Annotated in this window: 113 protein-coding genes and 1 tRNA gene; 49 read left to right on the top strand and 65 right to left on the bottom strand. The window is 44.7% G+C overall.

Features of this window, described 5'->3' with window-relative positions:
- Window positions 1–66 precede the first annotated feature (66 nt).
- The 4 genes from rpmB to D0C36_RS23120 form a co-directional block, all read right to left on the bottom strand.
- A complete protein-coding gene (gene rpmB, locus D0C36_RS23135; protein WP_095705630.1) occupies window positions 67–300 on the bottom strand; it encodes a 50S ribosomal protein L28 in 234 nt (77 codons plus the stop codon).
- Window positions 301–403: 103 nt separating this feature from the next.
- The gene (locus D0C36_RS23130; protein WP_117394103.1) at window positions 404–1,192 is read right to left on the bottom strand and encodes a hypothetical protein; all 789 of its coding nucleotides are present in this window, start codon (window positions 1,190–1,192) and stop codon (window positions 404–406) included.
- A gap of 26 nt (window positions 1,193–1,218) precedes the next feature.
- Entirely contained in the window at window positions 1,219–2,034 is an 816-nt protein-coding gene (locus D0C36_RS23125) for an alpha/beta fold hydrolase (protein ID WP_117394102.1), read from the bottom strand.
- Window positions 2,035–2,099: 65 nt separating this feature from the next.
- Window positions 2,100–2,795, bottom strand: a complete 696-nt coding sequence (locus D0C36_RS23120) for a hypothetical protein (protein WP_117394101.1) — start codon at window positions 2,793–2,795, stop codon at window positions 2,100–2,102.
- A 295-nt stretch (window positions 2,796–3,090) separates the two neighbouring features.
- On the opposite strand from D0C36_RS23120, the gene acs reads away from it, so the two are divergent.
- From acs to lpxB, 8 genes are all read left to right on the top strand, one after another.
- A complete protein-coding gene (acs, locus tag D0C36_RS23115) occupies window positions 3,091–4,992 on the top strand; it encodes an acetate--CoA ligase (protein WP_117394100.1) in 1,902 nt (633 codons plus the stop codon).
- Between the two features lie 6 nt (window positions 4,993–4,998).
- The gene (locus D0C36_RS23110; protein ID WP_117394099.1) at window positions 4,999–5,472 is read left to right on the top strand and encodes a hypothetical protein; all 474 of its coding nucleotides are present in this window, start codon (window positions 4,999–5,001) and stop codon (window positions 5,470–5,472) included.
- Window positions 5,473–5,530: 58 nt separating this feature from the next.
- Complete coding sequence (locus D0C36_RS23105; RefSeq protein ID WP_117394098.1) at window positions 5,531–5,716, top strand: CsbD family protein; 186 nt, start codon at window positions 5,531–5,533, stop codon at window positions 5,714–5,716.
- Between the two features lie 153 nt (window positions 5,717–5,869).
- Window positions 5,870–6,688 carry an alpha/beta fold hydrolase gene (locus tag D0C36_RS23100; RefSeq protein WP_117394097.1) on the top strand — a complete coding sequence of 273 codons (819 nt, stop codon included), beginning with the start codon at window positions 5,870–5,872 and terminating at the stop codon, window positions 6,686–6,688.
- A gap of 164 nt (window positions 6,689–6,852) precedes the next feature.
- Window positions 6,853–7,998, top strand: coding sequence for an acyltransferase family protein (locus D0C36_RS23095; RefSeq protein ID WP_117394096.1), 1,146 nt, complete (start codon window positions 6,853–6,855; stop codon window positions 7,996–7,998).
- Between the two features lie 45 nt (window positions 7,999–8,043).
- Window positions 8,044–8,817, top strand: coding sequence for a 5'/3'-nucleotidase SurE (gene surE / locus D0C36_RS23090; RefSeq protein ID WP_117394095.1), 774 nt, complete (start codon window positions 8,044–8,046; stop codon window positions 8,815–8,817).
- Window positions 8,810–9,070: a hypothetical protein gene (locus tag D0C36_RS23085; protein ID WP_117394094.1), complete on the top strand. Its 261-nt coding sequence runs from the start codon at window positions 8,810–8,812 to the stop codon at window positions 9,068–9,070. The genes surE and D0C36_RS23085 overlap by 8 nt, the downstream gene beginning before the upstream one ends.
- A 2-nt stretch (window positions 9,071–9,072) precedes the next feature.
- A complete protein-coding gene (gene lpxB / locus D0C36_RS23080; protein ID WP_117394093.1) occupies window positions 9,073–10,185 on the top strand; it encodes a lipid-A-disaccharide synthase in 1,113 nt (370 codons plus the stop codon).
- 77 nt (window positions 10,186–10,262) lie between these two features.
- Here lpxB and D0C36_RS24650 read toward each other — a convergent pair whose 3' ends face one another.
- A complete protein-coding gene (locus D0C36_RS24650) occupies window positions 10,263–10,418 on the bottom strand; it encodes a hypothetical protein (RefSeq protein WP_158557186.1) in 156 nt (51 codons plus the stop codon).
- 206 nt (window positions 10,419–10,624) lie between these two features.
- Window positions 10,625–10,819, bottom strand: a complete 195-nt coding sequence (locus D0C36_RS23075; protein WP_117394092.1) for a hypothetical protein — start codon at window positions 10,817–10,819, stop codon at window positions 10,625–10,627.
- Between the two features lie 825 nt (window positions 10,820–11,644).
- Between D0C36_RS23075 and D0C36_RS23070 the strand changes: the two genes are divergently transcribed.
- Window positions 11,645–13,261, top strand: coding sequence for a Na+/H+ antiporter (locus D0C36_RS23070; RefSeq protein ID WP_199502126.1), 1,617 nt, complete (start codon window positions 11,645–11,647; stop codon window positions 13,259–13,261).
- 21 nt (window positions 13,262–13,282) lie between these two features.
- Here D0C36_RS23070 and D0C36_RS23065 read toward each other — a convergent pair whose 3' ends face one another.
- On the bottom strand, window positions 13,283–14,335 hold the full coding sequence (locus D0C36_RS23065; RefSeq protein ID WP_117394091.1) for a proline iminopeptidase-family hydrolase: 1,053 nt from the start codon (window positions 14,333–14,335) through the stop codon (window positions 13,283–13,285).
- Between the two features lie 216 nt (window positions 14,336–14,551).
- Here D0C36_RS23065 and D0C36_RS23060 point away from each other — a divergent pair, with 216 nt between their 5' ends.
- A complete protein-coding gene (locus D0C36_RS23060; protein ID WP_117394090.1) occupies window positions 14,552–14,830 on the top strand; it encodes a hypothetical protein in 279 nt (92 codons plus the stop codon).
- 48 nt (window positions 14,831–14,878) lie between these two features.
- Here D0C36_RS23060 and D0C36_RS23055 read toward each other — a convergent pair whose 3' ends face one another.
- A complete protein-coding gene (locus D0C36_RS23055) occupies window positions 14,879–17,071 on the bottom strand; it encodes a glycoside hydrolase family 31 protein (protein ID WP_117394089.1) in 2,193 nt (730 codons plus the stop codon).
- A gap of 105 nt (window positions 17,072–17,176) precedes the next feature.
- On the bottom strand, window positions 17,177–18,568 hold the full coding sequence (gene omp85, locus D0C36_RS23050; protein ID WP_117394088.1) for an Omp85 family outer membrane protein: 1,392 nt from the start codon (window positions 18,566–18,568) through the stop codon (window positions 17,177–17,179).
- Between the two features lie 307 nt (window positions 18,569–18,875).
- Between omp85 and D0C36_RS23045 the strand changes: the two genes are divergently transcribed.
- Window positions 18,876–18,949 (top strand) — tRNA-Ala (locus D0C36_RS23045).
- 326 nt (window positions 18,950–19,275) lie between these two features.
- Entirely contained in the window at window positions 19,276–19,605 is a 330-nt protein-coding gene (locus tag D0C36_RS23040) for a helix-turn-helix domain-containing protein (RefSeq protein ID WP_117394087.1), read from the top strand.
- Between the two features lie 315 nt (window positions 19,606–19,920).
- Here D0C36_RS23040 and D0C36_RS24645 read toward each other — a convergent pair whose 3' ends face one another.
- Both D0C36_RS24645 and D0C36_RS23035 read right to left on the bottom strand, forming a co-directional pair.
- Window positions 19,921–20,094 carry a hypothetical protein gene (locus D0C36_RS24645; protein WP_158557185.1) on the bottom strand — a complete coding sequence of 58 codons (174 nt, stop codon included), beginning with the start codon at window positions 20,092–20,094 and terminating at the stop codon, window positions 19,921–19,923.
- A gap of 243 nt (window positions 20,095–20,337) precedes the next feature.
- On the bottom strand, window positions 20,338–21,438 hold the full coding sequence (locus D0C36_RS23035) for a hypothetical protein (RefSeq protein ID WP_233524559.1): 1,101 nt from the start codon (window positions 21,436–21,438) through the stop codon (window positions 20,338–20,340).
- Between the two features lie 291 nt (window positions 21,439–21,729).
- Here D0C36_RS23035 and D0C36_RS23030 point away from each other — a divergent pair, with 291 nt between their 5' ends.
- Genes D0C36_RS23030 through mobC form a run of 5 tightly spaced genes read left to right on the top strand, consistent with a single transcriptional unit; the run spans window position 21,730 to window position 26,377 of the window.
- The gene (locus D0C36_RS23030; RefSeq protein WP_117394086.1) at window positions 21,730–22,335 is read left to right on the top strand and encodes a ParA family protein; all 606 of its coding nucleotides are present in this window, start codon (window positions 21,730–21,732) and stop codon (window positions 22,333–22,335) included.
- 57 nt (window positions 22,336–22,392) lie between these two features.
- Window positions 22,393–22,656 (top strand): hypothetical protein, encoded by a 264-nt coding sequence (locus tag D0C36_RS23025; RefSeq protein WP_147322089.1) that lies wholly within the window; start codon window positions 22,393–22,395, stop codon window positions 22,654–22,656.
- Complete coding sequence (locus tag D0C36_RS23020; RefSeq protein WP_117394084.1) at window positions 22,634–23,233, top strand: plasmid mobilization protein; 600 nt, start codon at window positions 22,634–22,636, stop codon at window positions 23,231–23,233. Before D0C36_RS23025 ends, D0C36_RS23020 begins: the two co-directional genes overlap by 23 nt.
- On the top strand, window positions 23,200–24,432 hold the full coding sequence (locus D0C36_RS23015; RefSeq protein WP_117394083.1) for a relaxase/mobilization nuclease domain-containing protein: 1,233 nt from the start codon (window positions 23,200–23,202) through the stop codon (window positions 24,430–24,432). Before D0C36_RS23020 ends, D0C36_RS23015 begins: the two co-directional genes overlap by 34 nt.
- Before the next feature lie 10 nt (window positions 24,433–24,442).
- Entirely contained in the window at window positions 24,443–26,377 is a 1,935-nt protein-coding gene (gene mobC, locus D0C36_RS23010; RefSeq protein ID WP_117394082.1) for a conjugal transfer protein MobC, read from the top strand.
- 75 nt (window positions 26,378–26,452) lie between these two features.
- Here the strand turns inward: mobC and D0C36_RS23005 are convergent, their stop codons facing one another.
- The 3 genes from D0C36_RS23005 to D0C36_RS22995 all read right to left on the bottom strand — a co-directional run bounded on the left by D0C36_RS23005 (window position 26,453) and on the right by D0C36_RS22995 (window position 27,636).
- Window positions 26,453–26,632 carry a histone H1 gene (locus tag D0C36_RS23005; RefSeq protein ID WP_117394081.1) on the bottom strand — a complete coding sequence of 60 codons (180 nt, stop codon included), beginning with the start codon at window positions 26,630–26,632 and terminating at the stop codon, window positions 26,453–26,455.
- A gap of 106 nt (window positions 26,633–26,738) precedes the next feature.
- Complete coding sequence (locus D0C36_RS23000; RefSeq protein ID WP_117394080.1) at window positions 26,739–27,185, bottom strand: hypothetical protein; 447 nt, start codon at window positions 27,183–27,185, stop codon at window positions 26,739–26,741.
- Window positions 27,186–27,327: 142 nt separating this feature from the next.
- On the bottom strand, window positions 27,328–27,636 hold the full coding sequence (locus tag D0C36_RS22995; RefSeq protein ID WP_117394079.1) for a hypothetical protein: 309 nt from the start codon (window positions 27,634–27,636) through the stop codon (window positions 27,328–27,330).
- 234 nt (window positions 27,637–27,870) lie between these two features.
- On the opposite strand from D0C36_RS22995, the gene D0C36_RS22990 reads away from it, so the two are divergent.
- The gene (locus tag D0C36_RS22990; RefSeq protein ID WP_117394078.1) at window positions 27,871–28,311 is read left to right on the top strand and encodes a MauE/DoxX family redox-associated membrane protein; all 441 of its coding nucleotides are present in this window, start codon (window positions 27,871–27,873) and stop codon (window positions 28,309–28,311) included.
- Between the two features lie 141 nt (window positions 28,312–28,452).
- On the top strand, window positions 28,453–28,749 hold the full coding sequence (locus D0C36_RS22985; RefSeq protein ID WP_147322088.1) for a DUF6520 family protein: 297 nt from the start codon (window positions 28,453–28,455) through the stop codon (window positions 28,747–28,749).
- A gap of 41 nt (window positions 28,750–28,790) precedes the next feature.
- Here the strand turns inward: D0C36_RS22985 and D0C36_RS22980 are convergent, their stop codons facing one another.
- The 4 genes from D0C36_RS22980 to D0C36_RS22965 all read right to left on the bottom strand — a co-directional run bounded on the left by D0C36_RS22980 (window position 28,791) and on the right by D0C36_RS22965 (window position 35,143).
- Entirely contained in the window at window positions 28,791–30,161 is a 1,371-nt protein-coding gene (locus tag D0C36_RS22980; protein ID WP_117394076.1) for a RagB/SusD family nutrient uptake outer membrane protein, read from the bottom strand.
- Window positions 30,162–30,171: 10 nt separating this feature from the next.
- Window positions 30,172–33,387, bottom strand: a complete 3,216-nt coding sequence (locus tag D0C36_RS22975; protein ID WP_117394075.1) for a SusC/RagA family TonB-linked outer membrane protein — start codon at window positions 33,385–33,387, stop codon at window positions 30,172–30,174.
- Window positions 33,384–34,730, bottom strand: coding sequence for a TlpA family protein disulfide reductase (locus D0C36_RS22970; protein ID WP_117394074.1), 1,347 nt, complete (start codon window positions 34,728–34,730; stop codon window positions 33,384–33,386). Before D0C36_RS22970 ends, D0C36_RS22975 begins: the two co-directional genes overlap by 4 nt.
- A gap of 146 nt (window positions 34,731–34,876) precedes the next feature.
- On the bottom strand, window positions 34,877–35,143 hold the full coding sequence (locus tag D0C36_RS22965; protein ID WP_117394073.1) for a hypothetical protein: 267 nt from the start codon (window positions 35,141–35,143) through the stop codon (window positions 34,877–34,879).
- Window positions 35,144–35,491: 348 nt separating this feature from the next.
- Between D0C36_RS22965 and D0C36_RS22960 the strand changes: the two genes are divergently transcribed.
- On the top strand, window positions 35,492–35,734 hold the full coding sequence (locus tag D0C36_RS22960) for a helix-turn-helix domain-containing protein (protein ID WP_117394072.1): 243 nt from the start codon (window positions 35,492–35,494) through the stop codon (window positions 35,732–35,734).
- A gap of 105 nt (window positions 35,735–35,839) precedes the next feature.
- Here the strand turns inward: D0C36_RS22960 and D0C36_RS24640 are convergent, their stop codons facing one another.
- On the bottom strand, window positions 35,840–36,001 hold the full coding sequence (locus tag D0C36_RS24640; RefSeq protein ID WP_158557184.1) for a hypothetical protein: 162 nt from the start codon (window positions 35,999–36,001) through the stop codon (window positions 35,840–35,842).
- A gap of 390 nt (window positions 36,002–36,391) precedes the next feature.
- Here D0C36_RS24640 and D0C36_RS22955 point away from each other — a divergent pair, with 390 nt between their 5' ends.
- Window positions 36,392–37,186 carry a hypothetical protein gene (locus D0C36_RS22955; protein WP_117394071.1) on the top strand — a complete coding sequence of 265 codons (795 nt, stop codon included), beginning with the start codon at window positions 36,392–36,394 and terminating at the stop codon, window positions 37,184–37,186.
- Between the two features lie 41 nt (window positions 37,187–37,227).
- Here the strand turns inward: D0C36_RS22955 and D0C36_RS22950 are convergent, their stop codons facing one another.
- Window positions 37,228–37,707 (bottom strand): hypothetical protein, encoded by a 480-nt coding sequence (locus D0C36_RS22950; protein WP_117394070.1) that lies wholly within the window; start codon window positions 37,705–37,707, stop codon window positions 37,228–37,230.
- 1,227 nt (window positions 37,708–38,934) lie between these two features.
- Between D0C36_RS22950 and D0C36_RS22945 the strand changes: the two genes are divergently transcribed.
- The 4 genes from D0C36_RS22945 to D0C36_RS22930 all read left to right on the top strand — a co-directional run bounded on the left by D0C36_RS22945 (window position 38,935) and on the right by D0C36_RS22930 (window position 45,391).
- Window positions 38,935–39,756, top strand: coding sequence for a hypothetical protein (locus D0C36_RS22945; RefSeq protein ID WP_117394069.1), 822 nt, complete (start codon window positions 38,935–38,937; stop codon window positions 39,754–39,756).
- A 685-nt stretch (window positions 39,757–40,441) separates the two neighbouring features.
- Window positions 40,442–43,957: a hypothetical protein gene (locus D0C36_RS22940; protein WP_117394068.1), complete on the top strand. Its 3,516-nt coding sequence runs from the start codon at window positions 40,442–40,444 to the stop codon at window positions 43,955–43,957.
- On the top strand, window positions 43,954–44,415 hold the full coding sequence (locus tag D0C36_RS22935) for a response regulator (protein ID WP_117394067.1): 462 nt from the start codon (window positions 43,954–43,956) through the stop codon (window positions 44,413–44,415). The genes D0C36_RS22940 and D0C36_RS22935 overlap by 4 nt, the downstream gene beginning before the upstream one ends.
- The gene (locus D0C36_RS22930) at window positions 44,393–45,391 is read left to right on the top strand and encodes a response regulator (RefSeq protein WP_117394066.1); all 999 of its coding nucleotides are present in this window, start codon (window positions 44,393–44,395) and stop codon (window positions 45,389–45,391) included. Before D0C36_RS22935 ends, D0C36_RS22930 begins: the two co-directional genes overlap by 23 nt.
- On the opposite strand, the gene D0C36_RS22925 is transcribed toward D0C36_RS22930, so the two are convergent.
- Window positions 45,388–46,761: an alpha/beta hydrolase gene (locus D0C36_RS22925; RefSeq protein ID WP_117394065.1), complete on the bottom strand. Its 1,374-nt coding sequence runs from the start codon at window positions 46,759–46,761 to the stop codon at window positions 45,388–45,390. The two genes, D0C36_RS22930 and D0C36_RS22925, sit on opposite strands and share 4 nt — an antisense overlap.
- Window positions 46,762–47,544: 783 nt before the next feature.
- Between D0C36_RS22925 and D0C36_RS22915 the strand changes: the two genes are divergently transcribed.
- From D0C36_RS22915 to D0C36_RS22905, 3 genes are read left to right on the top strand one after another with little or no spacing between them, the layout of a single operon-like run.
- Entirely contained in the window at window positions 47,545–48,978 is a 1,434-nt protein-coding gene (locus D0C36_RS22915) for a sensor histidine kinase (protein WP_117394063.1), read from the top strand.
- A gap of 3 nt (window positions 48,979–48,981) precedes the next feature.
- Entirely contained in the window at window positions 48,982–49,677 is a 696-nt protein-coding gene (locus D0C36_RS22910) for a LytR/AlgR family response regulator transcription factor (protein ID WP_117394062.1), read from the top strand.
- A 10-nt stretch (window positions 49,678–49,687) separates the two neighbouring features.
- The gene (locus tag D0C36_RS22905; RefSeq protein ID WP_117394061.1) at window positions 49,688–51,040 is read left to right on the top strand and encodes a serine hydrolase domain-containing protein; all 1,353 of its coding nucleotides are present in this window, start codon (window positions 49,688–49,690) and stop codon (window positions 51,038–51,040) included.
- 172 nt (window positions 51,041–51,212) lie between these two features.
- Here the strand turns inward: D0C36_RS22905 and D0C36_RS22900 are convergent, their stop codons facing one another.
- On the bottom strand, window positions 51,213–53,084 hold the full coding sequence (locus D0C36_RS22900; RefSeq protein ID WP_117394060.1) for a glycoside hydrolase family 97 protein: 1,872 nt from the start codon (window positions 53,082–53,084) through the stop codon (window positions 51,213–51,215).
- A 376-nt stretch (window positions 53,085–53,460) separates the two neighbouring features.
- Here D0C36_RS22900 and D0C36_RS22895 point away from each other — a divergent pair, with 376 nt between their 5' ends.
- The 4 genes from D0C36_RS22895 to D0C36_RS22880 all read left to right on the top strand — a co-directional run bounded on the left by D0C36_RS22895 (window position 53,461) and on the right by D0C36_RS22880 (window position 56,062).
- On the top strand, window positions 53,461–54,306 hold the full coding sequence (locus tag D0C36_RS22895) for an SOS response-associated peptidase (protein ID WP_117394059.1): 846 nt from the start codon (window positions 53,461–53,463) through the stop codon (window positions 54,304–54,306).
- An 88-nt stretch (window positions 54,307–54,394) separates the two neighbouring features.
- Window positions 54,395–54,664, top strand: coding sequence for a helix-turn-helix domain-containing protein (locus tag D0C36_RS22890; RefSeq protein ID WP_117394058.1), 270 nt, complete (start codon window positions 54,395–54,397; stop codon window positions 54,662–54,664).
- Window positions 54,665–54,753: 89 nt separating this feature from the next.
- Window positions 54,754–55,011 carry a helix-turn-helix transcriptional regulator gene (locus tag D0C36_RS22885; protein WP_158557183.1) on the top strand — a complete coding sequence of 86 codons (258 nt, stop codon included), beginning with the start codon at window positions 54,754–54,756 and terminating at the stop codon, window positions 55,009–55,011.
- Between the two features lie 679 nt (window positions 55,012–55,690).
- Entirely contained in the window at window positions 55,691–56,062 is a 372-nt protein-coding gene (locus D0C36_RS22880) for a response regulator (RefSeq protein WP_117394056.1), read from the top strand.
- Window positions 56,063–56,249: 187 nt separating this feature from the next.
- Here the strand turns inward: D0C36_RS22880 and D0C36_RS22875 are convergent, their stop codons facing one another.
- Window positions 56,250–56,822 (bottom strand): hypothetical protein, encoded by a 573-nt coding sequence (locus D0C36_RS22875; RefSeq protein ID WP_117394055.1) that lies wholly within the window; start codon window positions 56,820–56,822, stop codon window positions 56,250–56,252.
- Window positions 56,823–56,834: 12 nt separating this feature from the next.
- Complete coding sequence (locus D0C36_RS22870; RefSeq protein ID WP_262512214.1) at window positions 56,835–57,047, bottom strand: FAD/NAD(P)-binding protein; 213 nt, start codon at window positions 57,045–57,047, stop codon at window positions 56,835–56,837.
- A gap of 231 nt (window positions 57,048–57,278) precedes the next feature.
- On the opposite strand from D0C36_RS22870, the gene D0C36_RS22865 reads away from it, so the two are divergent.
- The 5 genes from D0C36_RS22865 (at window position 57,279) to D0C36_RS22845 (ending at window position 61,243) form a co-directional block, all read left to right on the top strand.
- A complete protein-coding gene (locus tag D0C36_RS22865; RefSeq protein WP_117394054.1) occupies window positions 57,279–57,461 on the top strand; it encodes a DUF3606 domain-containing protein in 183 nt (60 codons plus the stop codon).
- Between the two features lie 61 nt (window positions 57,462–57,522).
- Window positions 57,523–57,696: a DUF3606 domain-containing protein gene (locus tag D0C36_RS22860; RefSeq protein WP_117394053.1), complete on the top strand. Its 174-nt coding sequence runs from the start codon at window positions 57,523–57,525 to the stop codon at window positions 57,694–57,696.
- A 4-nt stretch (window positions 57,697–57,700) separates the two neighbouring features.
- Window positions 57,701–60,439 carry a DNA ligase D gene (ligD, locus tag D0C36_RS22855; RefSeq protein WP_117394052.1) on the top strand — a complete coding sequence of 913 codons (2,739 nt, stop codon included), beginning with the start codon at window positions 57,701–57,703 and terminating at the stop codon, window positions 60,437–60,439.
- A gap of 1 nt (window position 60,440) precedes the next feature.
- Window positions 60,441–60,884 (top strand): hypothetical protein, encoded by a 444-nt coding sequence (locus tag D0C36_RS22850; protein ID WP_117394051.1) that lies wholly within the window; start codon window positions 60,441–60,443, stop codon window positions 60,882–60,884.
- Between the two features lie 83 nt (window positions 60,885–60,967).
- Window positions 60,968–61,243: a hypothetical protein gene (locus D0C36_RS22845; RefSeq protein ID WP_117394050.1), complete on the top strand. Its 276-nt coding sequence runs from the start codon at window positions 60,968–60,970 to the stop codon at window positions 61,241–61,243.
- A 248-nt stretch (window positions 61,244–61,491) separates the two neighbouring features.
- Here the strand turns inward: D0C36_RS22845 and D0C36_RS22840 are convergent, their stop codons facing one another.
- The 3 genes from D0C36_RS22840 to uvrA all read right to left on the bottom strand — a co-directional run bounded on the left by D0C36_RS22840 (window position 61,492) and on the right by uvrA (window position 65,062).
- The gene (locus D0C36_RS22840) at window positions 61,492–61,911 is read right to left on the bottom strand and encodes a response regulator (protein ID WP_117394049.1); all 420 of its coding nucleotides are present in this window, start codon (window positions 61,909–61,911) and stop codon (window positions 61,492–61,494) included.
- A gap of 146 nt (window positions 61,912–62,057) precedes the next feature.
- Complete coding sequence (locus D0C36_RS22835; protein ID WP_117394048.1) at window positions 62,058–62,543, bottom strand: DUF4385 domain-containing protein; 486 nt, start codon at window positions 62,541–62,543, stop codon at window positions 62,058–62,060.
- Window positions 62,540–65,062 (bottom strand): excinuclease ABC subunit UvrA, encoded by a 2,523-nt coding sequence (uvrA, locus tag D0C36_RS22830; RefSeq protein WP_117394047.1) that lies wholly within the window; start codon window positions 65,060–65,062, stop codon window positions 62,540–62,542. Before uvrA ends, D0C36_RS22835 begins: the two co-directional genes overlap by 4 nt.
- Before the next feature lie 181 nt (window positions 65,063–65,243).
- On the opposite strand from uvrA, the gene D0C36_RS22825 reads away from it, so the two are divergent.
- Both D0C36_RS22825 and D0C36_RS22820 read left to right on the top strand, forming a co-directional pair.
- Window positions 65,244–65,897, top strand: coding sequence for a PQQ-dependent sugar dehydrogenase (locus tag D0C36_RS22825; RefSeq protein WP_117394046.1), 654 nt, complete (start codon window positions 65,244–65,246; stop codon window positions 65,895–65,897).
- The gene (locus D0C36_RS22820; RefSeq protein ID WP_117394045.1) at window positions 65,894–66,328 is read left to right on the top strand and encodes an alpha-amylase domain-containing protein; all 435 of its coding nucleotides are present in this window, start codon (window positions 65,894–65,896) and stop codon (window positions 66,326–66,328) included. Before D0C36_RS22825 ends, D0C36_RS22820 begins: the two co-directional genes overlap by 4 nt.
- Before the next feature lie 135 nt (window positions 66,329–66,463).
- Here the strand turns inward: D0C36_RS22820 and D0C36_RS22815 are convergent, their stop codons facing one another.
- The 7 genes from D0C36_RS22815 to D0C36_RS22780 all read right to left on the bottom strand — a co-directional run bounded on the left by D0C36_RS22815 (window position 66,464) and on the right by D0C36_RS22780 (window position 76,770).
- Complete coding sequence (locus D0C36_RS22815; protein WP_117394044.1) at window positions 66,464–66,838, bottom strand: response regulator transcription factor; 375 nt, start codon at window positions 66,836–66,838, stop codon at window positions 66,464–66,466.
- A 66-nt stretch (window positions 66,839–66,904) separates the two neighbouring features.
- Complete coding sequence (locus tag D0C36_RS22810) at window positions 66,905–68,089, bottom strand: GAF domain-containing sensor histidine kinase (protein WP_117394043.1); 1,185 nt, start codon at window positions 68,087–68,089, stop codon at window positions 66,905–66,907.
- Between the two features lie 172 nt (window positions 68,090–68,261).
- Window positions 68,262–68,480 (bottom strand): hypothetical protein, encoded by a 219-nt coding sequence (locus tag D0C36_RS22805; protein WP_117394042.1) that lies wholly within the window; start codon window positions 68,478–68,480, stop codon window positions 68,262–68,264.
- 512 nt (window positions 68,481–68,992) lie between these two features.
- Window positions 68,993–70,975 carry a CHASE3 domain-containing protein gene (locus tag D0C36_RS22795; RefSeq protein ID WP_117394040.1) on the bottom strand — a complete coding sequence of 661 codons (1,983 nt, stop codon included), beginning with the start codon at window positions 70,973–70,975 and terminating at the stop codon, window positions 68,993–68,995.
- Between the two features lie 374 nt (window positions 70,976–71,349).
- Window positions 71,350–74,553: an error-prone DNA polymerase gene (locus tag D0C36_RS22790; protein ID WP_117394039.1), complete on the bottom strand. Its 3,204-nt coding sequence runs from the start codon at window positions 74,551–74,553 to the stop codon at window positions 71,350–71,352.
- Complete coding sequence (locus tag D0C36_RS22785) at window positions 74,550–76,052, bottom strand: Y-family DNA polymerase (RefSeq protein ID WP_117394038.1); 1,503 nt, start codon at window positions 76,050–76,052, stop codon at window positions 74,550–74,552. Before D0C36_RS22785 ends, D0C36_RS22790 begins: the two co-directional genes overlap by 4 nt.
- The gene (locus D0C36_RS22780; protein ID WP_117394037.1) at window positions 76,045–76,770 is read right to left on the bottom strand and encodes an ImuA family protein; all 726 of its coding nucleotides are present in this window, start codon (window positions 76,768–76,770) and stop codon (window positions 76,045–76,047) included. Before D0C36_RS22780 ends, D0C36_RS22785 begins: the two co-directional genes overlap by 8 nt.
- An 88-nt stretch (window positions 76,771–76,858) precedes the next feature.
- On the opposite strand from D0C36_RS22780, the gene D0C36_RS22775 reads away from it, so the two are divergent.
- From D0C36_RS22775 to D0C36_RS22765, 3 genes are all read left to right on the top strand, one after another.
- A complete protein-coding gene (locus D0C36_RS22775; RefSeq protein WP_117394036.1) occupies window positions 76,859–77,113 on the top strand; it encodes a hypothetical protein in 255 nt (84 codons plus the stop codon).
- A 77-nt stretch (window positions 77,114–77,190) separates the two neighbouring features.
- The gene (locus tag D0C36_RS22770) at window positions 77,191–77,850 is read left to right on the top strand and encodes a hypothetical protein (RefSeq protein WP_117394035.1); all 660 of its coding nucleotides are present in this window, start codon (window positions 77,191–77,193) and stop codon (window positions 77,848–77,850) included.
- A 93-nt stretch (window positions 77,851–77,943) separates the two neighbouring features.
- Entirely contained in the window at window positions 77,944–78,129 is a 186-nt protein-coding gene (locus D0C36_RS22765) for a hypothetical protein (RefSeq protein ID WP_117394034.1), read from the top strand.
- Between the two features lie 90 nt (window positions 78,130–78,219).
- Here the strand turns inward: D0C36_RS22765 and D0C36_RS22760 are convergent, their stop codons facing one another.
- On the bottom strand, window positions 78,220–79,167 hold the full coding sequence (locus D0C36_RS22760; protein WP_233524558.1) for a DUF72 domain-containing protein: 948 nt from the start codon (window positions 79,165–79,167) through the stop codon (window positions 78,220–78,222).
- On the opposite strand from D0C36_RS22760, the gene D0C36_RS22755 reads away from it, so the two are divergent.
- On the top strand, window positions 79,166–79,393 hold the full coding sequence (locus tag D0C36_RS22755; RefSeq protein WP_117394033.1) for a hypothetical protein: 228 nt from the start codon (window positions 79,166–79,168) through the stop codon (window positions 79,391–79,393). The two genes, D0C36_RS22760 and D0C36_RS22755, sit on opposite strands and share 2 nt — an antisense overlap.
- Before the next feature lie 11 nt (window positions 79,394–79,404).
- Window positions 79,405–80,178 (top strand): DNA-formamidopyrimidine glycosylase family protein, encoded by a 774-nt coding sequence (locus D0C36_RS22750; protein WP_117394032.1) that lies wholly within the window; start codon window positions 79,405–79,407, stop codon window positions 80,176–80,178.
- 466 nt (window positions 80,179–80,644) lie between these two features.
- On the opposite strand, the gene D0C36_RS22745 is transcribed toward D0C36_RS22750, so the two are convergent.
- Together D0C36_RS22745 and D0C36_RS22740 are read right to left on the bottom strand one after the other, a co-directional pair.
- Entirely contained in the window at window positions 80,645–81,130 is a 486-nt protein-coding gene (locus tag D0C36_RS22745; RefSeq protein ID WP_117394031.1) for an Lrp/AsnC family transcriptional regulator, read from the bottom strand.
- Window positions 81,114–82,127, bottom strand: coding sequence for a class 1 fructose-bisphosphatase (locus D0C36_RS22740; RefSeq protein WP_117394030.1), 1,014 nt, complete (start codon window positions 82,125–82,127; stop codon window positions 81,114–81,116). The genes D0C36_RS22745 and D0C36_RS22740 overlap by 17 nt, the downstream gene beginning before the upstream one ends.
- 280 nt (window positions 82,128–82,407) lie before the next feature.
- Between D0C36_RS22740 and D0C36_RS22735 the strand changes: the two genes are divergently transcribed.
- Window positions 82,408–83,931 carry a phosphoenolpyruvate carboxykinase (ATP) gene (locus D0C36_RS22735; RefSeq protein ID WP_117394029.1) on the top strand — a complete coding sequence of 508 codons (1,524 nt, stop codon included), beginning with the start codon at window positions 82,408–82,410 and terminating at the stop codon, window positions 83,929–83,931.
- On the opposite strand, the gene D0C36_RS22730 is transcribed toward D0C36_RS22735, so the two are convergent.
- A complete protein-coding gene (locus D0C36_RS22730; RefSeq protein ID WP_117394028.1) occupies window positions 83,914–84,120 on the bottom strand; it encodes a hypothetical protein in 207 nt (68 codons plus the stop codon). The two genes, D0C36_RS22735 and D0C36_RS22730, sit on opposite strands and share 18 nt — an antisense overlap.
- A gap of 25 nt (window positions 84,121–84,145) precedes the next feature.
- Here D0C36_RS22730 and D0C36_RS22725 point away from each other — a divergent pair, with 25 nt between their 5' ends.
- A complete protein-coding gene (locus tag D0C36_RS22725; RefSeq protein ID WP_147322087.1) occupies window positions 84,146–84,523 on the top strand; it encodes a hypothetical protein in 378 nt (125 codons plus the stop codon).
- A 35-nt stretch (window positions 84,524–84,558) separates the two neighbouring features.
- Here D0C36_RS22725 and D0C36_RS22720 read toward each other — a convergent pair whose 3' ends face one another.
- The 17 genes from D0C36_RS22720 to D0C36_RS24635 all read right to left on the bottom strand — a co-directional run bounded on the left by D0C36_RS22720 (window position 84,559) and on the right by D0C36_RS24635 (window position 98,580).
- Window positions 84,559–85,671 carry a hypothetical protein gene (locus D0C36_RS22720; RefSeq protein WP_147322086.1) on the bottom strand — a complete coding sequence of 371 codons (1,113 nt, stop codon included), beginning with the start codon at window positions 85,669–85,671 and terminating at the stop codon, window positions 84,559–84,561.
- 39 nt (window positions 85,672–85,710) lie between these two features.
- A complete protein-coding gene (locus D0C36_RS22715; protein WP_117394025.1) occupies window positions 85,711–86,745 on the bottom strand; it encodes a hypothetical protein in 1,035 nt (344 codons plus the stop codon).
- A gap of 1 nt (window position 86,746) precedes the next feature.
- Window positions 86,747–87,838, bottom strand: a complete 1,092-nt coding sequence (traM, locus tag D0C36_RS22710) for a conjugative transposon protein TraM (RefSeq protein WP_233524557.1) — start codon at window positions 87,836–87,838, stop codon at window positions 86,747–86,749.
- 6 nt (window positions 87,839–87,844) lie between these two features.
- Window positions 87,845–88,180 carry a hypothetical protein gene (locus D0C36_RS22705; RefSeq protein ID WP_147322085.1) on the bottom strand — a complete coding sequence of 112 codons (336 nt, stop codon included), beginning with the start codon at window positions 88,178–88,180 and terminating at the stop codon, window positions 87,845–87,847.
- Window positions 88,181–88,184: 4 nt separating this feature from the next.
- On the bottom strand, window positions 88,185–88,802 hold the full coding sequence (traK, locus tag D0C36_RS22700) for a conjugative transposon protein TraK (RefSeq protein ID WP_117394023.1): 618 nt from the start codon (window positions 88,800–88,802) through the stop codon (window positions 88,185–88,187).
- 12 nt (window positions 88,803–88,814) lie between these two features.
- Window positions 88,815–90,011 carry a conjugative transposon protein TraJ gene (traJ, locus tag D0C36_RS22695; RefSeq protein ID WP_117394022.1) on the bottom strand — a complete coding sequence of 399 codons (1,197 nt, stop codon included), beginning with the start codon at window positions 90,009–90,011 and terminating at the stop codon, window positions 88,815–88,817.
- A gap of 4 nt (window positions 90,012–90,015) precedes the next feature.
- Complete coding sequence (locus tag D0C36_RS22690) at window positions 90,016–90,669, bottom strand: TerB family tellurite resistance protein (RefSeq protein WP_233524556.1); 654 nt, start codon at window positions 90,667–90,669, stop codon at window positions 90,016–90,018.
- Between the two features lie 11 nt (window positions 90,670–90,680).
- Complete coding sequence (locus D0C36_RS22685) at window positions 90,681–91,373, bottom strand: hypothetical protein (protein WP_117394021.1); 693 nt, start codon at window positions 91,371–91,373, stop codon at window positions 90,681–90,683.
- On the bottom strand, window positions 91,360–92,043 hold the full coding sequence (locus D0C36_RS22680) for a conjugal transfer protein TraI (RefSeq protein ID WP_199502125.1): 684 nt from the start codon (window positions 92,041–92,043) through the stop codon (window positions 91,360–91,362). The genes D0C36_RS22685 and D0C36_RS22680 overlap by 14 nt, the downstream gene beginning before the upstream one ends.
- Before the next feature lie 40 nt (window positions 92,044–92,083).
- Window positions 92,084–92,458 (bottom strand): hypothetical protein, encoded by a 375-nt coding sequence (locus D0C36_RS22675; protein WP_117394020.1) that lies wholly within the window; start codon window positions 92,456–92,458, stop codon window positions 92,084–92,086.
- 11 nt (window positions 92,459–92,469) lie between these two features.
- Window positions 92,470–94,944, bottom strand: a complete 2,475-nt coding sequence (locus D0C36_RS22670; RefSeq protein ID WP_117394019.1) for a TraG family conjugative transposon ATPase — start codon at window positions 94,942–94,944, stop codon at window positions 92,470–92,472.
- Entirely contained in the window at window positions 94,941–95,261 is a 321-nt protein-coding gene (locus D0C36_RS22665; RefSeq protein WP_117394018.1) for a DUF4133 domain-containing protein, read from the bottom strand. Before D0C36_RS22665 ends, D0C36_RS22670 begins: the two co-directional genes overlap by 4 nt.
- Window positions 95,262–95,271: 10 nt before the next feature.
- Window positions 95,272–95,601, bottom strand: coding sequence for a DUF4134 domain-containing protein (locus D0C36_RS22660; protein ID WP_117394017.1), 330 nt, complete (start codon window positions 95,599–95,601; stop codon window positions 95,272–95,274).
- A 10-nt stretch (window positions 95,602–95,611) separates the two neighbouring features.
- Window positions 95,612–96,160 carry a hypothetical protein gene (locus D0C36_RS22655; RefSeq protein ID WP_147322084.1) on the bottom strand — a complete coding sequence of 183 codons (549 nt, stop codon included), beginning with the start codon at window positions 96,158–96,160 and terminating at the stop codon, window positions 95,612–95,614.
- A 112-nt stretch (window positions 96,161–96,272) separates the two neighbouring features.
- On the bottom strand, window positions 96,273–97,106 hold the full coding sequence (locus tag D0C36_RS22650; protein WP_117394015.1) for an RteC domain-containing protein: 834 nt from the start codon (window positions 97,104–97,106) through the stop codon (window positions 96,273–96,275).
- Window positions 97,107–97,201: 95 nt separating this feature from the next.
- A complete protein-coding gene (locus D0C36_RS22645; RefSeq protein WP_117394014.1) occupies window positions 97,202–98,320 on the bottom strand; it encodes a hypothetical protein in 1,119 nt (372 codons plus the stop codon).
- Between the two features lie 89 nt (window positions 98,321–98,409).
- Window positions 98,410–98,580, bottom strand: a complete 171-nt coding sequence (locus D0C36_RS24635; RefSeq protein ID WP_158557182.1) for a hypothetical protein — start codon at window positions 98,578–98,580, stop codon at window positions 98,410–98,412.
- Window positions 98,581–98,709: 129 nt separating this feature from the next.
- On the opposite strand from D0C36_RS24635, the gene D0C36_RS22640 reads away from it, so the two are divergent.
- Entirely contained in the window at window positions 98,710–99,768 is a 1,059-nt protein-coding gene (locus D0C36_RS22640; protein WP_158557181.1) for a sensor histidine kinase, read from the top strand.
- Entirely contained in the window at window positions 99,765–100,499 is a 735-nt protein-coding gene (locus D0C36_RS22635; RefSeq protein WP_117394012.1) for a LytR/AlgR family response regulator transcription factor, read from the top strand. The genes D0C36_RS22640 and D0C36_RS22635 overlap by 4 nt, the downstream gene beginning before the upstream one ends.
- On the opposite strand, the gene D0C36_RS22630 is transcribed toward D0C36_RS22635, so the two are convergent.
- The 4 genes from D0C36_RS22630 to D0C36_RS22615 form a co-directional block, all read right to left on the bottom strand.
- Window positions 100,494–103,502 (bottom strand): lantibiotic dehydratase, encoded by a 3,009-nt coding sequence (locus D0C36_RS22630; protein WP_117394011.1) that lies wholly within the window; start codon window positions 103,500–103,502, stop codon window positions 100,494–100,496. The genes D0C36_RS22635 and D0C36_RS22630 overlap by 6 nt on opposite strands.
- A gap of 181 nt (window positions 103,503–103,683) precedes the next feature.
- Window positions 103,684–105,330 (bottom strand): sodium:solute symporter family transporter, encoded by a 1,647-nt coding sequence (locus D0C36_RS22625; protein ID WP_117394010.1) that lies wholly within the window; start codon window positions 105,328–105,330, stop codon window positions 103,684–103,686.
- Between the two features lie 351 nt (window positions 105,331–105,681).
- The gene (locus tag D0C36_RS22620) at window positions 105,682–106,260 is read right to left on the bottom strand and encodes a hypothetical protein (RefSeq protein WP_117394009.1); all 579 of its coding nucleotides are present in this window, start codon (window positions 106,258–106,260) and stop codon (window positions 105,682–105,684) included.
- Between the two features lie 11 nt (window positions 106,261–106,271).
- The gene (locus tag D0C36_RS22615) at window positions 106,272–107,105 is read right to left on the bottom strand and encodes a sensor histidine kinase (protein ID WP_117394008.1); all 834 of its coding nucleotides are present in this window, start codon (window positions 107,103–107,105) and stop codon (window positions 106,272–106,274) included.
- Window positions 107,106–107,256: 151 nt separating this feature from the next.
- On the opposite strand from D0C36_RS22615, the gene D0C36_RS24900 reads away from it, so the two are divergent.
- Entirely contained in the window at window positions 107,257–107,385 is a 129-nt protein-coding gene (locus D0C36_RS24900) for a hypothetical protein (protein ID WP_262512213.1), read from the top strand.
- Between the two features lie 167 nt (window positions 107,386–107,552).
- Here D0C36_RS24900 and D0C36_RS22610 read toward each other — a convergent pair whose 3' ends face one another.
- The 6 genes from D0C36_RS22610 to D0C36_RS22580 all read right to left on the bottom strand — a co-directional run bounded on the left by D0C36_RS22610 (window position 107,553) and on the right by D0C36_RS22580 (window position 115,185).
- Window positions 107,553–107,960, bottom strand: a complete 408-nt coding sequence (locus D0C36_RS22610) for a hypothetical protein (protein ID WP_117394007.1) — start codon at window positions 107,958–107,960, stop codon at window positions 107,553–107,555.
- Between the two features lie 247 nt (window positions 107,961–108,207).
- Window positions 108,208–108,999: an alpha/beta hydrolase gene (locus D0C36_RS22605; protein WP_117394175.1), complete on the bottom strand. Its 792-nt coding sequence runs from the start codon at window positions 108,997–108,999 to the stop codon at window positions 108,208–108,210.
- Between the two features lie 29 nt (window positions 109,000–109,028).
- Window positions 109,029–109,802 (bottom strand): DUF1223 domain-containing protein, encoded by a 774-nt coding sequence (locus D0C36_RS22600; RefSeq protein WP_117394174.1) that lies wholly within the window; start codon window positions 109,800–109,802, stop codon window positions 109,029–109,031.
- Between the two features lie 122 nt (window positions 109,803–109,924).
- Window positions 109,925–110,521 (bottom strand): LytR/AlgR family response regulator transcription factor, encoded by a 597-nt coding sequence (locus tag D0C36_RS22595; RefSeq protein ID WP_117394006.1) that lies wholly within the window; start codon window positions 110,519–110,521, stop codon window positions 109,925–109,927.
- Between the two features lie 489 nt (window positions 110,522–111,010).
- Window positions 111,011–113,059, bottom strand: a complete 2,049-nt coding sequence (locus D0C36_RS22585) for a tetratricopeptide repeat-containing sensor histidine kinase (protein WP_117394004.1) — start codon at window positions 113,057–113,059, stop codon at window positions 111,011–111,013.
- Window positions 113,060–113,178: 119 nt separating this feature from the next.
- Window positions 113,179–115,185: a tetratricopeptide repeat-containing sensor histidine kinase gene (locus tag D0C36_RS22580; RefSeq protein WP_117394003.1), complete on the bottom strand. Its 2,007-nt coding sequence runs from the start codon at window positions 115,183–115,185 to the stop codon at window positions 113,179–113,181.
- Window positions 115,186–115,343 lie beyond the last annotated feature (158 nt).

The raw sequence follows: 115,343 nt of genomic DNA, 5'->3' as shown, positions 1-115,343 counted from the left end.
GATGTATTTTTAATCTGCTACAGGTCTCGGGGTGAACATCACTGCTCTCCCAATCGCTGGCTGCAATTATATTGAACCTTTTTTTACAAACTTGTTGATACAAGCGGTTATACCGTTTTTGCTGATTGTTTTAATAGCAGAAGTAGATACTTTTAAAGTGATCCATTTATCTTCTTCAGGTATATAAAACTTCTTAAGTTTTAAGTTAGGATAGAACTTACGTTTGGTTTTAACGTTTGAGTTAGAAACGTTGTGGCCATTCATGTAACCTTTTCCTGTTAAATCACAAATTCTTGACATGACAAATATTTTTTATTTACCCTTCTTCTAAAAAGAGTGTGCAAATATCAGGCTTTTAAGTGAAAAAGGCAATAGCGGAGACAAAATATTTTCAAAAAAGTTATTATTCGTAATAAGTGATTTTGCGGGTAGTAAGGTAATTAATGGTATCTGGCGTTAATGGTTTAAAAGTTTCTTTACGCGTCATCTTTTCTATCCAGTTACCGTGCCTGTCGTATTTTGTGTATTTTAAGTTAAATTTCCACAATGCATACCTATCGTCGTCACTATCATTAACGATATATTCGATTAATCGGCCGTGCTCGTTATACTTTAAAAAGTATCTATCAGGTTCGGTTTTTACAGCACGGGTGTAACTTCTCATTTTTATTACCCTGCCTTGTTTATCATAATCATAAGTCGTTTCCGGCCCTATCTCATTGTCCGGACTTGTAGATGACCTTATAAGTTGCCCAACCGAATTAAAATAAAGTCTTGTAGTGTCTTTAAAGGGTTCTTTCTTTTGCTCCGGCCACGAGGTAATAAAGATGCCTGACGTCAGCTCATCAATATAGGCCAGTCTGTGATTTTTATCATAATGGTAAACAAATACCGCTTTTGCGGTGGTTTGGGTAGAAGAGGAGTCTTTTGATCCGTCTTTTTCTATAACGGATGAATCCTCATTTTTTGAGATTATGGATTTCATTTTTCCGCTTTCATCAAACGAGTAGGTTAAGGGATTAACAGGTGACTCATAAAAGCTTATTTCCTTCACGTTACCTTTTAGTTTCATTGGCACTACGTCGTCCATACTGAACACTTCGGTTACTTTTTTTTCAGCAGGTTTACATGCCCCCAACACAATAATCACCACCGCCAGACTTAATAAGGTTTTTAGGTTTGTTTTTTGCATGATAAGGTTACAAAGCGGCGCGCGGTTTATTTATAACGCACTTTATTGTACAAGATAACAATCTCGCGTGCAACCAGCAACGGGTCATCAAAAAAAACGTAATGATGGGTGTTTTTCGCCAGAATGTATTTCCGGTTAGGGCGTTCGTTGGCAAACAGTCTTAAGCAATTTTTCCAGGCCAGGTTATCCGAACTTTTAAATGGCGGTACATCTGATCCGATAACCGTTATCGGCATTTTTGCTTTTGGCGCAGCTTCGGCGGCTCTTAAGCCCGTTTCTGCGTAACTTTTAAGTAAGTAGTACACGCCCGGTAGTTCTCTTTTAAAGGAGTCCATTTTTGTGGCGTATGAGGCCAAAACCTCTTCAGATTTTTTGGGTGTTACATAACAAGGTGTACTGGTATCTATAAAAACGGCTCCTTTTATTAAGCCGGGATGCCTTGCCGAAAATACCATCGTATAACTCCCGCCAAGCGAATGCGCTACCATGAAGAGCTTCTTATCAAAACCTAACTTCGTCAATCCAACCTCAAGCCCTTCTATATCATTTACAACACCAACTTTATTGGTGTCCAGTCCGCTTTTACCAAAGCCGGGGCGGTCATACGTGATCAGGGTAGCCCCCAGCCTTTTATGCAGCAGGGTAGTTATCGAATCCCAAACAGCGCCGCCATCGCCACCGCCCGATTCAAACAGGATGGGCAAACCCTTGCCTTTAATGATATGAAAGTGCAGGTTGTACGTGCCAACGTTTATCAGGGTATCTAACACCCTGGTTTGCGCTTTAAGGTTGCCGGCGCAAAATAAAGTTAGTATGCAGAGTATGATGGTTTTTGGTTTCATACCAGTTGAGACGCACTTTATATAAACAGGTTACACCCTTATAATCTGTATTTTACAAAAAAAAGTTACTCATAATAAGTGATTTTCCTTCTCATCGTATCGCCATCCCTTATTGCTACAGTCCAATTGTTTTTCTTATCAAATGCGATAAATCTCGTGGTATCTATAGTTGCTTTTTTAAAGGAGTCGTGCCACGTGAAAAAGTACTGATAAGAAACCGTACAAATACCCTTTGCATTATAGGCATATTTATATTTTGCTATCCATAGTGATTTGTTTTTATAGCGCCAGATGTGTTCTATCACGTTGTGGTTCTTATCAAACTTAAAACGGTTGGTATCCCGAACTGCTTTTTCGGCATTTCCTATAAATTGGATTATGTCGCCATTTGCATCGTATTTATAAATCTCTTTCACGGGTTTTCCCTCGTCTGTATAAATACTCACTGATTCTGTTTTTTTACCATCATTATCATAGGAATTTGAGAACCTTGCAATATGTATGTTGCCTTTAAATGCATCTTCTATTTGGGTAACATCACCGTTATTGTTGAACTTATAAGTATGGTATGGTAGGTTTTTACTGTAACTCCATCGATTGTCAATCAGTACTTTCACCTTGCCATTTAACTTTTCAACCTCTCCATAACCATACAGGAAGGTTATGGTTGGATTTTCTGTCTTTTTTGAGCACGACAATAGCAAAATGGTAAACAAAAGAATGACAATGCCGATCTTGCTTTGAAATAAGGTGAGGTACATTTGTATATTTTATACTCTAATATACCATTTCCTGAAAATGGCGCAAACGTTTGCTTTAAGTTTCTGCACCATAAAACAACTCCATCCAAAACAAAAATCTTGTTCAAATACTTCTGTTTATAATGATGCAATTTGCGTTTGTAAACAAAAAATCTGCATATTAGCTTCAGTAAATCATTTTAGCAAACTTGTAAATGGTGTTTATTAATCTTTTTAAAATATTTTAAAAAGATTTTGATATCGCATAGCTATTTTGCTAAAAATAACTAATTTACGCCACCATTATAACCGTATTATGCAAGTCAAATCATTTAGGGAATACCAGCAGGCCTGGCGCAAAAGCGTGGAGCAGCCTGAGCAGTTTTGGGAAGACATAGCCAACAATTTTCAGTGGCGCAAAAAGTGGGATAAGGTATTGGAGTGGAACTTTAAAGAGCCAAAAGTAGAATGGTTTAAAGGTGCCAAACTCAATATTACCGAGAACTGCCTTGACCGCCACCTGGAAAAGAACGGCGACGTACCTGCCATTATCTGGGAACCCAATGACCCGACCGAAGATCACCGCGTATTAACCTACCGCCAGCTGCATGATAAGGTTTGCCAGTTTGCCAACGTACTAAAAAACAATGGCGCAAAACGCGGCGACCGTATATGTATATATATGCCCATGGTGCCCGAGCTGGCTATCGCCGTTTTGGCTTGTGCACGCATAGGTGCCATCCACTCGGTGGTGTTTGGTGGTTTCTCGGCACAATCCATTGCCGATCGTATAAAGGATGCCGATTGCAACATTATTGTAACTGCTGATGGCAGTTACCGCGGTACTAAGGAAGTTCCGCTGAAATCAACCATAGATGATGCGCTGGTACAATGCCCGTCGGTTAAGCGTGTTATTGTGCTTACCCGCAGCCATACCCCGGTATCGATGATAAAAGGCCGCGATGTATGGTGGGAAGATGAAGTGAAGAAAGTAGAGACACAAGGCAACCCCGAGTGCCCTGTTGAAGAGATGGATGCCGAGGACATGCTGTTCATTCTATACACATCGGGTTCAACCGGTAAACCTAAGGGTGTGGTGCATACCTGCGGTGGTTATATGGTTTACACGGGCTATACTTTCAGCAACGCATTCCAGTACAAACCGGGGGAGGTATATTTCTGTACGGCTGATATCGGCTGGATAACCGGCCACTCTTATATTGTATATGGTCCGCTTAGCCAGGGTGCTACCACGCTGATGTTTGAGGGGATCCCTACCTGGCCAAATGCCGGCCGTTTCTGGGATATTGTAGAGAAATACAAAGTAAACATATTATATACCGCGCCTACGGCCATCCGCTCGTTAATGAGCTTTGGCGATGATGTAGTTGCAGGTAAAGACCTTAGCTCGCTAACTAAATTAGGTTCGGTAGGGGAACCTATTAACGAGGAAGCATGGCACTGGTTTGATGAAAAGATAGGCCATGGCAATTGCCCTATTGTAGATACCTGGTGGCAAACCGAAACCGGTGGTTTCATGATATCGCCTATTGCCGGTGTTACCCCAACCAAGCCGGGTTACGCTACATTGCCATTACCAGGTGTACAGCCTGTTTTGGTTGATGAGAACGGTAAAGAGATTGAGGGCAACGGCGTAAGCGGTAACCTTTGTATCAAATTCCCGTGGCCGGGCATGCTGCGCACCACCTACGGCGACCACGAGCGTTGTCGCCAAACTTATTTTGCAACTTACGAGAACCTTTACTTCACCGGCGACGGCTGTTTGCGCGATGATGATGGTTACTACCGCATAACCGGCCGTGTAGATGACGTGCTGAACGTATCTGGCCACCGTATTGGTACTGCCGAGGTAGAGAACGCCATAAACATGCACAGCACCGTGGTAGAAAGTGCGGTGGTAGGTTACCCGCACGATATTAAAGGCCAGGGTGTATATGCCTTTGTGGTAAGCCCCGGCAAACACGGCGACGAAGAGATAACCCGCAAGGATATCATCATGACCGTATCGCGCATTATCGGCCCAATTGCTAAGCCGGATAAGATCCAGTTTGTAAGTGGCCTGCCAAAAACACGCTCGGGTAAGATCATGCGCCGTATCCTGAGAAAGATAGCTGAAGGCGACACCTCTAACCTGGGTGATACCTCAACTTTGCTTGATCCGGCTGTTGTGGATGAGATAAAAGCGGGAGCGTTGTAAGTAATAATGGAAGCTATACGACTGGATTTTACTACGCAATACAATCAATTTTATTTGAGTAGTGACAATGGAAACGCTGCCCTGTCAAACGGAATCATCTGGACGGAAAAAGCTTATGATGATCGGTTAGGTGCATTCGAAAATTTCCTTGTAGTATTTCCGGAAAGTTATGGCCATGTAAGAGGAGAATTATTTGTTTTAGCCGCTGGAAATCAAGAAGGTGAATCTGAAATATATGATCATGTAGTTGAGGGGCCGTTGAATATAGCATCCGGTGTTCTGCAGATATTAGATTGTCCGGGTAGCTTTAAGCAATTGGAGATACCCTTAACACCGGGACAGTACAGGGTTAAAGTATCTTTTTCGAACATGGTCGGCTATGATTCTGATGAGGCGGAAAGCAACGATAAATGCACGATAGAAATATGGCCGGGAAACGATCTTGCGGTTAAAGTTCTAAAAAGCTTTCCAAGGAAATAATAAACTAAAAGGCTGTCCGCTTGTTCCTCTTATACATCTAAATTGAGGAGAAACAATCATGGACAAATTAGAATTAAAAGGCGGCTGGAACGAGTTGAAGGGTAAAATAAAACAAGCCTACGGCGATCTTACAGATGATGATCTGGCATGGGAAGAAGGTAAGGATGATGAAACGCTTGGCCGTTTACAACAGAAAACCGGCAAAACCCGCGAAGGCCTTATCGACTGGCTGAAAAGTTTATAATTTAATAATGTAAAGGCCGTAAGGCCTTTATTTTTTTGACTAAATTAGAGCTTTGGGGAATGGTTGAGGCTGTTAAACCTTTGCTTTAGAGTGTTTGCGCCTTTGCAATCTCTCTATAACTACAATTAGTCATTTTAACTCACTACAAAAACTATGAAATTTACAACTAAAGACGGCACCGAAATTTATTACAAAGACTGGGGTAAAGGGCAACCAATTGTTTTTCACCATGGCTGGCCATTGTCAAGCGATGACTGGGACGCACAAATGATGTTTTTCTCTCAGCATGGCTACAGGGTAATAGCCCATGACCGTAGGGGCCATGGCCGTTCTACACAAACAGCAACCGGCAACGATATGGAAACATACGTAAATGACGCTGCCGAACTTTATGATTATCTTGAACTGAAAGATGCCATACATGTGGGCCACTCAACAGGCGGGGGCGAAGTGATCAAGTATGTAGCCAAATACGGTAAAGGCATCGTAAGCAAAGCGGTATTGATCAGCGCAGTTACCCCTTTGATGCTTCAAACTGAAGCTAATCCGGATGGTGTGCCTTTGTCTGTTTTCGATGAGATACGCCAGGGTACAGCTTACAACAGGCCACAATATTTTGAGGATTTTACCATTCCGTTTTACGGCTATAACCGTGAGGGGGCAAAGGCTTCTGAAGGTATCCGTAAAAATTGGTGGAGACAAGGTATGATGGGTAGCGTACTTGCTCATCATGATGGTATAAAGGCTTTCTCTGAAACCGATTTTACTGAAGATCTGAAAAGCGTTGACATACCGGTACTGGTATTACATGGCGAGGATGATCAGATAGTGCCTATCGATAACTCAGCAAAAAAAGCCATTAAACTATTAAAGAATGGCAAGTTGATTACCTATCCAGGTTTTCCGCATGGGATGCCTACCACTGAAGCTGATACCATTAATGCCGATATTTTAGAATTTATACAATCCTGATATTATTGTGAAAATAAAAACAAAGGGCGCTTATAGCGCCCTTTGTTTTTATGATTGGTTAAATACTACATTATCAGTGATTTAAAAGCAATTTTGACCACTATGAAGTATGGGTAAATCAGATCAATTTTAAGATACCATAATTTCGTTATCTTCGCTTTGATATGTCGCAAACACAAGCCGGTGAACATCACTCCAAACCTAAAATAGTTTACATAGATAATATTAAGGTGGTGCTTACTGCCCTGGTGGTAATGCACCATGCTTTTGTTACCTATGGCGCACCGGGGGGCTGGTATTACTCCGAGAAAACTGCCAACGCAGCCGCGGCGGTTCCCATGACCTTGTTTGTGGCCGTTAACCAGTCGTTTTTTATGGGATGTTTCTTTTTTCTGTCGGCTTTGTTTGTGCCGGTATCTTACCATAAAAAAGGGGCGCTGCGTTTTCTGGGTGATAGGTTGTTGCGCTTCGGTATCCCGCTTGTGTTTTATTCGTTTGTTTTATCACCAGTAATGAACTTTCTGGTATATAGGTATGCCGGCAAGCACCAAATCACCTTTATGCAATTTTTGAGTGGGTACGATGGCTGGATCCAGTTTGGGGTGCTTTGGTTTGTATGGGCCTTGCTGTTGTTTAATATTATCTATGTGTTGGTGAAAAAAGCTACCGGCAATAACCCGGTCATCTTCAGGATTCCATCTATAAAGGCGATATTGTTGTTTACCACTGCGCTTTCGGGCGTTACGTTTCTTGTGCGCATTATTTTCCCGGTGGGGTGGACGCTGCAGCCTTTTGGTTTCCAGTTGGGACATTTTCCGCAATATATAGCGCTGTTCATCATCGGTATTGTTGCCGCCAACAACAACTGGCTGCCACAGGCCGAATATAAAAAAGGCGTTTTTATGGCTTGGCTGGCGGTAGTGATGGTGGTGATCATCTTCCCGGCTATTTATGCACTAAAAGTAATATTTGTTAGCCCGATAGAATGGTTTAGCGGTGGCTTGCACGATGAGGCCGCCATGTACGCCTTTTGGGAACAATTTACGGGTGTTGCCATCATTACGGCACTCATCTGCATTGGTAAATACAGGTGGAACACCCAATCTAAATTTATGGCAGGCCTGTCGCGCTCAGCTTTTGCGGTGTATATCCTGCACCCGCTGGTTCTGATAGCGCTATCCATGCTGTTCATTAACTGGAAGGTTGATCCCGGTTTTAAAGTTTTGGTTGTTGCGCCGCTGGGTGTGCTGCTTAGCTTTTTGCTGGGTAGTTTGGTAGCGCGCATCCCTGGTGTTAAGCGTATTATTTAAAATTAGCATCGGCGCGTAGCCCTTATAATCGCTATTTTTGTGGCGATGAAAAACAAGCAACCTAACATACTGGTAGTAAACGATGATGGCATAACCGCACCGGGCATAAAAGCCCTGATGCACGCCATGAAAGATCTTGGCCGCGTTGTGGTGGTAGCGCCTGATAGTCCGCAATCGGGCATGGGGCATGCTATAACCATTGGTAAGCCTTTGCGTTTTGATAAGATAGAACTTTACGATGGTATCGAAACCTATAAATGCAGCGGTACCCCGGTTGATTGTGTGAAGCTTGCCGTGAATTCGGTATTCAAGGGTCAAAAGCCAGATCTGTGTGTATCAGGCATCAACCACGGACTGAATAATTCTATCAACGTGTTATACTCTGGTACCATGTCGGCAGCGGTTGAGGGCGCTATCGAGAGTATCCCGTCTATCGGTTTTTCATTAGATGATTACACCATGCAGGCCGATTTTGAGCCATGCATCAAATTTGTAAAAGAAATAGCCTCGCAGGTGCTGGAGCATGGGTTGCCTATAGGTACCGTGCTTAACGTGAATTTCCCGCAAGGCAATAATATAAAAGGTATAAAAGTTTGCCGCCAGGCCAACGCCAAATGGGCCGAGGAATTTGACGAACGCCTTGACCCGCACGGCAGGCCTTATTACTGGTTAACCGGCGTGTTCCAAAATAATGATAACGGCGAAGATACCGACGTTTGGGCTTTAGACCATAATTACGCATCGGTAGTGCCGGTGCAGTTTGATATGACGGCCCACCACGCCATCCCTGTTTTAAATAGCTGGAAATTTAATGTTTAACCGCAACAATACCATAATAGGGGTAATCCTTGGTTGTTTGCCGCCGCTGCTGCTGTGGCTCATCTTCGTTATTTTTTTAAAGAACGATGCCATTATTATGGATAAGCCGGCCATACCATACCTGATAGCGATCGCCATGAACTTGCTGATGTTACGTTATTGCGCCCGCAAGCATTTCGACCTAACTTCGCGCGGTATCATGATCGCTACTTTTGCGTGCATGCTGCTTATCGCTATATTTAAATTTCGTTAAACATGAAATATTATCTGGTGGCCGGCGAGGCTTCGGGCGATCTGCACGGGGCAAATCTCATGAAAGCTTTAAAAGAACGGGATGCCGATGCAGAGTTCCGGTACTTTGGCGGCGACCTGATGCAGGCAGAAGGCGGTACCCTGGTAAAGCATTATGCCGATATGGCTTTTATGGGCTTTGTTGAGGTGGTGATGAATTTGCAGACTATCCTTAAAAACCTAAAAACCTGTAAGCAGGATATCCTCAGCTACCAGCCCGATGTGTTGGTACTGATAGATTTTCCGGGCTTTAATTTAAAGATCGCCGAATTTGCCAAAGAGCATGGCCTGCTGGTTTGCTATTACATCTCCCCAAAAGTTTGGGCATGGAACCAGAAACGGGTTCTTAAAATAAAACGTATTGTAGACCATCTGTTTTGTATACTGCCGTTTGAGGTTCCTTTTTACAAAGAGTGGGGGATGGATATCGATTACGTAGGCAACCCGTTACTGGACGCAGTTGATGCCTTTAAGCCCGATGTAAACTTCAGGGAAACAAACCACTTCGCGGATAGAAAAATAATTGCCCTGCTGCCCGGTAGCCGCAAACAGGAGATAAGCCGTTTACTGCCCGATATGCTTGCCGCCGCGCAGCAATTTGCCGGCTATGCCCTGGTGATTGCCGGTGCGCCCTCATTTAACGCGGACTACTATAAACAATACATGGACGGTGCGGATGTGCCGGTAATATTCAACAGTACTTATGATCTTTTGCATAACGCGGACGCTGCTTTAGTAGCATCCGGCACGGCCACGCTGGAGACGGCCTTGTTTAATGTGCCGCAGGTGGTGCTTTATAAGGGCAATGCGCTCACCATTGGTATTGCACGTAGGCTGGTTAAGATCAAATTTATATCGCTGGTGAACCTGATAATGGACAAGCTGGTGGTGAAAGAACTGATACAGGAAGACTGCAACCCCGCAACTATCAGAACTGAACTGGATAAGCTCCTTAATGATGCAACCTATCGCAGCCAAATGCTGCACAACTATGATCTGCTTGATGAACGTATGGGCCAATCCGGTGCTTCGGCAAAAACGGCAGAACTCATCATTCAATATACCTCAAAAAAATAAGGCTCTGCTACTTAATAGCCGAGCCTTATTTTTCTCAAAGGTGAAATGTTTAAAATAGAATAGATGATATATGTTGATCAGGCGGCAGACAAAGTTTGTTGAACTGCTTTCTGTTTGTTGCTTGTGAACTGGTTGCGCTCTCTGAAAGCCTTTAGGTCTTCCATCAATAAGTTTCTCAACTCATTATCATAACGCGCAACTAATTTGCTGGTAGCTGGTTTGTAGGTTTTCATAGGTAGATGTTTTGAGTGTTGTGAGTTTCTTTATGTTGGTGTAGATGTTATCTTATATAATTAAGCAGCTTTTTTTGATTTGATAGCTTTCAGGTCGCTCATCAGGATGTTCATTAATTCCTTATCAAAACGGTTTACTAATTTGCTGGTTGCTGTTTTTTGAGTTTTCATGGTTCAAGTATTTTTGTGTTCAGTTATAGTTATTGTTAGTTTTTATCTTTTTGTTCTTCGTTATTTTCCTCGTCTTGGTTCTCGGTTAAGTTATCGTGCCTGCGCTTTGCCTCTCTGTATTGTCTCTCTACCTGCTCTTTGTCGCGGCTGTCTGAGGTTTTTTCAGGCTCTTTTGGGTTTTCCCATTCTTTCTCTCCCTCGTTTGTCTCAGTTATTTCGTCGATAGCCATAGTAACGTTGTTTGATTGATACTATTCCAATTGAGTGCCAAAAAACGGCGCATGGGCCAAAAAAGTTAAAATATGTGTGAGATTTTTTTCAACAACATACTCATTGTCGCTTTTTGTGCGTTTTTATACCAATATTGCTATTGGTATAGTACAAATACTGTATCAAAAGTTAGGAATTGCTGTCGCGAAGAATAGTCAGCGGCGTATTAAAAGCTTAAAAAGTGTTCGTTTTCGTACAATTGGGTGTTCGGGAGTGTTCGTTGAGGTGTTGTGATGATGAAATTGACTGAGTTTTTAATAAAAAATCAGTTTTGAAGACCTTTTTTATTAAAAACTATATAAAAATTTAGTGTTTATATCATTTTTATCGATTTTTTATCCAATGTTAACTGCTTTTTTGATGGTTTTTTATGTTTTATACTGTTAAATTTATGTTAAAACCATGTTATAGTATTCCTTTTTTGATTATGATTGAAAAAAATACTTAAAAAATTATGTTTGTTTTGATAAATGTTAATATATTTGCTTCATCGTTGCGAGAGCGATAAAATAATTTACTTGTCAATCAAAATGTTACAAATAAATTACAAAATAAATTTTCGCAATTAAAAACATAGTGTTACTTTTACACTATCAAAATTTAATAAAAAGTCTTCTCATAATTTAGGTTTATAATTGGTTAGTAAAGGCCCCTGCCCATCAGGGGCTTTACTTTTTTTAAGACTTTCCCAAACCCTTTGTATATTTTTTAGTTCAGTCATACAAATGTCCTGTATTTAATCCGTACAGATTATTTGCTGTATCTTAATCAAAAATTCATCTGCTTTGGAAAATACCCACTCAGTACTGGTGCTTTGCCTTGGTTTGGTGTTCAGTGTATCGTTACTGGTATTGCTGGCCAATAAGCTGAAAATTGCTTACCCCATATTTTTAACGCTGGCCGGCCTTATACTAAGCTTTGTGCCGGGCGTGCCCACTATTCATATCGACTCTAACCTGGTTTTCCTGGTGATACTGCCGCCTATATTGTATGATGCCGCGCAAAACATGTCGTTAAAGGCATTATGGCGTTGGCGCCGCATCATCAGCGGTATGTCCATCGGCTTTGTGATATTTACCGCAGTTGCCGTTGCGTTCGTTAGCCACTGGTTGATTCCCGGCTTTACGCTGGAGCAGGGTTTTTTGTTAGGAGCTATTATTTCTCCGCCTGATGCTGCTGCGGCCACCGCCGTTTTGCAATACGTAAAGCTACCCAAAGGCATGGTATCTATATTAGAAGGCGAAAGTTTGCTTAACGATGCTACCAGCTTAACCATATTCAGGTTTGCTTTGGCGGCTATCCTTACCAGTCATTTCTCCTGGGGTGAGGCTGCCGGTGGCTTTATGCTGGTAGTAATATCGGGTATTGTGATAGGCTTGCTGTTCGGCTTGTTGTTTTATGCTATTTATAAATGGCTGCCAACTACAGCCAATCTGGATATTGCCATATCGCTGGTGATACCTTATATTATATATATAGCGGCAGAGGAGCTGCACTCGTCGGGTGTGTTGGCTGTGGTAAGTGGCGGTTTGTTTATTGCCTATCAAAACCACTTTGTGTTTTCTCACAGCAGCAGGTTGCGCTCGGGGGCGTTATGGTCATCCATCGTATTTATCCTCAATGCCGTAGTGTTTTTCCTGATAGGCCTTCAACTGCCGGATATTACCCGCGGCATAGGCTCTGTAAGTATGGGTAATGCGCTGGTAATTGCCCTGGTTATAGCTTTAGTAGTAATTGTTGCCAGATTGATAGCCGGATTATTTACCGGAGTGTTTACCAAATTTATGAGCCGCTATATTACCGTGGCGCAAAACAACCCCGGCTGGCGCAATCCGCTTACCATAAGCTGGGTGGGGATGCGTGGCGTAGTATCGTTGGCTTCGGCCTTATCTATTCCTTTGTTATTAAAAAGCGGCGAAGCCTTTCCGCATCGTAATCTAATCTTGTTCATCACCTTTGTTACCATTGTGGTTACACTGGTAGGGCAGGGCTTGTTCCTTCCGTTGGTGATAAGGAAAGTTAAGCCTGATAGCTCGATAGACCAACGACCGGATGACCAGCAAATAGTAGAGATAGAGCTAAAACTGATGACCACCGCCGTGGCCGAAATGGAAGAAAAATACGGCGACCAAATGCACACCAACCCGCTGTTGCTGCACAAGTACGAGTTTATGAAACACAAAATAGACCTGCTGGAGTGCTCTGTAAAAGGCGACGGCGAACGCCAACGTGCCAATAAACTGGTTAGCGAGTTCAGAAAAATAATGACCGCTGTTACCGAAAAGGAGCGGAGCAAACTACATTATTTCAGAAGAAAAGAAGGTTTTGATGATGATGTGATCCGCCTGATAGAGAACCGGCTTGATCTGGAAGAAGAAAACATGCAGGATGAAATTGATTAGCATCCCGCATGTTCGCTGATACTATAAGGTTACTTTTTTATCGCCGTTATTGATGCCCTCAATAAATTTAATGAGGCCGGCCATGTAAGTCTGTTGATCATCATACAAACTCATGTGGCTGCCGTTGGGGCAATACAGGTAGCTGCCGTTCTGTACTTTTTGCGCTACCATTTGCATGTGTTTCGGGTCCATAGTATCATACTGGCCGCCAATGCTCAGTACCGGTACGCTTAGTTTCGGCAGGTCGGGCACGCGATCCCATTTCTCAAGCTTGCCTGATATGCCAAATTCGCTCGGCCCCTGCATGGTTACGTACAGCGACTGGTTCATCTTATTCAGTGAGCGGGTCATCGGCTCGGGCCATTTATCCAGCGGGATACGGCAAATGTGTTTGGCGTAAAAGTTCGGCATTAGTAGCGCCATGTATTCAGGGTTGTTAAAATCTTTCTTCGCTTCAATTTCGCGGATGCGGGCTAAAACTTTAGGGTCAAACTGTTTGGCTAACACTTCCTGCGCATATTTGCCATAATCGGGGCAGCTCATCATCATGTTTGATATAATGAGGCCCTTCAGGTGGTCCTGGTATTTAAAAGCATATTCGGCAGCCAGTATGCCACCCCATGAGTGGCCCAGTAAATAAAAATTATCCTTATCCAGTTTAAGCGCCTGGCGCACCTGCTCCACTTCCTCAACATAACGAGGGAGACTCCACATCGAAGTATCTTTGGGGTTATCAGAATTACCACAACCTAATTGGTCATAATAGATCAGCTCGATGCCTTCCTTCGGCAGAAAGCTCTCCATACATTCAAAATACTCATGTGTAGCACCGGGGCCGCCATTAAGTACCAGCAATTTCATTTTGGGGTTGTTGCCAACGCGTTTGGTCCAAACGTTAAATTTACCCTTGGGCGTGTTTATCTGCACCACCTGTACCTGCCCGGTTTTAACGCCGCTGGTGGTATCGGTTAAATAAGTTTTAAGGTCGGCGGTGTTTCCTGCAGGTTTGGTTGCCTGGTTACAGGCACTGAACGCAGCCGTGATGATTAACAATGCAAGGGTTAATTTCTTCATGTGATAGCGGGGTTTGATAGCTTAAAGATATTTAATAAAACATATTCTTTTACATGTTAACCTTGGATATGTAACGCATTCATAATCAACTATACAACTTGTGTGAATGAGTTATAGCCCAAAGCTATAAGCAAAACAAAACCAACGTTTGATTATGCACGTAATGAGTGGTAACACAACAAAAACATTTACAAGCTTATTCCCACATCTGCTTCTATGAGTCCGTACACTGTATTTTATCAATCGCCTGATGGCTTTTATTTTTGCAAAACAAGTTTTAACGAGCCTGCCGAGGCCGAGGGTTTTGTTAAATCGAAATTGTTTGTTGATGATGGCGCAATATTCCATTACATCCTTAAAAACGGTAGCGAATTGATAAAAGGTCAGCACGAGAAGGTTTGCGACAAAACTTTCCTCGCCACCATGAAATATGCTGTTGAACTACCGGCAAACGTGTCTTTTATGGCATTGTACCCTTTACTCCGTAACCGATAAAAGCAGGGTTTCGGCCCTGCTTTTATCCTGGTATATTTATTTGGTTGCTTAGAATTGCACCTTGCCGTTTTGGGTAAGCTTTGCCGTTTTTATGGCTTTGCCTGTTATGATCTTTACCGTTTTATAAACATTGTTGCCGGTGTAAGGTCCGGTCGCTTTCCATGACAGGGTTTTTGTTTTATCATCCCAACGGAAAGCTGTAGTGCGGATGTTGCCTTTTGTGTAGTTATAAGTAGAGCCATCATCTTCAACCATATTAAAGTTCCCATTTTTACCGGGATACACGTGAAGCTCTAAGGCCATGCCGGTATTTTGCCCGGTGTACTGCACAACAGGCCCCAACGGGATAATAGCGCCCGCCCTGATGTAAACCGGTACCTCATCAAGTGCTTTATCAACCGAAATTGTCATCGGGCCTTTAAACGCCCGGCCGGTTTCATTATCGTACCAGGTATCGGCAGGCAGGTAAATTTTACGTTTGCCGCCTTCGTTAAGTAGCGGTGCTGCTAAAATATCTTTGCCAAGCAACCATTCATCAGTTTTGTTAGCTACGGTGGTATCGGTAGCAAACTCCATTATAAGCGGGCGCATTATTGGCGCACCGGTCTGGTAAGCTTCATGGCCAAGACTATAAATGTATGGCAGTAATCTGTATCTTAAATTAAGCGCTTTGCGCATGGCAACTTCGGCATCGGGCCCCCAGGCGTAGGGGAAATGCGGCGTTGTTTCGATGTTGGAGTGCGAACGCATTACAGGGAAAAATACCCCTGCCTGAAACCAGCGCACCAGCATCTCCTTAGTAACCGGGCTATCGTGCGAACCCGAGAAGCCACCAATATCGCACGAGCCATAATACATGCCTGCCAGACTAAAGTTGAGCAGATCTTTAGGCACATCATTAAGCGATGACCAGGTAGAGAGAATATCTCCCGTCCAGGTGCAGTAGCCAAAGCGCTGGTTTCCAGGGCTAAATGCCCTGTTTAGCGTAAAAAAGCGCTGGTTGGGGCGGGCAGATGCCAGCAGATCATTTTGGGCCGTATTCCATCCGTAGTAGCAGGTGTAGTATGATTCGCCTTCGTCGTTCCACCAGGTTTCAACGCCTGCATCTAACAGCGGCTTACTTTTTTTGCCATACCATTTGCGCAGCCCCGCGTTATTGAAGTTGAGGTCGCGGTCGGCATCGGGATTATCTGGGCTGTTGAGCCATCCGTTTTTTCTTACCGTATCGAGGAATAATTTATTCCCTAACCGCGGTTTGCGGATGCCTATAAAATGTATACCCTCATTTTTTAGATCAGTAAGTTGTTTGGCAGGGTGGGGGAATAGTTTAGGGCTAAAACCAAAATCGTTAAAGCCGTCGCTGCCCTCTTTCTTCATAAAGTAATCGGGGAAGCCGGTGTACCACTCAAAATCTATTATAAAAGCATCAACCGGTAATTTGCGTGAGCGAAACTCGTGCGCAACATTTGCAATGTAAGCGCTATCCGTCCATCCCCATTGACTTTGCAGGTAACCCAAAGCCCATTTGGGCGGCAGTTTGGGTTTGCCCGTTAATTTTACGTAGCCACTGGCTGCATTGTACAGGTTTTTTGCAGGCCACAGATAAAGGTTGCCTGCTTTACCCGCAAACGTCCAGATGATGTTGTTGCTGTTTTTATCCTGTTTCCAGGTAGCTGGTTTGTTATCATTAACCGATACCCCCAGCGAGCTGAAACCCGCACTGCTCCAAAAGTACGGCACATCGGTAATGCCATTGCCCGTGGTTGATGATGAGCCGGTTTTCTCCAGATTTTTGGTGGATTTATTGCCCGATCCATAAAGCAGGCCTTTTGAAGGTGTGGTTATTTGCACTTCGCCATCAGCAACAGAAAAGGATCCGTTATTGATAAGTACACTGCCCGCCGCACCGTACAGCTGCCATGTTTGTGTTTTAGTATTGACGAGTAGTTTACCATAAGCCGTTTTGATACCGTAAAACGGGGTGGCCGATACCACCGTGTACGGGGTAGCTGCTTTAGCCTTTTCAATAAATACGCTGTTGATCTGTGCGGCAGGGGCTTTGCTTACGCCGATGCAGAAAGCTGAGCCATTGATCGCCAAAATGGAGATATAATTATCGCCGGCGGTAATTTGTATACCATCTGATATTTTTGTGATCTGGGCGCTGGCGCTCAAAGCCGTAAGGCTTTGCCACAAAATAGCTATACTAAAGAACAGGAAGTTTCTGTTTATTGGTCTCATCGGGGTTTGCTTATGGTTAAGGATAATTGGTAAGCAAGTATAAGGTATTTTTGCTAAATCGATTTATTTAATGAAAAATATGTATCGGATTTATTATCCCTGTGTTTAAAACGCCTGCCCTATGCCGAAGAAAAACAGTTTGTCTTCTTTAGATAAGCCATAGTCAAATGATATAATGGTTGATTGATTCCATGCTATCCTGGCACCGGCTCCGTAAGAGATTCTGATGTTTTTGAAATTAAGATCTTGCCATCTGTCGCGTACCGTGCCGGCATCAAAGAAAGGGGCCACACCGAAACCAAAGAATTGTTTACCCAGGCGTGCTTCGGCCAATCTAACACGCAGTTCAACATTGGCAAACCATAACGACCGGGCCAGGAAGCGGTTTGCACGATAACCTCTTAAGGATTGTTTGCCGCCCAAAGCGTTGATGCTACCATCGGGCGACCATTGGTCCTGAAATTCAAAGAACGGGGCATTATCGCCAAAGATATTACCAACCGCTGCCCGGCCTGCAAGAACGGTACGTTTACCAAACGGTAATTTTTGGTAGTATCTGCCCTGAATAAACACTTTATCAAATGAAAACTGAGAGCCGATGATCTGGTCTGAAAATTCATTAGAAAGCTCCAGGTAAGCACCACGGGTGGGGTCTGGTTCAAAATCGCGCACATCATATATCAATGCAGTTTGGATAAGTGATACCCAACCACCTTTAAGGCCTTTGGCGCGCCCCTGCTCAAAATCTCTTTTAAGTAATGAGAAACCATTTGGTGCTTTAACTTCATCACCGCTTCCCGGTTTTATAGCGTCGGTTTCAAAGCCCTCAAATGTTTTGTAGTTGAGGTGTTGTATCTCATACCCACCCATCAGCCTGAATTTGCCTTTTTTGCCTAAAGCGTAATCTGCTTTCAAATTAAGCATGAACTCTGTTTCCCTGAAACGATTAGAAAGTGCATCGGTTACCTGTGCTGCCTCGCCCGCGCCGCCTGGGCGCACTGTTTGCCTCGCTTTATCAAAAGCTTCATATTTATTGAAAGTAACAGCAGGATCTGATGGCAGGCTTAATGCGCCAAGTGTTTGTTGGGTTAGGCCGAAATAAAGGTTTGCAGGGTTTTGCTGAAGTTTAAGATCGGCCCGTAAACGCCAGCGGCTGCCTTTATAATACGGCATATCTAACCCCAGTACCAGTTCTTTTGCATTTGAAGTGTAATACGCTGCATTGGCTTTTAACTTCATCAGGTATGGCGTATACGGAAAAAGCGGATTATCCCGTTTACCGTTGAAAAATATATTGGTTCGAACACCGAACCCGAAGCCTGTAACAGGATCTGACGAAAGATCTGGCAGCCCGGTTACAAAAGCCCCTTCCTTTTTTTTCTCAAGGTCGGCATCAGACATGCGTTTGGATTTGATAAACGATAAACTATCGGTGGTTTGCGCAATAGCCGAAGAACCCGCTGCAAAAAGCAGTATGATGACAAGTAAGTATCTCATAGGAATTATAATTTTTTGATGATTAAAACTCCCCGTCAATTCTGAATAAAAGTTGGATTTTTGTCTATTTTATTATTGAAATGATAAATAAATATCAATTATAATGAAATTATTATAATTTTATTAGAAAATAATTAGAGAAAGATTAAAATCAAAGATTGCTGTTTTAAAGAGTGAATGCTTATCACCAACATTAATTAATATTACAGACATGCCGGAGAGATACGCGCACAGGGTCTAATGCGTTGCTATTTTAATAATTACTTTTGTAGTTGATTGCGAAATGATATATTTGCAACCCACAAACGGGGGATTAGCTCAGCTGGCTAGAGCGCTTGCATGGCATGCAAGAGGTCATCGGTTCGACTCCGATATTCTCCACCTGATAATCAAGGCTTTACGATCCGTCGTGAAGCCTTTTTTTATTTTGGGAATACCATGGGAATACCCCTTGCATGATTTTCTTGCACCCTATCGAATAATATTGAACGATTTTTAGCCTTTGATGATGACGAATATGTGACAATTTGAATGCTCGTCATCAGTCCTAAATGGCCACTTGCGGACGTCATCTACAAATTTGTAGCCCGCATCATGAATTATTTTTACCGAAATAAACTCATTTTGGAACCCATCAACTGTCCGAGTCGGACGTGATCGGATAAATATCATTCAGCAAAATTCAAAATTTGCTGAAAAACATTCATATGGCTGTTAACGATAATAAACAAAACGCCAGCTCTCCGCTTTTTGCGAATCAATTGACAACGGTGGAAGATCTGATGAACCTAAAAAGAGACATACTTTCAGAAATTAAAGCACTGATCAACGATCACGCTGCGAAGCCGGTCAAACGGTGGCTGAAATCTTTTGAAGTAAAAGAGCTTTTACATATCTCAACCGGTACCTTGCATAATTTAAGAACCAATGGGATCTTGCCTTTTACGAAGATCGGTGGCGTCGTGTTTTATGACATGATCGAGGTGGAACAGATACTTCAAAATCACACCCGATTCGAAAAGTCCGGACGCAAATAAATTCAGTTTGACTTGAACCAACATATCGAAGTTTTATATGCCCGCTTTATGTATTTATAGAATTACAGATTTTTGTAATTCACGAAGGCTGTATTTATGTATAGGTGGTTAAGGCAATTTAAACTGTGAGATTTTTGAGTCTTTTCCGACGTTTGTTTGCCGTTGTTAGATCCCTGATAGCAACGATCGTCAAAAAACGGTCACTATGATATGCCGTTGTTAAGGAGCTGTTAAATCATAGCTTTTAAATGGGATAGGTTACGTTAAAAGTTACCTTCGCGGCAAGTAAATGAATTACTGAGCTGCAGGGCCGGGTTAAACATATTCTGATTTAGCCCGTCCGCTGCGACAATCACCTTGATACTTGTCAGGTATTGCTTCAACGTTATCTAAAATGAGCTCTGAAAAACTTAAGAAAGAAAGCGCTGCTACTCTCAGCGCCTCTAAGGCAAAACCATGCGTTTGTGGCAAAGGAAGTCGGTCGGACATGGATAGGATCTCAAGGACGTGGTTAATGAAGACGTTGCTTTTTTGGTTACCTATCCGGCGTTATCATTGTTATCGCTGTGTTCGAAATCGCTGGACAATCGAAAATTAAAATCGATTAAACAAGTTTCAACGCGTAAAAAGTTAATCTTGCATAACTGAGAAGGCCGTCTAATACTCATAGCTATCTTTCTGCGCGTTTTTCTCTACTTTATGCAAATGCCCGATCAACTCCCGGCCGCTCTTCTATCGTTTAAGTTGATTAGCGTGGCGAATTTCCTGCCGGTCCCGAATGCGATCATCTTGTTGATAGTACTCAGGCATCCGTCTGGCCATGGAAAGATGAATATCCTGCAGCGTTCCACTTCGCAATAATTTGTTATCGGCAACCACCAGTTGCGCCAATGCTTTTGCCATCATTGTTGCGTAGTATGGGCAATCCCAGTCATGATTGTAAGGGTTATCGCCTTTGATATTTACTTTTTGAAGCGGATGCGAAGCGTCTTCAATAAGTTCAATCACCGCCGGGCCGAATACATTTGTAAACTCTTCGACGAAATGCGGCCACCAACGCGGATGCTGGGGCAATTCTTTAAGCAGGGTATCGCAAACGATAACCCGTTCTGGAAAATATGGATTTGACGGATCCATGATGAGCAGCGATACACCGAAGTGCCCTTCTTTTTGGGAATGACGACTACAGATCACAAAATATAATTCTTCCATTCGTCCGGCCAGTTGCATCGCCTTTGACAATGTGATCGCATCGTGTAGACGGTCTTCTAAAAAACCTTCCTGAAAATACACGTGTAAATGTTCCGCTGCGATCTTGGATACCGATCTGCTGTTTTCCTGGAAAACATTATTATTAGCCGGCCTGCTGGCAAAATGATTGCCGCTGTTATAGCGGATCTGCTCAGAATCTTCAGGATAAGTATTGATTGCTGCGTTATCTCCGGCCTCGGTCTGTTTATTGGGTTGTACGGAACGAAAAGGGATGTGCGTGCCTTCAACACATATCCTGCGGGCCAGGTTATAGATACGTTGCTCAGTGGTGGCCAGTATAGGATCGCCGCTGCTTGGTTCAAAATATACGCGTTTGGCGGGACGGCTTAGGTGCTTCAATATAGAGGACATTTGTAAAAGTTCTTGTAAGGCATTCGGCCTGCTCAGAAAGAAGTCGCGTAAGGCCCCGTCAGCAAGATATGCCTCCAGACTTTGATCAAAACGCAGCAAAGTTTCATTGTGCGATTCCCTGACCCATTTTTTTAGGAAGCGGTATATTTTCTTATCGAAACGGGCATTATCCGTTATAGCCACCGCAAGCGGTGTAGTGTATTTTATCATGAAAAGAATGGGAGCGATCAATGGAGACCTGCTATAAATATACATGAATTAGATATCGCCGTCAACCTGCAGGTCGCTATTTTTCTTTGAGATTTTAGGCGATCTTAAATCCTCGAACGTTTCGTCGCCGTCATAATGTTGCGGTGCCTGTAGCATTTTTAAATTAAACCGATGTGCCGAGTCGGACAACCTCGGATTAGACAAAACGAAGGACTCCTCACTTTTGCTTTATGTAGATCTGCCATTTCAGATTTACAGATTTATGTATTTACAAACTTATAGATATACATCATGAGCAGAATTATCACGATCGCACATCAAAAAGGCGGGGTCGGCAAAAGCACGATCGCGCTGAACCTGGCAATGTGCTTCAAGGAGCAATTGAACGTCGCACTGGTTGATTCAGACCTGCAGGGTAGCCTTTATCACGCGAGGGACACTTTTGCCGGGATGAATGTTATCCTTGCTGAACAAATTTTTGATATCCCAAAAATGGGTTATGACCTGGTGATCGTGGATACACCACCTTACCTGTCGAACCGCTTGAGCGACCTGTTCTCCATATCTGATCTGATATTGGTGCCGACCAAGCCCGGCTTTTTTGATGTGATGGCCATCAGGTCTACACTGGCATTGATCAAATTCGCACAGGCGAAAAAGGCAAACCTCAAAGCTGCCATTGTTTTGAATATGGTCAAACCGCGAACCGGTATCACCGGCGAAGTAGCCGAACTTTTAGGTTCACTCGGTACACCATTGTTGGAAACGATGGTATATGACAGGGTTAGTATCACGAGATCTGCCATCACTGCCGGGGTTTTAAACGGAAATGATACCAAAGCAAAAGACGAAATCACGAACCTCGCCGAAGAGGTCGTCAACCAGATCAGTGCATAAAAATAGATTTGCAGATTTATGTATTTACATAATTGCATAAATCTGATGAACAGAGGTATGGAAGGATATAAAGACCGGTTGGGAAACCTGGCGGACAAATTAAAACGGGAAGCTCCGCAAACACCTTTGCAGGAAGTCAATCCTGTAAAAGAACCGGACCTGTTGAAGGAGGAGGAAGCGCAATTGAACGTATGGATACCGAGGTCACTTCTGAAACAAATGAAAGTTCACGGCCTGGAAAATGATCTTTCATTGAAGGACATCAGTATACGGGCCTTGCAAACTTATTTATCCGGAAATGCAGGTTCTTCAAAATCTTGATGCCGCAAATGTAAACAGGTTTAAGATGATGCTGAGAGGGGTTTTCTGCTGTTTTTTTGCAGAAAGCAAGATGTACGTTTGTGGCCACAAACGAATCTTGCCCTCCCTCCGGGGTCGTCCGGGTTTGGTCATCGACCCTCCAGAGTCGGTCAATGAAAATCAGATCATGGCAAATAATGATGAGAAGCGGACGCTGCTGTTTAAGATCCGATTGAAGCCAAGCGAGTTTCAGGTCCTGGAGAGCAGGTTCAAAAAAACAGCACATCAGAATTTAAGTGAGTTCAGCCGGGCGATGTTGCTGGGTAAGGCCGTTACCGTGATCCATCGGGATAAGGCAATGGATGAGCTACTGGAAGAACTCGTACTGCTCCGGAAGGAATTAAATGCTGTGGGAAATAACCTGAACCAGGCGGTTCGGAATATCAATAGTGCACATGGAAACGCGGACAGCCGTCTGTTGATGGGGTTGTTGCAGGTCATCAACAGTAAGGTTGAACCGGCGATCATGGACATCAAGAGATCCATCACTGAATATGCTGAAGTATGGTTGCAAAAATTAAAACCGGGAAAAGTCTGAAAGGTGCGATCAGTTACAATGAGCATAAGGTTATGAAGGGTTCCGCCAAACTGATCTCTGCGAATGGCTTTTTCAGGGAGGCGGATGATTTAACCTATGAGGAAAAGGTTTTCAGATTGCAGGATCTTGCCGGAAGGAATCAACGGGTAACCACGAATACCCTGCATGTCTCCTTAAATTTTGATCCGTCGGAAAGTTTGGACGATGACAGATTAACGCTGATCGCAGAACGGTATATGGATGGTATAGGGTTCGGGGGGCAGCCATATCTTGTCTATCGCCATACGGATGCCGGCCATCCGCATATCCATATCGTTTCGACCAACGTGGACAGCGATGGTAACCGGATATCATTTCATAACCTTGGAAAGTTCAGGTCGGAGAGTACCCGAAAGCAGATCGAAAAAGATATTGGCCTGGTGCAGGCGGAGTCCGGGAAACCGACGTTGCAGTTAAAAATACCGGGTCCCGTCATTTATGGTGATATAGAAACGAAGGGGGCAATTCGCGGCATCCTGACACACGTGCTGAAAAATTACCGTTTCGCAAGTTTAGCTGAGCTGAATGTTGCACTCGCCCGCTTCAATATCATGGCGGACCGGGGAAGTAAAGATTCGCTAATGTACAAACATGGGGGCCTGCGGTACTGGATCACGGACAATGCAGGTATCAAGCTCGGGGTGCCGATCAAAGCAAGTCTTATAGATAAGCGGTCGATGATCCGGAGCCTTGATAAACAATATGTTTTAAACCGGGCCCTTCGACATGGCCGGAAGCAAGGGGTGGCCGATAAAATAGAGCAGGCTTTAGATAATTGTACAACGATGAAGGATTTCCAACTGGCCCTTTACCGGAACGATGTCTATGCTGCGGTTAGCAGAAACGATGACGGGCGTATCTATGGGATCACTTTTGTCGATCACGACCAAAAAGTGGTTTTTAAGGGGAGTGATCTTGGAAAGGGATATAGCGTTGCGGCAATATGCGATAGGCTTGCAGGGGATAAGATTGAATTACGTGATCATCGCACAGAACAGCAACCGGACGGGAAGAAGGAAGTGACGGTCGCAGGGGCCGAATTCTTTCCGAATGAATCCCTTCTTGCCCTCTTGCTCAGCCCCGCTGATTACCATCCGGAACAGGCGCAGGAAAACTTGTTCCGAAAAAAGAAGAAGAAAAAGAGACAGCTCAAACATTAATCGTTAAACTATGCAGACAGGAGAAAATGAACAGGCATTGAGGAAGATCATTGATTTTACGAGATTTCTCAGTCTGTCGCTATTGGGTATCCATATATACCTGGCGTGCTATGCCGCTTTCGCAGCCTGGAATTTGACCGCACCTGGTGTCAATAAAATATTGGCAACGTTTGCCGGGATGACCGTGTTTCAAAGCGTTTGGCTGGCCAAGTTCGGGGTGCTGACATTATTAGTGGTCTCCCTGTTGGGTACCAGGGGGAAAAAAGAAGAATCCATTAAAAAACGAAGCATTGTTTTCCATATCCTTTCCGGCCTCATTATATTTTTTGGCGGCAATTACCTTTTACTATTGCATGGGGCCGCGAGCCTGATCGCAACACTCTATATCGCCAGCTGTGGGCTCGGTTATCTTTTGTGCATGACCGGAGGGGCAATGATCGCGAGGATAATGCGGAACATGTTGACAAATGATATTTTTAACCACGAAAATGAGACCTTCCCGCAGGAGGAGCGTTTGTTGCAGAATGAGTTCTCGGTGAACCTTCCGGCGCTCTATCGCCTGAAACGAATGGAGCGGGAAAGCTACATTAATATCATCAACCCCTTTAGGGGCACCATGGTGCTCGGCACTCCTGGTGCCGGTAAATCCTATTTTGTCATCAGGCATATCATTACCCAGCACATCCTTAAAGGCTTCTCCATGTTTATATACGATTTTAAGTATGATGACCTTACCCGGATCGCTTATAACACCCTGCAGCAGCATAGCAATGCTTATGCTGTCAGACCGGGTTTATTTACGATCAATTTCGACGACCTTTCAAAAACCCACCGATGCAATCCCCTGGAGCCATCGGAGATGAGGGATATCACAGATGCCATGGAGTCATCCCGTACTTTCATGCTGGGAATGAACCGGGAATGGATCAAAAAGCAGGGAGACTTCTTTGTTGAATCGCCCATCAATTTTGTAACGGCACTGATCTGGTTTCTTAAAAAATATAAAGGTGGTGCCTATTGCACGCTTCCTCACGCAATAGAGCTGGCGCAAGTTGAATACAAAACCTTGTTCGCAATCCTTCAAACAGAGCCGGAGATTGAAGTGCTCATCAATCCCTTTGTTTCTGCATGGAAGAATGAAGCTTTTGATCAGCTAGAGGGACAGATAGCCAGCGCGAAGATCAGTATGGCGAGGCTTGTTTCGCCGTCCCTGTATTATGTTCTATCGGGTAATGACTTTACACTGGACCTGAATAACCCGAAAGCGCCGAAGATCATCTGTATGGGGAACAACCCCCTCAAGCAACAGGTCTACGGTGCAGTGCTCAGCTTGTACATCTCGAGGATGATCAAGCTGGTCAACCAAAAAGGGAGGTTAAAATCAAGCCTGATCTTTGATGAGTTCCCAACGATTTATTTCAATAACATCGATGGGTTGATCGCGACCGCGCGATCCAACAAGGTCTCAACGACCCTGGCTGTGCAGGATTACAGTCAACTTAAAAAAGATTACGGAAGGGAGCAGGCCGAAGTCATCTTTAGTATCGTGGGGAATGTTATTTCAGGGCAAGTATCCGGCGAGACCGCAAAGAACCTCAGCGAACGTTTTGGGAAGATCGTACAGGACAGGCAAAGTACCACCATCAATAGCCAGGATGTTTCGGTAAACAGATCCACTCAACTGGATGCTGCCATACCGGCGTCAAAGATCGCGACCCTATCATCAGGTGAATTTGTCGGCGTAGTGGCTGATGACCCGGATACGCCGATCAGCTTAAAAGTGTTTCATAATCGCATCCAGAACGATCATGCGAAGATCAAACGCGAAGAGGAAGGATACAAGGAGATGCCGGTGATCAATCAAGTGACTGAAGCCATGGTGTCAGAAACTTATAATGCCGTGAAACGAGATATCGCTGAGATCGTGGCGAGTTTCGAGGGGTAAAATGCGCCTGGTGCTATTGATCAAAAAAGCCCTGTCATTTGACAGGGCCGTCCCAAAACATAAATTTAATTTGAATTATTTTGCGGCGTTTTTCTTTTCAGTAACGTCTTTACGAAGATCGGTAGCAATAGTTTTGATCTGCTGTAAGGCATTGCGGAAACGTGTTCCTGCTGCGTTGTTGTTCTTTTCGTAAAATGCCTGTCCTTCTTTCTCAGCGGTTTCAATAAGCGCTTTTAATTCTGCTAATTTTTCCATTGTATTCTAAATTAATGATCCGTTTCTTATTTACGGGGCGTCAAATATAGTACATTCAATGGACACAAGTTGTAAGCCTTTTGCTGCTTATTGCTCAATTTTAGGTTCACTCTGCGGCTCGGCTGCGCAATAGCATCGAATATTGCGGGATGCGTGGCGTGCTGTCCAGCAGACGGTATTGGCGGATCTCCTCCATCGTTAAAGTATCGTTCAGGAATTTACGGAACAAATGGTTCTGCTTCAAAGGCGCCGCTGCATAGAACCAGTCAAGCAGGGCCTCCCGGTCGATATCTTCCTGCCAGTTGCTGAAAGTCGCTGTTTCGAGGAAATGGAGGAACTTTCGCTTCATGGCAATGGCGGATGCCGGCTCGATCTGACCATCGATGCGCCTGAAAAAGATCGGTTGATCAGCGGTTTCGCTGAAACCAAATCCCTGCTGTTTCAACCAGCGGTAGATGTTTTCTTCCTGGGAACTTGAGCACTGCAGCTGATAGCCTTTCTTCCCGGTTTTTTTCAGGGATACAAACGCTGCGAGATCGTAAACTTCAGTCATGGGGTTTCTGTTGTCTGCCCTAAAATACACGCACAGCAGATAATTCCGCCCGAATGTTGAAAATATCCGGATTGTTGAATAGTATTTGTAACCCTGGAGAGTACCTGTTCTAAACTCTGCCTGCAGTTCGAAGGGGAATGTTTCAGGGTTGGACCAATGCCGGGAAAGCTTTCCTGAACTCGGTTTCCTCATGCAGGACAATGATCACCTCGGTTTCTTCCCTGCCGATAAAGGTATGTACCCGCTCCGCATAGAAAACCTTGCCTTCCGCATAGTCGTTGTAGGCCTGGATCACTTGAGGGTCATCGAGGAATTCCTCCAGCCGTATATGAACCTTGTCGCCTGTTGCGGGTACGAACGGCGGGTTCTCGAATTTAATAAAGGTCTCACCACGATGATCTTTTGGAAAAAAGCGGTGGTCATCATACTCGTAATGGACGGTCAGTTTCATGGTAAGAGTGTTTGATTAATTACCTATACAACTAAAGGGAGTAGAGGGTTGCCGGTAAATGTGCTGCAAAAAGATGCTTTTTCCCCGGCAATACTGCTTCAACGTGAAGATAGTCAATATTTTTAATTTGATTTTTCATTTTTTCACGCGGAGATGCTGCTGGTTGCTGTAACCGATCTGTAACTGTTTCTGCTTTCTCTAAACAAGTTCTTTTGTCATCGAACGCACCCGATCATGGAAGATAAAAGAACCCAGGCCCGTATTACCGATATTATCTGCTTTTTGCTGATCCTTTTGTATTGTTACACGGCATTCAGCAAGCTGGCGGACTGGTCAAAGTTCGAAGAGCAAATGTATAACCAGTCTATCCCGAAAGGCCTGGCGGCGTTGCTGATCCGAACACTGCCGGCAACAGAGGTCGTCGTCAGCTTTTTACTTTGCTTTCCCCGTACCCGGAAAGCAGGACTGCTCTTGTCATTGGGCTTACTGATCTTGTTCACCGGATACATCGGTCTTGTCGTGGCCGGGTTCTACGATCGGGTGCCCTGCTCCTGTGGCGGCGTTCTCAGGTCGTTGGGATGGACCGCGCATTTGTTTTTTAACCTGGTCTTTTTGCTGTTGAACCTTATCGCAATATATTTCACAAGCAGGGGAAGGAGGGAAGCGGCCGGATAAACTGCAACAGGACCCGGGTCATCAGGGATGGTCAGGGATCACAGGATAAGCTGAAAACCTGCAAACAGAGTAAGCGATCATCATTTTTTTTAACTTAAAGTTTTTCTGAATGTTTTTTGATCCAATAAAGCATTCGCTATCATGAACAGAATGAAAATTAATATGGCGCTTTTAGCAATGGTATTGGGTATTTCTGCAGCATTTGCATTCAAACCCGCTGAACCTAAAAAGTTCTCTGTCGTTTACCGCAGGATCGCAACCGCTGCGACAAAAGAAACCAGCAACACCTGGGTACAGGGAGCGCCTACCGCATCTTGTTTAAGCGCTACCAAGATCTGTACCGCCACTTTTGCTGACGGCTATAATCCGAACGAGCATTCTTACGAGGATAACGTAGCCAATGCTACATCTGTGCAATCGGGCTATCGCCCTAACTAAATAACAAAAGGCGCCGTGTAATTAACACGGCGCCTTTTTTTTTATCGCTCATTTTGCGGGATCCCGCTCCGGTTGACCTCTTCATCCGGGATGGGGAAAACATACCGCTTATCACCCGGCAAAAGTTCGATGGTCTCGCCGTTGCTGAGTTTGCTGATGGTCGTCTTGAACCGTTCTTCGAGGTTCAGGCGCCGCAGGTCGGTCCAGCGCAGGCCCCTTCCGATCAGTTCCTTTCTCCTTTCTTCCAAAATGACGGGCAGGGCGTCTTCGGATGTATTTGCTTTGAACGGCACGAATGTCCCTGTTTTCCACCGGGTCACCAACAGGTCGTTCAGGTCTTTCAGCGCGGCGGTAGTATTACCGGCACGCGCATAACTCTCAGCACGGATCAGGTACAGCTCGTCTGTAGCAGGGCCGCCGAACAGCGAGCTGAAGTCTCCGGTATACGTACCCAGGTAACTAAAGCCGCCATATCCCTGGTCAGCAAAGAACAGGCTCTTCCGCAGGTCATCCTCTGCGTAGCTGCCATAAAGGATCGGGTCTGCGAATACGCCCGGCTCAATAAAGAAGGAATAACCGACAAGGTTCCCGAAGACAAGCGCTTCGGGATTGCCATTAGGAAAGATCAGTGGAAAAGGGCTGTCATAGCCTGAGGCTTCCAATGTGTTATAGTCGATCAGTTGATGGTTCAGGGCCAATGCCTTCGTCGCGTAATCCAGCGCTCGTGCATGGTCTGACATACTCTGATAGGTTCGGGCGAGCATGGCAAAAGCCGCCGCTTTTACCGGCCTGTTCTTGATTGTGCCCGTTTCCGGTAGCAGATCCGCAGCGGCTTTCAGATCACTGATGACCTGCTGATAACTTTGTTCGAGCGTCCCGCGCCCGGCGATCACGTTGACATCCGGCGTAGTACGTACCGGCAGCCCCGGCAGGCTGGCAGCAGTGGCCGCGCTGTAGGGCGCAGCAAATTCCTGCAAAAGGGAGTAAAAGGCTGTCGCACGGTGAAAATATGCGGCGCCCTTGACCGCTTTCGCCAGGCTACCTTTGGACGGGTCTGCCTGGTCTATCCCCGCAAGCACGACGTTGCAGGTAAAGATCCCGCTGTAGGGTTGATTCCAGTCGTTGACAGCAGCGCCCTGGTAAACGTCCTTCGCCCACAAGTAGCTGTTCCGTTCGATCGCATCAAGTCCGGTCAGCGTCGCATCATCAGCTGTGTAGTTATCTGAGGCGATCTCGTTCAGCCCCGGAACGGTATTGAGGTTACCCGCCACAGAGGCATCCATCAATTTTTGGTAATCTGCGACCGTGCCCGGAACGAGCAGGGACTGGTCGGAACGTTTGTCAAGGTAATCTTTGGTGCAGCCGCCCGTCATCAGGAGAAGAACGGCAAAATATCGGGTCATTTTTTTCATGATTTAAGGGTTAAAGGTCTGCTTTGATGCCAAAGGCGATGGTCCTCGGTAAGGGAAGAATGTCTCCGTTCACCGCATCGGGGTCAAGGTCGTTCTTCGCCGCTTTCCACAGCAGGCCGAGATTATTGGCGTATATGTAGAAATGCAGGCCTTTGAAAGGCAGTCTTTTCAGTGAGGCCCCCCTTAGGTCGTAACCGAGGTTGACATCCTGAAGACGGATGTTATCGCCTTTTTGTACCAGCACGGATGAATAGGTATAGAAGTTGTCCCGGTTGCCATTGATGGTCGCCGGTTGTGACGGGATGCTGGTGTGGGCCTCGTCACCCGGCGCCTGCCAGCGCAGCGCATAATCCCCGTGGCCGCCGAGACCGGACAAGACGGTATTATACTGCACCGATGAGCGCCTTGTATAATAACCGAAACGATAGGTGATATTGGCGGAAAGACTGAACTGTTTGTAGCCGAAGGTATTTCGCAAGGCACCATAGGTGGTCGGTCTGGCAGGCCCGTTGTATTTGATGGTCTGCAGCGTAGCGGAATTGATGATGGCCGCATAATCTTTACTGACCTGGCCGTTCAGGTAACCCTGCGGGTCTCCCGTTTTCGGGTCCAGCCCCGCCCATTCGTAACTGTAAATGGCATAAAGCGGCCTGCCGGTCGCAGGGCTTGCACTGTAAGCAGCAGAAAGATAATCGCGGGCGATAGCAGTGGAACTTAAGGCGTAGCCGGTCACTTTTTCATTGAGTTTGGTGAACAGGAACGTGGTCGACCATTGGAACGGCCCGGTAAGATTCCGGCTCGTCAGGCTGATGTCCACACCTTTCGTTTGGGTCGATGCTGTATTGCCGCGGAACTGGACCAGTCCGGTCTGTGGCGCCAGCGGCGCGTCGCCGATCAAATCACTGCCTTTTTTGATGTAAAGGTCTACCGACCCGCTCAGGCGCTCATCGGGGGAGGAAAAATCCAGGCCCAGGTCCGTGGTGCGAACCCGCTCCCAACGCAGTTGCGGGTTGGGCGGGTTCTGGATCCTGGCGTAAGGGACACCCAGGAAATTATTCGCTGCACTGAAGTAGATGGCCGTCGTGTAGGCAGACAGCGTCTTGTCGATATTGCCGCTGGTGCCATGGGTGATACGCATCGTCAGGTTGGGCAGCCAGGTAACTTTGTAAAAGGGTTCTTCGGAAAGTTTCCAGCTGAAACCGGCCGAGTATAACGGGACGCCCTTTTGGTTGGTTGACACACCGAACAGGTTACTCTGATCAAGTCTCGCACTTCCCGATAACAGGTAACGTTTGTGCAAGGTGTACCCGGCATTCGTATAATAGGAGATGAACCGGTCGGTCAGATCGGTATGACCGTCAAAATTCTGGATACGGGTGCTCTTCGATGCAGGGTTGATATACGTCCCGAACGCGCTGATGTAGTCCACCGGCTGGCTGGCGGCATGCTCGGGATCATAGCCGTAAAAGCGGGTCGTTGATCCCGTACTGTGGATGTCCCGTAATTCTGCGCCAGCGATCATATTCAACTGATGGTCGATTGGAAAGTTTCTTTCAAAGCTCAGTTGTCCCCTGACCGTATGACTGTTCGAAAGACTGCTGCGTTCATCAAGGATGCCGCCCTCCGGGATCGGGCGGTTCAGTGACCCGTCGGTATTGACGGTGGTCAGCCGGTTGATCTGGTCCCGCGTGTACCAGGAGGCCAGGCCCTGGTTGTTCCGGTAATCGGTCGTTACCCGATTGTATTGATAAAGAATGCTGGCATTCAGCCCCGGCATGATCTGGTACCTGCTGTCAAAATTGAAGCGATAGTCCGCAGCGCCCGTGCGCTGGTCCATGGCATGCAACTCATCGAGCGGGGTATAGTTCCAGTCGAGCAGGCCTTGTGACGCCGCGGTTTGGATCAGAGCCGAACGGTAGGTGTGCGGCAGGGCCAATGCTGTCCCGTTCGCATCCGCCAGTTGGGCGTATGGGTAGATGCTTTTTCCGGGGGCATAGTTCAGTGCACTGGCGGGCAAGGCATTTTGAAGAGTGGTGGACAGCGTCGCGAAAATACCCGTTCCGATCGTTAGTTTCCTGTTCAGCAGACTATAGGTATTGTTGGCATCGAGCGTGTAGCGGCGATAGCCGTTGCCGTTCGATGTGGAACGGTTATCATCATAGCCGCCGGAGACATAGAACCGCTGGATATTGCTGCCGCCGCTCAGGCTCAGGCTGTATTGCTGGCTGGTCCCCGTCCGGTACAGATATTTGCTGATGTCTTTGCGGACATCGTTGGCCTCTAACCGGCTGATGGCAGCATCCGCCTGGGCTGAAGTCATCTTGCCGTCCCGCTGCGCGATCAGCAGCTCGACCACGGGTGTCAGCGCGACTTTATTGAAACTGTTTTCCTGGTTCTTGTAATAGCCGTTCGCGAACAACGTTCTTTCTGTTGCTATGAAATCCGATGTGCTCATCACGGGCGTGTAAAAGAGATCGGGTTTGGCGCTTAGGCTGAGGTTGCTGTTAAAAGACACTTTGACGGGCTCGTCGAACCGGCCTTTTTTGGTCGTGATCACGATCACGCCGTTTCCGGCACGGGTGCCCCAGATAGAGGCTGCCGCTGCATCTTTGAGGACCGTAACACTCTCCACGTCATTAGGATTGATGTTGCTGACATCGCCTTCGTACGGATAATTGTCTACCACGATCAGCGGTGAGGTTTTGGCGAACAGGGTGCTTTGCCCCCTGATCGAGATGGATGTCTGCTCATTCGCCTTGTTGCCGATACGGTTAAAGGTCAGCCCGGGGACAACATCGGCCAGGCGGCTGATGATATCCGTACTGACGCTCCGGTTCAGTAACTGTCTGTCGACCTGGACGAAGGAGCCGGTCGCCCGTTCCTTCGGAAGCTCCTGGTAACCCGTGGACACGATCACCTCTTTTAATTCGTTGGCGATCTGTTCCAGCCGGATGAGCAGCTCATGGTCGGGTGCGGAGTTGATGACCATTTCGTATGGCTGATAGCCGGTGTAGGTGACCAAAAGGGTGATTCGGCCGCTTGCTTTAAGATTGAACTGCCCGTTCTCTCCGGCCGTTACGCCGGTATTGCCTGCTTTGATCATAACAGATGCACCCTGCAAGGGGCTGTCATCCCCCTTGCTGAGCACCCTGCCGCTGATCGTGTACTGGGCCGAAGCCATTAGCGAAAAGAGCATCAGGCTCAAGGTAATGATGCTCTTTTTCATCTTGACGGCGTTGTTTGGGTTGATGCCGCTTCTTTTTTATCACTGACATGCATCTCGTTAACGGTTTGTGTGCCTGGTTTCAGTGTCAGGCCATATACCGCCAGTTCTTTATTCAACTTGTCGAGGTTATCAAAACCGTTCCTGATCGTCAGCGTGACCGGCTCTTTGTATCCTGTGCGGTCCACCCAGGGCAGTTTAGTGACCTGCTTCATGTTCGCTGCTGCGACAAGAAAACGAAGCGGACGGTTGGTTAGCGTAGCGCCGAACCGGTCCATCGCAGTGGCAGGCGTGCCGCCTTTGGGTTTCATTCTGGCGTGGTCGCCCGTGCTTTCCAAAACCATACAGGGCTTTTCCCTGGGTACGAAACTCACCGTGTAATCGGGGAAGAACTTTTGGATCTCGGCACGCATGATCTCAAAAACGTGCCGTTTCATCGAAGCGGGGACTTTTAGTTCATAACAATAACCATGGCCATTGGCCAGCCACTCGTCATATTCCTGGCCGATAGCGTTGGAGTTGATCTTAGCCGTGTCCGCGACATCAAGTTTGATCTCATCCAGGTCCATGTAATACAGGCGTCCCTTATCCCCGCCGGCGATCGCCATTAATTGTAGCGGGTTCATATTTCTTCCGAGGATGCGGAATCCGCCATCTTTTTCCGGGGTTTGCAGGATACCCAGGCCAAGTCCTGGTTTATAAGGGGTCAGTACGGAGTGGTAAAGCAGGTCTGATCCGTCACCGCCGTTGCCATTCATCAGGAAAGGAATGGAGTCGATATATGCCATGGGTTTTGCATCAATTTTTTGCTTCATCTCCGGTACCCTGCTTTCCAGGAATTTGCTGATGTTGGCCGCATTGACATCCTGGAACTCGGTGAAGGAGCGGACCACACCCTCTTGGTCGATCCAAACATAATGGGGCAGGAAACTGTGCGGGAACATTTGCACCAGTGTGGTGTCGCCGGTGGCTTCCGGGAAGTCATAATGTTTACCTTTCTGCTGGTTCAGTTTTTTCATAAAGGTGGTCACGGTTGCCTGTGGCTGTGAGCTCACGGGGATAAAGACCACTTTGCCTGCAAATTGCTTCTGCAGGCTGTCCATTTTCGGGATCATCATCACACAGGGGGCACACCAGGTCGCCCAGAAATCCAGGATCACCAGCTTGCCCCGGTAGTCGGAGAGCCTGGCGGATTTGACGATGTTGTTGGAAAGGAGCGGGAAGGACAGGTCAGGAACGGTCTCACCGGTCTTGACGGGTTTGATCACCCCGCCATAAAATTGTGCATATAATGGAAAGTTAAGGCAAAGCGCTGCCAGTACGATCAGTGTCGTGATTTTTTTCATGGGGAACTTAGTTTGTTTAGTAAATGGAAAGGACAATAAAAGGCAATGGCAACCCCTGACGAGGCATAACTATTAACTGACCGGGGTTGCCATCACGGGCGGATCAATCCGGTGGGCAAATGACCAGAGACCACTGATAACATGCATTAGGGTTCATGCGTCTCCTCCTTTCTTTGTTCGGTTTGGAAGGCGTACAGGGCAACGACCAGGTCCTGAAGTTTATCGGCGAACAAGGCAAGCTGCTCAGGAGGCAGATGGTGCAGGGTGTTGCCTTTACCGGTAACGCCGAAGAAGAACCACTTGTACAGCTCGGCTTTGACCCGCTCATCCGCAATGTCGCAGAAGAACAGGTCCAGCGCTTCTGAAGCGCTGAGCAGCTTTTTGCCGTGAAGGGTTTTGGTCGTGGTTCCCATACTGTTTTGTAAAGTCGGGTGGAGGCCTGGTTCAAAAAAGAAGGCGTGGAACCCAACTTATTGTCTTAGAGGTACTGGTATACCCGGGAACAAACAAGTGAGCCCACGCCTATAGCGTGAGCATTCCACTTATTTCTCGTTCCCTTTAAATTACCAGTTTTCTAAGACGAGATCTAAAGTGCGAATGCCTTTATTCTTTATGAAGGATATCGCAAAAGTACTATTTAACCATATTATTCATCATGTGTTAAATGACGCTTTATCCAAATATACTAATTTAATATTATTTACGGTAATACTCTACCGTGTTAACTAAAATTTTTTCTGACAGATTGGCCCTATCAAACCATGGCCAAAAAAGATCATTCTACCTTAAAAAGTGATTTCGGTATTCACCTGAAAAAAATCAGGATGAATAAGGGTTATAGTTTGTTAGAAGTTGATTACCGGTGTGAGCTTAATGAAAGCAACATTTCTAAGATTGAAAACGGTAAATTCGATGTTCAGCTTTCCACAATATTTGAGTTAGCGAAAGGTTTAGGTGTCGAGCCAAAAGAACTACTTGATTTTAAACCAAGCGTTAAAGAATAATTGGGCGTTGCCTTTGGCCCAGGCTTTACGTTGCAAGTCCTCGCTACGCTGTGGGCTTTTCACTGCAATCCTTAACGCTGTGAGAACGACTGAGGGATTTATGAATTACATTATTGGTTCTGTTATGGAAAAGTGATAGTACAGGCGGCAGGCGATCTTGTGATTACGGTTACCCGTAAACATCCCTTTAGCGTGCTTTTGGCCGCTATTGCTGAGATTGTCTGAAAGTATGGTGGTCATTACCTGGTGACCGAGCCTGCTTGACATAGAAATTAGGGCGCACATAATTGCTAATATATTTAGTATAATAGTTCCCTATTTTAACATGCCAGTTTATGAGTTACAACAGCGAAAGATTTAAGATCACCTATCTCTACCGGGGCATTATGCGCACATCTCGTGTGAGTGTGGTTAATACAAAGACCGGCCCGTAGTACTGGTTTACATTCAAGAATAAAAAAACACCACTATATAACGAAGTCTCAATATGGAGATTGAATGCTGGATGGCTTAACACTCTTTAATGTTTATATGTCCAAAAAGGAAATGTGGTATGCTTTGGGAAAGGCTATTGATGATCAGGTTATAAATGCAAATAAAATCTGAGTTTTTGTGTCAAATCGAATTGTTATATTTAACTCAAATAACCTTATCTCTATGAGCGAGAACCTTGAACGTCTAAACAAAAATTGGATATTGATAACAACTGGCTACTTTGCATTAGGCTTATTATCAATTTCACTATATTATGCTGGTTACGGAATTAACATTTTAACTTTCATAGATGTAACAGAGCTTTTGACGATTTGGTTACCTATTTCAACAGCGCAGTATGTTTTAGTAGGTATTTGTATCGTGGTATTTGTTTTCTTGGAGAAGGCTGGCAAAGTTGATAAAGTGCAGTATCATTACTATCATTTCGTTGCCAGAACTTGTTTTTTGGCAGCGGAAATAACTTTTATCCTTAGGTATTTCTGTTACTATGGTGATCTGAGTGAAGATGCATTAATGTTTATCAGAACTACTGTTGGTTTTCTTCTGTGCGTTATCGTTTGCGTTGCTTTATTTATTCATGGTTTTCAAACGGTATGGGCAAGTATTAAGGCAATTTATAGGCAGGCCAGATACGGTGCAGATGAGCAGCAAGAAAGCATACAAACGTCAATATCAATTTGGGCTCTGACAATTTTTGTTTTTATAATGCCTACAGTTGAGATACAAGCGAGGACATTTACTGACCCAGTACCAGCCGTAACAACAATGGTTACTAAATCCGACACCGTTGTAAGCACAAATGATCTCAGGTATATTGGTAAAACTCGTAACTACGCTATTTTTTACGATAAAATTAATGGGAAGGCGAAGGTGTACTCACTGGGAGATTTGGTACAATTTAACCAGGATTATGTTAAATTTAAAAGAATGGCAAAAAAGAATGCCAAAAGTAAATAGGTCAATTATTACCCACTTTTTGACATCGTAAGCAAGATAATTCATTTGAAAATTTGCAACGCCCTAATATAAATAACCCCCAGCCGAGTTATAACATCCACCGCTAAAGAGAATGCCACATTAAACGTAACAACGCAACCGAGATAAAGTATTACTTTTAAAAACTCCGTGTCTGATATAATATTATGACCTATTTCATTGCCTTTGATAACAATATACTTGGCTAAAGAGGCACCTACAAAACATATTGCAGCCATAATCGCTTTAGATGCGGCCAAGTTGAGTTTTTCGATAATATCCGCCTGCTGGTCGTCAGAACTGTCGAAAGTTTTAGCCCAATTAAAACTTATAGAAGCCAAAGCTAAAAAAGCTGCAAATCCAACATTCGATACCGCTATAGTGTCCTTTTTGTAATCTATCAGGTAGTAACAAACTAATACTGCGGCACAAAGCCATGTTAAAAACAATACGAATATTGTTACTGCTATATTAAGGTTGTATATGAATTTTTCTCTTTTCATACGAAATTGCTTAATCTCTAAAATACTAAAACGCAGCAATAAATTTTATTAATGATGGACTAAAAAAAAAGCCCCTTAAAAGGGGCTTTTTTTTTGACGGTTAATGACCATTAGCTGTTAAGCTGTTTAGGTCGGTGGTCACTGGGCCTTCCAGCGATCCTCAGAGCTTGTAAAACTATTACCAGCTCCAAAAAGTGATTTAGCTCACTCATTGTTTGAAAACCCGCTTTTTAAGGCCTGAAGCGAAAGCGTTGTTAACATCCTACCCTGTAATGTTAAAAAATAAACGTATTTTGGTTATACCTATTTGCGTTTATACTATTACTTTTGATAGTACTTAGTGATGTAACAAATCACACTTTCAAGAGTGCCGGGTGCTGGATACATCCGGCATTTCTTTTTCCTGCCTGTCAGGTACTTCAAAGATAACTGATGCCAATACCTTAATCTAAAATTCTCTTCATTAAGTTTTCAACATACAAACATTATTAACGCAGCTATAATGCATGTAATTCATAATCAAATATTTACATAAGTTTGGGTACGAGGTATAACTGATGGCGCAAATACCTACGGAGAACTCAAATATCAATTAGCAAAAGGGAAGAATCAGTGAGGGCTATTCCGCTTGTTCAAGATGTAGCCCACAAGAAAAGCCCCAATAATAGGGGCTTTTCTTTACTTTTTTTTGTTATCCGTAAGTGCCTTGTACACGACGAATAACGCCATTAATGTCACTATCTGGTCCATTAAACAGTTTGACCATTGGAAGTAACGCTTTAATCAGTTCGACTGTAATATATACTTAATTAAATATTTTAATTAAGTATATTTAATTATACAAATCTCGCTATCTTTGTTCCCATTGACAATGAAAACAGTTTAACGACTTTTTAAAGAGCCAGTCTGCCAGGACTGGCTTTTTTGTTCTCCGCTCTCGCCGATCAACACAAAGATACTTTATTTCAATGCTTTATTTGATTACTGACCGTCTCTAATTATTAACACACAGGGGTTGGTGTGTTAAAAAAATATGTGGTCATTTTGCCTACACAAAATGAAGACTTAACTTTGAAATCTCAACCTTTTAAATACTCGTCCAGTTTTTTTACCACCCTTTTAAAGTTGTAAGGTTCAGATTGTGAGATAAATCATATTTTCTTTTAAATTAAAAATCTTAGATTTGAACATCGCCAGCGATTTTTTCAGTCGCCTGACGCACAGTAAATGAAAAACCTAAGCATTTCCCCAAAATATCTCTGCCGCCTTCTGGCTGTTACATTTATCTTCTTTAGTTTATCGATTGCTCAGCTTCATGCCCAACATCCGCCCGGCAGGCCAATTTTTATCATACAAACACCTGATGGGAATGACACTTCCAGATCGATTTTTGATGCTGGCAAGCGTTGGTTTGATGTTTATCGTATGCCAGGTTCTAACGCTGAAAACTTATTAAAATACCAGTCTGCCAAATTTAATGAGGATGGGACTTCCGTACTCGTCACTTTTCAAACGACCACCGTGAACCGCGCAGGCATTGGAGGCGCATTAAAGCCAAAAAAGGAAACGGCTATTACCACTGATCCGACAAGCATAGTCGTGGAGTATGTTGGCGGCTACGCTGAAGTGAACCAGGGGGGCGGAACCACAACTGAGAATTCGTCTACCTCTAAAAAGAAGCATGCTGTTTATGAGAATCACGCAGAAGGCTCATATTCTACAGCAAACGGTTCTCGATTGAAGGTTGTGCCGACGCTCGACTATACTAATGCCGATCAGGATGGCAGGAACGTAATAAAGTTCGACAGTGAAGATGGCCCAATGAACTTTGTTGACCGTAAGCTAAATATTACAACTTTCCCAAAATCGATCAAGCAGATCACCAGGGCAGCGGAGGCACTCAGACAGAATCCAAAAGCGACGCTCCGGTATGAAGTGCCAAAGAACAGGGTTGCAAAGATGCAAGACCTTCTTAAACGCGCAGGTGAAGCTAACAATCCTCGGATAAAAGTTGTTGGTGTAGATTATACTAATTATCCTGTTCAATAAGTGAACTACACACTTCAATAGGATTTGCCTTAAACTGGAAAAGATCACTTAGTTAAGCTAGGTGCCATTTTTTTGACATCTGTTCTTCTACCCGCTATCGAATACACCGTTTTTAAGGTGGGGATTGCCGGGCGTAGCGCAGGCTATGTAACATTCCCAACTATAATGGGGACTGCTTTTGGCCCAAGCTTTTCGTTCCAAGTCTCGCAGTGCTGCGGGCCTTTTACTGTATCTTTAACGCGACGATTATAAATGACAAATGGGTAAAGCAACTCGGTCGGGCATTAAATAATAACTTTCTTTGTTCGAGTGCCGTTTGTTATTTGCAGGTTAGATCGGACAACTCTGGCTGAGGATAGTATGTCGTATTGGAAAGCGGTCTAATTAATAGTGTAACTTGTCATATGAGTCAAGCTTTTGACGGGAACGATGGGACGTCCAGAGAAATGCCTATCCAGACCTACATTATTGGGGTGATATTACAAAGGTGATGAGTTCTTAAAAACGGTGGGTGCGATATCTACGAAAACGGTTCTTTTTGGTAATAGATATTTGGTTAGGTTCCGATCATGGATACAGCATTCAAGAGAAAGCCTCGAATATGAGTTGCGGGCAATGTTATACTTTTCTTATATTGGTCAAAGAAGCAATCCTATTATCATAGAAAGTTGCAATTCGCAAGACAATGGCTAAATCTAAAACTGATCGCAAGATATTCATCGACGACGTCCGCAAGGGAAAACACGAGCCTTTGGCATTTCACGCATTTCTAAAATATAATTTTTCAGAAAAAGATCGCGCCTTCATCTTAAGTAAATTTTCTGGCTTATACTATAACTACGCTTACAGCTTTCCGAAGCCATCAAGTCATCTGATTATTGGTAAACATTCGTCTTTTACCAAGGAAAATCCAGATTTGTTGGAAGAGTTTTATTTTCTCATTGAAACATTGCGTCAGCATCGCGGTGAAATCAACAATTTTTTAAAATTGAACGCAGAGCTTGAACATCTTGTCCTGAGTGGTGATTTTGAAAGATGCTTTGAGATATTAGATAAAATGGACGCCGTGCTTGGCCATTCATTTCATTCTCTACTTTGCGAATACTATATCAATGAAATAAGAGGAGATAATCAGGCGAATCATAAATTATTATCGTATTTAAATAGCAATCAAGCGTCGATGAAGCTATTGATACTGATGAATTTGACTAGGTATCGTATAGATCAAAATGTTTCCAGTTTACAATACGAAGGTTCAATCGAACAACACACTCGACTTTACGATCCTATCGCTTCCGCGCACTACATTGATTACATCTTTTTCAAATTTGACAACTTCAATTTTGATCATCAAATAAAAAACTATCCGTTCATCATCGGTTTTGATAGCGATTTCTCAGTTGTAGACCGTTATCAAACTTTAAAACGCATATTACCAATAATCTTGGCGGATGTAACTATTGATGAAGAAATCAAGTTGAAGATCGTTGACACGTGTGTTGTTCAGTTCGCAAACTCTAAGGATATATTTTGGACGAACTTTCGCGCACTGTATGGAAAAAACCAAAACATTGACTTTACCGACCGGTCGAATTTTCGTGATCTACAGGACAAACTTGTTGAAAGAAAGTACAAAGAGGCAACGGAACATTGCTTTAGCGTTTTAAGTAAACATCCTGAATATAGTGAACTCTATGTTCCTTATGTACAGGCAATAATCGCAAGTAATAATCACGTATCAAACATAGAATTCCCTCACTATCACGTAAAGGAAATTTTAGAATTGATGGAGGAAGTATTACAAAAAGGGCCTAATTACCTCGCGGCACGAGAAAAATTATTAAAAAGATTTTTCATGACCGCGCATTTTGAGTTTTCTACGCACATTCTGGAATTTATTTACAATGAATACAATATTGCGATATCACAAACGGTACAATTGATATCATTTCTTAATTCAGCAGTACTTCGATATAACTCTTTTAAGGTCTTTAAAAACGACGAAAAACTTATTGCCCTTCTTCAAAAAATCCCGCATAGAGCAGAACAATATTTAATTAGATGCATCGAAGGGTATATTCAGCCAGCCAGTAACTACTTATCTGCGAAAATCGCAGTTGGATATTTGATGAAGAAAAAAAGATATTCAGAAGCATTGGAGTTTCTTCTATCAATCGCAACTAATACCAGCGTAATTCATACCGAATATATGAGGAGTTGGCTTAAACGGAATATTGTTAAAGCTTATGCATTATTGAACGAGTTAGGAAAGGCTGCTGATATTATTGTCGAAGACTTCTTTGAGCGGGGCTTTGTTTTAGAATACTTGGGAGTACCTTCAATTTTTTCTCGTTTACAAGATCCATTCGAAACCACTTTTTCACATAATCTTTCGATTCCTATAATGTTGGAATTGTATCGACAACCACAGTCAGTTATCTATGACGCTATAGCAAATCACTTAGTTGCTTTCGGTTTATTTAAGCCATCAGAATTAATTGCTCAACATGGCGAAAACCCTTCTAAATATTTTCAGTATTTTTTAGAAAAATGCTGTGTCATGGAAAATCTTGAAGATTCTCCATTCTTTAAAACCATCGAATTATTGGAAGAAGAGCGCATAAAAATCCTTAATTATCTAAAAGGAAATAATTCTGAAAAAGTAGAGCTATACAATAAAGAGATTCGCACAATCGCCCAAAATGTAAGCTTGAGAAAAGGACTGCTTCAAATTCATGAGAGTCGAATTTACGTAGACGAAGCTGGAATATTGAGAACTCGTCTTACTCACTTTAAGGAGTTGTACGCGGCTTATGATTCGCTAAATGATATTAACCAGTTGCACTTAACGGGTTTAAAATTGAATACTGATCAATCAATCACCCCCATTGATTCTGTATATTTCTTTAAGACCCCAATCGAAATCGAACGACTAAATTCACTAGATGAGACATATGATCATGAATTAGATGAAAACGCTGTTTCAGTACCTTTAATAAAATATTCATATTACCTAAGCATATTTGGTTTTTTAAGAGATTTTTTCATAAAAGACGAAGATTACGGGTTTAAGGGGTTCTTAAGCATGCGGATTAGACACGGTACCTTTTCCAATGTTCTGCGAACAGTGTTTGAAAAATATCATTTAGTAAGCTCAAAAGAAAGCAATTCAAACCAATACCAAGAAGTTCGTTATTGGAACGATAAGCTGGAAAACACACTCGATAGTGGTGATCTTCAGTCGATTTTAAAAAGCTTCTCTTCAAATGTGGACATCATTATCGAAGATGCTTTAAGCTGGTTAGTTATAAATGACAGCGAAGTCAAACCAGAAAATGCCTCATTTGACTTTTTTTTCTCAGATAAAGAATTATTTGATCTTTATCGCAATAGGATAGGCAGGCTGACAAATTTTGATGATTTTATCTCTGAGCTTTTTAAAATATTGTTTGAAAGGCTTGAAAATTGTCTTTCTGCTCTCAGACCCCGAATCGCCCAGATTTTGTCGGATAAATTCGTTGCGTCACTACACGCCCTTGACAAGCAAATAGAGTCATTGAATCTGAATAAGGGAGATTATGGTCTAATAAATCATGAAATTCTAACTTGTACTACAGAAATTCAAGTAGTTACAACAAAAATTGAAAACTGGTTCAGGATCAGTAAAAACAAATACATCGAACGCTTTCCTATATCTTTAATAACCGAAACAATTGTAAATTATATAAATCAAATTTACGCTGATGCTTTAATAGTCAATAAACCTAATATCGAGATCAAGTGTAACAATGATATCAAGGGCCGTTATTTCGAACCGCTCGGCGATTTGTTTATCAATATTTTCGAAAATATCCTTAGCAAAAACAAAGACATAACTGATGGCAGGCTAAATATCGGCATAGATATTTACGAAGATGAACTGAAGGAAAGATTGATCATCCAGGTCGGAAATAACGTTTCTGAACAAAAGGACGAAAAACAAATGCAACACGACGTTTCTGACGCAAAAGGAAAGATATCAAGATATCAAAATGGAACCGATGTGGCCTTCGAAAAGGGGTCAGGCTTTATCAAATTGTGTAAGAACCTTTCAGTGGATTTGGACAGAAAGGAAGAGTACAACGTATTGCCGGATTATTCGGAGGATAAGCGAAGATTTGAAGTAAAAATTGAATTTAAAACCAACAATTTCTTTGCATGAACGGATTACTTGTAGAAGACGATCAAACTAAAGCGAACAAAATAATTGATATTATCAATGAGAAATGTCCTGGAGTGAATCTTTCTTTGGAAAGTTCCTATCAAAATGGGTTAAATGCAATATTTAATTATCCTTTTGACTTTATCCTATTAGATATGAGCTTGCCAACATATGACCAGATTAACGGTAACTTCAGCGGTAAACCTAAAGGTTTTGGAGGTAGCAATATTTTAAAAGAAATGCGGAGATACGGTAAAACTGCCGTTGTTAAAGTTATTACACAATACAATGAATTTGATGGCACGGTTTCAATGAAAGATTTAGACGCTGAACTTAAAACGACTTATCCCACTCTCTACCGGGGCTATATTACTTACGCCGCCAAAAGAACTGAATGGGTGGAAGAATTGTGTGAATTTATTAAGTCAATGATGAATGGTATTCCTAATTGTCGATGATCAGGATATAAAAATCCAAAGGATATCGTTGGTGATTCAGGAAGCAATGTCTCCAGATAAACCGATAATATTGTCTGTAAATAACGTTAGTCAGGCGGTATTCTTACTTCAAGAACAATCGCACATTGATTTGATGATTCTTGACTTGAATCTTCCTGTTAGACATGGAGAAGACGTCAAACCGTTGGCAGGCTTAAACGTGATAAAAGAAATCACCAGAAGACCAGCCATCACTCGTCCAAAATACATCATTGGCAACACAGCGGAAAACCCTATAAGGCCGGAAGCGATTCGATTTTTCGAGCGCGAAGGTTGGGTATTAATTTCATTGCATTTGAATCAATCGGATTGGGAAGAGACAATTGCCAATCGTATCCAATACAGTAAGCCTCAAACTGGAATCAGCATTTTACGAAAAATAGTTTTATTGGCTTCGTCTCCTAAAAATTTAAGAGGATTAAATGTAGGTACAGAACTTCGCAAAATAGAGGATACAATTCGAATGGCTACCCATCGTGATAAGTTCACTATCGTATCTAAAAGTGGTGGAATGTATACTAATCTAGTCCGTGAAATAATTAGCCACAAACCGGAAATACTTCATCTTTCTGGTCACGGTGACGGAGAGGGCATTGCAATGGAAGATGAAAACGGTAATTGCGATTACGTGCCGCTTGAAACATTAGAATCATTATTAAAGGTGGACGGTTTGAAAACGTCATGCATTATTCTTAATACTTGTTATTCTGCCCAACAGGCGAAGTCTTTGTCGCTGAATAACCTTTACGTTATAGGAATGACAAATTCTACTGTTGACAACTATGCTGAAAGCTTTTCGCAAGGTTTTTATCAAGGAATCGGTGAACTGACATCGATTCCAGTCGCATTTCAACTTGGGATAGCCTCGTTACAAAAATCCCATCCTCATCAGGTTACAAATCCACAATTATGGTTTAAGGGAAATTTGGTTAACTAACGAAAAGTCCAATAAAGCTCCTGTGCTTCATTATTGGGTATTAAATTTCGAAGTGCTGGATTGAAATTGAACCTGAATAATTGATATATATCATTTATCAAAGCGGCAGTATCGGAATAATATCCATGCCCTAAGAATGACGGATCCGTTTTACTGGCGTCAATCGTATCGATACCTTCAAAACATGTTATAAGACCGCCTGATTCCCCAAGCCTGATCATCGAAGAGTGTATATTTCTGGATATTTTTAGCGCCGTATCACTGGAGGATGCATATAGGGTAATTCTTTTAGCTACAGTAGTTATAGCGTTGGCATATTCGTCTAAAAACTGTTGTGCGTCTAGATCAGGAGCAGCTAAAACAATTTGATTAAACACCTGCCCTTCAAAAAATGACTCCTTATCGAGTTTGTTAATTGCAAAAGATACAAGTCTATTACCCATACTATGGGCTATAATGTGAACTTTTTTATTTTTAATAATTGGCCCTAGTAATTTTAAAAATGAAACAAATTGTTCTGTTGATGCGTGTACTATTCCCTCATCTTCTGGATAATTTAATAGATTAGCATGGGATGGCCAACTGTAAAATATCGGTGCCCCCTTGAATCCCAAATCAAAAGCCAATTGTGCTGTTCTTAATATACCATCGTTGAAGGACGTATTGAATCCGTGAATAAATATAAATGCGTCTTGCTCGGACGATTCGCTTAGTTTAGATAAAACACCATTTAAAAAGTCATCTTGTGTTAAAAATTTGGTTTCCAAAATCGCAAAATGCTTGTCGTGATTTTCTACGAATTCTAATTTCCACCAGGAGGGTCGGTTAAGTTCTCCGATCTTATGCCTTCCCGGAATATTAACTCTACATTGGCCGAGCGAAAGAGAATCAGCACCTGACTCAAATACAGAGTGGGCAACGAATGCATTGTTCCTGACAGCTCTATTAGTTCCAAACCATACGACTGTCTGATAATTCGGGGACTTTATCGTTTTAACGATTGAGCGTTCTTCAACGCCGAAGTTCTTTTCATCCCTAAATCTTTGGTCTTTTAAAAATTCTTTTGTAAAGCTTTGCAGATTGAACTGAAACAGTCTTTCAGTTTGACCATTTCTCAAGAGGTTTATACTTGTTTGTGAAAATAAACTTTCGGCCAGCCTCTCGATAATCACAACTATTATTCCGCCCACATTCCCCGATATTTTAAGATTCAATTCAAAGTGATCTTGTTCAATATCTTGTACGAAGTTGATTGTATTCTTATCTTCGTAATGGATACTATTATCTCTTATTTGAAGACCATCTAAAAGTATGGACTCGAGCTCGGCATCTTCACAAATAATGCTAATTTTAATTCGTCCAATTGTCATTTTAGAAAGTTAAGGTGTTTGTAGAGCGTTAACTCAAATCTACATAATTGCGGGTATAAAAGTATATTTCAATGCCGCATTTATTAACTCCTTCGGCTTGACATACATACTCTTGATTCGTAGCATCTTCGGCCTTTTATATACGTTATTGATAAATTTTGCAAACAGCATAGTTTGCCCGCTACTAGAAACCACCTCCCGCTTGTTGCCACTGCTGAAATCACTAGCGTTTGCCCAGCCGATTTTTTAAAATGAAAATGCCCTGTTTCATCCGTATCGTCGATTTGGCCGTTTCAAGCCTTACCGTGACATTATTGATAGCCAAATGAGTAGTACTGTCTAAAACCTGGCCCGAGAGTTTGGTGTTTTGCCCATAAGAACTATAGGCGAAAAAAACTAGTGATAGGAATACATTACAAAATTTTTTCATGGCACATTATACCCCATTAAGGTAACCTCAAAACTAAATAAATACTCAGTATTCTTAAGCAGGACTTTGAGGTAGTACCGGAATGATAACTTTCGTTTGTTTTCTAAACATACATTCTGGTTTACAAGCAAGCCTTTCTGCAAAAGCATTATATATGTCAATGACTTTTTATAGGCCAGGTCCAGTGTTTCCTTGAAAAGCCGTCGTCTATTGCCTAATATTAGTTTTAATATAAAATCAAGTGCCGCACTAAATGTGAACTTTATGTTAGGAGAAATGCCGTCTTGGTCACATAATTTCCGGTTTCATCACTTTTTCTAAAACTTAATAGGTCGTTGTTGTAATCTTGTGGTATGACGACAATGAAAGTTAGATGGAAATACTATGAGATGTTACTGGTGGTCGGTGCTGCTGTACTGGTAATCGTAAAATTGCAGCTTGCCGGCATTTCGGTACTATTGTTTTTATTAGCCTGGTTCTGGTTGAACAAGTTGATTATTCCGATGGCTACAAGTCGACATCGGGTCAGGGTGTGTACAGCAGTTCTGCAATTACTGCTGCTCAGTTACCTCCTTGGCCCGGGAATAAACCTTCTTTCTTTTTACAGCGATCATAAATTTTACTTTCCGGGAGGCTTTCCGTTAACGATAGGGTACCATCCGCAGCCTTTGTTTAACGCTTTCGGTGGATGGGCGGTTTCAATATTGCTGATCGCATTGTATTTGGTCTATGCGTTATTCCGTGAATGGATCATTCAAAGGATCGAGGAAAGTGGTATACGAAAAGCGTTTTACACACTTGTGGTCAATCGGATTACTGCCTTCGCATTTGGTGTATTGGCTATTCCATTTGGAGCTTCTATCCTTGGTCTGTTCGATGGGATATATTATCATTACTATTTCGCCTTAGTTCCGTCTACGATTGCAATTGGGCTCGCGTGTTACTATTACCTTTTTCCATTCCAGATGTCAGTTGGCTGGCGTTCAAGGGAATTTATTAGTAAGATCCTGGCTGTTACATTCCTGATCGTCATTATTTTCTCACTGTTTTTAGGGGAATATTGGCAATTCAAGTTGGTCATTGGATGGTTTTTGTTTGTACTGCTCATCATTATACCGCTGATCTGGCTTACATATCGTAATAAAAAAGATTTGTTGTCAGAGTTTAGTGCTATGCGTTATGATCTGGCGGCGTCACAAGCGAATCTTGGCGCACTGAAAATGCAGATCAACCCGCACTTCCTGTTTAACGCATTGAACGCACTATATGCCATGGCGCTTCAGGACGGGTCGATCAATACAGCAACAGGAATCCAGCAACTAGGGGATATGATGCGTTTTATGCTCGAAGACAATCAGCAGGACCGGATCCCTTTGCAAACTGAGCTAACTTACCTTCGTAATTATACAGATCTGCAGCGTTTACGTTTTACGGATTCAGATAGACTTACAATAACCATCGATATCAAAGAGGGGCACGATGAGGAATTGATCGCCCCGATGCTGCTGATTCCCTTCATAGAGAATGCATTTAAGCATGGCATACGGCAAGAGGTTCCGTCATGGATCAATCTCGTTTTGAACGTTCGTGCGGGTAAATTATACTTTCAGATCGCGAACAGCCTGCACAGCCCTTTAGAAAACGATCCGGAAAGAAAACGCAGGGGAATAGGTCTGCAGAATGTTTGCGATCGACTATCCTTACTTTATCCGGGTGAACACCATCTGCAGTATGGTGCCGAAGCAAATACTTTTACTGTAACTTTAACCTTGAACCTGAAAAATTGAGTTATGCTTACTGCTATAGCAATTGATGATGAACCGCTTGCGCTTAAAGCGATAACTATTCTTTGCGAACAAATTCCTTTTGTGCGTCTGGCAGCAACCTTCACCAGGCCAACCGAGGCTATAGGATATTTGCACAGCGAAAAGATCGATCTGATATTTCTGGACATTCGGATGCCGGATATTACCGGAATTGACTTCGTTAACTCCCTGAGTAAGCCGGTCATGGTTATCTTCACGACAGCTTACAGTGAATATGCAGTGCAATGCTTCGAACTGGATGCGGTAGATTATTTGTTAAAGCCTTTTTCGTTTGCCAGGTTACTTAAGGCTTGCAGTAAAGCTGCAGACCTGCATGTCCTAAGGTCGGAAAGCACCCGGCCAACAGCCTTCAGGAAAAGCTTGTTCGTTAAAAGCGGTTATGAACAAGTCAAAGTTATTCTGGATGACATACTCTACATTGAAAGCCTTGGCAATTACGTTCAATTCATTTGCACAAATGGCAAAGTGGTTTCTCGGTTAACCATGAACGAAACGGCTGATCTCCTGCCGAAGGAAAACTTTTTGAGAATACACCGGTCTTACTTGGTCGCAAAATCTATCATCACCAAGGTAGATAAGCAAACAGTATGGTTAAAGGATAAGGCATTACCGATAGGAGAGGTCTTCGCCCACGATATACAACAATACCTGAAAAGTTAATAAAATCAATATGAAAAAGATCATCATGTTACTGCTGGCGCTGGTGCCGGCCTGTGCGGCCCATGCCCAAACTATACCTCAAAAGCTTGATGAACTCGTTTCGGCTTATGCTTTAATTCATGAGTTCACCGGAACAGCGTTCGTCGCAAAGAACGGGGAGGTGCTGCTGGAAAAGGGATTTGGTTTACAGAATATACGCGCGCAAATTCCGAATAGTCCGGCTACAGTATTCGAAATCGCTTCAGTTACGAAAACATTCACAGCCGCATTGATACTAAAACTTGCGGAAGAGAAAAAGCTCTCACTTGACGACCGGTTAAGCAAGTATTATCCGGCATATCCTCGTGGGGAAGGCATTACCATCAGGCAACTGTTAACGCATACTTCTGGCATTTATAATTACACGGAGGATGGCGACTTTATGCACGAACGCTCCGGTAAACCGGCAAGTGAAAAGGAGATGATGGCGCTATTCGAGCATCAACCGCTGGAATTCGAGCCCGGAAAAGGATGGAAGTATTCCAACTCGGGCTATCAGTTACTCGGATATATCATCAGAAAGGTTACCGGACTTACCTACCAGCAGGCGATACGAAATTATATTTTCCAACCGCTGAATATGACGCAGAGCGGATTTGATTTCATCCACTTAGATTCGCTAAGTGCCGCAAAGGGATATTACGATCCGGGCACCGGCAATGAGTACACAATGATCGCCCCATTGATCGATTCTTCCGTCACTTTATCTGCCGGCAGCATTTACAGTACGGTTAATGACCTGTATAAATGGCACAGGGGTTTGCAACAATCTGCGATCATCAGTAATGAAAGCCTAAAACTTGCTTATACGCCGGGCAAAGATCATTATGGATATGGATGGATCGTCGATTCGCTTTACGGTAAAAAAATGGTTTCGCATAGCGGAGGAGTATTTGGCTTCCGAAGCAACTTCGCCCGCATTCCGGAGGATGATATATGTGTGATCTTGCTTAGCAATACCGAAACACCTGCCCTGAATGAATTGACGAGATCCATCCTTGCACTACTTTATGAGCAGCCCTACACTGTTCCACGGAAAAAGCAGGCTGTTATCCTTCCTGCGCAAATACTTCAACACTTTGCCGGAAATTATCTGGAGCGTAAACGTTCGCTAAAGATCGAAATAAAGCTGGAGAACGGCGAACTTGTAGCCTACCCATATCAAGGGCCAAGGTCGGTTTTAGCAGCAATTGATGGTAGGCATTTTTTTATCAAAGACCAGCAAGGAATCGAAATCGAATTCAAGGAGGATAAAGTCAAAAATGTGCAACAAATGATTCTTAAAATAAACGGAGACACACATCTTGCCGATAGGGTAAAATAGAGATACCTGAACGATAAAGATGACTGTAGCAGAATGCCCAACACTGTTTGCAAGATGCATGTGATATGTTGATGGATGGGGGGTAACCGTTTTTGCGTTACAGCAATCCTTTTTATAGAATGAGTAGGTAAAGGGAAAAATGATATAATGTAACAATTTTTACATTCTCAAATTACATCGGCATCAGAATAATGCATGCACCACCGCCATGCGCAAGTTTAACATGCAACTTATCCTGTCGATCAACTATCCTATACGATGTCTTATAACTCTCGGTAATCGTAAGATAATCCGCATCTTCACCATCCTGAATGATCAATGCATTAAACTTCCCTGGACTTAAAAAGGAAAGCGGGATGTCCAGTTCCCGTGCGTTTTCATTGGTCGCTACGCCAATGAGCCAGGTTTTATCGGCAGCCTGGCGCGCCATAACAATGTACTCGCCTATTTCGCCCATTAGCGTTTTACTTTCAAGCCATGGCATTCTTTGTGCACCAATAAATTTTAGAATCTCAGGATGTTTTCGGTAACTTTCCGGTATATCAGGGATAACCGTAACACCGGAAAAGGTGATTAACGTACGGGCCGCTTCTGCTACCAGTGTGGTATTTGTTGCGTAGTCAGGTGCATGTGTTCTGCCCTTCTGGCTTAGGTCAGCAAGACCGTTGTTCATATCCAGCGGCCCCGCGAGCATGTTAACGAATACTGAGGTAACGAAAGTTCTTGGTTCAAGAGCGGTAACGCCATCAAGTTGTGCCTGGCAATACTCACGGGTTACCGCATTAGGATAAGTGCGCATCTGGCCGTAAGGGTGTATAGGGCCGTCATGAAAATCGCATAATAACTGGTATTTGGCACACAATGCAGTAATCATGCGTGTGCGCTTGTTTTTTTCGTCCGGACTACCGGACATGAATCCATATTTTATGCCGGCAGCCCCCCAATCGTGATATTGTTTTAAAGTTTGTTCAATAGGAAACTCCCTGCCACCCACATCATTTAGATAAAGCCAGATCCCAATAGCCTTTGCTTTTCCATAAGCGATGATATCATGGACCTGGGCTACTTTACCCCCTTTAAGCGGGTCAGAATTTTTTCCGAATTCGGGGCCATACCAATCAGCGTCTAGCGCCAGGTACTGAATATGATTTTCAGCAGCAAAGTCGACCATTCTTTTCCATGAGGGTAGTGACATCTCATACTTAAATCCATCGACTTGCGCACCTGCAATCCTCCAGTCCCAAACGGCTATCCCGGGTTTAACCCATGAAAAGTCAGCGTTCTCCGGTGGCGGTGGATTTAATAATTCTATCAAATGGGAATCAACCAATTCGCCGGGCTTGTTGCCATGCATGATAACCTTCCATGCACTGTTAGGTTTAGAAGCGACGGTAAATAGGGTTTGGCCTTTTTGGGATTTGAGTACCAAGGGCTCACCCGCCGAAAGATCCGCTTCGTGAATAGCCAAATAATTGTTGACATCTGCCTTGATGGTCATGACCGGCAGACGAATGGTGTCGCAATCTACTAATCTTTCCGGCCCGATATTCGCATGCTCTCCATTGTAATACCAGGCGGTATAATTGCCTCCGAACTTAAATTGCGTAAGATCGGTCATTCCATGATGCTCGGGAAACTCGTATCTGAAGGCTACGCCATTATCATACGCTCTAACTATGATCTTATATGCTTTGAGGTCCATTGCGAGCTCGTTATACTGCTCTAAAACGCTGGCTCTTTTTCCCCAGACAGGTTTCCAAACTGACCTGATTGACCGGCGCATGAAGTGATCAGGTTTGACACAGGTGCCACTCACGCCCATCCGCGAGTTAACGATCAATGATTTAGACCTGGCTATCAACGAATACATTAATCCGTTGTGGTTGCTATAACTCAATGTCAACCGTAACTTGTTGTCTGGCGAACTGATCACCAGTGGAAATTTTGTAGGCTTCAAATTACTGCGACCTTCGCAGATTCTGCTATTTGCTTGACTCAAATTGGCCGCAAAGAAAATAATGACAATTAATACGCTGAATTTCATAGACAATTATAGACGTTTAAAATGTCTTGACATAAAATATAGTCTTTGGGAAATGTGTTGTTAAGGCAGCTGGTTTTCTTAAAATAATTATTAGATGATTGCTAATTATATTAGTATATTTGAGTATGGATGATCCGAAAGCGTTTTCCGTTGATATTGGTGCTGATTCGGCTCAGGTGACTGAGCATATTGTCAAGTCAGCCCGAATCTTCCATGTCGTTTACAATAGCAGACGAAGGCCGCTAAGTATTACAATAGCCAAAAGCTCTGAAAATGTGAAATTTTGGACGTCCGTACCTGAAGGCCGGCAGTCGGAAGCGGAACTTGCAGGTAAAGCGATTGCTGCTTATCTTCGTGAGCATAGGAGGAATCAGGCATGTGTTACTACAACGGACAAAAGGTCACCCGGGCCGAGTTTATTCGATTAAAAGGTATTGAGAAGGCCATACGGAATTACAACTTTCTGAATGTTGGCTTACACAATGGTTTCAACTATGCCCCATGTGCGATCCTCGTTCCCTCAGAGGATGGAAAAAGCTTTGAGATCGTTCAGGCCGAATGGGGATATGTCCCGGGGTATCTCAAAACCCGTGAGGAAGCGCTTTTATTTCGCAGAAAATACACCACCCTTAATTTTAAATCTGAAAACCTCTTTGTGAAGGAAGATGGCAAACGCTCTATGTGGGCGGACGCAGCAAAGAACCGTCGTTGCCTTGTACTGTCTACAGGAATAGTTGAGAGCCGTCATGTTCCAAAGATCGGCAAGAAGGGTCAGTTGCTTAAAGAAACCATCAAATACCCTTACTTTATTACCCTGAAAGGTCATGAATATTTTTTTATGCCAGGCCTTTATAATGAATGGTTGGATCCTGAAACAAGTGAATTTGTTAATACGGTAGCTATTGGTATCACCGAGGCCAACACCTTGATGAGGCAGGTTCATAATTCCAAACTTCGCATGCCGACAATCTTAACTGAAGATTTGGCCTACGAATGGTTGCTGGGCAGACCCTCCGAAGATCGTTTAAACGAAATTGCCCGGACCCAAGTCCCGTCGCGTATGCTTGACTTATGTACGGTAGATCCGGATTATCGCACATCAGGAGAAGTCAGGCCGCGTGACTACCCCGAATTATTGCCACTTGATATGACTTATTTAGATTCAGCGGAAGAACTGTTGTTTGACCATTGGCCTGCCGGGGAGGTATTTGCTTATTCTTGAATGAGCCGGATCCATGGTATGAGAATGGGAGTGAATTTCGATAAAAAGCGCCATCATGGCATTTGCTTTGAATAATGTTGCTGATTAAATGAAAAAACGTAATACCTCCAAAATAAATGCTAAGGCTAAAGACCTAGTAGCTGCAGCCATTTCAAACATCCAGCAAATCAGAACGGTTAAAAAAATTCCTCAACAAGCCATCGCCGATGCATTGGGTGTTTCGCAAAATGCTTATTCTAAAATCGAGAAGGGGCATACGCGCTTGCAACTGGAAAGCTTATTTGTCATCAGTAAAGTGCTGGGCGTAAAAATCTCAGAAATTCTAGATTTCGATGATACTCCAAAATGGTTTAAATAAGGCGTAATTTCATCTTCTCTAACCGTTGTTTCCCTTAACATTTGTCGGCCATTTTACGTTTAAATAAGAGATTCGTAATGTATGTTGTCATGACTGAAATGAATGAAAACTTAAGGTATGAGGCTAAAGTATTTGTAGAGAGCCTGATTTCCAAAATCAAACTAATTCGCGTCGAAAAAGGAGTGACGAGTGATGAGCTGGCGATATCCATCGGCTATCAAACTGAAGAGTATGTGAAAATCGAAGAAGGATCTAAAAGTTTGACTCTTTCGGATTTTTTCAAGGTATGTGACGCCCTTAACGTAGATCCGAGAGACATACTAAAAAGTATAACAGGTGTTAGTTAATCTGGAACAACTCAATCCGATTTCTATAGAATCCCTATTTAGCAGATTAAATAATTGCTTCTAACGCGTTTGAATGTGCCGTATTCCTTCCATCTTCACCGGATTTGTAAGTGTAGGAATAAGATTAATACGCTGTGAATGGTGGAAAGACAAAACAGATTGGTTTATATAATTGGATCGGATTTGGCTACATAGTTAAAGCCTTAGCTCTCCTTTTATTAATCCATTCTCGGCTTTGATGGTAGTGGGTCAAATCGATAAAGGCAACAAAACAAAATCTTCTTTTGAACATTAGTCATATACATATCTTAAAAAATTAAATAACTCATTAATTTAAAAAAGCCGGTGCGCGAGGCAGCGGCTTTTGCTTTTGAGAAATTTCATACACAGCTGGTATTATTAAAAGCTTATCTCTTCCTTGCTTTCCTAAATAAGGACTATGTTTTTATATCAAATATTTTTCCACAGCCGATTAGAAAAGCTAAAAAGATAAATACAAACCTAAGTAGCCAATGTGCGTGGTGCCGGGTTTTTCTATTTTTTAAACGCTCAGGGTAAATCTTTTATCGCCACTTAGGTGTATTAATTAATAGTATAAATTGATACATTAAATTCCACTATTAATTTATTTTTTAAAGCTTGAAATTTAATTTTAATTTAGCGGCGCATCTTTTGAATTATGAATAAGAATGTCTGCCTCATTGATGACGATAGTGTCAATAACTTTATAATCAGCCGCATGCTGAATAAAATCTCTCCTGAAGCGAAAATAACATGTTTTAATAGCGGCAACTCGGCTATCGATTACTTAAAAACAGCTGATGCCCCTGATTACATATTTTTAGACCTGAATATGCCGGTAATGGATGGATGGAACTTTCTAGACACTCTTGATTCTCTTGACATTGACGCTAATCGCAAAACCAAAATATTTATTATTACCACCTCGTTGTTTAATAATGATTATTTAAGAGGCAGCAACCATCCCAGGATTTCTGAATACTTTGTAAAACCATTAAGTTCAATAAAGCTAAGAGATGCTATTAAATAGAAGTCATTTCCAGAACTAGGAATATAGAAATCTTTATTGGATTAATCGTTGGAGACTCGCCCAATAAAAATCTATAGCTACTTTCAACAAGCGCAATTATTTTACACTTAGGATTTTTAAGCTGCGAGGGCCTATGTTGAACGTATCTATATAAGGTTGGTTTCGTGGTACTTGATACTGGTTATTTCTATTCTCGATTGTGTTTGTCTACATTAGTACATCTTGTACTATTTACTGCTTCGTTGATTATCTGTAACACCTGGGTGCGCAATAAATCTATACCTTCTGTCATGTCCAATACCAGTAAGCGTTTTTTTTCAAGATATGCTGGTAAGTCTTTTCGCTGATGCTTCAGCATCCAACTTATATTATAAGCGAGATCTGCATACTTAACCGTTTGAGCCGAGCTACTGATTCCGACAAGCCTTTTTGCTTCTAATTTTTTTCTGGTCTTTTTATTCAGGTGGGGATAAGCTCTCTTCGTGAATACAGTCGTAAGTTCTGTCACCGCATGAACGATAAAGCCAATTTCTTCGGTGTTATAACCATAAACGGAAAGCGCTGAACTGAGCGTAGTTGTTGTGTTTTTGGTTTTTTCGAACAGGTCGTGGCAGAGTCCGATCTCATAACCGTAAGGAATGATCGAGGCCATTTGTCCCACGGCTTTTAAATGATCGACATACGGTGTATTGGTCTTGCGGATGATTTGCCCTGCGTGTTGTTGATTGATCCAATGCAAAAGATCTTTTTGTCGGCCCATTCGGTTAGGTTTTCAATAGTAAAAAATGAAGTTTTTTGAAATTTCTACTAATCCGGGACAAATCTTTGCACCATCGCTGCTGTAAGGCATTCGAGGAACAAGTTTATTTTTGCGTTCAGATATGGTAATGTCCAGATTCGTGTTGGCCGATTCAATAAGGCGTTTGAACATAAAAAGGCCGCTTGGCCCGCCGCCAAGTATGGCTATTCGTTTACTGTTTTTCAATGGAGGTTGCAATTGATCGATTGAAGAACGTTTACGTCTGTGTAATGTTCTGGAAGTGAACAAATACAAAAATTCTTTAAAACCAATGCGAAATAATCACATCGGACCTGATCAGATTTATTACTGTGGTGCCGTAGCAGTTCGGCTCATCATCCGGATCGACCAATATATAGTTAAAACCATCATCCTCTTGTGATGTTGTAATTAAATAAATTACATAATAAAATAATTATGGCAACCAAGGGAGTGAATACAGATCGAAAAAAGGTGAACTCGGGCGAAAAGTACGAGTTAAAGTATGAAGCCCAGAAATTGGGCATCAGCACGCAGGCGCTGGTCGGGGCAAAGAGAGCCACCGGCTCTAACGATCGTAAAGTGATCGAGAAATATCTAGCCGAAAAAAAGAAAAAATAGCCGAAACTGGTCATAAACGAACAAGCCCCGAAAGGGGCTTTGTTGTCAAATCATACATGATATGAATCGAAGAAATAAGAAGCTGATCCCGGATGACCGAACAGTAGATGTTGATGATCCTTACGCTTTGGAATTTTGGTCGCAAGAATTTAAGGTCTCACAAGCAAAAATAAACGCTGCGGTAAACGCTGCAGGTACATCAGCTCCGGACGTTAAACGCCAACTTAAAAAATAACGCCATGGGCCTGAACGAATACGCCAAAAAAAGGGATTTTAAAAAGACCCCGGAACCTAAAGCCGGCAAAAGCAAGGATAAAGATCATCTGATCTTCGTCGTACAAAAACATGACGCAAGCAGGCTGCATTATGACTTTCGGCTGGAAATGGATGGCGTATTAAAAAGCTGGGCAGTTCCCAAGGGCCCGAGCCTGGACCCCAAGATAAAACATTTGGCGATGATGGTCGAGGACCATCCGTTTGATTACCTGAATTTCGAGGGCATTATTCCAAAGGGCGAATATGGTGGTGGTACCGTGATCGTTTGGGACGAGGGCACCTACGAGCCAATTGAACCGATCAAGGGGAAGAAGACCCAGGAAAAACATTTATTGAAACAGCTGGCCTCGGGCCAGCTGAAGATCAAACTGCATGGCGAGAAGCTTAACGGGGAATTTGCGCTGGTAAAAACTCATGGTATGGGCGAGAATGGCTGGCTGATGATCAAACACAAGGATGAGTTCGCCACGGATAAGGACATCACCAAAAAAGATAAGTCCGTGCTTTCCGGCAAGACCATCGATCAAATGGCAAAAACGAGTGAAAAGGTCTGGCAGAACGGCCATGAAGAAGACATTGTGCCCGACGAAGATCTGGCGGAAGAAATAGAAACCGAAGAAGCACCGGAGATCGATACGCAATCCATCTTGAAATCTGCGCCGAAAGCTAAAGTTCCGGTGAATATCAAACCGATGAAAGCAACCTTGGTTGACGAACCCTTTGATAAACCTGGTTGGCTATATGAGGTCAAATGGGACGGCTACCGTGCTATCGCCAATATACAGAAAGACGAAGTAACACTCATTTCCCGCAATAACCTTCCTTTTGAAAAATATTACCCGATCAACAATGCGCTGAAGCAATGGAATATGAATGCCGTACTCGACGGCGAGTTGTTAGTGCTGAATGAAAAAGGGATCTCTGATTTCGGTGCGATGCAGAATTGGCGAAGTGAAGCCGATGGCAACCTCGTCTTTTACATTTTCGATATTCTCTGGTATGAAGGCAAAAACCTGATGGGACTGCCGCTGATCGAGCGACAAGCTATTCTGCAATCGATTTTGCCAACAGATAACGAGCACATCCGGCAAAGCAAAGTATTCGATGCGAACGGCATCGAGTTTTTTGCTGCGGCAGAGCGTATGGGCCTGGAAGGCATCATCGCCAAAAAGGCAGATAGTGTTTACACATCCGACCTGCGCTCCAAAGAATGGCTGAAAGTAAAAGTGCAGCGCCGTCAGGAAGTCGTGATCGCAGGTTATACAAAGAACGAAGGCACCGGCAAATTTTTTAGTGCTTTGATCCTGGGCGTCCACGATAAAAAAGGCGACCTCCAGTTCGTAGGTAAAGTGGGTACCGGATTTTCGGATAAATTGCAAAAAGAAATGATGGCGCAATTCAAGCCGCTCATTACAGATAATAGCCCATTCGATTATGAAGTGGATGTCGATAAACCGACACGATTCCGCCCGAAACGTATGGGCGCAAAGCCTACCTGGTTAAAACCGGAACTGGTTTGCGAGGTCGGTTTTGCCGAGGTCACGAGTGACGGCGTTTTCCGGCAGGCATCCTTTAAAGGTATGCGGACGGATAAGAATGCAAAGGATGTGGTGCTGGAAAAAGCAGCACATACGGAAGAAACCGTAGCGGGGGCCAAGGATGCCGAAAAGCCGGCAGAAAAAGAAACGGCGAAAACATCATCTAAAAGATCGACCGCTTCATCTAATAAGACCAACCTCAAACTGGAGCCTGTAAAGAGCACGGAACGTAAAACCCTGCTTAATCCCACCGAAGACACACAAACGAAAAAGGTTTGCGGCTATGACCTTAAATTCAATCACGTTACCAAACTTTACTGGCCGGAGGATAACATCACCAAGGGGGACATGCTGAATTACTATTACAAGGTAGGTGAATACATGATGCCATACCTTAAGGACCGGCCCATGTCACTGAACAGATTTCCCGGTGGGATACACGGGCAGAGCTTTTACCAGAAGAACGTGACCGATAAAGCTCCGGACTGGGCGAAAACATTCGATCATGTAACAGATGAAGGAAAGATTACCAAGTATCTGGTCGGTACCGACGAAGCAAGTTTACTTTGGATGAATTCTTTAGGCTGTATCGAGATCAATCCATGGTTCAGCAGGGCGGAGACACCTGATAACCCGGATTATTGCGTGATCGACCTTGACCCGGATAAACATACTTACGACCAGGTGGTCGAAGCCGCACGCCTCGTTAAAGAGATTCTTGATGCCATCGATGTACCGAGCTATCCAAAAACCTCCGGTTCGACAGGCATGCACATTTATATTCCGCTGGGTGGCAAATATAGTTATCAGCAATCACAAATATTTGCCAACATCATTGTTAAACATGTACATGAACAGATCCCGGATTACACCAGTCTGGAACGCAGCATCGCCGCCCGCAAAGGGAAGATGTACCTTGATTATTTACAGAACCGGCCGGGTGCAACGATAGCAGGTCCTTATTCGCTGCGGCCAAAGCCAGGTGCCACCGTTTCTATGCCGCTAAGCTGGCACGAGGTCAAGCCAGGCCTGACCATACAGCATTTTAATATTCACAATGCATTGGATCGCCTCAAAGAGACCGGTGACCTTTTTAAAGGTGTCTTAGACGAAGGTATCGATCTGGAGAAAACATTAAAAAAGGCGCAGGCCACATTTAAATAACATGAAAAGTTTAATAAGCAGTATTATCGGCGGTATCGCCGGTGCGGTAGCATTGAATATCCTTCACCAGGTCGTTAAGGAATTCGTACACGAGGCGCCCAGAGTTGATCTCGTCGGCGAAGAAGCATTGTCTAAAGGCCAGGAGACGGCAGGAATCGAGGCGCCTACCGGTGATAAATTATTTGCAGCGACCATGGCTGCCGATCTGCTAAGCAACGCGGCTTATTATAGCCTGATAGGTTTTGGTAAAAAGAAACAACTACCGTGGATCGGCACCATAAGCGGGCTGGCAGCCGGTGTTGGAGCATTAACACTGACCAAACCCCTGGGCCTTAGCGATGCCCCGGTCACCCGTACGACAGCGACCAAAGTAATGACCGTTGCCTGGTACACTTTTGGTGGCATTGTAGCTGGTTCTATCATCAAAGTATTACGAAAAAAATAGATCAGCATGAAAAAAACAATTACCGCAAACAGCATTCACTTATCGATTACGCACTTGTCGGAGCGTTACTTACGTTACCAAGTTTGTTGAAGCTGGACAGGACTGCAAAGCGTATCTACGCAGCGGAAGCATTGGTTCTTTTGCCCTATGTGGCACTGACCAAACAACCTGTCGCGATCAAAGGAATGATTCCCTTTAAGACACATGGCAAGATAGATCCGTTCAATATCGGTCAGTTCGCTTTACAGACATTTTTTAAACCCTTTCACCGTACAAAAAAAGCGCTGCTGTTCAATATCGCTTTTACAGCTGTGGCAGGACTGACTGTTTTGCTTACTGATTGGAAGAGCAGTGATTAACCGCGTGTTTTTTCTTCCAGTCTGTTTTTATGGCGATGTATTATTGATTATGTTCAGCCGTCTCTCATCTGACGTATAAAAGAACGCTGCCTTTTCTTTTTATCCCAATCCCTGTTCTAATAATGCATAATTATAAAGGTTGTAAAACAAACTTCTAGAAGATACATGTTGACAGAGTCATATATGTTTCGGCGTGAAAAAAATAAAATGTAAAGATAGTTTCAGGTCATCTGACGTATTCGTTTCCGTTATTCCACGGCATCGAATGGCTGAAGTATACTTTTAATTGTTGCCATAGTTAGCGGTTTACTGATAAAACCGGCGATTAATGGATTGTTATCAGATTGCTGAATATCCTGTCGATATAATGAAGAAGAAAGTATATAAATCTGGATTTTCTTCGCGTTGTCAATACCTAAGTGTTTGTATTCAGTCATGAATTCCCATCCATCCATCCCAGGCATATTCAGATCTAAAAATATAAAATCAGGCAAAAAAAAAGGTTCGTTGGCGGCTATATCCGCCAGTTGTTTCAAGGCAGTCGGCCCGTCATTGATCTCATCGATCACCATGTCGGGATCGAATTTTTTAAAAAGCAATTTGGATATTAAGTTATCTATCGGACGATCGTCTACCACATAAATATCTGCTGGCCGTTTATTTTCCATCAGTTATTCAACTTAAAATTGAAGGTAATGTCGATAAGAAAGTCATTCGGAACGACTGGCAACCAAAATAAAGATTTATTTGTCAATATCGCTTTTACAGCAATGGAGGGATTGATATTTTTGTTAACTGACTGGAAGAGAAGTGATTAACCTCGAATTTTCTTCCATTCTGTTTTCATGGCGGCATAGGTTTGATCATGCTCCGCAGCCTTCCACTTGGCATAGAAGATCGCGGCAGCTTTCGCCTTTTCATCCTCGCCCGTGCCGCGTTCTAATAACGCGTAATTGTTTTCCGCGTCATATTTACGGCCACCCTTGTAATTGGCGTATCGCCGGGCCCGGGTGTAACCCATTTGCAGATACTTACGCGCCATATCTGCACCAACAAAATTATTACTTGCCAGATAATCCAAAAACTGAGCGTAGATCTTATCACTGCTTTCGACAGCGATCGCCTCGGTTTTAAAACGCCAGTTCTGACCGATCTCGCTCTTATAAGGTTCACAGATCAATACGCCCTGTTCTCCTTTTCCTACCCGGTATTGTTCGGGGTGCTTACGGTAATCGATATCTGGTTTCCAGGCGTATTTTCCATTATTGAAATTTAAGTATGATGGCGAATCTTTTCTCATAAATGTTTTGCCAGATAAGGAGCCGTCCGGCTTTGCTTGTTTGTAATGATATCCGCTGGTTTGCCTTCGACTACAATTTTGCCACCTGCTTCACCTGCACCAGGACCGATATCGATCACCCAGTCGCTTGCAGCAATTACCTCCATGTCATGCTCCACCAATATTACTGTATTTCCGGCATCAACGAGGCGGTTCAGTTGCAGAAGCAAACGCTCCACGTCCGATGGATGTAAGCCGGTAGTCGGTTCATCCAGGATATAAAGGGTTTGGCCGTGTTGCCCTCGCTGTAATTCAGTAGCCAGTTTGATGCGCTGCGCCTCGCCGCCGCTCAGTTCAGTAGCGGGCTGTCCCAGTCGCAGGTATCCTAAACCCACTTCACGGACTACTTCTAATGCCCGGCTGATAGCAGGCTCTTCATCAAAAAAATCGGCAGCTTCATCAACGGTCAGTCCCAGTATCTCGGCAATATTCTTGTCTTTATACTGCACTTCCAGTGTTTTGGGGTTATAGCGGGTACCGCCACAGGTCGGGCAAGGCGTATATACACTCGGCAGGAACAAGAGTTCCACCATGACCATTCCTTCTCCCTCACAATGCGGGCACCGGCCTTTTGCTACATTGAATGAAAAACGCCCGGCATCGAATTTACGGGCTTTAGCTGCCGGCGTTGCCGCAAATAATTTTCGTACATGATCGAACAGACCTGTATAGGTGGCCAGGTTGGAACGCGGCGTGCGCCCTATAGGCTTTTGGTCAACCACCACCAATCGTTTGATCGCTTTCATTCCGCTAACGATACGGCCCCCTGTGGTTGATACTTCGGTTTGTTCCAGTGGATCAGCCTCTGTATCTCCGGTTATATCAACCTGTAAACCGAGCTGTTCAGCTACCAGTTCCACCAATACCTGACTGACGAGGCTGCTCTTACCAGAGCCTGATACCCCGGTCACACTCGTTAAGACGCTCAAAGGAAAGGATACATTCAGGTTTAAAAGGTTATTTCGGCTGATCCCTTCCAGTTTTAACCAATCTTTAGCGATACGCGGATCACTTAAACCTTTAACCGCATCCTCATAAATATAATGACGGGTCAAAGATTCTTTGACATTCCGTAAGCCCTCCGGCAGGCCGCTATATAAAATATGCCCGCCCTTTTCGCCGGCTGCGGGGCCAACATCCACGATCCAGTCTGCGTGACGGATCACATCGATCTCATGCTCGACCACGAATAAGGAATTGCCTGAAGCTTTCAATTTATCCAAAGCCCGTAAAAGTGCTTCGGTATCGGCGGGATGCAGACCTGCCGATGGCTCGTCCAAAACATACACCACTCCAAACAAGTTGGAGCGTACTTGAGTGGCCAGCCTTAACCGCTGTAATTCACCCGGGGATAAAGTCGGCGTGCTTCTCTCTACGGTCAGGTAACCCAATCCAAGGTCAAGCATTACCTGCAAACGTGCGACAAAGTCTTCCGCGATGCGTTTGGCGACCACTACTTTTTCCGGATGTGCAGCTGCCATTTTTCTTAGAGCGGCGGCCTCGCCCTTGGCGTAAGGCCCGAAGATAGCTGCCAGCTTATCCAGCGATAGCCTTGATAGTTCTGCAATATCATAACCTGCAAATTTTATGGATAAAGATTCCTGCCTAAGTCGCTTGCCTTGACAAAGCGGGCATTCGCTGCTCAGCATATACTGGCTGACCCGCTTTTTCATCAGCGCGCTTTGCGAATTCGCAAACGTATGCCTGACGTAGCGTCGTGAACCGGTGAACGTACCCATATAATCAGGCTGGCGCTTGTCTTTGATAAAGCGCTGGATCTCCTCGTGCGTATAACCGGAGTAGACCGGCACTACCGGCTGTTCCTCTGTAAACAGGATCCAATCACGGTCTTTTTTGGGCAGGTCCTTCCAGGGAATATCAATATTGTAACCCATGGTGGTCAGGATATCCCGTTGATTTTGTCCCTGCCAGGCGGAAGGCCAGGCGGCAATCGCTTTTTCACGAATAGTAAGCGTTTCATCGGGCACCATTGTTTTCTCCGTGATCTCATATACGCATCCCAGCCCATGGCATTCGGTGCAGGCACCTTCAGGTGTATTAGGCGAAAATGACTCGGCGTAGATGATCCCTTGACCTGCAGGATAATCCCCGGCGCGTGAGTACAGCATCCGTAGTAAATTAGATAAGGTAGTGACGCTGCCAACTGATGACCTTGTGCTTACCGCACCACGCTGCTGCTGCAAGGCAACTGCCGGCGGCAGGCCTTCAATCTCGTCTACTTCCGGGATGGCCATTTGATTGAACAAACGGCGGGCATAGGGAGATACCGATTCCAGGTAACGGCGCTGCGCCTCGGCGTATAGCGTACCAAAGGCAAGTGAAGATTTTCCCGAACCGGATATGCCTGTAAACACGACCAGCGCATCACGTGGAATGTCCAGGTTCACATTTTTTAGGTTATGCTCGCGTGCGCCGCGCACCCGGACAAAGCCGGAAAGGTCGGTTTTTCTTTTAGACATGCAATTTAAACGGGAAATAGCTGGCTAAGTTTTTATGTATAAAAAATGTGCGCTGAAATTGAATTTTATTATGAGGTAAATATTGTCAATCAGGTTAAATCTATTCGGCCGCTTTGTTGTTGATCTATAACACCTACAAAAACTGAATCACTTAAAATCAACTCACTCATATTAAATTGATATGCGATCAATACAGATACTTAGCGGGATAACAGCCTTTACCCTGATGTTATCCGCAATCACAAGTAAAGCGCAGAAAGGCCTCCCGTCAGAAACGCCTACCACAGCAACGGTCAATACCAGTTATCCCGCACATTTGGATTTCAAACAGTCAATGACCTCTAAATTAAAGGTTCCGGCAGGGATGCAGGTGTCTGTCGTAGCCTCCGGCCTTGGCAAGCCGAGAATGATGGCTTTAGCCGCCAACGGTGGTATATATGTTACCCGACGGGATGTCGGAGACGTTTTATTATTATCTGATAAAGACGGCGACGGGAAAATGGATGACCTGAAAACGGTATGGTCTCAGTTCAATGACGTTCACGGTATTACGATTCACGAAGGATGGTTGTACCTGGTATCCAGCAAAGCTTTAAAACGCGGGAAGATCTCAGCGGATTGCATGGTGACAGATACGACCACCTTGTTAAGCGACCTTCCGGATGGCGGCCAGCACAACAACCGGATGATCGCTTTTGGAAAAGACGGTAAATTGTACATGACGGTGGGGAGTGATTGCAATGATTGCGGGGAAACTAACCAGCAAAATGCTACCCTACTGGTCATGAATGCCGATGGCACCGGGCGCCGCATTTTCGCGCGCGGGCTGCATTGATCCTGCTGCGTGCAGATGGTTATCCTTGTGTTTTCTATACAGACCTATACGGCGCAAAGTATAAAGATAAGGGCGGAGACGGTGAAGACCATAAAGTTACCTTAGAAAATGTGGATGAGATGGAGGCTTTATTATATGCACGTAAGCATTTAGCTTATGGTGAGCAACACGATTATTTCGACCATCCGAATTGCATCGGATGGACGAGAATCGGCAACGAGGAACATCAAAACTCTGGTTGCGCGGTACTAATTTTTAATGGCGACGCTGGTACCAAAAATATGGAGCTGGGCAGTAATTTTGCGGGCAAAGTATTTATCGATCTTTTAAATAAAATAAATGAGGAAATAAGGATTAATGAAGATGGCTGGGCGCAATTTAAGGTTCAGGCCGGTTCGGTTTCTGTTTGGGGCTTGAAAGAATACCCATAATTTAAAATAATAAACTGTTCGAAGAATTTAATAGGAACGCTGTCAACCGGTTTTTAAATGCAATACGGTTTGCATCCGGTTTTGATCCAGTTTATTCACGATCAATTGTATAAAATGTGGCAATTTTTCCCCGTTTCAGGCCGCCAGTTTTTTAACCCGGGCAATTAGCTCCCGGATATCGAAAGGTTTAGCCAAGTGGTCGTTCGCGCCGCAACTGCTGGTTTTTAGGTCAGCCGTCCCGTGCGTAGCGGAAACAATCAGCACTGGGATCGCTTCAGTTGCCGGGTCAGTCTTCAGGGCACGGCAAATGTCACGGCCGTCGGCATCGCCCAGCATGACATCTAACAACACGATATCAGGATGTTCCAGCTTGGCGATCTGCATGACCTGGTGACCGTTATCCAGGCCTGTGACGACATACCCTTCCATGTCGAGTACCATCATGATAATATCACGGATGTTAGGATCATCGTCAACCACTAACGCTTTGCGAACCTTTTCTTGTGCCATACTGCCGGCCGGTGGCCGGTTAGGGGCTATCGGATAGTAATTAAAGACAAATAATGTACCAATAAATTATCCTAACGGAATCGTAAGGGTAAAGCAGGTCGCTTCGTCATTAGAACTAACAGCAAGTTCGCCGCTATGCGCCTTCGCGATCTCGGCCGCGATAAAAAGGCCCAGGCCCAATCCCTGTTGCCCCGGTTTGATCTTTCCCCTGGAAAAAGGCTGGAAGAGGTTCTTGAGCAAAACCTCAGGTATCGGCTGCCCGGCATTACAGACCGACAAACTAAATTGCTTGTCATCGACTTTGGCTGATACCACTACCGGTTGGTCTTTGGCCCCATGGGTCAGGGCATTACTGAGCAGGTTAGAAAACAGCTGCATGATACGCTTAACGTCCACTGTGACCATCAGATCATTCTGCAACTCCAGTTCGACCTTACGCTCCGGCCAGGACAGTTCCAGTTCAGAGATGATTAAGCGGATCGGTTCGTCCAGGCTGACATCCTGGCGGTCCAGGATGATTCCTTCCCCAAGTTTTCCGCGCGCGAAATCGAGTACGTTCTCGATCAGCTCCCGCATTCTGAAGGAAGAGTCCCGCAGAATGTGCGCGAGGCGTCGCATACGGTCATCGAGCGGCATGCGCAGCATCAGCTGCGCAACATTATTGATCGCGCCGACCGGGTTGCGCAGGTCGTGTCCCAGTATTGCGATAAACTGCTCCCGCAACTCTGCTATCTGCCGTTCTTCGGCCAATCGTGCTTCCGAACGTTCTAGGCGGTCGATCGCGTCGAGGTGAAAGGCGATCAGTTCCGCGTAAAAACGGAACATGCCTAGGGTCTCCGGGTTGTTCACGCGGTGCGATTGGGGATCAATTGCGCAAAGGGTACCAAAGAAATGCCCGTTCTTCAAAAATAAAGGCACCGAGATATAGCTTTTTAAGCCATAAATCTTGGGTGTGTGGTGATCGGCATACCTCGGGTCGTTTAGAACACTGTCAAAGGCTACGGCGTCCCGGTGCTGACGGATCTCATGACAAATGGTGGTATCCACTTTTAATTCGCCTCCGGGCTCCAATCCAAAATTCACCTCATCATGGGTCGCGCAGGCGATCCAGCGATCTTCGGTGACACGGGCTACTGCTGCAAAGCCCATACCGGTCGTGCGGCAAATGATGCTAAGCAATTCATCAATGACCGGGATGCGTTGTACTGCGGCAACGTCAGCTGAAAAATCGAGTTCCTGTTTTTGTGGCATTTACACAAAACTACGTTTTTTAATAAATTTTTAATGCTTAATTTACTCATCTATAGGGGACACTAACACCAATAAAGGCCCTGAGTGTCCGAAGATAACCGAAAGTTTAGAACCGACTTTTGGCGCTTTCTGGCGGCACTGGTGAAGGTATTAAGGTTGCCCTTGTACGACCTCAACCCACAAAACGAATTTTAATCCCTCCAAACATTGTCTCTATCTCATAGATGATGTTTTCGGGCATTGCATCATTAGTAATATGGACGGTGACTATCGCTTTGCCCTTGAGACTTACAAAATCCATGATGTCAAACTTATTTGCAGCAAAGAATTTGCCGTTCTTTTTTTCAACGGCTCGTAAATAGGCCACTGCAAATATCCTGTCCGTTGCCATTGTTTTTATTGGTGTAACCAACTGTTTTTCAGTTTTTTAACAGATTGCATTCCTAATAGTTTTAATCATTTAGGATTATCCAGCGCCCAACATGACTAATGGAATCTATTTATTAAAGCAAAAATGCCAAAACACGGAAACAATCTGCGCTTGGACGACGGAGTTTTTGTGTTCCGGAAGCCGGGAGGACAAAGTTTTCAGTCATATTACGAAGAGATTTATCAGGCGGTAATATTAAATGTTGAACGGATTAGGCAACGGAAGACCGATCTTCATTTTAGCGTTTGGTCGTCTTACCAGGAAAGGGACTTTAAAATATTGAAGTCTTGAAAATCTTCAAGCAATTGTCCTTGCAGCACTTTTTTTTACATACATTACAGATTTGTTATAAGGCCTGAATTAGCAATGCTTGGACAATATAATTTTAAGTAATGAACGCAAATGCATAATTGTGCTCCTTGCACGCATCTGTTACTTCTATGATTTAAAAAAATGTCTGCGGCAAGAATTTCCTAAGCTATAGGTAAGGAAAAAAAGAAAGTTGATCCGGTTCCGTTTTCACTTTCTACCCAGATACGGCCTTCGTGGCGTTCGATGATCTCAGCACTCAGGTATAGTCCTACGCCGAATCCGGAAATGTTTTTAGTGCCTTCGCCTATTGCTCTATAATAGCGGTCAAAAATCTTGATCTTGTCTTGTGCGCGAATACCTAAACCTTCATCTTGCACACTAAATTGTGCTTCTACTCCGGCGGTTTGACACTTGATGGTGATAAGTTCCCCTTTAGGCGAATATTTCACTGCATTGGAAAGCAGATTGGAAACGACTGAACCGATTTTTTCCCGGTCTGCGTCCACAAAAATGGATGTTCGATCCTCAAATATGAACTTATGGCTGCTAGCGGTCAGTCTCATTTCATCTATATATTCGTCTATCAGCCCGCAAAGTTCAAAACGATTTTTGACGATTTCTAGTTTGCCGGATTCCAGGCGCGACACGTTGAGGAAACCGTTGATCAGATTACCCATTTTTTTTGCCTGTAACGCAGTTTTTGCTAATGCCTGGGGAATGAATGGGTCAGTGCTGTCCTTCAGTTTCTGTTGCAGCACCTGCACCAGAGCGGTCATGGAGGTTAGCGGAGTTTTCAATTCATGACTGGCCATGCCGATGAAATCATTCTTACGTTCTTCATCGCGTTTTTGTTCAGTGATATCGCGGGCGATTTTTGATACACCGATCACCTTACCTTCTTTATCTTTGATAGGGGAAATGGTAAGTGAAACATTGATCTGACGGCCGTCTGCTGTCTGGCGGATAGTTTCGTAATGGTCTATCTTTTCACCTTTGCGTAAACGATCAAGGATCAGCGGTTCTTCATGATGCAAATGCGCAGGCACCAGCTTTAATATGGGACCGCCGATCACCTCTTCTTCCCGATAACCAAAAATGATCTCCGCACCACGGTTCCAGGCGGTAATAATTCCATCGAGGTCCTTACCAATAATGGCATCGTCTGATGATTCAACGATAGCCGCCAGTTTTGCGCTGCGTTCATCTGCCTGCCGTAGTTCTTCATTAGCTGATTGCAATTCCTCGTTTGTGGCAGTGATCTCTTCATTCATGGCCATCAGCTCTTCGTTCAGCGCCTGGGTTTCCTGCTCGCTTTTTTGCAAAGCCTGCGTGCGCTGTGTAACGCGAACTTCGAGTGATTCATTGACCGCTACCAGTTCGTCACGCGCCTCTGCGAGTTCTTCGTTGATCGATGTTAACTCTTCATTGGCAGCGGTGATCTCTTCGTTTGCGGCGGTTAGTTCCTCGTTCAGCGCTTGAGTTTCCTCTTCACTTTGCTCGAGATTTCGGCGCAGCTTTTCGCGTTCGGTGACTTGCCCTGTTACATTGCGGTAAGAGTAAAAAGTAATACCAAGTGCCATGATCAGTGCAAAAAGTATAAATGGAGGTACCAGGTCGGTATACTGTCCAAAACGTTCCTGGCGTGATTTTAATAGGATCCGCTCGTCATATTCTGCTTTTCGGACCGCATTTCGCAAAGCATCCATAGCGGCTTTTCCTGCTTCCAGATCATCCGACAAGATTGTCGCACTATTCTGTTTTTTTACGACGAGCTGCTGGAAGATGTTGAGCCTTTGGCGAAGAATGCTTTCGATTTCCTTAAGGTTTTTTTGCTGGACAGGGTTGTCTGCAGTTAGTCCCCTGATCTCAACGGCTAGGTAGGCTGCTTGTTTATTAGCGCCATTAAAAGGCTGAAGATATTTTAACTGTCCGGTCAGCAGATAGCCGCGCTGCCCTGTCTCCGCATCTTTCATTGTAGATAAAAGTTGCTCAAGCTTTTGCATGACTTCGCTGCTGTGCACGACTGCTCTATTGGAATTGATCAAACTATTTAAAGTGAGCCAGGAGACCAGGCTGACAGTGATAAGGACAATTATAGAAAAACCATAACCCAGGCGGAGGTTACGGTCAAAGCTGTTGATCATGTAAGGTAGAATTAAACGATAAAGATATCATTTTTTTAACTCTGTAATCGACCCAAAAGCCAATAGCCTCTCAAGCATGCCAGGTTCTTACCGCACAGGCGAAATAATATTTACCAGCATTTTTAAAAAAACTGTTAAGTAAAAATGTAGGAATTTGGTAACTCAAAATTTGCCTGTTGACGCAAGGTTCAAAAATGATAGTACGGAATATATTGTGATACATTGATTGCATTTTCTGCACGAAGCAGGATGCCTATTTAAAGAAATTTTTCAGGCTCGAGCTAGCCGCTATTAACACCTGTTAATTGTTAACGGGTTTAGGCCAACAAGGACTAAGCGAAAAGACTGGCCAACATGCTTTGAAGCAAAAAAGCTTATTTAAAATTCCTTCCCTTATGAAAATGATCTTCGGTTTGTTGCGATTTCAGGGGTTTTTCCATCGGAACGAATGGCGCGGCCTTTTCATCCGCCCGGGATAAGGTCAAAACAGGCTGCTGCTCATTGCGGATCGCGGTGAGATCACCAAGAAGTTTAGTAACATCGAAAATTCTTCTGACAATGATATGGGTAACTTCCGTACGTTCCACCACGCCTTCAACCATCAGTAATCTTGCGCGCAGGATCTCTTTACGGTACTTATCGAAAAGTTTCGGGAACACCACGAGATTCGTTGTCCCGGTCTCATCTTCGAGTGTGATGAAACAAACGCCTTTTGCTGTGCCGGGCCTTTGCCTGATCAGGATAAGACCTGCCGTTTTGATCAGCTTTTTATTTTCGCTTTGGTTGGCATCCTTCGCTGTTATTACGTGCAACAGATCGAGTGTGCCTCTGATAAAGCTCAGGGGATGGCCTTTGATGGACAGCCCTGTGGTCGCGTAGTCCTGCACGACGTGCTCTGATAGTTTTAACTCGGGTAAGCTGACCTCAGGTTCGTGCATGCTTTCCGATGGCTGGCCCTGCATCAGCTGTACAGGGCGGTCGTGCAAGGCCGCAACTTCCCAAAGGGCGCGTCGCCTGTCCAGGTCCATCGAACGGAAAGTATCTGCGTTGGCCAGTTTCTCCATCGTTGCGACACTTACGCCGGCATCGCAAAGCTGGTGCGGTTCTGAGTAAGGAATTATCCTCCCTGTGATCAGTTTATCTATTTCTTCCTGCCTGATGCCGTCGATCTGTCGAAAGCCCATCCGCATCGCAAAATATTTCCCTTGTTTTGCTTCCAGCGTATTGTCCCATTGAGAGTGGTTAACATCTATCGGCAATATCTTAACATCATGTTCCCTCGCATTTCTTACGATCTGCGCAGGCTGGTAAAAACCCATTGGCTGGCTGTTGAGCAAGGCTGCACAAAAAACTTCAGGATAATAATATTTCAGCCAGCAGGATACATAGACCAGCAAAGCGAAACTGGCGGCGTGGCTTTCAGGGAAACCGTAGCTGCCGAAACCTTCCAGCTGTTTGAATATCCGGCGGGCATATTCCTCAGAATACCCCCTTTGGGTCATTCCATTGATGAGTTTATGCTCAAATTTGCTGACCATTCCGTTGAACTTGAACGTGGCCATCGTGCGGCGCAGCAGGTCTGCTTCACCAGGGGTAAAGCCTGCTGCGACGATGGCAAGTTCCATGGCTTGCTCCTGGAATAAAGGTACGCCAAGCGTCCGCTCGAGAATAGAGCGGATCTCGTCGTTTGGATAATCTACCGCCTCTTCTCCATTCCTTCTCCTGATATAAGGATGCACCATATCACCCTGGATAGGGCCGGGGCGGACTATGGCCACTTCTATAATCAGGTCATAAAAGCAATTTGGCTTCATGCGCGGCAGCATGGACATTTGGGCCCTGCTTTCGATCTGGAAAACGCCGAGGGTATCCGCCGCGGTGATCATTTCGTAAACTTTGGGGTCATCCTGCGGGATGTTGGCCAAAGTCAAGGTTTTGCCGTAATGCTGTTTAACCAGGTCAAAAGCCTTGCGGATACAGGTGAGCATACCCAAAGCCAGGACATCGACCTTCATAAAGCCCAGCGCATCAATATCATCCTTGTTCCATTCGATATTGGTACGGTTTTCCATTCGTGCATGAAAGATCGGGCAAAGGTCGCTGAGCTTTCCATCCGTGATGACGAAACCGCCGGTATGTTGCCCCAACTGTCTCGGGAAGCCGATCATCAGCGAGGTGAGTTCAATAACTTTCAACAAATGCGGATCATCGGGATTGAGGCCCAAAGCAGCTACCTGTGGTGCCGTGATCTCCTCATCGGAAAGGTCGCCAAATGCATCGGAAAGAATCTTCGTCGTATCTACTGATAGCCCCATAGCACGGCTTACGTCCCGTACCGCACCCTTGTAATGCAGCATCGTTACGGTCGGCAGGATCGCCGCCCTGTCGCGTCCGAAACGGTTAAAAACATATTGGATCACTTCCTCTCTCCGTTCATGCTCAAAATCCACGTCGATATCCGGTGGTTCGTTTCTTTCCTTGGAAAGGAAGCGGGCAAAGAGCAGGTTGGATTTATCAGGGGCGACGGAGGTAATGCCCAGCACGAAGCAAACAGCAGAGTTCGCCGCAGAGCCACGGCCCTGGCAAAGGATGTTTTGCTTTCTTGCCCAACTGACATAGTCTTCTACCGTGAGAAAATAGTTCGGCGTATCAGTATCGGCAATGATATCCAGTTCTTCCTCGATCGCTTTTTTGACTTTGAGAGGGATCTCATTGTTATAAAATTCATTGGCCCCCTTCCATGCGAGGTATACTAACTGCTGTTGCGGCGTACGGCCATCGGTCGTTAGTTCCTTTGGATATTGATATTTTAAGGACTTCAGGTCGAATCTGCAGCTATCCGCGATATGACGGGCGTTGGCCAGTGCCTCGGGATAGCTGCGGAACAGGCGCTCCATTTCGGTGATCTCCTTCAGATGTCGCTCGGCATTCTGATGCAATTTGTAACCTGCGTTGAAAATGGTGCATTTCTCGCGGACACAGGTGAGCACATCCTGCAATTCACGGCGGGATACATCATGGTAATGGACATCGTTGGTAGCAACAAGCGGAACACCTAATTCTGAGAGCAGGAACAGCCTTTTGGCATCATCACCCGTATAATACCGTGTTGCTGCCAGGTAAAGGTCGGGCAGGTTAGCTTTGTAATCCTTCACATGGTGGTGGAATACCAGTTCGAATTCAAAATCCTGGGTAAGTTGTTCGGGCGGTATAACAATGAAATAGCTTCCCTCAGCGTGTTCGTAAACGTCCTTTTTGGAGATAAAACATTTTTCTTTCTCCGCACGGATATTGCCAAGGGTAAGTAGAGCGGATAGTCTTGCATAAGCTTCCTTATCTTTCGGATAGGCTAGTAAGCTAGGCCCGTCGAGGAGGTCCAGTCGGACACCTGGGACCAACCTGATCTTCCTGTCATTGGCGACCACATACGCTCTTACCAGACCGGCAAATGTATTCCGGTCGGTAATGCCGATCGCATCATAACCGAGGTCAGCCGCCTGATCGACGAGTTCTTCCGGGTGGCTGCCGCCACGACGGAAACTGAAATTGCTGGTCACCTGTAATTCGACGTAACTCATGCGAAAAATCCATGTAAATACCAATGCTGGTTATTTTCGGCACTGTAATGCCCTGAGCGAAAAAGCCAGTAACGACGACCGCTTTCATCTTCTGCTACGTAATAATCACGGTGTTCACCCGGATCCAGCCACCATTCCCGTTCGATACGTTCCGGACCATCCGCGCCAACGATCACATGCTGTTGCCCACGCCAGATGAACAGTTTTGGCGGATAGTCCGGTGTTAAAGCCATCGCCTCGATAGGCTCCGGGCGGTCGAGCAGTTGCATTGGACGGGGTTTATCCGTGCGCCACTCACTTTCGGGCGCTTTACGCAGATCTGCGTGTTGTTCTGCTGTTCGTTCCGGCCAGTAGTGTTCGCCGGGAAGATAGCGGTGGATCTGTGCTGCCCCGATACGCCCGGCAACACGGTCAAGCAGCTCGGCGACCTCTTCTGTTTCCGCGCCGCCCCTGGATGACCATAACTGGCTTTGCTTATCGCTTACAGGTTCTGTATGTATTGCGTCCAACAGGAACAATTCGATGCCCATTCCCGGGGCAACGTTATCCAGTTTGATAAAAAATAGTTTGAATAAATGCTGCGTTCTGTTGCTCGCATGATTGGTGCCGATGGTTATACTCCCGTTCTTCCCGTCAATACGGTACCAGCTGAGCATTGCAGAGCGGATACCTAAACCCTCACTATATAGTCTTTTGCAGAGATCTTCCAGTAACCTGTTGAGTCCGATCTCGATCGCCGGTCGTGTTCGGACAGGGTCAAGGCAGACTAGGCGCTCATGGTAAGGAACAGGTTCCCTGATCGGGAAAAGGTATTCAGGTTCTTGTCCAAGCGCCTGTTGAAGGCGAAGTACCATGTCTTTACCAAAACGCCGGCGCAGGACTGATTTAGGCATATGGATGAAACCACTGATCCGGGTTAACCCAAGATTGCGCAGCTTGATCAAAAGGTCAAAAGGAAGGCGAAGCGCGGAGGGAGGCAAGGGCATCAATGCATTGCGATGATCGCCTTCTTTTACGATCAGGCCGGCGGTCGCAAATCTTGCAACGCCCCAGGCGCTACCGATCGTATCGGCAATCCCCGGACGAATATCGTAGCCGATCTTCCTCAGGCGTGACACGATCTCTTTAAGATAAGCTGTTTCACCACCCTTTAAGTGCGCACACCCGGTAATATCCAGCAATAACCCGTCAGGGGGATCAAGTTGAACGAGCGGCGTGTAGCGTAGGAACCACTCGGCAAGGCCTTTCAGCAGTTTGATATTTCGTCCCGGTTTAGCGTCAAAAACGATCAGGTCAGGTGCAACTATTCTGGCATCTGCGACCGTCATTCCTTCAATAGCGCCAAAATTTCGGGCTTCTTCATTTGCTGCGATGATCAGTAAACGTCCGTGATCGGGTTCTGCAAAAACATAGGCTTTCCCTTTCAGTGCGGGCTCGCGGATCGCTTTCTGATCGGTTAACAAATGCCGGAACCATATAGATGCGAAACGCTTAGGCATAACGTCTGCATTCTGTAAGTACGGGTAACGTTTCAATGGTGCGGAACGAAAGCTTTTTCCATTCTACTGTCCAGCTTCCCGGTTTCCCGTTTCTTATTTTCTGTAATTCTACCTGCCACCTGGGTTGACCAACCCCAGGCATACCCTCCCGAAGTTTACTGCGGACCGGCCTGACCTGCCAGCGGGTGATACACGCGGTCGTATTGATCTTTTTGACATCTTTCCGCAGCAGAAACCCCGTGACACGGCTTTTTTCGACCGCAAGTTGCAGACGCCTGGATTCCATGAAGCTCAATTCTTTGATCTCGCAGATCACTGCGGCAACGCCTTCACATTTCAATGCTTCCTCCGTTACCCAAAGGACATCCTTTTGGGCCGGAACATCCACAAATATGACCTGGTCCGGGTCGACACCGAAAAGCTTTAGCGCCGGCGGATAGATACGGCGAGTATAGCTGATCCAGAGACATGCGCCGCCATTGCTGAGCAACTGGTGTACAATTCCCGAAATAAATCCGCCGCAGGCCGCAGTATCTTCGGGTGAACTGCTGATAAATTCGTGAACTGCGCCGGTCGGAAATACGCCATTCGGAAAAGATTTGGCGAGCACGCCCAAACCCAAATCACCGCTCGTGCCGGGTACAGGAGGGCGGAAACCTTCCCATCGTATCATGTCCTGACGTAATTTACTGATGATGTCTTCTTTTGTTGCAAGCATGATTCCACAAATTTGGCCTACAAAATTATGCTAATATTTTTAGCATTTCCTATAGGTTTTACAAATTATTTTTCATTTTTGTTTTAATATGGATCAGGAGTATTTAAACAAGGTCTGGACATTTCTTAAACAGGAAATGCCAAAACACGGGAATGATCTGCGCCTGGACGACGGCGTTTTTGTGTTCCGGATGCCGGAAGGACAAAGTTTTCAATCTTATTACGAAGAGATTCATGAGGCAGTAAAAGCACATATAGAACGTATCCGCCGGCGAGAGACTGACCTTTCTTTCAAGGTCTGGTCGCCTTACCAGGAAAGAGATTTCAAAATATTGAAGCCTTGAAAATCCTTAGTGCATTGCCGATGGCCGATGGGGCAGAAACGAGTAACAGGAGTCATTTTTAATTATCATAAAAAGACATGTACGATATTACGCTGATATCAACGGTACACACAGAGCGGGGGAACTGTACCTCGGCGGAATTATATAAAATTATATCAGGCATAGCACCGGAGATAATTTTTGAAGAACTGCCTGACAACCTATTTAAGATTTGTTACGACCAGGAAATACCCATGGAGGTGCTGGAGTTGAAATGTGTACACAATTATTTAAAAGACTATCCGGTCAAACATTTTCCGGTAGATATTGACATAAGCGCAACCTTGTCTAATTATCATATCGATTACATGTTCAACGAATTCAACAGGTATGACGCTTATAGAAAGATCGAACGGCAACAAGTAACATTGACAGAGGAACAAGGGTTCGGTTTCCTGAACAGCAGCTATTGTGCGGAATTGTTCGCCGAAAAAGCTGCTTTGGAAAAACAGCTTATAGCATTCTCAAATCAAAAAGAGTTCCTGGCAGATTTTTACGACCGCTTTCACAAAGAGCAGGAGAGCCGGGAGATCCGGATGATCGAAAATATTTATAACATCAGCTTTCATAATGAATATCATCAGGCAGTATTTTTACTGGGTAGCGGCCACCGAAGATCTTTTGAGAAACTTGCTTTCAAGTTCAATGAAATGAACGATCTAAAGCTTAACTGGAAGTTTTATAAAGAGCATCAGTGAGCGGATAACTTGTAGGGTCAAGTTGATCGATAATATTTTCAGGATGCTTTCTCAGTTCTGCAAATTTGGTACACTGATTGCAAAGATTAGTTCATGAACACAAATAATCACCACGAACCTATTGAAAAGCTGACCGGTCCTGATGATATCATAGATACCAATGTCGACGATGGGGATTCCACAAAGGATGCCGTACAGGAAAACCTGGAGGGTGAAGAGCCCTCTAAAGAAGAAACAGAGACTGATCCAAAGGATGCTGATGTCTCGCGAAGCGAATAAAGCGCTGTGACGAAGGATAAAATCTCCGTCTAAGTTGATCTATTGAACCCGACACTCATAAAAGAGCAATGCCGTTATCATTATGCTTGCTTAGTCAGCAATGAGCGTAGGGGCGTGTATGCGTGTGCCGAGTTTTTCATTTAGTCTGTCGATCAGGTAAACGCAAGCTTGAGGCACATGTCGCTCATCATTTTGATGCATAAAGAACCAAAGTGATCGAAGCCCCATATCTGCCCATGTTTTGATTCGTTCGGCCCAGTCATCCATCCTTTTGTAATCCGTAGGGTCAAGGTTGTTGCCAACAAACCGGATAACAGCATCAGTCGTTGTTAGTTCCATGTGAACGGCATCCCTGCGTCCGGATGTGTCGCTGATGATCGTACCGATGCCAAGTTCCGACAGCAATTCAAAAAAAGCATTCCGTTGCTCAATATCTTTAAACCAGTTTTTGTTCCTGACCTCTACACTGACTTTTATGCGCTTATCCAATGATCCAAGATAGGCCTTAAGATTTGAGAAACTTTTGGGCGAAAAATTATCCCCCAGTTGAAGCAGCAACGGTCCCAGATGATCTTCAAAGCCCGCTAAGCTGTCATAGAAATCCTTCGTCGGGATCTCAGCGTTTGCCAGTCGGCGAATATGGGTGATCGTTTGCGGGAATTTCGGGCAAAATTTGAACGACGGCGAATCCGACACCTGCGCAGTCCAACGGCTTATTTGATCTTTATCATAGATCATATAAAAGGTTGGGCCAAATTCAACGGTGTTGAAGTGTTGACTATAGATGCCTAAAAACTGATTATCGGGCGTCTTTTTGGGATAAATAATTCCTGTCCAGCTTTTTTGACCCCATTTAGGGGCACCGATATAGACTTGTAGCGAATCATTTGAAGGATTTGCTTTGAGTGTTTTTATTGTTCGTGCAGTGTCTTGCGGTAATGCAAAATCAACGGTTTCCAGTGAATCGTAGACGTGACCAAATTCCATAAAAGCAAAGTAAGCATCAATTTCGGGATAGTAAGAACTATATTTGAACATGGATGTCGATAATCCTTTTTTCCAGTTCGAGCTGATGTATGCTGACCAAATAGTTATTTGTAAAGTGATCATGCAAACCAACGGTTATGAGGTGTTATTCGACGGTCGCTGGATGGCAGCTGTTGCTCATACCGAGGATTGGAATTGGGTACAGGCATCAGGGGTGATATTGCCACAAAAGATCATTGATGAGATCGGTTTACGAATAGAAAGCGAATATAAATAAAGTTTAATGCCATGCCGGAAATACCTGATCTGAACATTTTTAGAAATAATCTTGCAAAACAACTGGTGGGTCAGAAGCTGGCCCGAATTGATCTTCTGGTGACCAGGCGGTTGAAGGACGAAGAGAATGTTTTTCAGGATGCATTACAAGGACAGATCCTGGCTGGAATAGAGCGGGTAGGCAAGGAACTTCATTTCTCATTTGAGAACCAGCATGTTCTGGGCCTTCATCTGATGTTGCACGGGTCAATGCATTGGTATACCGGGAACAACGAAAATAAGTTTACCATTGCGGAATTGATGTTTGGTGACGGGACAGGACTGGCGATAACTGACTGGCAGAAAGCGGTAATATTAACGCTTGATCCAAGGCCTGTAAAAGTTCCCGATGCGTTGATTATTCCACCAGCGTACCTGTCGGCGGCACTTTCAAAAAGTCAGAAGCCGATCAAGACGGTGTTAACGGATGGGAAAACAGTTGGTGGGATTGGAAACGCTTATGTTGATGAAATACTCTACGAAGCAAAAATCTCACCTTTATCCAAGTCAGATAAAATACCTCATGACCGTATCGTCAGACTTGAGAGTGCGATCGTGACGGTGTTGAATAATGCTGAAGCCCATATACAACAGAATTTTCCCGATACGATCAGTGAGAAGGAGCGCGATTTTCTGCAAGTGCATCGGCCAAAGCAATCGGTTACGCTGTCGGGCGAGGACATTTTGAAAATAGAGATAGACAAGCGTAAAACATATTTTACAAAAAGCCAGGAACTTTTTGATTAGTCAGAAAGCTATATGAAGTTTGTTGCAGAGTTAAAATATTCTCTTCACAGAAACGGAACTACGACCAATTTGTCTGTGTTTATAGGCTAATAAAAAGTACAACATTTTTTTTAAATGTAATTGGCTGGTATCACCATTTATACCATAAAATCCTGCTTTTCATGAGGCAAACTGTAAAATATTTCAAATATTTGTTAGTTAATTAAGTTATCAGTTCAGACTGAATAATGTGCAATTGATTTGCCTGAACCGCGAGGGGTCAGGCTTATTCTATGAGAACATCGATTGCCTAATTCGGAAACTTATCGCGTAACAGATTATCGATCAACGTGCTCTATGGTTTTACTATCTTAGAGTTCGTATGCCTTGAATTCTCGTTGGTCAATAATTTCGAATTTTCAACCATGTAGCTTTCAGCTTAAATTCTGGTATTGTCATGAAATTTTGTTTCAAAAATGCTGAGAGGTTATTCATCGCTCCTGGAATAGAAATACGCCGTATTATATTTAGCTTCTGAAATAACAAAAGAGGTTTGCATTTGCGCGACCTCAGGGAGATTACTGAGTTTCTTTAGCAATAATTCATTGTAAGCATCCATGTCCCTAATGGTAATACGCAGTAAAAAGTCAAAGGCTCCTGTCAGATGGTAACACTCCATTACCTCGTTGATCTTTTCGGCCTGTTTCATGAAATTTTCCAGGCTTTCCTGTGAATGCACCTTTAGTATAACCTGTGTGTAAGCAGTTAACCCGCGGCCGATCTTCCTGGGGTTAAGCAAGGCTGTGAAGCGCCGGATATATCCTTCGTTTTGCAGCTTTGCCAGCCTTGAATGTATTGGGGTGATTGACTTGTGTACGTGTTGAGCGATCACCTTATGTGGCATTCTTCCATCTTGCTCCAGCAAACGGAGAATCTCAAGGTCAGTTTTATCTGGTCTAAAAGGATTGTTCACAGGTTACAGGCAATGAAGAGTTTAAAAAATTTTGTGCGGTACGGACCATTTCGGCCGACCCCATCACGACAGGGGCCCGTTGATGAGGAGATGACAGATCGATCTCGAGAATATTTTTTGGTCCCGAATTCGCCAGGCCTCCGGCTTTTTCAATAATGTAGGCCATAGGGCGACATTCGTACGCCAATCTCAATTTCCCACTAGGCGCAGCTGTTGTTGCGGGATAAAGGAATATCCCCCCGCGGAAAAGCGTCCGGTGAATGTCTGCTACCATTGATCCGATGTACCTGGCGGTGAATGCAGAGCCATAGAATTCCTCCTGTTGGCGGCAGAATCGTAGATAATTTTGGGTGCCCCGGTCAAACTGGTGATAGTTGCCGTCATTAACGGAATAAATGCTGCCGTTCTCCGGAATACGAATGTCAGGGTGTGAGAGAATGAATTCGTGAAGGCTGCGGTCGAGTGTAAATCCATTGACCTGGTCTGATAAGGCCATTACAAGCATTGTTGCCGGTCCGTAAAGAAAATACCCGGCAGCTACCTGGCTGCCTGAATCCTGCAGGACAGCAGCAGGATGGTTAGGTGATGCACTTTTGAACCGGTCGTAGATACTGAAAATACTGCCTACCGGAACATTGACATCTATATTTGAAGAGCCATCCAACGGATCAAGTGCGATGATATACCGGGCTCGTTGGGATAAGGCACTCGACAGCTGTATATAATCTTCCTGTTCTTCCGATATGACGGCAAAGCAACTGTCACTGTCCGTTAACGCATTGAGGAATTGTTGTTCTGCAAATTGATCCAGGTAATGTTGAATTTCGCCATGAAGGTTTATGCTTTCAGCAGACGGGCTCATCAAATGTAACTGTCCGGCCAGTTGATCGCTGATAATGATCGCTGCTTTGCTCATATGTTCGAGAGCTGTTATCAAATCCTGATTATCTTCGTTCCGGCCTTTCATGAACCGGTATAAATTGATCTCTTTTGGCATGGCTTAGTGTATTTAATACGATTTTGAGTGCTCGAATTAGTACGGCTAACATAGGTAATATTTAAGTTGATAGGCAACATGATTGATGGAGGTTGAAGCGTGTCTAAGTGTATTTGATCATCGAAAACGATCAATAATTTCTGGATTTAAACAAAGTAGCGCGCAAAACAAGAAAAAAAGTAGAATTTCAGATTTTTTGTAGTCACTTTTTCTAAAGTTTAACCGCAGTATGGCTATTTCTTTGGGTTAGGGCAACCTTTGCCTAACCAATTCGACCACTATGACCATCTTCTCATTTAAAACCCATATCCACTATCAGTTATCGCCCGAGCACCTGACATTACAAGCTTTATCCAGAGGCCATGCGATCGAAAGCGATTGCGGGGCATTGGTGATCAGTACGGGAAAATTTACAGGAAGGAGCCCCGCTGATAAATTCATCGTTAAAGAAGCGGGGACCGAAAATCTCGTCGATTGGAACCATCTGAATCAGCCGATCAACAAGAATCATTTTTTTAAATTGCTTACCGATATTACGAACTACATCGAGCGCCTGCCCGAAGTCTGGATAAGGGACGTTACCGCTTGTGCAGATCCCGCTTACAGCCTTCCGGTCAGGGTGATCACTGAAGATCCGCAAAGCAATCTTTTCGCATCCAATTTATTTATTGATGCCGCACCGGGAAGTGACGTGCCGGAACACTGGCATTTGATGCATGCACCGGGTTTTTTGGCTGATCCTGAGCTGCACGGAACGAAGAACAGTAATTTTACCGTGATATCTTTCGAGGCCAAAACGATATTGATCGGTGGCAGCGCTTATACCGGGGAGATCAAAAAATCGGTATTCAGCATTCTGAACCTGTTACTCCCGGTCTATAAAGATGTACTGGGAATGCACTGCAGCGCGAGCGAAGGAAAAGAAGGTGTCGCTTTGTTCTTTGGCTTAAGCGGTACCGGAAAGACGACCCTTAGTGCTGATCCCGGTCGGCGTTTGATAGGGGACGATGAGATCGGTTGGTCGAACAATGGGGTATTCAATCTCGAGGGCGGTTGTTACGCAAAAATTCAGGGTTTGACCGCAGAGCGGGAACCCTCGATTTATCATGCTGTAAGAACAGGAGCATTGGTAGAGAATACACTGTTCCATCCGGGCACGAAAAAGATCAATTTTGATGACGTTACATTAACTGAAAATACTCGGGTGAGTTACCCGCTTGACTTCATACCCGGAGCAAAAATGCCCGCTGTGGGAGGGCACCCGAAGAACATTTTCTTTCTTACCTGCGATGCGTATGGCGTACTCCCGCCACTTAGCCGACTTACAAAAGAGCAGGTCCGGGACTTTTTCCTGACAGGATACACCGCCCGTGTTGCAGGAACGGAACACGGCGAGCGTGAACCGAAACCCGTTTTCAGCCCCTGCTTCGGCGCTCCTTTCTTACCGTTACCGAAGGAACATTACACGAATATGCTTTTGGATAGGATAGATAGTTTTCAACCCGTTGTCTGGCTGTTGAATACAGGATGGACCGGTGGGCCATACGGCATTGGTAAACGCATAGGGCTTGATGAAACCCGCGCATTAGTACGGGCCGTCTTATCAGGCGAATTGGATAAGGGGATGTATAAAAAGCACACATTTCTGGGACTGCGGGTGCCGTTGAAATGCAGTGGGGTGCCCGAGAGTACCTTAGATCCGCGGGCGAACTGGCCGGATCCGCTGGCCTACGATGACGCCGCAGAACGCCTCGCCGGGCAGTTCGCTATGGAACTCAATCAGGGTTTAGTAGCCTGCCGCTAAAATTACTGCGTAGATCAATGCCTCGACCATGTTCATTGCATTGCCGGGATGATTGACCCAGTGATGGTCTTGCTTTATAAAAGTATAGGGCGTGTTGTACATTGTGATCTTTAATTCTTCGGGTTCTTTTGAAACAATGTAAAAGTAATACGTGCGGTGTTCGTGATGGGCTTCGAATCTTTCGGACATACGGCAAAGTTAGGGATTCAGCTTATTGTTAGGGAAAAATTTTAGCGGATTTAAGAACAGGCAGGGATTTTGCTGTAGATCAGCAACAATTGAAACGCCTATGTATGAGCCAATAATAACAACATTGACCGATGAGGACGGTAAACCGGTGCTGGTTCATGTTTCACCGGTGCATGAGGTCGTAGAGGGAACTGAAGGGAGAGGATATGAATGTCGCGGGGTTTACGAACTGACCATTAGCGATCCCGAAACACTCGATAACCGCGATGCCGGGTCCATCGTATTCGACCAGCATGATCACACCGATTGGTTATATGAAGATGGCATCCTATCAGGAGATGAGATCATCCAGGTTGCCGAAGCCATTCAGCGTATTATTGAAAAAGAGAACGGTCCTTTATAAAAGACATAAAGCCTGCGATTTCGCAGGCTTTATGGTTATGCACTGACCTTACGCCCGCGCTGCTTTTTTGCAGGCAGCGCCTCATTTTGCTGCTGCGTCTGTTTTTGTTCGGTGGCTTTTTTTGCTGTAGGCGTGAGCAGTTCTTCGCGTTTGATACGTTTCATCTGCTGATCATACAAATCCACCGTTTTAAATTGTGGATTTGCCGTAATGAAGAACTTTTTCTCTGAGCCGTCAACCTGGGCGGTGATCTGAGCGGCATTCCCTTTTTTCAGCGAGCGCATCAGGTTTCCCTGACTTTGTCCGCCATCCATTTCCTTGATACCCTTCCCTTTTAGCAATTGCTCAGGATCGTATCCGTAATTGTCGTTCCATTGCTTGAATTTTTTGTTGCCTCCCTCTGTAAGGTTTTCCCCGTCGAGCTTGAGCCAGGCATGGTACTTTTCGCCCTCTTTGTTGAACAGTTGTTTGTAAACTGCACGATCCTCCATTAAGTTGAAAGCTTCCTTAGCTGTAATGCCGTTGCCTTTATTGATGTAAAAGGTTTGCTTTTCATCAGGTTTTTCATTTACTGCAGCGTCGAATTTATTGAGGAAGTACATTTCATTCTCACTGCCGGCTTTAAAATGCAAAGCGTAAGCAACGTCTTTCTGGTCGTAAGTTTGACTGGTGAGCAGGGCGAATTCCGGCTTGTTCTCGGAAATGTTTTTTTCCAATAAAGTGTTAAGCTTTTCGCCGAAACCCAGGTTCAGCAGCGTCTTGTTCAGAAATTCTAAATTTTGCGTGTTCATAATATTTGATTTTAAGTTATTGATATGGTGCTTGACCTCAGGCAAGTTCATTGGGTAATTGGGATCCCGGTCCGGCATGGTTAATATCGTAAGATGCATTAATTCGCTTGCGACAATGGCGGGTACATCCGGTTCGAGCAATTGAAACATTTGTTCGTTTTGCTTACCCGCTACCGGCACCGATGCTTCGATCGATAAGATCTGGTAGCCATTATGCAAAGTCGAGTCGAACATGATGTCGAGATCGGTAGCATACTCGTTTGTCCTGATATTAAATAGTTGAGGTCCGTTGAGTATCTGGGTACGAAGTTCATCAATGACAGCAGGTGAGCTTAAGCCAAGCTCTGCCAGCTGCATTTTGAGTTCCTGAAAGTTTATCGATGGATTCATGACTGTTTATAGTTTGACATGTCTGCGGTTCGAAACTTTTCGCTTCTGCAACGAGCCGGGAGTGAGCCCTGGTTCTTCGGCAGCTTTTTGTCGTAAGCTATTCTGATTCGCGATAGGTGAAACGTTTAATTTTTCTACATCAGTGACCCTGATACACCCGTTTGCGGGGTCAGCTTGCAGACTGACAGGCCTGGTGATTTTTCCACTTTTAAGCACCACAGGCACTGTATGTCCGTTTTCTAATTGATTGATTATTTTTCTTCCATCTTCTAAGGGAATACCCAATTCGTTTAATATGGTATGCAGGTCAAAGGGTTTGTCGGGATGGTACGATTGGACACCATATTTCCCCAGTTCAAGCCAACGCTCAGCAGACCTGCCTTCTGCGTTAAGAAAGTGTTGTTTGATCGCTTTCCCTTCTAAAAGATTGAGCATTTGCGTCGCCTCGATTCCCGGCCAATTTTTGAGTTCAAAGGAATGTGAGCGCACTGATCCACCCTTTTCAAGCAGTTCAGCTGCGATTCGCTCCAGAAAATAACTACCCTCAATATTTTGCTGAAAATGGAGACGGGCAGTAAAGCATTTAACTTCATTAAGTTGGCAACTTAGTGGGATACTGACCAGCCTTGATCCGTCCTGCAGATACTGATCAAGCTTGCCGTTAATATAATTGAACCCACTTTGCCGAAGCTGCTCGGTTAGGGCATTAAAGTTGGCGTTCTTTATTGCTGCCTGTCTGCTGAAGTGTGCCGGTCCATCTAACCAGCGATCTTTCAAACGCATAAATACACGTAGAAAAAGGTTTGGATAAAGTTCTCTCTCAAGACGGGCGATCTGCCGTTGCAGCAATACAATAAAAGGCATTTCATCTGAACGGGCGATCTTTTCAATCCTATTCTTCTCTCTGCGCAGATAATTGAGTCTTAAAAGACTTACACTTTCTGCGTCCATTTTACTATGCTGGAATGTTTTCTCAAGATCTTTTTGATGGTCATCCCAGTCATTCAATGCCTTGAGAACCCTGTTTGGAAGATGGTTCATATTATCTGTTGATTTTTAGCAATACCGGGAATTGGTCTTTTAGCTTTACTTTGACCTTTTTTAACTTCTTGCCAAAGAGGTTTTTCGCTGCATTTACCCCGCCCGCAGCCGCCTGGCCGGCGATGGACTGATCCATTGATAATACCTGCATGCTTTGTATGGCGTTATCCGCCCCGTAACTTGCCGAGCCTGCCAGCTCTGCTTCTGGAGCAGGTATACCCGGCATACCATCCTGGCTGAATACGGTCAGGTCCACCGGAATGATGTTGTTCTCTGTTCGTATGTTCCTGATGGTCAGCAAAAGACGCTGGTTGGTCACCTGGCATGCCCCGAAAAGAAGCTGTCCCTTATTGAGCAGTTGATTTTTGATCGTGGTCGTATCGCTGAGCCTTAACCGGACGACAGCTCCGTCAGCGACCTTTTGCTTCCCATCGATCACCGCCGGGATCGCCCGGAATGGTTTCGTATCAGCAGGAAGTGATGGTTTCGCCTGCGCCGATTCCGGGTTTTGAATGGCCTGGATCTTATCCAGCATCTGGTTAAGCTGTCGCATTTCCGGGTCTGCCTGGCCACTGTTCATCGATTTCATCATTTTGTGCAACCTGCTGACATCCTCACTTTGACGTTCCGGAACACCCCTCGCTTTTTCAGGCGGCGGCATATTGATCTGTTTATTGATAAGCGCAAGTTTCTGATTGATCCGGTCAGCAGTTTCGCCCGCTTCTTCGCGCTGATCGCTCGCTGGTCTTGAAAACCCCGGTTTTGCTGTTGGATCTGCCAGTCCCATTTCTTTGATAAATGCGCTGTTTACACCTTCCCCGGATCTTGCGGCGGAATCCAGTTGGGATTGCTTATATAGAGCCAGTTTGTCTTTTCCCTGGTCGTTGTTGAAGCGGGCTTTAGGGAGTGTAGTATTGATCCCGGGCTTAGTTTTCGTTTTTGAAAGCTGCGAGCGGCTGACCCCTCCGCCGAGTGCCCAGAAAGCCATCGTCAGGAAAGGGATGACCAATACAGGAATAATTAACATGAACCGTCTTTTTCTTAAAAAGTCCGGGTTTAACATCGTGCTGCTTTGCGTTTCTTTGGTTTCCATGATCGTTTATTTTGTATTAATGGTATCGGGTTGAATGATCGGCTGTTCACCACCGGGTAGACCGGACGCCTGGCCGATATGTATCATTTCCAACTGAACAGAAGGGTGGGCCGGTATCGGCGAACCTGCAACAAATCCCCTTAGGAGCAAAAAAGAGAATGTCATACCTGCCAGGATAAAGACGGTTTTTTTCCATCCGATAGTCATTCGGTTGAAGAACCGGTCAGCCAAAGTCGCGAGCATGCTACTGAAATGGGCAATTTGCCGCGCGATTATGTAGGCGAAATGGTCGCTTAATGACAGTAAATGCCGTTTTTCTGATGGTGTGTTCACTGTTTTCATATGATTATTTTTTAATGATGGTTGTATCGCTATTCGCCAGCGTTTCCCATTTCTCGATAAGAAAGCCGTGTGGATTGTTGTCGGATCGGCTTACATTGCGGAGGTATCCCTGGGTTATTAAACTCCGGTCCGTCGTAGAAGTGGCACGGATAAGTTTTTCTGTTGCATAACACTTAAAATAATAGGGGTAAACATTCATATCGAGTGCAATGCTGTCGACATTGACCCGCTGGCTGATATTGCCGGAGATCAAGTTATTGAAGTAACTCTTCTCCTTCAGGTCATTATATTGGTTCTTTGCGGTTTCGTCAGCCAGGTACAACGCTTTTCCAATGTTGGCGCTGATCACTTTTTCGTCCGGGTCGAGGTTGAAGAATAGCTGGTGGAAGCTTTTGACATGGTCCCGTGCTTCCACCGGGATGTTATCCTTTCGGTCGGCTGCGAACGCTTCAAGCGCTTTTCCATTTGCGAGGATGTAAATATGTTCGGAAGCCATTTGCGTTGCTTCGAAACTTTTAAACAGCGCAAAGCAGGAAATAATCACGCAACCGGTGATGAGCAGGTAACTGAACCTTTTCACATGGCTGAAAGCGGTCTCGATGTTTCTTAAGTGTGTGAACATGATCGTTTGATTTTATTTACCATTGATTTTATTGACTTGACGCTCATTGCCTGAAGTTTCTCCTGCGGGACGTTCCGCCGAGGTCCAGCCTTCACTAACGTACCTCGGTGTATTCAGGACATTACTAGCACCCTGATGAATTCGTCCTCCTGCGGAAGCTCCGGCCTGCAGCGTTATGGCGCTGCTCATTGCGGTTACTTTATGTAGCAAGCCGTGTGACCCGCCTGCGTTGACGATATAATTGGCGACACTCGGTACGGTAAAGTATCCGATGATGCCAATGAGGAGAAAGATCAGGTATGCCGTATCGGTGGAGCTGAAAAAGGTATCGCCCGTGCTCTGCACCTGACTGATATCCAGCTTTAGCATATTTTCCTGCACCTTGCCGATGATCGAACCGAATACATTGGCCACTGGCAACCATAAAAAGACGTTGATGTATTTTGATAACCATATGGAAAGCGTTTGCTGAAAGCCGTCGTAAACAGAAAGCCCGAAAACAAGCGGACCTAAGATGGCCAGGATGATCAGGAAAAAAGTACGGATGGTATTGATACACAATGCTGCCGCCTGGAAACAGACCTGGAGCACCTCTGACATCCATTGCTTTACAGTGTTCCGGAAGTTGTAGGATGCTTTAGCCATGGCGAATTTCATGTCATTGCCGACACTAGCCCAAATGCCTTCGTCTTTACCTGCAGGGTCGTCCCTGTGAGTATATTTATACCACTTGGCGCGGTCGCCGTCACCATTTTCTCCAACATACATCTGCCAGCTATCGGTTTTTTCAATTGCCTCTTGTTTGGCCTTTAACAAAGCGGATATCGCTGCGTCTGAATTTTTAACCATATGGCCCGTGGCACTGACCGTCGACTGAAGGATGCCATTCATGACGGAAATGACAGTTGGGAACAGCAGGATAGCAAGACCAAGCCCGAAAGGGCGCATCAGAGGATAGAAATCGATCGCCTCGGCGTTCGCGATCTGGCGCCAAACGCGGCTGCCGATGAACCATAGTGCGCCGAAGCCTGCGATCGCACGACCCGTGCCTACAAGTTGAGAACACATGGGCAGCATTTCGTTGTAGACATTGTTCAAAGTGTTTTGCAACCCGCCTATACTCCCGGCGACACCCTCGGCTTTAGAAATTAATGGGAAAAGAATTCCCGTTACCGCAAAAAATGCGGTTGATAAAAGATTTTTTTTCATGGCTTTAGTTGTTTGGCGTAATACCGTAAAGCTGGCCTATGTTATGATCTTCCGACGCTTCCCGGGATCGTTGCATACCCAGCAGTCCCGCACGCCGGTTGAAGTATCTGAGAAAATCCAGCTTATCAGAACTGCTGTTATAGATCCGGTCGATCGCCCTTATCCGCTCCGCATCCGACATTCTTAGCTTACCGGCCGTCAGTATTGTTGCCAGTTCATCAAGGTTGGTCAGGCTCTCGCGGACCAGCTGATCATATACACCGGAGATATAACTGATCTCACCCGGTCGAAATAACCCGCTCGACTTAAAGCGTTTAAAAGATCGATGATACTCTGTAACGATGCTTGCCTGCTGTGTTAGGATATCTGCAATCCGTCCGTAGTGCCTAACCACAGGGCTGACCGCCCACAAGCCGGTCAGAAAGGTATCGTGCAGGTTGAAGTTTCCTTTAGACAGGTTGGAGATCATTCCATATCCCTGCTCGTAGATCTGATAACCTTTTTTCATATCAGCAAGAATGCTTTTCAATTGTGATAGCTTTTCAATATTGAGCAACAATTGCTGCATCTCCTGACTCTGTGCGGACGATCTTTTTCCCGTCAACACAAATAGCAAAAGCATCATCATCGATAGTATAATTTTGATCAGCTTGTCCATTATTATTTTTTTTAATAACTACTGTTGATTTTTCTCTGAAACCTGATGTCTTTCGCCGCTGTTTCACGTTGTAGATTCAGCTGACACACCTGGGCGTTTAGCGTCGATGCGAAAAGATAGTTTGACTCCATTCTTTGATGAATGATCTGGATTCTGCTCATACGTTCCTCATCATCCATTTGTGTCCTGCCATCAATCATTACTTGTTCCAGCGCGGATATCTGGCTTTCGCAATCACGCAGGAGCGCATTGCAGACCCTCGCCAGGTAATACCTTTCTTCGCTGCCTGGTGACCTGACCTTGCGAATCTCCCCGGTCAAGCGAATTATACTTTGCTGCCATTCGATGATTTCTTGAAAGCGTGGATCGTTCCTGAACGAAGGATTGACGGTCCGCAACTTATCATAAAAGACCCGGTGTTCACTAAATTCCTTCCTGAGCTCTTTACCGATGTAACCCAAGCCTCCGTTTGCGATCCGGTAGCCCTTAGAAAGATAACCGGAATAGACCTGAAGGGCGGCTATCTGCTGCAACAGGTATTTTTTCTGGGTGCTCCCCTGAAAGAACCATTCTGAGAACGTCTGCGCCTCAGCGTTGCTGAATGCAATGGTCGCAGCTAACGTCAACAAGGTATACGATAATAAAGCTTTGCTTTTTTTTCGTAGCGAACCGGCTGTTCTGTTGATTTGCTCAATTGATTCCATAGAGATTTTTTATGGTTTTCGTATCGTTTACATCTTTACTTCTTTCGAGGCTCAGCCGGATGTTTTCCCGGTCAAATTCGAGAAGGTCATCATAGTTTTGGTCTAACCTGTTGCCGGCTTTGTTGATCAGCTCTAACCGTTGTTCGTCCGTCATTTGCATTTTAAAGCTATCAATAGCCAATAGTATATGATCGAGATTCTCCAGGCTGGCTTTCAATATTCCGGAATAGACATCTTGTATGTGACTGAGCTCGCCTGGCCTAAAGTGTCCGTCTTGTTGGAAAAGGGACCAGCTACGCCGATAATGCGTCACGATCTTTGCCTGCTTGACGGTTAGATCTTTGATTCGCTGATAATACGCGATCGTGGATTTTATCTTCCAGAGCTCTGTATAATAATCGCTGTAAAGCTTTTGCTGTCGTTGCGTCCAGTCAGAGATCTCTGTTAATTTGAATTTAGATAATTCGTTTTCAATCACTTTTTGCGCGTTCTGCAGCCAGATCGTTTTGTTTTGCAAACGTTGTACTTTCAGGTCGATCGCTTTGATCACCCGCTTGACTGTGATCTTGATAACCTCAGTCGCAACAAATTGTGCCCGAGCCTCTTGTCCGAGAAAGCTGAGAATTAGAGCGATACTCAATAAAACGGAAAGTTTTTTTATCGATTCCATGATACTTTTTATTTTACTTTTTGCGCCGCAAAACGATCGTTCAATTGTCTTTGATTTTTAAGAATATCGCGGAGCCGCTAGTTAGCGTTTTCGACTTCGGATCATAGTAGAATTGTTGAGCGAACTGGTTTTCAGAAAGCGTGTTTTTTTCTTGATCCCAAGTCGCCTGCCATGTCTTTATTTTAAATTCCTTTGGTCTAAGTATGCCATCTTTGATAGGATGGTATCCAATGTGTTCGGAAACGTTATAAGTTTTTCCATCGGTAATAGGACTTATCCTTATTGTGTCGTAAGCTACACTATATTCATTTTTTCCATTATGGACATAGGTGCCGGATAGGTTATTCGAAGCTGGTAAATTGCAGGAGTAGGCTACGATTAATGCGCTGACTGCGATAAATTTGGAGTTTTTCATATTTCTGTTTTTTAGACGTTATTTTCTTGTGTGATAGTAGCGATTGCTTTCTTCATGCTCCCATATTTCTCTGCATACTCCTGAACGAGGGCTTTTTCGGAGGCCTCAGTAGTGTAGGTCCAGTACTCTTCAGGACTGACCTCTGTGCGATAGACCTTGGAGAGCTGGCCATTCAGGCTGATGAATACTTCTTTGTATTTCAGGGTCTCGTCATTGTCCCTGTTCATGCTCATGATCAGGGCTGTTTCCTTGTCGGTGATCCCCAGCAACTGTTGGATCTTCGGAAAGTCATTCTGGTATTTCCGCTGATCCAGCAGGATCTTGCAATCGCTGTTATTGATGATCGCCTGTTTGACCACCGGCGAGCTGATGATGTCTTCAATATCCTGTGTGACGACGATCGCTTCGCCAAAATATTTCCTTACCGTTTTGAACAGATATTTGATGTATTCCGCCATTCCCTCACGGGCGATCGCTTTCCAGGCTTCTTCAATAAGGATCATTTTTCGGATCCCTTTTTCGAGCTTCCGCATTTTAGATACAAAGGTTTCCATGATGATCAGCGTGACAACCGGGAACAGGATCGGATGGTCTTTGATATTGTCGAGTTCAAAGACGATGAACCGCTGTTGCAGGAGGTCGAGGTTGTCGTTCGAATTTAACAGGTAATCGTATTCGCCGCCCTTGTAATATGGCTTAAGCACGAAGAGCAGGTTGTCGATATCGAACCGGTGGTCCTTTACCTTTGATGCCTTCATCGACGTATAAAAGTCCTGCGATAGAAAATCATAAAAGCTGTTGAAACAGGGAAAAATGTCCGGGGCCGACTCCAGTTTTTTGTAATAGTGGAAAAGTGCGTCGGATATGGCAATGTATTCTGATCGCTGAACGCCTTCATCCTCCTTTTTCCAAAGGGCAAGGATCATCGCCTTGATGCTCTCTTTTTTTTCGCTGTCGAGCTGATCGCCCTCACCGATAAAAAACGGATTGAAACTGATGGGCGTCCTTTCACCGTAAGTAAAATAATAGCCGTCAACGAATTGGCAAAGGCCCTGGTAACTGTGCCCCACGTCGACCAATACGATATGGGCACCTTGTTCGTGATAGCTCCGGAGCATATGGTTAGTAAAAAAGGATTTGCCGCTGCCTGATGGTCCCAGGATGAATTTATTCCTGTTCGTGGTGATCCCTTTTTTCATCGGCTCATCACTGATGTCCACATGAACGGGCTGGCCGGAAAGCCTGTCGCCGAGACGAATGCCACAAGGACTGATGCTGGTCCGGTAGTTGGTCTCTGCGTTCAGGAAGCAGCAGGCCTGCTCGGCAAACGTGTCAAAGGTGTCATTCATCGGGAAGCTGCCCTCGTTACCCGGCAATCCTGCCCACCAGATCTGCGGTGCACCGTCCGTCTCGAGTTTGGGTTGCGCGTCCATCTGCGCGAGGGAGGAACTCACCATGTTGCGGATATCCTTCAGCTCGCTTTTGTCCTCGGTCCAGGCGAGGATATTGAAATGTGCCTTTACCGGCAGCCGCTGTTCTCCGATCGCTTCGTTCAGAAAATCCTGTGTCGCATCCCTGCTGATCGCGTTTTCCCGGGAGTAAGCGGATAAAGACTGTAAGCGGAGTTTTTTCGCTTCCAGTTGCTTGATCGTCTTGTCGTTCTCGCCAATGAAAATGAACTGGTTGTAGAGGTGGTCGCACTTCAGTAACGCACCGACAGGCGAGGCGAACCCGGTACTGAACTTTGTTTTGTCCGTACTATACCGGTCGTAAGTGACCCTTGGTCCGCATATAGCAGGCAGGTTTTCCGCATCGCCCAACGTATATAACTGGCATTCATTGTTGCCGATGCTTAGACGCTCGCCGATATGGATATCTTTCAGAACCGGGATGTCATTGCTGCCGGCCAGGAAGCAATATTGTTCAAGCACCCCGGGAGAGCTCAGTGACCCCGAAAGGTCCTCATCCGAGAGCCGCTCCAAACTGACCAGACCGCTGTCTTCCATCAGGCGCACAAACTGCCCGCACCGGTCTTCGAAATCGCGGAAAAGTATGGGTGACGTTGCTTGGGCGGGGGCGATGCGTTTTCTCATCAGTGAGCTGAATGCACTGGTCTGTGGTCTTGATCTGTCATTTTTTTTCGTGAGAAAAAGGTGAGAGTGGTGGGCAAGATAAGCGCGTTCGTGAAAGTGGCGCTCGCTGCTATGCGACAAAAAAGACCTGATCAGATCGTCGTCCATGAACGCAGCTTCATGCCGGGTTTTGACGAACCAATCCTGTTTATGAAATATACTGTTGGCAGGAAGTAATCGAAGCGCTTTCACCCAGCTTTCATGGATCGCATTGAATTCGTCTTGTGACATGGTGAAAACTTCCGGCAATTTAAGACGGTAACCTATTGTGACATCTCCTGCGACGGAAAGCATCGCGTCATTCTGTACTTTATAAACAGGAAATACCTGTTCTGCTGTGCGGTGTGTATTCATGGTCTTGTCTTTAATCCGGTAAATAATTTTCTGTTGCTGAATCTCAGGAAGTCGGGGAGGAGCCGTTTTGCTGTCGCTTTCATCAGCCCGTGTTCGCCGTATTTCTTACTCATACGGAATACCTGGTGGAACAGGACCGCGGTCGCCGCGCTGATCAGGATCACGCATAGAATAACAGGTATCCCGAATAAATAAAGCAGGGCAAAAGCGATGAGCAAGATCACGAGACCCCCGCCCAGGTAACCGATGTATTGTGCTTTCAGTCCCTTGAATTCGATGGGTTTGTTGATCCCTTTATTGATCTTGTAAATAGCCATTGGAATCACATTAAACGCCAAAAAATGATTTTAAAACGGTCGCAACGACGACTAGAAAAATGCAGCTGCCGAACCAGCTCGATGCTACCTTCCCAGTATCATGCTCGCCATCGTTCCATTTCTTATAGACCTTGATGGCGCCGACGAGGCCAACGATCGCCCCGATGGCGTACATCAGTTGCGTGCCCGTACCAAAATATCCTTTGACCTGGTTGGTGGCTTCACTGATACCGGCATTGCCGTCCTGTGCATAGGAGCCGGCTGCAGCGGCGAAGATGATGATGGCCGTCCCCAGCACTTTGTATAAATGATGGCCTGATTTTTTCATTCTTTTTTTCATGGCGGTATCGTTAAGCTTGAATAGTTTGCCAGTAATTGTCGAGTTCGCTGATATGCAGTCCGAATGGAAATTTTCCGGCACTTTCTTTAATGAGGAAATGATTGACCTTCTCCTGGTAAGGCGTTCCGGCCAGCAGGCCGAATTTCTGGACCTCCAGTTGAAAGAGCATTTCGAAATTTTCCCTGCTGTCATTGGAGTCGGCAATGACACGGATAAGCGTCTTGATCTCTGCGACCATATCGGAAAATGCGCTCACCAGTTCATTATCTTCTTTGACCGGGATGGGATTTGCGCCGTAGTTCTCCGCTTCCTCTGACGGCGCGAACAGTAGTTCCTCTCCGTGGATCGCAGCACCCTGGACGGGTTTGGCGATCCCGATCACATCCGGTTGCTCCGGGGAATTGAAACTGGAGGGGAAAAGGGGGCTTTGGCTTTTGTTACTTTTGATCGTTGCTCGGATCTCGGTCCGGTACCATCTCAAAAGAATGTAACCGTAGTAAACGATCAGCAGGAGAGCGATCAGCGTAATGTAGTTTTGCCAGGTGAATTGTTGTAGCATGGCTTTGAATTTTAACAATGACCCTATTGTCATTGCGATAGTTCAAAGTTCGGCAGGCAGAGGCGGCCGCAACTCCGAGTGTGTCCGACTCGGAGTGCGACTTTTTACCTTTTTATCGCAGCTTTTTCTGGAGCCTGGTCAGGAATGCCGCCTTCATCTCGTCTAAATAGGCGGTCGGCGTCTGGCGTCCGCAAAGCCAGTCATACGTATCGTAAAAATTGCCGAGCGAAACGTTAAATGCACGCTCGATGAACTTGACGATACTTTTAAGATTTTTCTTTCCGAACGCTTCTGTGGCATGCCAGCTGTAGATCAGTTCAATGAGCGCGACCTTCGTTTGCTTCCAGTCAAATTCCCTGAGTTCGGGGTCAGACTGCACCACGGTATCTTTTTGGCTGTACCGCAGGATCGACTGCTCCAGGTGGTCCTGTAGCAGTTCGCTTGCCAGCACCTGTGCAAGTTTGTGATCATGCGTGGTGCTGAAGTCGGGGTCGAAATCGATGATACATTGGTCAGGATCCAGGTGGACGTCATAATTACCCCGGACGAAATAGAACTGGTCAAGGTAGCTTGCGTTTGTCCTGATATACTGGTAGAAAGACAGGTTACTTTCAAAAAAATGGTGGAGCACCCTGAGCTCGTTCAGGAAATAATCCCTCACCACCTTGCTTTCACCGATGGGTTTGCGGATCTCTATATGTAATAGGGATTGATAATAGATCAGCTGGGATTTAAACTTCGGCTTGATACTTTTAAAGAACTGGATCTCGTCATCAACGGTCTTCGGGGCGTTGAGCTTGCAGAAATCTTTCAGCTTGCGCATGTATTTAAGGGAACAGTAAATGGCTCGCTCCAAACGTTTGATGGTTTGGTCCTCTTCAAGTGTGATCTCATTAAGATCTCTGTGCAGATCGGCATATAGCCGTTCACTAAATTTCACGATCATGGACTTTTAGTTTAGTTGAACAGTCCTGCCACCGGCTAATGCTTGCAGGTGTACCGAACAAGGACTGCTGGGTCACATTGTGATAGGGTGTGGGGTTATTTTGGGAAGTAAAGGGTTTCAACCTGGACGGTCATTCTTTTCAAAATATCCAGTACGACGGCTGCCGTGGATTGTTCGCTGGAATAGAAAGCCTTGCGGAAACTTTTGATCGAAATATGTTCCTGCTTTTTTGTTGTGAAATTCCGGCTGAAAAAGCGAAAAAGGTCAGATATATTCGTCACCGGAAAGCTACCTGTCTGATAAAGCAACCGGGTGAAAAGTGCCAGTTGTGGAACAGAGCAATTTAAAGGTACCGTATTCCCCTTCTCTGCAGGTTTATCCTGCAGTCCCGCACGGTCGATCAGCCAGGTCAGGAGGGTCTCATTAACGGGAGGAAATGCGGGATCGATCGAGGGTACAGGGTTCATCCCCGTTTCAGTCAACCTACGGCATAATTCGCCGGCACGTAGCTCAGGTGGACCTGCCTTTGAATGATGTGTTGCTTCAACCCTGTTTTTGAACCAGTTTACAAATGCCGGGCAGTTAAAATTTTGCCTGTAAAGCAGCAAAAATATCCGTCCTGCCCGATCGTCCGATTCAATGTCCCGGCAGATCCTCACCGTTTGTATGGCTTGTATGATGGATTCTCGCTGGCGGAAGCTAAGCCCTCCCGGACCAGCGTTTTCAACCAGTTGGGCAAGTGAGCAAGTGACAGCCGTTAGTAAAGCTGTTTCCTGCGGGTTCTCCGTATTATCAAAAAATGTACTGGTATCTTCGATCACCGTTTGTTCCAGATGCCGCATGGCATAATCGCTTAACGAAATATCCTTGTCGATGTATTTTTGGTAGGATATTTCAAGATGGTCCATGAGGGCGTCTAATCCCTCGCCGATGATCTGTGCCGGGCCATTTACACCCTCGCCGTCGCTGCCATAAAAGGTAGAAATATCGTTGGCGAGTCTGATCAGTCCGGCCTGGTGGAACCGGATATAACGGATCAGGGAGGCATCACGGTGACCACCAAAGAATTGCTGCAGGATCGCCGCGCGGAATTGAACGGAGATTTCTGCAAAAAGCTCCCCTAACTGCTCGTTAGTGACAACAGCGACCTCTCCCGACGGGTAGACGTACCGGCCGATAAAAGCTTCAATGATATGTAATTCTGATCGGAGCAATTAAGGAAGTTTAAGATGTTCATTGTGCGCATTTAGCGCTTCGATTACGGTTTTGCTATGTTATCAATAATTTATTTTTTAATTTAATGTTAACTTTTACGTCCGACATGCGTATTGATTGTCGTAATAATGGTGGTTGCTGTAATCGTCGTCGGATCAGTTCCTTCCGTAGGGAAAGAGCCGGTTTTGATCGGTGCGATGTTGTAGTCGCAAACAGTGTTCACTCGTTTAACGAGTTTTTTTGAAGTCGATGTTTCCATAGCCTGGGGATTTTTTTTAAGCCAAGCTATTGACGAATGGGGCGATGAACGATTCTGTTTGACGGAGAGCCTTTTGCTCTATGCAGAAAGCGGATTTTAATATTAAGGTATAGGATAATGAGGGATAAAATGGATTTGGTGGTAAAATCAGCGGTTTTCAGGCACGTGGTGTTCTGGGCGCTGTATATTACCTATGAACTGGCATTTTATCATATCAATTCGGGCACCCGCGCCCCCGTCATCCACTTTGTTGTTTTTTATTTACTAAATATCGGCCTTTTCTATTTTAACGCACACGTCATCCTTGACTTTGCCTTTTTCCGGACCAGACTCAGGTTCATGAATAGTGCGGCCCTCATCATATTAGAACTTACGATTTACCTGTTCGTAAAATATGTGCTCGACAATATGATTTCCGGTATTGAAGGAACCCCGGGCGTGGTTAAATTTACCAAGCAGTATTCTTCCTACAGTATCTGGCGCGGCCTTTACTTTATCGGGTTGAGTATTGCATACTGGTCAATGATCTATATGGAACATTTCCGCGAAAGGAACCACCGGATCACAGCAGAGCAGTTAAGGACAAAAGCCGAGAATCTGGAACTGGAGAACCGGATCATCACGGTTGAAAATGCTTTTCTTAAGAACCAGATCAGCCCCCATTTGCTATTTAACACGCTGAATTTTATTTACAACGATGTCTATCATAAATCTGAAAGGGCAGGCGAGGGCGTGATGCTCTTATCTGAATTGATGCGGTACTCATTGGTCAGTGGAGACTCGCATGATCAAGTACCGCTCAGTGATGAGATCAGACAGGTCGAGAATTTGATCAGGTTATGCCGGCTGCGTTTTGGCGACCAGGTATTTTTCAATTTCCGCCGGAAAGGAAAACTGACAGGTATAAAGGTCATTCCGCTCATTTTCGTAACACTCGTGGAAAATATGATCAAACATGGCGATATCGGGGAAGAGTCCTGTCCCGCGACGGTTGAATTGATCAGGATGGATGATGAGCTTATCTTTCGAACCTCTAATCCTAAAGGCAGTAGCCTGCCATCTGTTCGTACCGGCCTTGGGCTGAAAAATTTAGAAAAAAGGTTGCATAACGCTTACGAAAATAGATATCGGTTTGAGATCGCGGATCTTGGCGATATCTTTTCTGCCGCTATATATTTAAAGATATGAAGATCAGTTGCTATATTATTGATGATGAGTCCGATGCTATCAGGGTATTGAAAGACTATGTAGAGAAGACAGACGGCCTACAGCTTGTCGGGGCAGAACAGGATCCCGTGAAGGCACTGGATGCGATCACGGGTCCGGATGCACCCGAGATCACGTTTATTGACGTGGATATGCGGAAGCTGACCGGCCTGGACCTGGCGGGTATGGTGAATTTATATACCTGCGTTGTTTTTACGACCGCTTATCCGCAATATGCTATCCAGGCCTTTGAAAAGGAGGCCTTCGATTACCTGCTGAAGCCGATAAGTTATGAACGGTTCCTGAAATGTATACAACGCGTGAAACGCAGGAAGCTTAAAATGGGCGAAGCGAGCGACGTCAGGTACGACAATTTCTTCAATATCAAAAGCGAGATCAAAGGGCGTATGGTCAAACTTTGCTACGACGATGTATGGTACATTGAGGGCGCCCAGAATTACATCACCATCCATACCCGGGAAGAAAAGCACATGACCTACCTGACGATGAAAGAGATCGAACATCATTTACCGGCTTCGGGTTTTATCAGGGTGCACCGATCCTATATCGTCAACGTAGATCAGGTCAAGGTTATCGAACGTAACCGCCTGAAATTACTCGACGGGACGGAAATCATTCTTGGCGACTTTTATAAAAAGCGGTTCCTGGACATCATGGACAGTCACCTCATCAAGGCAAAACACGCGTCATGAACGCGTATTTTGCCTTTTCGCCCGACCCTCGTCGGCCATGATCGTCTTATACAGGAAATAATAGGTTATCATCTCCTGTTTGCGGGAATCAAAAGTAAATATCCGGTTGAGATGCATATGGATAAGGCTCCTGAGCAGTGACCACCTGAACAGGCTCTCCGCGTCCGCAAATCGGCTCCGAAGGACCGATACACTCCGCATGAAATTTTGAAATGCAGTAGAAAGCCCGTGTTTCTTATAGAATTCTTTAGCCTGAAGAGCTTCCCGCATTTCATAACCAAGTGTCCGGTATTGTTTGTCCAACTGATACCTGATATGCTCTGCTTCAAATTCCGGAAGAAATGTTTCATAACTTGATAAAGTGAAGTTGGCCCGTTCCGCTGTAGGGATAAATAAAGTGATCATGTCCCTGACGGTTCGTATTGCGAGAATGTACGGAGCGATCCGCCCGGCTACTGGTGATGCCTTTATGCTGGCGATGACCAGTTTGCTGCTGGCCCAGAAATGCGACTCGACGAGTTCATACCTCATCGCAGGATATCGCTCAAGTTCACGCGTGTACACATCGACGTGATATGCTCTGATCAGATGGCGGTCAATGTCTGTTCCGAGCGCCTGACGGAAAGCGATCAGGATCTCACTGATATCTTTTGGACAGACTTTGAGCCGGAGCCTGATATGCTGTGCCGGGTCCTCGTAGCGAACGAAAAACCATTTTGAGATACGGCTATTGGAATAATGCCTGTTGATCAGAGGAGCCAACTTTACCAGCAATTGATTTGCACCGGATTTTCCCATATAGATCTTCAAAAACAGCCATTCTGTTCCGGGCATGAATTTACGCTGCTGGGCGCCGGTTGGGGCCGTTTTTTCGTTCACTGAAATGGGGGGATGGATAGATTTGGGGTAAAGTAATGCACTATACTGCTTAACATAAGAACCGCAAACCGGCCAGTCGGCTTTTTCAACCTTGTCGGTCAACAAGTATTCCTTTAGAATGGCCTGGCGCTTGCCCCTGATACATTGCAGAAACAGGGTAGTATCAGCAACCCTGCTACGGTCAAATACAAGTTGGCGGTCTCCTTCGATCAGGCTAAAGATCATCGGAATATCTTTCTCGGTAAACGGGCTGTCATAAATGCCGGCATACATTTGTTGCTCTGACGAAGAACAGAGTTTCGCGATCTCAACGGAGGAAAGCACCCATGTCGCCAAATGTAGGATCGCATTTTTGTATTGGACCCTTGGGTAATAGTTTAAGCCCGGGAAAAGTACGGTTAGGTCAAGGGTCAGATCAGTCGGGCCGTATTGATAGGCCAGGTCTGCCAGGAAACGGAATTGCGGCAGTTTGTTAAGTTGATGGTTATAGGCCGTAGACAATCTCGGGATGACCATTTTCTGGTGTTTATCTGACCAAAGGATCACGCGGCCACCCTCAGTGCGAACGGAAAGCTCACTTAATTGTATCTGTCGGTTACGCGGGAGGCGGGATGGCGAAGTTACAGGCAGCTCATAATGCCAGGTATGGTCACGCCGGTTGATATTGTCGATATGAGGATCGCTCAGATGCAGGATCTCTGCAAAGATAACATCAGGCGCTGACTTTTCCTGCATTGCCGCAATCGATTTTGCTGCTGAACTAATTTCGCGATCAGACGCGGTGAACCTGCCGATGAGGGATAAGGGATTGACGCCGCCCGCACTTTCGAGGTAAACCTTGTCCTCTATGGTTCTGAAAAGAATATTAATGCCGAAAGCGGTTCCCGGCAGTCTGTCGTGCAGATCCAGATCTTCCGGCAGGATCTCGATGATTTTTCCTGCCCCATTGCCATTTTTCCATTTGTTCAGCAGCAATTGTTTCACCTTCGTCCATTCAACTGGATCGCCCGTATCTTTCGGTTTGACGGATATATCAAGGGTTTCCAATAGCGGGTTTGATCCGGAAGTTGTTTCCCCTCCATAACCAATCCCGAATTCAGGGTCCAGGGCCTTCATCAAACTTACGGTTTGCCCTTCAAAGAATTCGTCAAAATCTTTTCTGAACACTTCTAAAGTAACGGGATATACAGATGTACAAAGGTGGCTTAGGCAAAATAACCCGTCATTAAGAGCTGATCGAAGCTTGGTATCCAATGCGTTACCGGCTGCATTTTCGATGGCGGTGACCTGCAAAAGATTTTCCGGGGAAAGGAGGTTAAAACCTGCCTCGCGATTGAGATACTCATTCAAAGATCGCACGGTATCGCTCATGTCAGTTTGGGGCTGGATTTGCCGTATCTCTTCTAGTGGAATTTTAATTTCGCTGTGCCATGCTTTTGGTTGTCCCACTATGGCCGGACGGTCAAAAGCAACAAGTACCTGAGCTTCGGTCAGGAAAAGGAAGAAATCTTTTGCTTCCTGCCTTGTACAGGTAGCTGACCTTGCGATAAGGTCAATGATGACCGCTTCTTTTGCCGGGTCGGTAATTCCTGCGATAAGGTCATTGATCACATCGGAGTTCGGTATCGATTCAAGGTAATATTCTCTTATTTGCTTCCCCTCATCAATGACAGTCCGGATAAATCGAATCTCGTCGCCCGTCTCGTACCAGGTAGGATTAATTTCATATGACCTGCTTTCAGGGTCAAAATACTTCGCCAATACGCGGAGTCGTTCATCCGGACAGATGACCAGCTTAAGTTCAGATTCTGCAGCGGGGTTCGCAGTCGGTACGCCCCAGCGCAAAAGCCTCACAGAAGAAAAAAGTCCAAAAGGAACGGCCCGGAAGCAAGCCCTGTTGATGTATTTGGAAACGGTGTGCTTTCCTTTTTTCGAAAGTTGATCATAGTTAAAACCTGACTTACTAATCGTTAGGTAGAGGCCGGGACTTGCAATATACAGCGCGGCTCTGAAAAATGGCAGGTCCAGAAAGAACTGTTCTCCTTTACGGTAGTCTTCAGCATTAAATAGCGGGCTTCTCGCCAATACATGATCGGCAAATTGATAGGGAATAAATTGATCCATGGTTGCTATACATTAAACTCCCCAGTCTATGGTACAGCATGTCGGTCAACTTATCGCAGCAAGACCTTTCAAAATTAGTTTAGCTAACGCGATGTACAAAACTCGGAGTTTTTTTTAGTAATTCCATGTTACTCGTTATTAAAAGTTAGTCCTGGGGCCAGAATTGATACCCTGCTCATCCTCATCGGAAGAGCATAAAAAGAATGATCAACACGGCCAATAATGCTGATGAGAGCAATTTGTAACTCGCCATTCCTTTCCAGCCTGATCTCGTAAATGGTTCACCCCATGAGGTCCAGCATAATTCACTAACAGATTCACCTGACCCTTTTGAGTATGCCAATACAATCACCACCTGCAGGAGAATGCAAGTTAAAAATAGGTAAAATGCAACCATCATGAATGGCGCGGATCCTATAATTGAATCAGGGATCAGTTTCCTGTAACAATAAACGAGTAAACCTGCCAACGATCCGGCGTACAAAGTATACCTGGCTGAAACCGCGGAAGCCTTCTTCCAAAAAGCACCCAGGACAAAAACACACGTTATAGGCGGCGCTATATGTGCGATGATATCATTTATGCCGTTAGCAATGCTGTCATAAGAATTTAAAAGCGGTAGTAGACTGACAGCAATACAAAAAGCCACAATTGCCGTGAGTCTTCCGGTGTAAATCATACTGACTTCGCTTGAGTTTGGATAATTTTGCCTGTAAATGTCATAGCTAACCATTGTGGAGATGGAATTCAGCGAAGCGGCAACCTGACCCATAAGCCCTGAAACAAGTGCAGATACGATAATACCCAACATTCCCTTCGGAACGAGTTGAATGATCATAAGTGTATATATGCTTTTGCTGTCCAGACTTTCCTTACCGTCTGCGACGGATCGTATGGATGAAATGTCGAGCTGGCCTGTTTTGGCAAGACCATATGCAAAAAGTCCGGGCATAACAAACAAAAAAACGGGTAGTATCTTCAGAAACCCACATAAAATAGCGCCTCCTTTTGCATGATCTTCATTTTTTGCACCTAATACACGCTGGACAATCGTCTGGTCTGCGCACCAGTACCAGATGCCCAAAACAGGATAACCGAGCAACACAGAATACCATGGAATGCCATCTGGATCATTTTTTGGACGCATCATCGATAATTTGTCAATCGATTTATTCTGTCTCAGAATTTCAACCAAATGATCCCAGCCACCAATTTTTTGATAAGAGATGACAGTCAGAATGACAGCGCCAGTAAGTAATACAACAGTTTGGAGGGATTCTGTAATAACAACCGACCTTAAGCCGCCTGAGACCGTATAGACCGCGGCAATTGCTCCCATGAATATTACGCCGGCATATAAATTTATGCCGAACAGGGATTGCAAGACGACACCACCTGCAAGCAATGGAAAAGATATGTGAATGATAACTGAAGATACAATGGATACAACGGTCAGCCAATTTCTGCAGGAGCGGTCGTACCTGCGTTCGAGAAAGTCCGGCAGGGTGACCACGCCGCTTTTGATATATAGAGGAACAAAGAATACGGCTAATATGATCAATGTAAATCCTGCCATCCATTCGAAATTCCCAATAAGTAACCCTGTATCAAAACCACTTTGAGCCAAGCTGACTAAATGAACGCACGATATATTTGATGCAAAGAGCGCCAGGCCGATTGTATGCCATTTTAGCGATTTTCCCGCCAGAAAATAATCTTTAGCACTGGCTGTAAAGTCTTTTTTTTTTGACCTTCCGGAAAACAATCCGATCATTAACACTACCACTAAATATATGATGGTAATTGAAAGGTCTGTAGTACTTATCATGCTGACTTCACTTGTCTTTGTAAACGTTGCTGGTCAAAGTAGCAGGAATACTTTAATAATTCCGCAGGTTTTTGGTATCACCAATGATACCAAATTTAATTTGCGTTTTGAAAATTAGGAAAATATACTAAAGACCTTCAGTAGTCGCAAAACATTCATTTAACTGAAGCTGCCAGCATCCTGTAGCGCAAATCCGGATTGCTGTTATTGCTGAAATCATCGCATTGGTCTTCGGCAAAACGGAACCTGAAGCAATATCCGATCCTTTTTTAAGGTAATGCTGTAGATCTGATAAATTAATAACGAACGGTATGGACAGGTATGTTTTTCTTATTTATCACCATACCGGGGTTACTTGAGCAAAAATGCATAGGCAAGGCGCAAGACATACGAGTTGACCTTACTGCTGTTCAGATCTTCGTTAAAGTTGGTCGTGCGTTCATATCTTACACCTGTATCAAGGTAACTCATGCCGCTCAGTTTGAATTGATAACCCATCTGGGGAGCGTAGACGAAAGCGGTGGTGCGCTGTAGCCCTGTTTCAGATTTATTGAGCAGAAAATCCGCGCCGGCTTCTGCCTGAACATAAAAACTGTTTAGGGGAAAATATTTGAGACCTGCTTTTCCTGCAATAAGACGAATATCAGCTTTTGCCGGAAACCTGGCATTATCGTCTTTAAAATAATTCTGGTAACCGGCATTGACGGTCACAAAAATGTTCCTGGTAACAGGGGTGGCTGCCTGAAGCGAGCCGCCGAGGCTCCATTTGTAGGCTTCCCTTATACTGCCTGAGGTTAGACCGGACTCTACACCTGCACTATAGATGATCTCTTTGATCGATTCGCTTTTTGCTTCGGTCTGCGCTTTTACAGAAAGGCTGCTGTTAGCTAAGATGATAGCAGCGACCGCTAATTTGAAATGAGTTTTCATATCTATTGCGTTTATATGGATAAATGTTTTGAATTACTTTTGAAAATATTTGCCGGGTTTTCAATGCCTGAACTTTGTGCCAGGGAAAAGGAGAACGCTGCCCCGCATTCTTTTTTGCTTTGAACCCAGACCATCCCATCGTGCTGGCAAATGATCTCTTTAACCAGGAAAAGACCGATCCCGAATCCTTTCTGGCTGTTTACCTTTTCACAGTCGGCGCGGAAAAATTTATTAAACAGCAGTTTCTGGTCGTCTGTTGCTATTCCGATGCCCTGATCGATCACCGAAACAATAATTGCCTGCTCATTTCGCTGGCATAAAATCCTGATGAGGCTGTCGGTTGGGGAATACTTGACAGCATTGGATAGCAGGTTATAGATCACCTGGCCAATCTTGGCCCTGTCCGCATAGACGTATAGGCTATCTTCTGTTTCAAGTGACCATTCATGTTTATTGTCCCCGGAGAAATGTTCCTTAAACAGCTCATGTATCATGATAGAAAGGTCAAAACATTCCTTGCGCAACACGATCTTGCCGGAGACGATCTGTGACATGTCCATAACATTCTCTATTGTTGAGGTCATGATGGTGACCTGATTGTCAACTTTTTCCAGTAAACCCATTGTATCAGTGTCCAGCTTACATCGCGCCGCTGCTTTAGCCATCTGAACATAGAGCCTGATCACAGAAAGCGGAGATCTCAGTTCGTGGCCCATCAATGCCATAAGATCGCCATTTCCCCGGCTCTCAGTATTACCAGTTGCCCATGTATCGCCGGCAGGCTGCTGCGCGCCTGTGGTGTCTTTCGAATGAAAATACTTGCTAATCGGGTCTGAGTTTTTCATAAATATTTTGCTTTATAAACTAACAAGCCTGTTACCGCCATCACAGATCGGACCGGTCTACCCGCCTTCTTTTCGAGTGACTCTGGTCTAAAAATATCATCATCTCAATGCCTTCCCAATCAATAAAAGGCTGAAACGGACTGTTTAACCGATGAATTCGGCATTTTTTGCCGCGAATATTCTGAACGATTTAAGTGAGCGCGGTCAATTGCCGGACGAAGCAAAGGCTATGGGCTGCATCACCGCGGTCACTATTACAATTGGAAAGGTTTTGAAATAAGATGGACTGCCGGAACCAGGGTGCTCATCTTATCCTTGATGTAATAGGAAGAGCTTTCCTGAATGCTTTTCGGTTTTACTGCACTCAGATAAGCCAAGGGGAGATGAAGGTTGAATAGGGTGCCTCAAAGGGGATATTGGCCCAACCGCCCTAGCGGGTAGGTTCGGCTATTTGCTTTGAAAAAGGGGGACAAAAAAATGCTGGATCGTTGATTGAAACTGTTTGGTTATTTCGAAAATGTGTGGTGCTCCGGGTGTTTGTTTTTTAAAGGATGTAAGGAGGTTGTAAGTGAAAGGCTTATCGATCCTGCCCGGAAAGTCTTCGGTTCCTCTTAACACCAATGCCGTCAGGCTAAGTGGAATACGGGTCTCGTTAACAGCTTGTTGAAGATGCCTAAAATTTTCCGGAACCGGTTTCCATCCCTTACCCGCTCCGAATGTCAGCAGACCTGACGATGCCGATATTAAAGTGAACGTTTGCTCAGTGCAATGTAACTCCTGCGGCCCGGCGGACTGTGCTTTTATCTTCGCGGGAATGATGAATATTAGGGTTAAGAGAAAGATCAGTTTTTTCATGGTTTAACAAAATGTGATGGCAAGAGTGATTTAGTCTTCTTCATCTGAAGGAACATCTTTTTTCTTTTTTTGCCAGGATAGCGCCATGCCGCAAGATTGGGGATCCCTTTCGAACCGGCTTTCTGAAATGGTAAATAAGGTAGCGAGGCTAATGAAAAAAGTAGTAACCTTTAACTTTATCTTGTGCATGACTTTTGTTTAAGAAAATTAAAATGGCTTTGCGCAAGGGCGCAAAGCCATTGATTGATTATTGGTTGTTTGCGGCTGCAATGATCACTTTCGCAACTGCTTCCGGTTGGGAGATGAACACAACGTGCGAACCTTTGATCTCGGTGATCTTCGCTTTGGCCCGGATGTACATCTGTTTTTCAACGCCGGGATTAATGGCTTTATCCTCTGTAGCAACAATCCCATAGCTTGGTTTTGTTTTCCATGCCACTTCTGTTACAGGTTCTGCAAAACAGGCGCCGATAATGGGTGCCTGAGACGCCTGCATAAAGTCACTCTGCGCTTTCGGTACGTCCGCTGCAAAGCCACTATGGAACTTGGCGGGAACAAAATAGACAAAGCCAAATTGATCAGGGTCTGTAAAGCCGGCTTCCGGGGCCGGAGGGGCTGCACCCACCCATTTGGCTGTATTCTCACCGGCATCTGGTGCGAAAGCAGCCACGTAAACCAATGCCGCCACCTTTGGATTAACGCCGGCCTGGGTGATCACCGTACCGCCCCAGGAGTGTCCGACCAGCACAGAAGGTCCGTCCTGAGCATTGAGAACACTATTGGTTGCAGTAACATCTGCGTTCAGTGAGGTCAGCGGGTTTTGTACGATGCTGACATGATAACCTTTTTTGATAAGGATATCGTATACTGCTTTCCAACCCGACCCATCCGCGAACGCACCATGTACAAGTACGATGTTTTTGATCGGTGCTTTTTGTGCCATGACTTTCGAAACGCCCGTGAATAATTGAGTGGTTAATAAAAGGGCGGAAAAGAGCAGTAATTTCGTCCTGCTGATGTAGTTGACTTTAGTTTTCATAAACATGTATGGTTGATTGATAAATTGAATTAATTGTTGAACTGAGTTCTTGCGGCAGCATGTATCACACCGGTCTCGCGGTCTTGCATGAAGCCGACGATCTCCCATTTTTGCGTGTCAAACCCTTTCGGCAGGCTGATCTCTTTTGTACCATTGCCGCTTCGCTCGGGATCAATGGTATACAGATCGCGAACGATCTGCGAATGGGTTAAAGTCCGGCCTGCGTTCTCTCCTGAAGCAACTTTGCTGATCGCATGTTTCTCGACTACGGCGATCAGTAACTGGTCGTTTTTTGCATCGCCGCGAAAAGCATAGTCTATCTTCAGCTTTCCGGAGGTTTCCTGTCCTTTCAGCAAAAGTGCCGTCGAAGGTTTTCCGCTTAAGGCTGCAGATAGCGCTTCCCTGGAAGCTTTCTCGTCAGAACCTACGAATTCAGCTTTCCCATTTACGATCACTTGCGGCGTATAAACCTGGCCGGTGAACTGTTTACCGTATCTGTACTGCCTTTTGCTGAATAACGGATTGCTGAATACGTCCCTCCATCCCTGACGATCCCAATAATCGACATGGTAGGAAAGGACATATACAGGTTTTTCACCTGCTTCGCTTTGGATCCTAGCAAGCAATTCATCGGCAGGCGGGCAACTGGAACATCCTTCCGATGTGAAAAGTTCAAGCACCGCAAATCCGTCACCTGCCAAATCCTCCGTTTTCTTGGAGGCAAAACTTTTGTTGACAAGGGTCGCGCCGATAATGACCAATGCGATCAACGCGCTTATAGCTGAAATTTTTATCGTTTTCATAAGAATCATTTATTTGTTTGATTCAAAAGTAGTTTTCAGCTTGCCGGGTCACGACCTGTTTTAGCCCGAACCAGACATTTTTTACGGCCAAGCCGTAATTTGCCGGTCTGAACAATCCTGGGTTAGCGATCACTCATCCAGGAAAGAAAAATATTGGTCTTTTCTTTATGTATCAAAAGCTTATCCGGGGTTTCAACGGTCAGTTTAACGAAGAGCTTGCGCATGAAGTAATGCTCGACTTCTTTTATCGCCTTGAAATTGATCAGGTATTTCCGGTTGACCCTGAAAAACTGACTGTCCGATACCGAGTTAGTGATCTGGTCAAGCGATTGGTTCAGTGTATATTCCTCCTGGTCAAAACCCATCAGCGATACGGAGTCATTTCGAACATAGAAATAAGCGATATTTTCGGTTTGTACGGTAGTGTACTTTTGATGTTTAAAAACCAGGAAACTTGTTTTTGCTGTAACCGGTTTGGCGGCCTCCGCCTTCGGTTTGACATCTTCTTCGCGTTCCGGGTAGTTAGGTGTCAAGATCGCCGGCCATTCCTGTGATATCAGGCGTTTGAACAATAGCGATTCTGCTGTCTTCACGTCTTTCGGCCGGACCGCATTCATTCCGGGAATATACAAAAGATGATCTTTCACAAATATCATTTCCTGACCGAATCCGGATCCCTGCAGATCCAGTATGCTGAGGTTTTCAAATAGGTTACTCATATTCTTTATTTTAATCGTGGGTTTTAAGTGGCAGATAGGTTTGTTTATGATTGTATATGTTTTGTTCGTGCTAATTTGTCGAGCTCGTGCAAATTCAGGTCCCACTTGATCGGTAGTTCAGGCTCGTCTATTCTTAATTGTCTTACCAGTGAGCGCGTTTTCCGTACCGAACCCCTTAGCCGCCGATTGATCCAAAAAAAATGATTCTCAGTCTGCGTTGCGGCGACGAAAATAATTGCGGCGCAGATCAGCATCACGCTGTGCGTTAGAATAAAGACATTTTCCATGGTAAGCTTGCTAATGGTAGTGAAATGCAGCTTCGCTACCGTTAATGCTATTTACAAAGGCTGTGCCGAGAGTTCAATTGCCTGTTTATCAGTATTTTGGAATATTTTTCAAAATTTTCAACCATGGGATATCATGATTTTGAAAGATCATGATTGAAATTTAATGATAGAACGGAAAATAGCGTTTCCTCCGCTCGGGTTTTTAAAGCGGTTCGGCAGGCTGTTTACCGGCGCTTGATTTAACGCTCTCAAAACTGATCGTGATTCTGGTGCCGCCACTTATTTCAAAAAGCAATTTCCCATTAATGTCCGCACAAAGACCTCTCATCAGTTCAATGCCTAATGAAGATGACCGCGCAGCATTGTCCGGTAAACATAACCCGATCCCATTGTCGGCTATCACGATAATGATCTTTCCATCGTTTTTTTCAAGCAGAATGCTGATCTTGCCCTGTCGTTGCTCCGTGAATGCATGTTTGATCGCGTTCGTCATTGCTTCGTTAATGATCAGACAGATCGGAATGGCTTCCGAAATATCGATATCCACCTTGCTGATCATGAACTCAGGAAAGATGCGTCCCGATACACCGAAGCTTCTGATAAGATTTTCAGCCAGAATGGGTATGTACAGCGCCAGATCGATCGAGCGGATATCATCCGAGCGGTAAAGTTGATGATGTATGAGAGACATGGCGTAGATCCTCTGCTGGCTGACCTCGATGGCCGTCAGTGCTTCGTCTGAAAGATATTTCGCCTGCGATTCGAACAGGCTGATAATGGTTTGGAGATTATTCTTTACCCGGTCATGAACTTCCTTCAACAGCCATTCTTTTTCGTGGAGCGATATGGCCAATGATTGTTTCTTCATCTTTAAAAGGATGTTTGCTTTCATGACGGATCTGGAATGTTTGATCAGCATGCCTATGGTCAGGAGCAACAAGCCACAGCCAAAAGCGACCCAGACGCGGGTATAGCCGGCATTTTTAAGCCTAAGTCGCTCTACCGCGGCTTCATTCTTTAGCTGCTTGATGTTTTTTTCCTTTTGCTCATTGTGAAAAGCGATCAGCAGTTCCTCGATCTTTCTGTTTTTATCGGTATTGACCACCGAGTCCAGCATCACCTTGCTGAGACGATAGTATTTCAGCGCACTCTTGAAATTACCCGCGGTTGAATCCGCTTTGAATAGCAGGGCATATACTGCTTGCCTGTACCGGGTAGTGGAACTTACGCCAAAATAACTCAGCGCAGACAACAGATATATTTTTGCTTTTTGGGGACGTTGGGTGTCCATATAAAATTGCCCGATACGGTAATAACTGTAACCCACCTCATATTCCGGAAAAAAATCGTTTTGATGCCTGATCAGCCATAACATTTTTTCATATGCACCTTCCGCTTTATCAGTTTTATGCAATGCGGAATAACAATCACCCAGTTGCCTGTTCAGTAATCTTTGATCATCAGGGATCTTAAATTTACCCATTGAACTGTGTTCTTTTAAAAATTTTAAGGCCTGGCCCGCATTGCGCTGGGCGATCATACCCGTGACGATCGTACCCCTGATCTGTGGCACGCAGCTGTATTTTTTTTTACTCAAACAGTAACTTAGCGTTTTTCTTGACCAGGAAAGCGATTCAGATACATTTCCAAGGACCATGCAGATACCGCTCAGTCGACCATGAAACGTGATGATATTCGCTGAATCTGCAGGTGTTTTCATCATTTTCAACGATCTTAAACTGTATTCCAGGGCCTTTTGATAGCTGCCCTTCTCTATATAAACCGCAGCCAGCAGATCGCAGCTGTACATCAGGTTATCATGTGAGGCATTGGATCCAGGTCGGGTGATCTGCAGAAGTTCACTCTCTGCCTGCACAAGCTTATCCTGCTGCAGGTGAATGTCCGCGATATTGCGCAGGACATTATATTCGGACTGCTGATCCTTCAACCGTTTCTTGATTTGCAGCGCGTTTTGTAAACAGTATGCTTTGAAGGCCAGAGCCTGCGTCACATTTTTAATATTTGCAGCCAGATATTGCCATGCATATCCTTCATCTTCAATATTTTTATCAGACTGGCACTTTTTTATGATCGGCAGAAACAGTGGTTTGGGATCTTTTCGCGGATCGGTCCTGCAGATTGAATCCGCTGCAAGTATTTGATTGAATACAGGTCCCCAATCCTGGCCCTGTACCAATCCGGTGCCGGCCAGGAGCAGAAAGCAGGAAAGGATTGTTCTGACAGTATTCATCGTGGCTTTTTAGACTTTTATCTTTGTTCAAATGCAATTTTTTAATTGACGAGGAACTTTATTCCAACTCAATAAATATCAGTGGATCCCGTTCACTGTCTGTTACGTTTAAGGTGCAATTAAACGGGATCTGAAGGTTTAAAAATGATCGTAATCTGCAGACCCGGATCCGAATCAAACTTGATATCTCCATTGATCTCGGCCACCAGTCCCTTCATAAGCTCTATCCCTAAGGACTGGTACTGTTTATCCATCGGGTTTTCTAAGAGTCCTGTCCCGTTGTCCGCAATGATCAGTTGAAGCTGATGGTTTTCTCTTATCAATGAAATCGTGATTTTTCCCTTTTTCGCTTCGGGGAAAGCATATTTGATAGAGTTCGTAACGGCTTCATTAATGATCAATCCAATTGGGATCGCGTAGGTGATACTGAGCGTGATGGGGTCTAAATTAAACACAAAGCCGATCAGGCCATTGATACCAAAGCTGGTTCTGAGGTTTGCGACCAGTTCTGGAATGTATTCGTCCATATGGATGGTCTTGATATTTTCAGAACGATAGAGTTTCTGGTGGATAAGGGACATCGCGTAGATCCTGTTTTGACTGTTCTCTATTGCCTTTAATGCATCGTTCGCAAGATATTTGGCCTGCGATTCCAGAAGACAGATGACCGTATGCAGATTATTTTTCACACGGTGGTGAACCTCTTTGAGGAGCCATTCTTTTTCGATGACCAACTGTTCAAGCATCCCGTTCTTCCGGGATATCAAACCATTGGTCTTCCGGGTCACCTTTGCCTGGCGGTATAAAAGGGCTGCGATCACCAGCAACATCAGTGAGCCGCCGATGATCCAGTTTCTAGTCTGTTCCGCCTGTTTCAGGTTAAGCTTCTGTACCTTTGCAGCATTTTTAAGATCGTTGATGTTTTTATCCTTTTGCTCGGTATTATAGGCGATCTGCAGTTCTTCGATCTGCTTGTTCTTTCTTGCGTTAAAAATGGAATCTTTGATCCGGGTATTTTGCTGAAGCCAGGTGATCGCGGTGCCGAAATTTTGCATTGAGGAGTCTGCCTTATAAAGCAACATAAAGATATTTTTCTTATCGTTTTCATATCCGGCAAGCTTGTATCCGCTCAAAGCTTCCAGGAAAAATGATTTTGCAACGGCGGGTTTCCCATTCTGAAGATAATAGTTACCGGTTTGGTGAAAGCTTACCGCTTTTTCCTGGATTGAGAATTTGTTCTTGTTTCGCCTGACGAGATCGATCATTAGGAGAAGTTTTGCTTCGGCTATTTTTTTTTGGTTCAGCGCGTCGTAACACCTGGCATATTGTGATAAAAGGTCGCGCAATGTGCTCAGATCAGACGGAGGGTACTTTTTGTGGTCCTTTTTAACAAGGTCAAGCGCCGCATTGGCTTTCCCCATGTCGATCAAATTGATGATCACCGTCGTTCGAACGATGGACATCAGTGATCTGTCTTTAATTTTTATGGCGGCTTCGTAAGCTTTTTTAGACCATTTATAGCTTTCATGCGGGTTATCCAGGTCAATGTAGATCACGGCAAGCCGGTCATAAAATGTCAGTGCATACGGCATATCTTCGGTGCGCATGCTTTTCACCGTAGTCAGCCCGTAATATAGCGCTTTATCATAGTTTCCTGTAAAACTGTACAGGGCGGAAAGCAGGTCCGTAGCGAAGATCAAATTCTGGTGGGATGCCTGTTTGTTTTTAATGATCCCAAGCAGCTCGTTTTCGGCGGTGACGAAATATTGTTGCTGGATATGTATGTCTGCCATTTTCCGGATAACATCCAACTCTGTTTGCACGTCACCTGTTTTTTTGATGAGTTTCAGTGCCTGCTCATAACAATGCAAACGATAGGAGTTCGTTTCAGGCGTCACCTCGATATCTTTCGCCATGTAGAACCAGGCCCAGAATTCGCTTTTTATGTCGTTTAACAGGCGGCTTTGTAAAACCAGCGGCTTAAGCAGGGGTTCAGTTCTTAGTGCCGGTTTTTTTTGATAAGCGGAGTCAATGCGCAGAATTTGCCGCGTGATGGTCGAGATGGGCTGTGCAGAAACCGGCCGAAAGATCATCAGGAACAAAAAAAAAACGATACACTTTTTCATGACGGTCCTTTCCTAGACGGTTTGTGGAATCGTGCAGCGCCCGCCCTGCACACTGTTTTGAATGATAGAAATCTATTTCTCATGATGGCTGATCAGCCGAACTGTTTTGAAATGCCGAGTTTGACCATTCTGGATTTGAGGGTTGAGGAATTGATATC

This window comes from Mucilaginibacter conchicola, assembly GCF_003432115.1.
Lineage (GTDB): Bacteria > Bacteroidota > Bacteroidia > Sphingobacteriales > Sphingobacteriaceae > Mucilaginibacter > Mucilaginibacter conchicola.
This window is presented reverse-complemented; position numbering and strand designations above follow the sequence as displayed.

Bases quoted from the DNA above. Each gene is read 5' to 3' on its own strand.
- D0C36_RS23000 (WP_117394080.1), bottom strand. From the start codon at position 27,185: ATGACTGAAGTTTACGATCTCGCAGCGTTTGTATCCCTGAAAAAAACC.
- D0C36_RS22680 (WP_199502125.1), bottom strand. From the start codon at position 92,043: ATGGAATCGATAAAAAAACTTTCCGTTTTATTGAGTATCGCTCTAATT.
- D0C36_RS22975 (WP_117394075.1), bottom strand. From the start codon at position 33,387: ATGAAAAAGAGCATCATTACCTTGAGCCTGATGCTCTTTTCGCTAATG.
- D0C36_RS23055 (WP_117394089.1), bottom strand. From the start codon at position 17,071: ATGAGACCAATAAACAGAAACTTCCTGTTCTTTAGTATAGCTATTTTG.
- D0C36_RS22915 (WP_117394063.1), top strand. From the start codon at position 47,545: ATGACGACAATGAAAGTTAGATGGAAATACTATGAGATGTTACTGGTG.
- D0C36_RS23110 (WP_117394099.1), top strand. From the start codon at position 4,999: ATGGAAGCTATACGACTGGATTTTACTACGCAATACAATCAATTTTAT.
- D0C36_RS24650 (WP_158557186.1), bottom strand. From the start codon at position 10,418: ATGAAAACCTACAAACCAGCTACCAGCAAATTAGTTGCGCGTTATGAT.
- D0C36_RS23060 (WP_117394090.1), top strand. From the start codon at position 14,552: ATGAGTCCGTACACTGTATTTTATCAATCGCCTGATGGCTTTTATTTT.
- D0C36_RS22605 (WP_117394175.1), bottom strand. From the start codon at position 108,999: ATGAAAACTAAAGTCAACTACATCAGCAGGACGAAATTACTGCTCTTT.
- omp85 (WP_117394088.1), bottom strand. From the start codon at position 18,568: ATGAGATACTTACTTGTCATCATACTGCTTTTTGCAGCGGGTTCTTCG.
- D0C36_RS22775 (WP_117394036.1), top strand. From the start codon at position 76,859: ATGGATCAGGAGTATTTAAACAAGGTCTGGACATTTCTTAAACAGGAA.
- D0C36_RS22735 (WP_117394029.1), top strand. From the start codon at position 82,408: ATGACCATCTTCTCATTTAAAACCCATATCCACTATCAGTTATCGCCC.
- uvrA (WP_117394047.1), bottom strand. From the start codon at position 65,062: ATGTCTAAAAGAAAAACCGACCTTTCCGGCTTTGTCCGGGTGCGCGGC.
- mobC (WP_117394082.1), top strand. From the start codon at position 24,443: ATGCAGACAGGAGAAAATGAACAGGCATTGAGGAAGATCATTGATTTT.
- D0C36_RS22715 (WP_117394025.1), bottom strand. From the start codon at position 86,745: ATGAACCATCTTCCAAACAGGGTTCTCAAGGCATTGAATGACTGGGAT.
- D0C36_RS22960 (WP_117394072.1), top strand. From the start codon at position 35,492: ATGGCCAAAAAAGATCATTCTACCTTAAAAAGTGATTTCGGTATTCAC.
- D0C36_RS22705 (WP_147322085.1), bottom strand. From the start codon at position 88,180: ATGAAAACAGTGAACACACCATCAGAAAAACGGCATTTACTGTCATTA.
- D0C36_RS22895 (WP_117394059.1), top strand. From the start codon at position 53,461: ATGTGTTACTACAACGGACAAAAGGTCACCCGGGCCGAGTTTATTCGA.
- D0C36_RS22760 (WP_233524558.1), bottom strand. From the start codon at position 79,167: ATGTTCAAATATAGTTCTTACTATCCCGAAATTGATGCTTACTTTGCT.
- D0C36_RS22665 (WP_117394018.1), bottom strand. From the start codon at position 95,261: ATGGCTATTTACAAGATCAATAAAGGGATCAACAAACCCATCGAATTC.
- D0C36_RS22620 (WP_117394009.1), bottom strand. From the start codon at position 106,260: ATGAAAACTCATTTCAAATTAGCGGTCGCTGCTATCATCTTAGCTAAC.
- D0C36_RS22980 (WP_117394076.1), bottom strand. From the start codon at position 30,161: ATGAAAAAAATGACCCGATATTTTGCCGTTCTTCTCCTGATGACGGGC.
- D0C36_RS22965 (WP_117394073.1), bottom strand. From the start codon at position 35,143: ATGGGAACCACGACCAAAACCCTTCACGGCAAAAAGCTGCTCAGCGCT.
- D0C36_RS22780 (WP_117394037.1), bottom strand. From the start codon at position 76,770: ATGCTTGCAACAAAAGAAGACATCATCAGTAAATTACGTCAGGACATG.
- D0C36_RS22785 (WP_117394038.1), bottom strand. From the start codon at position 76,052: ATGCCTAAGCGTTTCGCATCTATATGGTTCCGGCATTTGTTAACCGAT.
- D0C36_RS22955 (WP_117394071.1), top strand. From the start codon at position 36,392: ATGAGCGAGAACCTTGAACGTCTAAACAAAAATTGGATATTGATAACA.
- D0C36_RS24640 (WP_158557184.1), bottom strand. From the start codon at position 36,001: ATGTCAAGCAGGCTCGGTCACCAGGTAATGACCACCATACTTTCAGAC.
- D0C36_RS22655 (WP_147322084.1), bottom strand. From the start codon at position 96,160: ATGCTACAACAATTCACCTGGCAAAACTACATTACGCTGATCGCTCTC.
- D0C36_RS23005 (WP_117394081.1), bottom strand. From the start codon at position 26,632: ATGGAAAAATTAGCAGAATTAAAAGCGCTTATTGAAACCGCTGAGAAA.
- D0C36_RS24900 (WP_262512213.1), top strand. From the start codon at position 107,257: ATGAATTCGGCATTTTTTGCCGCGAATATTCTGAACGATTTAAGTGAG.
- D0C36_RS23085 (WP_117394094.1), top strand. From the start codon at position 8,810: ATGTTTAACCGCAACAATACCATAATAGGGGTAATCCTTGGTTGTTTG.
- D0C36_RS22885 (WP_158557183.1), top strand. From the start codon at position 54,754: ATGACTGAAATGAATGAAAACTTAAGGTATGAGGCTAAAGTATTTGTA.
- D0C36_RS22935 (WP_117394067.1), top strand. From the start codon at position 43,954: ATGAACGGATTACTTGTAGAAGACGATCAAACTAAAGCGAACAAAATA.
- rpmB (WP_095705630.1), bottom strand. From the start codon at position 300: ATGTCAAGAATTTGTGATTTAACAGGAAAAGGTTACATGAATGGCCAC.
- D0C36_RS22795 (WP_117394040.1), bottom strand. From the start codon at position 70,975: ATGATCAACAGCTTTGACCGTAACCTCCGCCTGGGTTATGGTTTTTCT.
- D0C36_RS22940 (WP_117394068.1), top strand. From the start codon at position 40,442: ATGGCTAAATCTAAAACTGATCGCAAGATATTCATCGACGACGTCCGC.
- acs (WP_117394100.1), top strand. From the start codon at position 3,091: ATGCAAGTCAAATCATTTAGGGAATACCAGCAGGCCTGGCGCAAAAGC.
- D0C36_RS22905 (WP_117394061.1), top strand. From the start codon at position 49,688: ATGAAAAAGATCATCATGTTACTGCTGGCGCTGGTGCCGGCCTGTGCG.
- D0C36_RS22900 (WP_117394060.1), bottom strand. From the start codon at position 53,084: ATGAAATTCAGCGTATTAATTGTCATTATTTTCTTTGCGGCCAATTTG.
- D0C36_RS22630 (WP_117394011.1), bottom strand. From the start codon at position 103,502: ATGGATCAATTTATTCCCTATCAATTTGCCGATCATGTATTGGCGAGA.
- D0C36_RS22595 (WP_117394006.1), bottom strand. From the start codon at position 110,521: ATGAGTAACCTATTTGAAAACCTCAGCATACTGGATCTGCAGGGATCC.
- D0C36_RS23100 (WP_117394097.1), top strand. From the start codon at position 5,870: ATGAAATTTACAACTAAAGACGGCACCGAAATTTATTACAAAGACTGG.
- traK (WP_117394023.1), bottom strand. From the start codon at position 88,802: ATGTTCACACACTTAAGAAACATCGAGACCGCTTTCAGCCATGTGAAA.
- D0C36_RS22945 (WP_117394069.1), top strand. From the start codon at position 38,935: ATGAAAAACCTAAGCATTTCCCCAAAATATCTCTGCCGCCTTCTGGCT.
- D0C36_RS22610 (WP_117394007.1), bottom strand. From the start codon at position 107,960: ATGAAAAAACTGATCTTTCTCTTAACCCTAATATTCATCATTCCCGCG.
- D0C36_RS23030 (WP_117394086.1), top strand. From the start codon at position 21,730: ATGAGCAGAATTATCACGATCGCACATCAAAAAGGCGGGGTCGGCAAA.
- D0C36_RS22660 (WP_117394017.1), bottom strand. From the start codon at position 95,601: ATGAAAAAAAGAATGAAAAAATCAGGCCATCATTTATACAAAGTGCTG.
- D0C36_RS24635 (WP_158557182.1), bottom strand. From the start codon at position 98,580: ATGGAAACATCGACTTCAAAAAAACTCGTTAAACGAGTGAACACTGTT.
- D0C36_RS22600 (WP_117394174.1), bottom strand. From the start codon at position 109,802: ATGAAAACGATAAAAATTTCAGCTATAAGCGCGTTGATCGCATTGGTC.
- D0C36_RS22875 (WP_117394055.1), bottom strand. From the start codon at position 56,822: ATGGGCCGACAAAAAGATCTTTTGCATTGGATCAATCAACAACACGCA.
- D0C36_RS22580 (WP_117394003.1), bottom strand. From the start codon at position 115,185: ATGAAAAAGTGTATCGTTTTTTTTTTGTTCCTGATGATCTTTCGGCCG.
- D0C36_RS23105 (WP_117394098.1), top strand. From the start codon at position 5,531: ATGGACAAATTAGAATTAAAAGGCGGCTGGAACGAGTTGAAGGGTAAA.
- D0C36_RS22930 (WP_117394066.1), top strand. From the start codon at position 44,393: ATGGTATTCCTAATTGTCGATGATCAGGATATAAAAATCCAAAGGATA.
- D0C36_RS23020 (WP_117394084.1), top strand. From the start codon at position 22,634: ATGCAGGTTCTTCAAAATCTTGATGCCGCAAATGTAAACAGGTTTAAG.
- D0C36_RS22810 (WP_117394043.1), bottom strand. From the start codon at position 68,089: ATGCCACAAAAACAGGAACTCGATTTTTCAGCTGACGTTGCCGCAGTA.
- D0C36_RS22925 (WP_117394065.1), bottom strand. From the start codon at position 46,761: ATGACAATTGGACGAATTAAAATTAGCATTATTTGTGAAGATGCCGAG.
- D0C36_RS22730 (WP_117394028.1), bottom strand. From the start codon at position 84,120: ATGTCCGAAAGATTCGAAGCCCATCACGAACACCGCACGTATTACTTT.
- D0C36_RS22685 (WP_117394021.1), bottom strand. From the start codon at position 91,373: ATGGAATCAATTGAGCAAATCAACAGAACAGCCGGTTCGCTACGAAAA.
- D0C36_RS22890 (WP_117394058.1), top strand. From the start codon at position 54,395: ATGAAAAAACGTAATACCTCCAAAATAAATGCTAAGGCTAAAGACCTA.
- D0C36_RS23075 (WP_117394092.1), bottom strand. From the start codon at position 10,819: ATGGCTATCGACGAAATAACTGAGACAAACGAGGGAGAGAAAGAATGG.
- D0C36_RS22850 (WP_117394051.1), top strand. From the start codon at position 60,441: ATGAAAAGTTTAATAAGCAGTATTATCGGCGGTATCGCCGGTGCGGTA.
- D0C36_RS22615 (WP_117394008.1), bottom strand. From the start codon at position 107,105: ATGAAAAACTCAGACCCGATTAGCAAGTATTTTCATTCGAAAGACACC.
- D0C36_RS22835 (WP_117394048.1), bottom strand. From the start codon at position 62,543: ATGAGAAAAGATTCGCCATCATACTTAAATTTCAATAATGGAAAATAC.
- traJ (WP_117394022.1), bottom strand. From the start codon at position 90,011: ATGAAAAAAAATCTTTTATCAACCGCATTTTTTGCGGTAACGGGAATT.
- D0C36_RS22650 (WP_117394015.1), bottom strand. From the start codon at position 97,106: ATGATCGTGAAATTTAGTGAACGGCTATATGCCGATCTGCACAGAGAT.
- D0C36_RS22690 (WP_233524556.1), bottom strand. From the start codon at position 90,669: ATGGACAAGCTGATCAAAATTATACTATCGATGATGATGCTTTTGCTA.
- D0C36_RS22675 (WP_117394020.1), bottom strand. From the start codon at position 92,458: ATGAAAAACTCCAAATTTATCGCAGTCAGCGCATTAATCGTAGCCTAC.
- D0C36_RS23040 (WP_117394087.1), top strand. From the start codon at position 19,276: ATGGCTGTTAACGATAATAAACAAAACGCCAGCTCTCCGCTTTTTGCG.
- D0C36_RS23025 (WP_147322089.1), top strand. From the start codon at position 22,393: ATGGAAGGATATAAAGACCGGTTGGGAAACCTGGCGGACAAATTAAAA.
- D0C36_RS22720 (WP_147322086.1), bottom strand. From the start codon at position 85,671: ATGCAGCTGGCAGAGCTTGGCTTAAGCTCACCTGCTGTCATTGATGAA.
- D0C36_RS22995 (WP_117394079.1), bottom strand. From the start codon at position 27,636: ATGAAACTGACCGTCCATTACGAGTATGATGACCACCGCTTTTTTCCA.
- lpxB (WP_117394093.1), top strand. From the start codon at position 9,073: ATGAAATATTATCTGGTGGCCGGCGAGGCTTCGGGCGATCTGCACGGG.
- D0C36_RS22815 (WP_117394044.1), bottom strand. From the start codon at position 66,838: ATGGCACAAGAAAAGGTTCGCAAAGCGTTAGTGGTTGACGATGATCCT.
- D0C36_RS22990 (WP_117394078.1), top strand. From the start codon at position 27,871: ATGGAAGATAAAAGAACCCAGGCCCGTATTACCGATATTATCTGCTTT.
- D0C36_RS22840 (WP_117394049.1), bottom strand. From the start codon at position 61,911: ATGGAAAATAAACGGCCAGCAGATATTTATGTGGTAGACGATCGTCCG.
- D0C36_RS22635 (WP_117394012.1), top strand. From the start codon at position 99,765: ATGAAGATCAGTTGCTATATTATTGATGATGAGTCCGATGCTATCAGG.
- D0C36_RS22805 (WP_117394042.1), bottom strand. From the start codon at position 68,480: ATGGCAACGGACAGGATATTTGCAGTGGCCTATTTACGAGCCGTTGAA.
- D0C36_RS23125 (WP_117394102.1), bottom strand. From the start codon at position 2,034: ATGAAACCAAAAACCATCATACTCTGCATACTAACTTTATTTTGCGCC.
- D0C36_RS23035 (WP_233524559.1), bottom strand. From the start codon at position 21,438: ATGATAAAATACACTACACCGCTTGCGGTGGCTATAACGGATAATGCC.
- D0C36_RS22910 (WP_117394062.1), top strand. From the start codon at position 48,982: ATGCTTACTGCTATAGCAATTGATGATGAACCGCTTGCGCTTAAAGCG.
- D0C36_RS22740 (WP_117394030.1), bottom strand. From the start codon at position 82,127: ATGCCAAAAGAGATCAATTTATACCGGTTCATGAAAGGCCGGAACGAA.
- D0C36_RS22750 (WP_117394032.1), top strand. From the start codon at position 79,405: ATGCCGGAAATACCTGATCTGAACATTTTTAGAAATAATCTTGCAAAA.
- D0C36_RS22985 (WP_147322088.1), top strand. From the start codon at position 28,453: ATGAACAGAATGAAAATTAATATGGCGCTTTTAGCAATGGTATTGGGT.
- D0C36_RS22625 (WP_117394010.1), bottom strand. From the start codon at position 105,330: ATGATAAGTACTACAGACCTTTCAATTACCATCATATATTTAGTGGTA.
- surE (WP_117394095.1), top strand. From the start codon at position 8,044: ATGAAAAACAAGCAACCTAACATACTGGTAGTAAACGATGATGGCATA.
- D0C36_RS22770 (WP_117394035.1), top strand. From the start codon at position 77,191: ATGTACGATATTACGCTGATATCAACGGTACACACAGAGCGGGGGAAC.
- D0C36_RS23015 (WP_117394083.1), top strand. From the start codon at position 23,200: ATGGTTGCAAAAATTAAAACCGGGAAAAGTCTGAAAGGTGCGATCAGT.
- D0C36_RS22825 (WP_117394046.1), top strand. From the start codon at position 65,244: ATGCGATCAATACAGATACTTAGCGGGATAACAGCCTTTACCCTGATG.
- D0C36_RS22860 (WP_117394053.1), top strand. From the start codon at position 57,523: ATGAATCGAAGAAATAAGAAGCTGATCCCGGATGACCGAACAGTAGAT.
- D0C36_RS22790 (WP_117394039.1), bottom strand. From the start codon at position 74,553: ATGAGTTACGTCGAATTACAGGTGACCAGCAATTTCAGTTTCCGTCGT.
- ligD (WP_117394052.1), top strand. From the start codon at position 57,701: ATGGGCCTGAACGAATACGCCAAAAAAAGGGATTTTAAAAAGACCCCG.
- D0C36_RS22950 (WP_117394070.1), bottom strand. From the start codon at position 37,707: ATGAAAAGAGAAAAATTCATATACAACCTTAATATAGCAGTAACAATA.
- D0C36_RS22865 (WP_117394054.1), top strand. From the start codon at position 57,279: ATGGCAACCAAGGGAGTGAATACAGATCGAAAAAAGGTGAACTCGGGC.
- D0C36_RS23130 (WP_117394103.1), bottom strand. From the start codon at position 1,192: ATGCAAAAAACAAACCTAAAAACCTTATTAAGTCTGGCGGTGGTGATT.
- D0C36_RS22640 (WP_158557181.1), top strand. From the start codon at position 98,710: ATGGATTTGGTGGTAAAATCAGCGGTTTTCAGGCACGTGGTGTTCTGG.
- D0C36_RS23120 (WP_117394101.1), bottom strand. From the start codon at position 2,795: ATGTACCTCACCTTATTTCAAAGCAAGATCGGCATTGTCATTCTTTTG.
- D0C36_RS22670 (WP_117394019.1), bottom strand. From the start codon at position 94,944: ATGAATACACACCGCACAGCAGAACAGGTATTTCCTGTTTATAAAGTA.
- D0C36_RS22585 (WP_117394004.1), bottom strand. From the start codon at position 113,059: ATGAATACTGTCAGAACAATCCTTTCCTGCTTTCTGCTCCTGGCCGGC.
- traM (WP_233524557.1), bottom strand. From the start codon at position 87,838: ATGGAAACCAAAGAAACGCAAAGCAGCACGATGTTAAACCCGGACTTT.
- D0C36_RS24645 (WP_158557185.1), bottom strand. From the start codon at position 20,094: ATGTCCGACCGACTTCCTTTGCCACAAACGCATGGTTTTGCCTTAGAG.
- D0C36_RS22765 (WP_117394034.1), top strand. From the start codon at position 77,944: ATGAACACAAATAATCACCACGAACCTATTGAAAAGCTGACCGGTCCT.
- D0C36_RS23095 (WP_117394096.1), top strand. From the start codon at position 6,853: ATGTCGCAAACACAAGCCGGTGAACATCACTCCAAACCTAAAATAGTT.
- D0C36_RS22755 (WP_117394033.1), top strand. From the start codon at position 79,166: ATGGATGTCGATAATCCTTTTTTCCAGTTCGAGCTGATGTATGCTGAC.
- D0C36_RS23065 (WP_117394091.1), bottom strand. From the start codon at position 14,335: ATGAAGAAATTAACCCTTGCATTGTTAATCATCACGGCTGCGTTCAGT.
- D0C36_RS22880 (WP_117394056.1), top strand. From the start codon at position 55,691: ATGAATAAGAATGTCTGCCTCATTGATGACGATAGTGTCAATAACTTT.
- D0C36_RS22970 (WP_117394074.1), bottom strand. From the start codon at position 34,730: ATGAAAAAAATCACGACACTGATCGTACTGGCAGCGCTTTGCCTTAAC.